The following is a 111,096-nucleotide window of genomic DNA, read 5'->3' as shown; positions in this document are numbered from 1 at the left end:
TTTACGATTCAGTTCGATGATCGATTAAAAGATCATTTATAAAAAATGGAACTTACACAAAATAATTTACAGGCTCCTTTAAACCTATTATTTATACTTCTCGCGATAAGCTTGCTGCTCGAAACAACGCAATAAGAATATAATGGTAAAAATAGTTGTTTGCTTTTCATTCTATTTATTTCAATTTATAAAAAACATATAATATTCTCAATAGTTTTCTAATTATCTATTACATTCAATCAAGATCATATATTTTCAATAAAGAGAATAAAATGCAAGACCAAGCTTTAACCTCTCTTCCTCAAGATGTAAATGAGGATCAAAATATTACAACTCCACCAATTTCACACTCAGGAATTCATCATTTTAAGTTTCATGGGAATGCCTCAGAATATTTTGGAATCTGGATCGTTAATATTCTTTTGACTATTATTACCTTAAGCTTATATGCGCCTTGGGCTAAGGTTCGTCGCTTACGCTATTTCTATGGTAATACAGAATTTTTTGAACGCCGCTTTGATTTTACAGGGATTCCAACCAAGATTTTGATTGGACGTTTAATTGCATTAGGAATTTACGTCGTATTTGCAATTTCATCACAGTATTCAATGATTGCGACTGTGGTTGGACTAATTGCATTATATGCAGCAGTACCTTGGCTAATTCGCGCTACTTTGCGTTTTACTGCAAGAAATAGTAAGTTCGGCAACGCACGTTTTTATTTTGGTGGAACGATAAAAGAATCTTATAAAGTCTTTCTTTTGAGTATATTGGTATATATTTTCACTTTAGGAATCTTTACACCTGTAGCTATTTGGCTATATAAAAAATATTATCTTAACAACTTATATGCTGGACAATTAAATTTTAAATTAAACGCGAAATGGTCTGCATATATGGCTGCAGTTTATATACCAGTTTTTATTGCAATTGGTATAATTGCTATTTTTTCAATCATTTACTTTGCTATGGCAGGAACAATTTCTGGGTTCTCACCAAACGCTATATTCTTCGGAATATTTACTGTATATGCATTTATTGGATTATTTATTTATCCATTAATCGCTGCACGTATTTTTATTACGACATGGAACAATACTACAGTTGGAAACAGTCAATTTAAAACAGACTGTAATCAATGGCGTTTTGCATGGATTGTAGCATCAAACTGGATTGTAAAAATCTTAACCATAGGTTTAATGTCTGCTTGGGCTGCAGTTCGTATTCACAAATATCAGATTGAATCGATGAGTTTAATTTTACTAGATGATCCAGATCAAATGATGAATCTAGCTCAACAAGAGCAAAGTGCTTTAGCTGAAGAAATCAGTGATATTTTTGATATCGACATCTCCTTATAATAATCTGAGTTTAATAATTTATGTCCCACGCAGTAGATATCACTTTCTATGATGGCCTAGTTTCTAAACCATACCCTGCTCAGATTTCAGCTCAATCTGAATCTGAAGTTCTAATTCGGTATGGTGAGCAATTAGAACTTCAGCGTCATTATCAATATACTGATATGAAATTGATTGGTGCGCTGGGACAGTTACACCCAGTAATTGAATTATCTGATGATGCACGGATTGAATTTCATAGTGCATTACCTGAATGGTTTAATTACACAACTAAAAAGGTTCAACATTCGATCTGGAAATTTGAACGTTCTCCGGGTCTTATTCTTTTTAGTGTAATTTTTGTGATTACTTTTGCGATCAGTCTAGTCAAATGGGGGGTTCCAGCAACGTCCCATTATCTTGCTTTTCAATTACCTGAGAATACTTTAAAGAAACTAGGTGATGAAGCCGAGAATTACGTATTAAATAATTGGACTGCACCCAGCCAATTAGCACAAACTCAAAAAGATCAAATTACTAAACAATATTTGAATACTGTTGCTGAAAACAAACCAGCCAAATTAGTCTTCCGTAAAGGTAATCAGTTAGGGGCAAATGCTGTAGCGCTACCCAATAATACGATTATTATCACAGATGAACTGATCAAATTAGCGCATACGAATCAGGAAATCTTAGGCGTATTAGCCCATGAACAAGGCCATTTGGTTTATCGCCATAGTTTGCAACAAGGGTTAACGAGTTTAGGCCTAAGTATATTATACATTGCAATGACCGGAGATAATTCAGACTTATTTACGTCATTACCTGCCGCTATGATTGGTGCAAATTACTCACGTAAATTTGAGTCCGAAGCCGATCTATATGCTTTACAGCTGATGGATAGGAAGCATATAAAAGTCTCGCACTTTGCAAATTTCTTACAACGTTTAAGCGATACAACAGAAGAAGGTATCGATAAAAAGAGTCAGGCCAACCCAGCAACTTCTCAAGAAGAATCTTCAGCTAATAAATTATCTACAGCTGTTCTTGATGCTTTATCCTCTCATCCTGCAACCGAAGAGCGTATTCGAATGGTTCATGATTTTGAGAAAAAACAGAAAGGCGCACAAAATAATTTATAGGTACACAGAGACTATCTAGAAAATTTATGGTCTTTAGGAAGTGGAGCATCACATGGTTGATCCGTCTTTACATTGACCATTTTCACAGGCCCATCGTTGTAGATTGTTACCTTACAGCCTTTTACGACATATTCTTGTTGAATGCCACCGTACATTTCATCTTCAGAAACAGCAGATGCAACATCACATGCCTCGTCAGCACGGCATATATCCTCTTGCCCACCTAAATCTTCTGCTCCAGCAGCTCCCATTACATCTACAGCACCCTCCTGTACTCCAGCATCTACAGCCTGTATTTTTGCTGCATATGTATTTGAAAGATTCATCATAAGAAAAATTGCAAGAAAGAACTTACTACTGTGATTTATTAAATTCATGAATTATCCATATCTCTTAATTTAAATTTGGTACATATCAGGCGATTTTACTTTGCAAGTTAGTGATGCAAAGGGATTAGTATTATAAGGAGCTATTCTACCCATAATTATACATATAGCAGCAATAGTCGCCCCGAAAGAATTCATCAAACAATTACAAGATATTGACCATTATGAGGGTGCGATTAACTACACAATATAAAATTAAGATGAAAACTAAATTTGCCCAACTCAATCCAAATTTTTATGGAGGGTAAGATGAGGGGTAAAATAATAGATATAAAAAAAGCCCCTGCTATTAACAGGGGCTTTTCGAATTTGGCGGAAGCGGTGAGATTCGAACTCACGGAGGACTCACACCCTCGTCGGTTTTCAAGACCGGTGCATTAAACCGCTCTGCCACGCTTCCATGTGCGTAAGAATACAAAGCTTATTCATTTTATTCAAGAAAAATATCATCGCTTTGTGTTCAAGTGCATATTGTTTCATCAATTTTACAGTTGCGCAGCCAATTCTGCTCCTTCTTTGATCGCACGCTTCGCATCTAGCTCTGCTGCGAGCTTTGCACCACCAATAATATGGTAGTTCGCTATAGTCGACTCACCTTCTTTTGGCATCAAGTCTTTTACCGACTCTTGACCTGCACACACCACCACAGTGTCTACACGTAAAAGTTGATCTTGTCCATTATGCTCAATCCAAAGCCCTTCATCAGTGACTGCTTTATATTGCACACCACGCAGCATACGTACGCCATGCTTTTTAAGCTGTGCACGGTGTACCCAACCCGAAGTCTTGCCAAGGCCAATACCAAGTGGTGTTGTTTTACGTTGTAGTAAATAAATTTCACGGATTGCTGGTTCAACTTCAGGCGGCTGCATACCACCTTCAGAAACATAGTTCGGATCTGGATCTACACCCCATTCACGTTGCCAATCAGCCAAAGGTTGAGGCTGTGGTTGATGTGGCGGTTTAAGTAAAAACTCTGACACGTCAAAACCAATACCACCCGCACCAATCACTGCAACTTTTTGCCCGACTTCTGCCCCTTTCAAAACTTGAGCATAAGAAAGGACTTGTGGCGCGTCACTTCCTTCAATTTTTAATGCACGAGGGATTACACCTGTTGCAACAATCACTTCATCAAAACCTTCGCGTTCAAGCTGCTCACGATTTACGCGAGTATTTAAACGTACGTCCACTCCAGTTTTTTCCAGTTGGACTTTAAAGTAGCGGATCGTTTCGTGAAATTCTTCTTTGCCCGGTACAACTTTGGCAAAGTTAAACTGACCACCTACATCTGAAGTTGCCTCAAACAGCGTCACTGCATGGCCACGGCTTGCAGCAACAGTTGCCGCCGACATACCCGCTACTCCGCCGCCCACAACTGCAATTCGCTTAGGCTGTTTAGTCTTTAAATAGACCAGTTCAGTTTCATGTCCTGCACGTGGGTTAACCAAACAAGACACACGCTTATTTTTAAAAGCATGATCTAAACAGGCTTGGTTACATGCAATACAGGTATTAATTTCATCAACACGGTTAGTCGCAGTTTTATTTACCCAAAACGCATCGGCCAATAAAGGGCGTGCCATTTGAACCATATCTGCTTTGCCAGTTGCCAAAATTTCTTCGGCATTTTCAGGCATGTTAATGCGATTTGACGCAATAATCGGAATAGAGATATGTTGTTTTACATGAGCAGTATAGTCGACAAAAGCTGCACGAGGCACAGATGTTACAATGGTCGGAACTCGAGCTTCATGCCAGCCAATGCCGGTATTTAATAAAGTCACCCCTGCTTTTTCTAAAGCTTTGGCTACAGTCACCACCTCTTGCATGGTGTTACCGTCATGGACTAAATCAAGTAATGACAAGCGGAAACAGATAATAAACTTCTCACCGACTTTGGCACGAATCGCTTTAACAATCTCGACTGGAAAGCGCATACGGTTTTCAATTTCACCACCCCAACGGTCAGTCCGCTGGTTCACGTGACGACTTAAAAACTGGTTAATTAAATAACCTTCCGAGCCCATAATTTCGACACCGTCATAACCTGCTTTTTTGGCAATGTCAGCGCACTGTGCGTAATCTTCTATTGTGCTCAGAATATTTTTTTCAGAAAGCTGGCGTGGTTTAAATGGGGAAATTGGAGATTTAATGGCTGTTGAAGACACTACAAACGGTTGATAACCATATCTGCCCGCATGCAAAATTTGCATTAAGATTTTAGAACCATGTTTATGCACAGCATGTGTAACCAGACGATGCTGTGGAATATCAAATAAGCTATTCATGGTTCCGCCAGCAGGTGCTAACCATCCTTGACGGTTCGGTGAAATACCACCTGTCACAATCAGGCCAACCCCACCTTTTGCGCGCTCTTCAAAATAAGCTGCCAGCTTTGGGTAATTGTAAAAACGGTCTTCAAGCCCCGTATGCATAGAACCCATCACCACACGGTTTTTAATGGTGGTAAAGCCTAGATGTAATGGTTTTAATAAATTGGCGTAACTTGTCATGCTGCGTCCCAATAATTTTTTGCAACTTGTTGCATAGTACTTTAATACTTTTTTGATAATTTTGGATGACCAAGCAAAGAAATTTATCGGAGCTTATGGTCAATCCATTTATTAAAGAACAATACTTCATTCACTTCTTCTTATTCTATAAATAGCCTTATATTTTTTATCAAATTAAAACTTCAAATCAGAACAAGTGAATTAATGCTTTTTTTGCGAAAAAAAGCACCATGAATAGTGCTACAATAGCCGCCATTCAGAATTCTCAAGACCGCCTATATGGGGTCTTTTTCATAAATGTTAGGATTAGCAATGACTGATAATGCAACTATCTTGCAGCATGTACCAGTAGGCAAAAAAGTTGGGATTGCCTTCTCCGGAGGCCTAGACACTTCAGCTGCCTTATTGTGGATGAAACAAAAAGGCGCAGAACCTTATGCATATACTGCAAACTTAGGTCAGCCTGATGAAGATGACTACGATGCAATTCCAAAGAAAGCAGAACAATACGGCGCTGTAAAAGCTCGCTTAATTGACTGCCGCTTACAACTTGCGCTTGAAGGTATTGCTGCGATTCAGTGTGGTGCATTCCATATCAGTACAGGTGGTGTTCCTTATTTCAATACGACTCCATTAGGTCGTGCAGTAACAGGTACAATGTTAGTTACTGCAATGAAAGAAGATGACGTAAACATCTGGGGTGACGGTTCAACTTATAAAGGTAACGATATTGAACGTTTCTATCGTTATGGCTTATTGACTAACCCGAATCTTAAAATTTATAAGCCTTGGTTAGATCAAAACTTCATCGATGAGCTCGGTGGCCGTGCAGAAATGTCACAGTTCCTGATCGACAACGGTTTTGACTACAAAATGTCAAAAGAAAAAGCGTACTCGACTGACTCAAACATGTTGGGCGCGACTCACGAAGCAAAAGATCTTGAATACCTAAATGCTGGTATCAAAATCGTTGACCCAATTATGGGCGTTGCTTTCTGGAAAGATGAAGTTGAAATTACTCCAGAAGAAGTGACTGTACGTTTTGAAGAAGGTGTACCTGTTGCATTAAACGGTCAAACTTTTGACAATCCGGTAGAGCTTATTCTTGAAGCAAACCGTATTGGTGGCCGTCATGGTTTAGGTATGTCTGACCAAATCGAAAACCGTATTATCGAAGCGAAATCTCGTGGTATTTATGAAGCACCAGGTATGGCTCTTCTTCATATTGCTTATGAGCGTTTGGTTACTGGTATTCATAATGAAGATACGATCGAACAATACCGCATTAACGGTTTACGTTTAGGTCGTTTACTTTACCAAGGCCGCTGGTTCGACTCTCAAGCACTTATGTTGCGTGAAACTGCACAGCGTTGGGTTGCTAAAGCGATTACTGGTGAAGTAACTCTTGAACTTCGTCGTGGTAATGACTACACCATCATGAACACTGAATCTCCAAACTTAACGTACGAAGCTGAACGTTTAACAATGGAAAAAGGCGATTCAATGTTTACGCCAATGGACCGTATTGGTCAGTTGACTATGCGTAACCTCGACATTACCGATACACGTGCAAAACTTGGTATCTATACAGATGCTGGTTTGCTTTCAATCGGTCAAGGTTCTGCTGTGCCACAACTCGATAGCAAGAAAAAATAATTTTCTTACTTAATAAAAGGCCACCGACACAGGTGGCTTTTTTATTTCAAATATTTGTGCTCACGCAAGTTCAGCCACTTCCAAAGGTTGATAATAAATCTGGTTACGTCCAAGCTGCTTAGCTCGGTATAAAGCTTGATCCGCAGCTTGAATTAATTTTTCCTGATTTACTTTAAAACCTTCTGTATAGACAGTAAAACCTAAACTAATCGTGACATGCTTAGAGACTAAAGATGCTGCATGAGGAATGGCTTGTCGCTCAATCGCTTTATAAATATTTGCAGCCACTGCATAGGCGCCTTGAGCTGGTGTTTTCGGTAACAGCACGACAAACTCTTCTCCTCCATAGCGGGCAACAAAATCAACATGCCGAATCGAATTTTTAATTGCAGCAGCAATAGATGAGATAACTTTATCCCCCATTTGATGTCCATAAAAATCGTTATAATTTTTAAAAAAATCGATATCAATAAACAAAACGGCCAATGGTCGCTTTTCTTGTTTTGCACGATAGTAAAAAAAGTCGAACATCTCATCAAAAGTACGTCGATTTGAGATATTAGTCAGTGCGTCTTGCTGGCTTAAATGAAGCAATTCAGATGCCTCAATACGTAAAATTTGTTCATTAAGTTCAGCAAGCTGATTATTTAAAAAAAGACTTCTTTCCCTAGAGATAAGCATGGTGCTAATTGAAAAACCTAAAATACAAGTACCGAACAAGGCTCGACCAAGTGCAATATAATCACAATTTACGTTGAGTAAATTAAGAAAAATAAAAACCAATATTGCTGCTGATAAGCCTACATACAGCATATGTAGTGGCTTGATCCCACTTAAGATAAACCCAAGCATATATAAAAATGAAAGTAGCAACATCGACTGATTTTTAAGCGCCATATTTCCGACGCTTAGCAACAACATTGCACTTGTAATAATGCTAAAAAAAACAATGCTACATGCAGCAAAATAAAAGTGCTCGGAGAGCTTTTTAGATTTGGCAAAAATCCAAAATAGTAAGAGCGCAAGCGCAATATTCATTGCACTTAATAAACAATGAATAAAGTCCAGAGTAATATAAGGCTTACCTATCACTAAGTAGTCGGTTGGCAACACCAACAAAATAAAAATAAGATAGGTTAAAACACCACTTGCTAAAAATTTTGAGATATTTTGTTTAGTTCGCTCAAGATTCAGACACCAGAATTTTTTTTCTAATTGGTGTGGTAAAGGCATGTTGGCATAACGATGGGTATGTAGAGTTACTAAATATTCTATTTCTTCCTTTGCTTTGAGTAATTCATGTACATTTCCCCTATTTACCACTACTTGATTCCTGCCCATTACACATTAACAAAATATAACATTATTTTTTAAGGCCTCTGCCGCTTTATTTTGCCATTTGTCCGTAATTCTCGTTACCATTTTCACACTTTATCGATTATCATTTGTTTTATTTCGAAGTTTGAACTGCCTTGGATTCTATTACCCTGCTCCAGCCAGACGACTGGCATGCACATTTACGTGATGGTTTAGCATTAAAACGTACTGTACCTGATTTGGCCAAACAATTTGCTCGTGCGATCTGTATGCCAAACCTTGTTCCACCTGTAAAAACTGTGGAAGAAGCATTGGCTTACCGTGAACGTATTCTTGCTCATGTTCCAGAGGGTCTTAACTTTGACCCACGTATGGTGCTTTATTTTACTGATTTCACCTCACCAGACGAAGTTCGTAAAATTAAAGAATCTGGACATGTAAATGCCATTAAACTTTATCCAGCGGGCGCGACCACTAACTCTGATAACGGTGTAAGTGACATTCGTAAAGTTTATGCGGTCATTGAGCAACTAGAAGAGCATCAAGTTCCGTTATTACTTCATGGTGAAGTGACTCATAACCACGTTGATATTTTTGACCGTGAAAAACGCTTCTTAGACGAAGTTTTATCACCGTTATTAAAACAGTTTCCAAAGCTTAAAGTGGTACTTGAACACATCACAACAAGCGATGCTGCGCACTTTGTTTTAGAACAAGATCGCAATGTCGCTGCAACGATTACGCCTCAGCATTTATTATTTAACCGTAATGATATGTTGGTTGGTGGTATTAAACCGCATTTCTATTGCTTGCCAATTTTAAAGCGTCAAACTCACCAGACCACTTTGCTTGAAGTTGCAACGAGCGGTAACCCTAAATTTTTCTTGGGTACAGATAGTGCTCCTCACTCGCAAAATGCAAAAGAAAATGCGTGTGGCTGTGCGGGCTGTTATAGTGCGCCTAATGCAATTGAACTTTATGCTCAAGCATTTGACCAAGTGGGTAAACTAGAACGTTTAGAAGGTTTTGCTAGCCACTTTGGCGCAGACTTCTACGGCCTACCACGTAATACTTCTACCATTACTTTGGTAAAAGAAGATAACCTCGTTCCAGAATCTTTTGATTATTTAGATGATCAAAAAATTATCCCGCTGCATGCCGGGAAAACGCTGCAATGGAGAAAAGTGTGACACAAGAAACCTCTGTCCCGGTCATTGGCCAACGTTTTCGTGGCTTCTTACCTGTTGTTGTTGACGTTGAAACGGCAGGTTTTAATGCCCAGACAGATGCATTGCTAGAAATTGCGTGCATTCCAATTGTGTATGATGCTCAGGGACAATTTGTCCCTGGTCCAGCATTTCATGCACATATTAACCCGTTTGAAGGGGCTAATCTCGATCGCCGTTCGCTAGATTTTATTGGTATTGATCCATTCAATCCAATGCGTATTGCAATGGCTGAAGATGAGCGCACTGCATTACGCCGTATTTTTAAATCGGTGAATGAAGTTCGTAAACAGCAACATTGTACACATGCCGTCTTAGTGGGCCACAATGCGCATTTTGACCTTGGTTTTGTGCAAGCAGCAATTGCACGTACAAGCACAAAAAACCAAAACCCATTCCATAGTTTTTCAGTGATGGATACGGTTACTTTAAGTGCTGTTATGTTTGGACAAACTGTGCTTGCTAAAGCCTGTATTCAAGCTGGAATTGAGTTCGATGGTAAAGAAGCACACTCTGCTTTGTACGATACTCAGAAGACTGCTGAACTGTTTTGCTATATTTTGAACAAACTGTCACCTTACCTCCTTGACAGTTTGGTGGCGGCTTCTTAAGATACCGCCATCCTCAACGTCCCTATCGTCTAGAGGCCTAGGACATCGCCCTTTCACGGCGGTAACCGGGGTTCGAATCCCCGTAGGGACGCCATATTCTTTCTATCTATAAAGAATCCTATCTCCAAATTATTTTATCTCACTTCAAATATCATTCATGAGATAAATTTCTTATTTTCAAAATCAAGAATTCAACTTTACTTCATCAATATGTTGAGTGGGTTGTAAACTTGGATCATCTATCTCAATAATTATTGCATCAGCAACTAACTTTGTTTTTGTTAAAACTGGTTCTATTGAAACTTGAGCTAATGAACTCGATGCAATATTAAAATCACTATGTATTTGTGCCAATTCTGGTGTTCGTTTATAGCGTATGACTTTAAAACCAGCTTCTTGAATTAAAGCATCTCGCTCTGCATCAAGGTTTTCTTTCCCCTTATGGCTAGAATCATCCAGTTCAACAATAGCAACTATATTAAATGCTTTATCCAACACAACAAAATCAGCAACTTTGCGATTAAATAAATTACGCGTCGCGTATCCTTGTGCTGTCATGAAAGCACTGAAAGCAACTTGCGCCAAAATAATATATTCAGGCAAAGCTTCCTTTAGTTTCATAAAAGTAGGTTGTTCATTCATAGTAATAATACGCTTTCCCTTAATTGGGTTACGTTTTGCATTTCTATTTTTGCTTTCCCCTTTCTTTAAAACATTTAAAATTGCCAATATCATAATGGCTATTAAAAATATACCAACAATCGCAAACATCGAATTTCCCCTAAATAAATATAAAAACTATTTTGATTTTCAAAAATACAATTAGAAACGGCTAGCTATAAATTATTTATTTGATTTTAAAGGCTATTGTTCTATGTATTTGATACTCTATTTTAGTCTGTAATTTATAATTATTTAAACTAATCAATTCTTGTTGTTTAATTTTTTGCCATTTGTATTTCCTAATAAAATACACTTGTACACATATATCACGGATCAGGTATTTCCTTTACATAGATTTACAATATAATAATTCTTATTTTTATACTGATATTTATTATCAAAAAGGTTTTAAATGGATCTTAAGCTTCGCCTCCTCTCCCTGAGCATCGCTCAACTATGCTGTATCTCAAGCGCTTTTGCAGAAACCAATAGTTCATCAACAACGCTTGCTACCATTAAGATTAAAGCCCAACAAGCTGCTGACCAAACTTATAAAGTCGATAGTTCAAGTAGCGCAATACGTAGTGAAGTCGCATTAAAAGATACGTCACAATCTGTCAGTGTAGTGACTCAAAAAGTAATTGAAGATATTGGCGCGACACGTTTGATTGAAGCACTTGATTTAGCTGGCGGTGTGACTCGTGCTAATAATTTTGGCGGCCAAGGGTTAACAGGCTTTAACCTTCGTGGTTTCACTAGCGGTGAATTTTATCGTAATGGATTCCCGATTAACCGTGGTTATCCAAATGCTCCAGATAGCAACACTATTGAACGTGTAGACGTTTTACGTGGACCCTCTTCTAGCTTATATGGTCGTGGTGACCCAGGTGGTACTTTCAACTTAATTTCTAAAACACCAAAGTCTGAGCAACAAACCACTTTGGGCGCGCAGCTTAACAGTGAAGGTTTATACCGCACCACGGTAGACACCACAGGTACTATCCCAAATGCCGAAAACATCGGTTATCGCCTAAATGTGATTGCAGAAGGCGGCGATAGTTATCGCGATCATGTCGAATCTAAACGTTATGGAATTGCACCAGTCATTCAATGGCAAGCTTCTGATGCAACCAAAGTTACTTTTGAAGCCGATATTTTACGAAATCAGCATCCGCTTGATCGTGGCCAAACACGCTATGCAGGCCAGAAGTCTTTTAATAGTTCACCCGAAACCTATTTATGGGAAACAGGTAAATACAACAACCGACTCTACAATGATAACAATATGACTCAATTACGAGTCGAGCACGACCTTGGTAATGACTGGAAGCTAAATGCTGGTGTGCAATATTTAAATGGCAAATTGCATGGCTATGCGGTAGAGGCAAATGGCATACAGGCTGATGGAGAAACTTTAAACCGAAATTACAACTATCGCGAATTAAAATGGCAAGATACCGATGCCCAAATTAATCTAACAGGTAATTTCCAACTTTTAGGTCTAGCTCATACTTTAGTGACAGGGCTTGAATATGAAAATTATGATTATAAGTCATATATTATTCGTTCAGATGCTAAGTCAAATAACTACCCGATCAATATTTATGATCCAGTTTTAGGCCAACCTCTCCCTGAACTTAAAAATATTACGACCCATGACCGCGAAAATTTAAAAACAACAGCCCTTTTTGTACAGGACCAAATCGATTTAAATAAGCGTTTAAGTGCACTGCTGGGTTTGCGTTTTGAGCACTACGAACATGATTACAAAAACCTATTACCGAATACGGCAAACTGGAATACCAGTCATGATGCATTTATTCCGCGTTTAGGTTTAGTTTTTAAAGCCCGTGATGACCTTTCAATCTATAGCAATGCTGCAAAATCTTTTAAACCTAACACTGATGCTAGCCGTAATGGAGAGGGATTTGACCCAGAGGAAGGCATGGCTTACGAGTTAGGCTTTAAATGGCAAACACTCGACAATATGCTATCGGTTGACTCTGCAATTTTTTATGCAAAAAAAGAAAATGTCTTAACTCTCGATCCTGTAGATTCAGCCTATAAAGTTGCTGCTGGCGAAGTTCGTAGCCGTGGTGTTGAGCTAAATGTTGCGGGACAAATCACTCCAGCTTGGAAAATTATTGGTGGATATGCCTATACAGATGCTGAAGTGACTAAAGACAATACTCTGCAAAAAGGAACCGCTTTAGCCAATATTCCAAAGAATAGTTTTAATCTTTTAAATATCTATGAATTTCAGGATGGCCCTTTACAAGGCTTAGGTTTGGGCATTAATCAAAAATATATTGATAAACGTGCAGGTCAAACAGCAAATAGTACTTACACCATGAAAGGTTATGCGGTTACAGATTTGGTTTCTTATTATCAGGCAACACCAAAACTTCGTATTAACTTAGATCTGAAAAATCTTTTTGACAAAGTTTATGATGAAAGCGCTTTTAATCTATATGCATATCCAGGTGAATCACGCACGGTTCAAGTGGGTATGAGTTATACGTTCTAAACTCTAAAGGCACCTAATAGACAGTCGTTTCACAGCGATAACCTAACTTAAAATCTCACTAGGGATATCAAATACTAAAAAGCCACTGCTTTTTTAAGGTAATGGCTTTTTATTCAGCTGCTCTTGTATAAAAACATAATTTATTGATTTATTAATATTTTTAAAAATTAAATGATGTCCTATACTAAAAATAGGTCAAAACTATAATTTGAAGATGACATGCAAATTCGATTATTTCACTTACAAAATTCACGCTCTCAACGCATTATTTGGTTTTTAGAAGAATTAGGATTCAACTATGAGCTCACTATTAAAGATCATTCAGGCATAGACAAAGATAAAAGCTCACCTCATCAATTATCAAAATTTCCAACTATCGAAATTATTGAACAAGGAAAGACTTCTATCTTAGCTGAAACCTCAGCAATCCTAGATTACCTATCTCATTTACACCCACAATTAGGTCCGAACAGCCTATTAAGCCAACAACTGCAAAATTTTTATTATTGGAAAAATTATTCTGAGGCGACATTCATTCCCGATTTGGTACTCAAACAAATCTTTCACCAAATTGCAGAACGCACGCCTTTTCCAATTCGTTTCGTCCCAAAGTTTTTAAAATATGGATTTGATCAAGGCTATCTCAACCAATCATTACAAAGACACATGAGCATGATTGATAAACATTTAGAGCACCACTTATGGTTTGCCGGAGATCAGTTTACTACTGCTGATATTTTGATGTGGTTTCCATTACTGGCTTGCTCACCAAATTACAGCCAATTTAAACATATACATCGTTATCTGGCTCAAATAGAAAACAGACCTGCCTTTAAAAATGCTTTAATTAAAGGACAATGGTCTGCTTCTATATTTAAAGCTTACTGGACTACGGCTTGGTAATTTATCTACGCAGACTTACGTGAATTCACTTGTCCTTGAATCACCGCTTTAATATTGCCTTTGGCATAATTTAAAAACACCACCAGTGGTGAAAGTTTTGGATTTGGTTTTTTACCCTTACCAATGGTTTTAAATTGAGCGGCATACCAAATAATTTCCATAATTGCCATCTTATCGACAAATGGTAAACCTGTTTTAATTGGTTTTACTGCATAGCGAACATCTTGTCCTGCAATTAAACGTTCTGCTAAATCAGTTTCTACTGCAAATGGACGAGCAATACCAATAAAGTCACATGCTCCACTTGCGAGTGCAGCATTCATGCCTTCTACAGTACGGAACCCACCTGTCACCATAAGCTTACACTTAACATGCTGACGGATTTTTTCAGCAAAATCTAAAAAATATGCTTCACGAGCAATCGTGCTTGCTTTACGTTTGTCGGCCTTAGCCCCAGCCATTGCTGGTGCCTCGTAAGTACCACCTGAAATTTCAATTAAATCGATACCAGCTTCATCCACTGCTTTAAACACTGAAATTACATCTTCTTCGCTAATACCGCCACGCTGGAAGTCAGCCGAGTTAAGCTTCACTGAAATGATAAAATTATCTGAAGTCGCTTCACGTACCGCTTTATAAACTTCTAGTAAAAAACGAGTACGATTTTCAACTGAACCGCCCCACTGATCTGTACGCTTATTAGTTAATGGCGATAAAAACTGACTAATTAAATAACCATGTGCACCGTGTAATTGCACCCCTTCAAAACCTGCTTTTTCACAGATGTGAGCTGCTGTCGCAAAACGTTTAATAATATCTAGAATTTCATCATGAGTAAGTTCACGTGGCGTTCCGAACATGGTTGCTAAAGCTGGACTAAAAGGTACCGCTGATGGCGCTACGGTTTCTTTATTTAAGCCTTTTGGACACTGACGACCTGGGTGCGACAATTGAATCAACTGCACCATGCCATATTTTTTACCTAATGCCGCCCATTCTTTTAAGCGCTCTAGATCACGTTCAGTTTCAATAACAACAACACCCGGTTCATTTTTTGCTCCGGCATTTACCATGACATTGCCAGTAATTGCACAGCCAAGCTCACCTTTTGCCCATGCACCATATAAACCCAGATGTAAGTCATTTGGCTGGCCCTCATAATTTGCAAGTGCTTCACTCATTGCACCTTTAATAATTCGGTTTTTAAAGGTGGTATTACGAATTGTGATGGGTTGAGCAATCTGGTTCATGGTTAACCTCTTTTTTTGAATTATAGAGCAATTACTCTAATTTAAATCAGTTATTGAGCGTGTCAAGACATAATCGATAACTGACAATAGCACATGTCAATTTTAAAGAACATAAAAATATGCAACTTTTTGCATTAGAAGTTTAACCAAAATTTATTTATATAAAACAGTTAATTAAAAAAATAGCTTTAAAGGAATGCTGTAATTAACTGCTTGGTATATTCACTTTGAGGCTTAGAAAATAAAAGTTCAGTTTCCTGATATTCAACAACTTTTGCATGACGTAATACCATCACTTTGTGGCAAAGTGCTTTTATTATATTGAGATCATGGCTAATGAAAATATAACTTAACTGCTCAATTTGCTGTAATTGTCTCAACAACTTGATCATGGCTTTTTGAGTGGTCCGATCTAACGCCGATGTAGGTTCATCCAGAATTAAAAGTTTCGGTTGCATCACCAAAGCTCTGGCTAAGGCGACACGTTGACGCTGTCCACCTGAAAGTTCATGTGGGTAACGATGTTGAAAATCTTCAGCTAATTCAACTTTTATCAACACAGATTCAATTTGCTGTTTGATCTCGCCATCATCCACAGCTTTTAACTTTAACCCTTCCGCAATAATCTGCCCTACTGTCATACGCGGGTTTAAACTACCAAAAGGGTCTTGGAATACAAGTTGAAAATCAGATCTCATCAAACGCAAAGCTTTTGGCCGTAACTGATTTAAATCTTGACCTAAAAAAACAATCTGCCCTTTGCTCTGAATAAGCTGAACCAAAGCGAGGGCTAAGGATGACTTACCAGCACCACTTTCACCAACTACCCCAAGCGATTCACCTTGAGCAAGATCAAAACTCAAATCTTCTATTGCGGTAAAATATCCTTGAATGCGATTTAAAATTCCTTTTCTTATAGGAAACTGCACGCTGAGCTGTCGAACTGATAAAACATTCTGTTGAGCCGGTCTAGATTCTACTTTTCCAAAATTATGATCTAATAATTCTGCTGTATAACTTGTTTTAGGATTTGCAAAGATTTGGCTCAGTTCACCTTGCTCTACTACACGCCCTCTTTGCAATACAATAAGTTTCTCAGCATAACGATGTACTAAATTGAGGTCATGGCTAATTAAAATAAGTGCCATTCCATATTTTGCTTGCAAAGATTTTAATAGCTCTAAAATCTGTATCTGCAAAACCACATCCAACGCAGTAGTAGGTTCATCAGCAATCAAAATTTTAGGCCGAAGCGCCAATGTCATCGCGATCATGACACGTTGTCTTTGCCCACCAGAAAGCTCATGAGGATAACGTTTTAACATTTGTTCTGGTTCAACAATTCCCACATCTTTTAATAGTTCAAATATTTGCTGTTGAACTTCAAGTTTTGAAAACCCAGATAAAAGAAGATTTTCCCCTATAATTTTTTCAACCCGATGGAGCGGATTTAATGCAGTAGCAGGTTCTTGAAAAATCATAGCGATTTGTCGACCACGTAAATTTGATTGAGCTCTTTCATCTAGCTCAAGCATATTTTGTGGACCAATCCAGACCTGCCCCGTTATTTCTAATTTATCTTGTAGCAACCCCATTATTGCTAAGCAGCTCATCGATTTACCTGAACCACTTTCGCCCACAACAGCCAGTGTTTCCCCTTCACTTAAGTAAAAATTCAGGTCATCTAATAAAATCTTTTGGTCTTTGGTTTGAACCGAAAGATGCTCTACTTTTAATAATGTTGAAGTGGTATTTAAATTATTTTCTTGGGTCAAAAGCATCACGCGCCGCCTCCCCAATATAAATTAAAAGTGAAAGAACAATCGCTAGACTAAAAAAGCCTGAAATTGCTAGCCATGGCGCATCTAAATTATTTTTACCTTGAAGCAATAATTCACCTAAAGAGGCCGCATCGGGTGGTAGTCCATATCCTAAAAAATCAAGAGCAGTTAAAGCGCTAATATTAGTTGTTAAAATAAATGGTAACTGAGACAAACTCGAACTGATCGCATTTGGCAAAATATGCCTAAAAATAATCGCACGATCAGTCACTCCCAAAACTTGGGCTGCACGAACGTAATCAAGCTGACGAGCTTTTAAAAATTCTGCCCTAACAATGCCCACCAAAACGGTCCAGCCGAAAAACAACATAATGAAAAATAGCCAATATACATTTGGAACAAACATACTGACTAAAATCATGACCATAAAAAGCATGGGTAAGCCATTCCAGACCTCAACCAAACGTTGTCCTAATAAATCTACCCAACCGCCATAGTAACCTTGTATGGCACCTACGGTAATTCCAAATAAAGCAGAACAAAAGGTTAAAGCTAAACCGAAAAGCAACGATACTCTTAAGCCATAAAGAATACGCGCAAGAACATCCCGTCCTTGATCATCTGTTCCCAACCAGTTTTGCTTGGAAGGTGGTGATGGCACAGGAACTGCCAAGTCTAAATTGGGCGTTTGATATGAAAATTGAATGAGGGGCCAAACTGCCCATCCTTTAGCAGCAATGAGCGCTTGTACAGCGGGGTCTTTATAATCCGCTTCTGTTTCAAACACTCCACCAAACGTCGTTTCCGGATAAGTTTTCAACACAGGCAAATAGTACGAATCTTTATACTTCACTAACAACGGTTTATCGTTAGCAATCAGCTCCGCGGCTAATGACAAAACCAAAATCAGACTAAATAAAATAAAGCTGGCCCAGCCCAATTTATGCTGTCTAAAACGCTGTAATCGTGTCCGCACAATCAAGGACATTATTTGCCTCCTTGCGCATCAAAGTGAATTCGTGGATCAATCCATTGGTACAACACATCACAAATGAGACGTAAAATCAGGCTAAATAGAGTAAAGAAAAATAAAACACCAAAAATAACAGGATAGTCGCGCTGAACAATGGCTTCAAACCCCAACAAACCCACCCCATCTAGGTGAAAGATAATTTCTACAAACAGGTTACCCACAAAGAAAATGCCCGCTAACGCTTCTGGCAACCCTGCGAGCACAACTAAAATAGCATTACGAAAGACATGCTTATATAAGACCTGTTGGCTGTTCAAACCTTTTGCATAGGCTGCCAAAACGTAGTGTTTATTGAGTTCTTCTAAAAATGAGTATTTAGTTAAATAAGTTAAACTGGCAAAACCACCTAATACCATGGTAATCAGTGGTAAAGTCATATGCCATAAATAATCGGTAACTTTGCCCCAGAAACTAAGTTGATGGAAGTTATCTGATACTAAGTTTTGTAATGGAAACCATTGAAAATAAGACCCACCTGCAAAAAAAACAACTAACAAAATCGCAAATACAAAACTTGGTACAGCATACCCCACCACAAGCACTAAAGAAGTGGATCGATCAAACCAAGAGCCCTGCTGCTTTGCCTTTTTAATTCCCAGAGGAATAGAAATGAGGTAAATCAGCAAAGTACTCACCAGCCCAAGTGAAATGGAAACAGGCATTTTTTCCCACAACAATTGCACAACCGGTTTATCTTTAAAGAAACTTTGTCCAAAATCTAAAGTTAAATAGCCTTTTAACATTAGAAAAAATCGTTCAGGGGCAGAACGATCAAAGCCGTACTGAGCCTTAATTTGCTCAACCATTTCAGGGCTTAAACCTTGAGCACCTTGATAATAAGTTTCTGCACTCAATGCACGACCAATTCCCAAATCGCTTTGTGCCTGATGTATTGCTTGCTCAACTGGCCCACCCGGTGCAATTTGCACAACCACAAAGTTAATCAATAGAATGACAAACAATGTGGGAATCATTAAAAGAAGTCGCTTGAGAATATATGAACCCATATAACAGGATTTCCTTTATGGCTGGTGCTTTTTATTGTTGATGTAGATATTTGGCAACTTTTTTGGCTTTGTTTGTATCACTCCACCAATATTCTATCCCAGAAGAAAGTGCTGGTTTAACTTTAGGTTGTTGATACATATTCCAATAAGCATACCAGTTTTCACCTTTACCATAAGTTGGGATTTGATAATAACCAGCTCTAAGCAATCGATCGAGAATGCGAGTATAAATAATCTGTTGTTCACGACTTTTACTCGCAACGAGTTTTGAAATCACTTGATCAATCACTGGATTGCGAATTCCAGCATAATTGTAATTTCCATCCTGAGCTGCGGCTACACTCCCCCAAAACTGAGTTTGTTCATTTCCCGGATTTAGAGATTGCGGCAAATTCATTGTGGTAATATCAAAATCGTAACGGCGAGTCCGTTCTAAATATTGCGGAGCATCAACCTGACGCAAATTAACTGCAATGCCCAATTTTTTTAAGTTACGAATAAAAGGTAGAAGTGTTCGTTGTTTACCATCTTGCTGAATTAAAAATTCGAGCTGAACTTTCTTTCCCTCAGGCGTAAATAGCTGCCCTTCTTTAACTTTATAGCCAGCTTGTATCAGTAATTGCCGTGCAGTTAACAAATTCTGACGGTTAAATCCACTCGCATCTGACACTGGGTATTTCCAGTTTGCTAAAACACCTTGCTGCATGATTGGAGATAACTTAGGCAATAACGGCTTTAACAACTCTAATTCAGTTTTTGAAGGTCGGTCTGTTGCTGCTAATACACTATTTTCAAAATAACTTTGTAGGCGCTGATATTGTCCATAAAACAAAGCTTTATTTTGCCATTCAAAGTCATACGCATAGGTTAAAGCTTGTCTAAAACGAATATCATTTAAAGGTTTTCGTCGCGTATTAAAAACATAGCTTTCAGTGGCGATAGGATTATGATGACGAAACTTATATTGAGTAACCAACCCTGCTTTTACGGCTAGAAAACGGTAATCTGTTATCCATTTTTTAGGATTAGTTTCTTCATGCAAAGTGTATTGCCCAGATTTAAATCCTTCAAAAGCAATATCCCAATTTCGATAATAAACATATCTCAAGCGGTCAAAGTTATAACGCCCCTTATTAATAGGTAAATCTTTTGCCCAATAATTCGGGTTTCGTTTATAACTAATGCTTCTGCCCGGATCAACTCGTTCAACCACGTAAGGCCCCGAACCAATAATCGGTTGTAGGGTAATTCGGCTAAAATCTTTTTTTTGCCAATCTGCTTTTGAATAAATGGGTAAGGTTGCCAAAATAAATGGCATTTTAGGGTTATGTGTAGACTTAAAACTAAACTTTACTTGATAGGCGTTTATTATTTCTGTTTTTGCTAAATCAGCAAGGTACATTTGCAAACCTAAATTAGATTTAGTCTGATAAGCATCAAAACTAAATTTAACATCTGCCGCAGTGACTGGCTGCCCATTACTAAAACGCGCTTTAGGGTTTAAATAAAAAGTCACTGATTGTGTTTTTTCTGGGTCATAACTCACTTTCTGAGCCAAAAGCGGATATAAAACTCCAACCTCATCAAGTGATTGGGTCATTAAAGTATCAAAAAGATAATTCACGCCTTCTGTAGCATTCCCCTTCCCATTCATACTATTAAAGTTATCAAAAGTCCCTTGAGCTGCCTGACTTAATAGACCACCTTTAGGTGCATTAGGGTTTGCATATGGCATAGCCATCATTTCTAAATACTTAGGCTTAGAATGAATCGCTATATATGAAGTGGTTTGCTGTGCAGAAAAAACACTATGGGAAATGACACTGAGCCCGACTAGCAGGCTCAGTTGAAAATTTAATGTATGCATAAATGACTAATTATTTTACAAATTAGGCACTTTAATCACATCACCAATGCGAAGCTGAGTAGAAGGCGCTAAATTATTCAGCTCAGCCAAGAAATTGGTTTCTAAACCATATTTACTCGCAAGGCCGATCAAGGTGTCGCCACGCTTCACCTTGTATTCCACCACAGTTTTTGGAATCACAATATTTTGACCACGTTGTAAATTAGCATTTGCTTTTAATGCATTCATTTCAGCCAGTTCACGCACTGAAATACCCGTACGGCTCGCAATACTATTTAAAGACTCACCAGATTTAACAGTATATCTTTCAGTATTTTTACCAGCCGCAACTGTTTTAGTTGAAGACTTAGTATCTACTTTAGCTGTTTCAACTGTAGGTACATCACCCGTTAGCTTTAAGCGTTGTCCTATACGAATGCTACTGGTGCGTGAAAGACCATTTAATGAAGCAAGGTAATCTAGCTGCAAGTGGTAGCGATTAGCGATATTACCTAAGCTATCACCAGATTTAACCGTATAAGTTTCTGGCGTTTCTTCTTTAGTATTTTTGGAAGATTTAGTTGGTGCTTCTTCAACTGTACCTGTTAGTTTTAAGCGTTGACCAACACGCAAGCCAGCAGTACGAGACAAACCGTTTAGGTCAGCCAAATAGCTTGTTTGCAAATTATATTTACTTGCAATCGCATTTAAACTATCACCCGACTGTACAACGTATTGTTCTGGAACACTTAAGCCCGCTGGGACCTTTAAAGTTTGACCAAGCTGTACATAGCTATTTGCTTTTAAATTATTTAGCTCAGCCAACTCAGCTAGGCTAATTTTTGATTTAGTTGCGATACTCGATAAAGTATCACCACGCTGTACTTTATAGCTTTCTGTTTTATAAGAAACACTTTGCGTCGCTTTCTCAGATTTACTAGAAGCCTTAGTTTCAGCAACTTCATCTACAGAAATATCTTGTGTAGGCACATTAATTTTTTGGCCTACCATTAAGTTACTGCCCGCAGTTAACCCCGGAGTTAATTCAGCAAGTTCCTGATTCGAGAGCGCATAACGATCTGCAATTAATTTAAGGTATTCACCGCGCTTCACAGTATAGCTTTTAGTTGCTATACGCTTTGCACTTGCCTGAACTGCTTTAGGTTCCGCTTTAGCACTTGAGCGACTATTCTTTGGTTCTTTTAACTGTAGTTTTTGCCCTACAAATAATCCATCTGTCACTGATAAATCGTTATATTCAGCCAATTGTCTTACTGACAAATTAAACTGATTTGCGACACCGCTTAAGCTATCGTTAGCCTGAACGACATATACATCTGGTTTAGCTGTGCTTTTTGAAGTCGTTTGAGTTTCTTGTGGCTTAGCGTCATAAAGATAAAGCGTTGAACCAACATATAATGTCTTTTCTGGATCAATCTGGTTCCACTTAGCAACATCGCGCCAGTTTACGCCGTTTTTCATCGCAATAACGGCTAAAGTATCACCCGGTAAAACTGTATAGGTGCTGCGTTTGCCTTTTGGCTGCACAACCACTACATCTGTATCTGTTTTAATATAAGGTTTGTCTTTATTGCGACGCCCATCTTCAGAGTTAGCAACAGTCACGTCTTCAGCTAAAGTTTTTGGATATGCAAAACCTTTACTTACTTCTTTACCTTGTTGCTCTGCAACTGACTGGCTTGTTTGAATCGCAGTTAACTTAATTTTGCCATCATAAGGATCAACAATTTCTGTTCCTTGTGGTGCAATAGCTTTTAACTCGGCAACTACTTGGTCTTTTTCAGCCTGCGTTGGTTGTGGCTCTAAAGCTTGTTGAACTGTTTCTTTCTCACCTTCAGCTCGAACTGCCGCTAAAATCTTTTCACGTTCTGCAGCCGAGATTGGTGGCTCTGTCTTCACTTGCTTAATATTTGCCGCAGGTGTCACAGCAACAGGAATACGTGGAGCACTTGGTACATCAGCCGAAGCTGCAAACGCAGCTAAAGCATCAGACCCACGAGGAGTTGAAGTTTTTACCGTGGTAGAGCTACTCGTTGTTCTACTAGGTGTTGACGGTTTAACTGGTTGAACCTGATTTGCAGGCGTAGTTTTAATTGTCACAGATGTTGAAGCACTTACATCTGGCTTAGATGGTGAAGTCACATTTGCCCACCAACCTGAACCACCGCCAGACTTCATACCTTTTAATTTATTATCAATTGAAGGACTTAAATCTGCTGGAATCAAGATACGCATTGGACTTGCAGGATCCACCATCTCACCACGATATCCTGGGTTTAATGCATAGAGTTCCGAACGGCTTAATCCAGCTACAGAAGCAATTTCATTTAAAGATAAAGGTGCAGATAAAGTTACTTCACGGAAATGGGGTCTATTTGCAATTGGTGGTAAAGAAATACCGTAAGCTTTTGGATTTTTAATAATTTGGGCAACAGCCAAGAAACGCGGAACATAGTTCATGGTTTCTTGAGGTAATTTTAAAGACCAATAATCAGTTGGTAAACCTGCTGCCTGATTTCGGTTAATTGCTTGTTGAATACGTCCTGGTCCAGCGTTATAAGCCGCTAAAGCAAGCTCCCAAGAACCGAATTGGTTATATAAGCTTCCTAAAAACTCGTAGGCAGCACGAGTCGACTCAACAACATCTCGACGGCCATCATACATACTTGTTTGTTTTAAGCCATAAATGCGGCCAGTACTCGGAATAAACTGCCATAAACCTGCTGCTGCGGCGCTACTAGTTGCAGCTGGGTCATATGAACTTTCAATTACAGGTAATAATGCAAGCTCTGTCGGCAAACCACGGCGTTCAGCTTCTTTAACTGTATGGTACAAGTAACGACTTGCACGGGCACTTAAACGATCAAGATAAGGCTGACGAGAAATAAACCAACTACGCTGAGCTTCAATGCGTGAATCCCAATGGTTCAAATCCATTTTGAAACCAACAGACATACGTTTCCAGACATCACCGTGCTTTAAAATAAGCAGACGGTCACCCTCTACAGCACGCATATCAGTTGCTGAAAGTAAGTCTTCTAATGAATCAAGACTACTCGCATCTAAATAACCTGCACCACTGACCTGTTTCGATTTTGAGGTTTTTGCAGATTGCGGAGTCGATGAACAGCCTGTTGTAATACCCAACGCAGCTAACGCAGAGCTAAGTACGGTAATTTTAAACAATGATGCTGCAGATGGCTGCCACACAAATGTGGTTGGTTTATACATAAAAACTTCCAAACAACTCGCGTAATATTTTTTGGGGTCTGCCCACAAACCCTAGGTCTTCGATGCCATTGTAGTAAAGCATGCAAGATAGACAAGGCAATAATTTAATGTCATTTGCATGGAAATGTTACAAGAAATTAAAAAAACCTTGCTTTGATACGATGGAACCGAACTTTTTGCGTATACAATACACCATATTCAATTCTTTTTCTTTTAGTTTAGGTTTCGATTTATGTCTCAAACAATCACACTGTATGTTGATGGTGCATGTCGTGGCAATCCAGGTTTAGGTGGTTGGGGCGCATATGTCATTACCGAGCAGGGTGAACATAAATTATTTGGCGGTGAGCCAGATACGACCAATAACCGTATGGAACTCACTGCTGCCATTGAAGGTATTTCATTTTGCCCAGCCGATGCACATTTGATTATCTGGACAGATTCAAATTATGTGAAGCAAGGTATTACTGAGTGGATTCATGGTTGGAAAAAGAAAAACTGGAAAGATGTAAAAAATCCTGACCTTTGGCAGAAATTAGATGCTGTATGTGCAGGTAGAAATATTGAGTGGAACTGGATTAAAGGCCATGCAGGACATCCAGGCAATGAAATGGCAGACCAGCTTGCTAATTTAGGTGCAGACAAAACTGCGAAAGAACTCAAGCAACCACAGTCTGCCACTGTATCGCAAGATATAAAAAAGCCTGAACAGGACTGGTTGCTAGATGACCCTTTCGGGTTTGATCTGGCTGACGCAACTGAAGAAGTTGAGGTGATTGAAGTAACCGAAGAAATTATTGAAGTTGAAACTGCCGAACAAGAAAGTAAGCAGCCAACCAATAACATTCATCCTCAAATCGTTGTGACCGAAGCCAAATTAAAATTACAAGGTCCTCGACAACTCATTCTCGATACGGAAACTACTGGTTTTTATTTCCAAGATGGCGACCGCATTATTGAGGTGGGCGCGATTGAGATGATTAACCGTAAACTTACGGGTAGTTCGATTCATATTTATATTAACCCACAAAAACCAGTGGGAGACTCAGAAAACATCCACGGGATCAGTGATGATTTCTTAAAAGATAAACCGCTCTATGCGGACATTGCTGACACCTTATTTGATTATCTCAAAGGTGCAGAGATTATTGCCCATAACGCGACCTTCGATATGAACTTCCTCGATATGGAGTTTAAACGCGTTGGGCTTCCTGCACTTTCTGAAGTATGTGAGGTAACGGATACTTTAGCTTTAGCGAAAAACAAACATCCGGGACAAAAAAACTCCCTTGATGCGCTTGTAAGACGTTATGAAATTCCAGCACGTGACCGTACTTTCCACGGCGCATTACTCGATGCTGAAATTCTTGCTGATGTTTACTTGGCAATGACTGGTGGTCAGGTTTCTTTTGATATAGATGCCTTATCTCAGAGTGAAAATAGCCAGCAAACAACCAATAGAAGCAGAGTTCAAATTGATCTCCCTGTAATTTACCCTTCAGATGAAGAGTTAAATACACATGAGACTTGGGTCAAAGAATATGAGGAAAAACACGGAGAACCTTGCCTTTTTGCAAAATAAATTTTTGATTCTTTAGTGTTTTTAGCTTTTCCCCTTTGCAAGTTAAGTTATATTAGTCACATAGATTTTTAGCTCAAATTATTGAGCACTACGAATATAACAATTGATTTTTTGCAAAGGGGAACGTTTATGTCTGAGCATACGTCGATTCATTTCGATCCAACAGCTTTACTCATCATTAAACATGAAATTGATCGTTCAATAAAACTGGTTGAAGGTGCAGTAAGTACCTTAATTGAAGAACAAACCCTCCCTTTTGGTATTGATGATGCATTAGAACAGTTTAAGCAATGCACTCAAGTTCTACGCTTAATTGATGTTCCTTATCTTGCAAAAATCACTCAATATTCGACTGAGTTGATGCAAAAAATTATTGCGAATCCAGCCCAAATTAATACGGATGATGTGGTTGCCCTAAGCGAAGGCACGACCATGGTAAAGCGTTATATTGAATTTATCTGTTTGCGTGAAATACAAGTTCCACAATTTCTCCTTACGACTTTAAATAATTTAGAATTAGCTTTAAATAAGCCACTGACTACATCAGGACAAGCTATTGTCCCTTTACTTGCAAATACTTCGCTTGAATTGCCGTTGCCTGAAATATTAATTAAGGAAAAAACTCAATTCATCCATCAACTATATAAACTATCTCTACACCAATTTTTAAAAAAGACAGCATCAGCTCAGAATTTTCAAGCCTTTAAACTTATTGCAACCTATTTGGTCAGCATAGCGAACACTCAGCCAAGCCAAAAGTATTGGCAGCTCGTCAATTATGCTTTTAACCATATTGATAACCTACTTTTAAATGATTCACGCCTACGTGTACTGATTAATATTGAAAGTCATATTGCTCTATTTTTGGCAGCACCCGAAAGTTTTGAACCTAATTTAGCGGCATTCGCAGATATTTTAAGTATTGTCATCGCTCAAGAAGATGAGATTGCTCACCATATTCGTAGCCAACTTCATATTGGTGATGAAACTCCAACTGACACTCAATTACTCGTTTTAAGTCGTCATCTTTTTGGTCCTGACTTCGACACTATGCATACAGTCAGCCAATTAATCTTGGATGAAATGAATAAGGTACGAAACGATATTGAATACAACTACCAAAATATGTCACCTGAAAAAGCACAGCAACTACAAGCGAATCTTTTACAACTGGCTCATACCTTTAAACTCCTAAACCTTGATGAAGCCTCATCTGCGCTTTCTCAACAAGCCAGCAGTTTAAGTCAACTTAACATTTTAAGTGACGAAAACTATGCTCAGCAGCTGATGAACAGCATTTTATCTGCCATGAACTCAATTGGTATTTTGGTACGCAATTACACGTCAAATCGTCTACAACTTAGCGTGAATAATACGGCTATTTCTTTAGATCGTCTTGATGAAGCTCATCAAGCCTTGCTTACCGAAACAAAAAATTTAATTGATTTTATCTGCCAAAGTCTTAGCTTATACGCTAATGACCAGACACAAAATATTGAAGCCATTGCAGGTTCATTAAAAGAGTTAGCGGGTGCAGCCGAATTTTTAGGAAGCACGACTCAACAACATGCTTTACTCCAAACTGCCCAATTTGTTCAAGAGCAACTTGAACAAAACCAGCCTTTTAATACAGACCAAATTCACTGTATTTTTAACGTATTGGCAGGCATTGACATGTTAGTTGACAATTTAAAAAATAAACAACCTGTTCTACAATCCATGTTTAATGTAGCATTGTCGAGTAGTCAACAACTTCAAAAAAAGGCAGCTTAATGTCTGAATTATCACTTGCTTATATTTTCCATCATCAACAATTACTGGTTGACCAGAATCTCCAACTACCCAAAGTAGAAAAGTTAGCAAGTGATTTACTTTTCACTCATGATGAGCAAGTCATTGCACGTGACTTGCTTGCTGAGGAATCTATCCCCGAAGGCTTACAACTTGTTCCAATTCGCCAGCTTATTACCAGCTGGTCGAAAGAACAGTTTTTGCAAGCGAGCCGTGCTGTTCAATTACTTGAATGGCGACGTAACCATAAGTTTTGTAGCCACTGTGGACATCCGACAGAAGTTCATCCAACCGAATATGCAATGGTATGCCCTTCTTGTCGCTACCACCAGTATCCTCGTGTAAACCCTTGCATTATTACCGTCATCACTCGTGGTGATGATGAAATCTTGCTGGCTAAATCAGTCCATAACAAAACTAATATGTATGGTTTGATTGCAGGTTTTGTTGAGGTAGGCGAAACACTTGAAGAAGCAGTACAACGTGAAGCCTTTGAAGAAGTAGGTTTAAAACTCAAAAATATTCAATATATGTCAAGTCAGCCTTGGCCATTCCCAAGTAACCTTATGGTGGCATTTCGGGCAGAATATGAGTCGGGTGAAATTAAGCTTCAAGAAGAAGAAATTGCAGATGCACAATTCTTCAAAATTGATCAATTACCTGAGATTCCGTTTAAAGGAAGTATTGCTCATTCAATGATTATGCAGATTACCCAAGCCAGATAATCTGCCGTGTTTTAAACGAAACTCTCGTTTAAAACACTTCTTCAAGAAAATGTAAGATCGTTCTTTTCGTTCTGAAATAGTGACTAATAAAACTAGAAAGACTGGCCAAAATTGTAATATGTCCAGTTTTAGGAATCACAGCGATATGGCTGTGATTTCCACTCTGTCTTAAAGCGCGATCCAAATCCAACGTATTTTCTTTACCGACAAGCTGATCATTTTCAGCCATGAGCAAGTAATGTTTAATACTATTTTGATTGACGAAATAGTATGGCATCACCTCTTGATAAGAAATACTTTGATCAAAAGCATCTTCAGCTAGTGGGTCACCCTTATAATCAAAATGATAAGGTCCAGCTAAACCAAAAATCGCCTTAATATTACCTAAACATTGAATAGGATTTGGTTTTGGGTGATAAACAGCAGACATTACATTAAATGCCCCTGCTGAATGTCCCATAAGCACAACATTTTCTGTAGAAATTTCTAGTTTGTCTTGGTTTTGATGTAAATAATTCAGTGCCTGTGTCAAGTCATCAACAAAACTCGGAAAAATATTTTTAGGAGCTAGTTGATAGTTGATAACTGCAACGTCATAGCCTTCTTTAGCAAACGTCTCACCAATAAAAAGATAATCTCGCTTATTACCATGTTGCCAAGCACCACCATGTACAAAAACAATAAGGGGCTGATGTGCTAGTTTTTTAACAGATCGATAAATATCCAAACGGTGACGCGGTTTTAGCCCATAACGAACATTTGGAACCTGTTCAAAACCATCTTTTGGCGTAAAACGGTTTAAAGCAAAACTCCCCAAATCATACAGGCGGAACTCTTTATAAAGAGTTCGCGCCTGTTCAATTTTACTTTGTAGTTGTTCAATCAGATTCATATATTACTGTGCATTCGAAGCTGGATCTGTTTGGTCAGGATCAATTGCAACAGGAGTTTGAACTGTTGGTTGAGCAATGACGTTATTAATAATCGGTGTAGTCGTTGTACTAGCAGTATTTGCTGCTGGCGCAGGTGCTAAATCAACGTTATCAATGAGCGTCACAATTTTGGTAACGTTACCTACTTTTTGTAGCACATCATTCAAATCATTAATTTCTGCAGTGTTCAATCGACCCATTACATAAAGTACGCCGTCTTCCGTATGTACCAGCACTTTACTATCAGACACTACAGGTGCTTTCATTAATAGAGCACGTGTATTTGCAGTTACACCAGCATCTTGCATGATCGTGTTATAGCTGACCTTATTACCCACGGTAATGTAGTTATGTACAGCTTTTACATCACTCATGGCTTTAACATTGTCTTCTGCTAGCTGTTTCAAGTAAGGGTCTGGCACCTGACCAGTTAACAATACTGTGCTATGGAAGCTTTCGATATTAATACGAGATTGTTTAAAACGCTGATCAAGCTTATAGAGGTTAATATTCGCTGTACGTTTAATTGAAGAATCAATGAATACCTGACCTAAGCTACGTACACCACTATCTGTTCCGACTGGAGCTGTACCTGTTCCACCAGAAATAAAACTTGCGCAACCTGACAAACTTGCGACACAAAGCGCTGTTACAGCAATACGTTTCAACACTCCACCAGACTCCTATCAATCTCTTCTTGGCTTGATCATAAAACATCGGTTTTAATTTGCTCAAAAGAGTAATGAACTCTTAATCCAAAGTAAATGCATTTTCGATCCATTGCAGATCATAATGGAAATTTGAAAAGTCTTGCTGTACTGTTTTTGCAATTTTCTGTGGAAAATCAAAACAAATCACATCAAAACGACAATAAAAATCCTGATAAGATGGGTAGCGCTGTAAAAAACGCATCGCGGTTTTAATAATTTTCTTCTGCTTTGTTCTCGTTACCATTTCGCAAGCTTGTCCATAATTTCCTATAGTACGCGCTTTTACCTCGACAAAAACCAGTTCTTGTCCTCTTTTAACAATCAAATCCACTTCACCACGGCGTGAATGATAATTACTGGTTACCCATACATAGTTTTGCTTTTGCAACAGGTTTAAAGCCGTTTGCTCTGCCCATTTACCCAACTGCTGCGCTAATAGCATTCTTATCTTCCCCAAATTAAAAGTAGCATCACATATTTTGATGCTTAAATTATTTCGTTAAAACCAACTCCACTTTCCGATTTAAATTGAACAAATGAAAATCAGATCATTTTGGAAAAGCAAAGGTTGGTAGACATTGTTCACGCCCAAATCATAATTTCGGGTAAACTACCCCATTAAAATTGTTTATCTGTACGGAGTAAAACCAAATGAGTGCTCAGTTATTCGTTGTAGCCACCCCAATCGGGCACTTAGATGATATGACTTTCCGTGCAATTGATATTTTAAAATCAGTTTCTATTGTAGCTGCCGAAGATACACGTCAATCAGCACAATTATTTAAGCACTATAATATATCGACTCAACTTACTGCATGCCATGACCACAATGAAAGCAATAAAATTGAGCAGTTGGTTCAAAAATTACTTGCAGGCGATGACATTGCTTTAATTAGTGATGCAGGTACACCGCTTATTAGTGACCCTGGTTTTAAGTTAGTTCGAGCTGCTCAAGAACATGGTATCAGGGTTGTTCCTGTGCCTGGCGCATGTGCTGCGATTGCCGCTCTAAGTGCAGTAGGCCTACCGAGCGATCGTTTTAGTTTTGAAGGATTTTTGCCATCAAAAGCCTCTCAACGTATTTCTCAATTAGAAAAACTCAAAAATGAAACTCAGACCTTAATTTTCTATGAAGCGCCCCACCGTATTTTAGAGTGTGTAAAAAATATGGCTGAGGTATTTGGTGAAGACCGACCTGTAGGTTTCGCACGTGAAATTACCAAAACCTTTGAAACCATCAAAAAAATGACTTTAAAAGATTTGGTCAGTTTTATTGAAAATGATCACAACCAAGAAAAAGGCGAAATTGTTCTTGTAGTTGGCGGTGCACCAGAAAAGACAGATCTGGAACAAGAAAAACTAGATGAGCTTTTAAAGCGTTTACTTCAAGATTTATCTGTTAAAGCGGCATCTCAACTGGCTGCCGATTTAACAGGTATTAAGAAAAAAGTTGCTTATCAACGTGCGCTTGAGTTAACCCAATCTTAATCTTTTGATTAAGCACAGTGATGAACAATAAATAGTCTTCATCATCACTGTGCATAAATTTTGCATAATAATATTAAAGATAAAAATAAGAGTATTTACATGACTGTACAGCTTGGAAAACTTGGGCCGCATGAAGAGTCTGAACTAGAATTATTACTTTCAGGCGAGAAACCTATCGCTTTATTTTATGATCTATTACCTACCGAGTTTTTAGAGCATCTCGAGCAAGGCACTTTATCTATGCTGAGTAAAGATATTGAAACCTCTTTACCTTTACCATTTTCAATTATGCTGATCCATAAAAATGCACCTTTAGCAGATTTAAATGAACTTGTGTTATGTATTGAAAAATCACTAAAGGAGACTCAACTCGAAGATCGCTTAGAGCTTGACCGTAGAATTGGACAACTTTTAGGTTACTCAGCACAAGATATAGAGTTTTATATTCAGCATGTTTCAAATTTTTATGCCCGCTCACGGACTTAAATTTATCTCAAGATATGTTTTGCTGACTGAACAATCGTCTCGGTTAATACATCAAGTTGCTGCGACTGCCTTTTCCAGTGGTGCCAATATAAAGGAACATCAAGTTGGGCGTCAGGCATAATATCAACAAGTGTTCCATTTTCGAGTAGTGACTGAACCTGCAACTCGGGCACCATGCCATAGCCTAAACCTAATTGAATTGCTTTGACGAAAGCATCAGTTGCTGGAATAAAACTATAAGGATAACTTTGCATCGGTAAACCGTATCCTTTTAATAAAACCTCTGAATGCATTAAATCTTTATGATTAAAAATAACTGCTGGTGTTTTTCTTAATGTGTCTCTATTCACTCCAGCACTAAACCATTTATTTACAAAATCAGCAGAAGCCAACATTTTATAACGCATTTTTCCTAGTGGTTGAGCTAAACAACCTGACATGACCTGCTCTTCTGCCGAAATACAGGCATTGACTTGTCCTGTCTCCAGTAGAGTGTGCGTGTGAGATTGATCATCAATTTTTAGTTCTAACACGATTTTTTCTTTAAAAAGCGTTTGCTGAATATTTGGTAAAAGCCAAGTTGCTAATGAATCTGCATTTGAAGCTAGAGCAATTTTATAAAATTCAGATTCAGATGATTTCCCCATCAAACCTTGTAATAAATTTTGCTCCATTAATCTCGTATGACGTAAATGCTGCAATAAAGTTTGCCCTGTTTGAGTGAGCACACAAGGGCGGCCACGTATAATTAGTATTTGTCCTAAATACTTTTCTAAAGCTTGTACGCGTAAGGACACTGCTGAGGGCGTAATATATAAATACTCTCCTGCTGCATCAAAACTTCCCAATTCTGCAACTGCAAGAAAGGCTTCACATTGTTTGCTATCTAACATATCAAACCTAAATTATTTTTAGCCAAACCTAAATATTCTTAATTTTACTTATTTCTCAATAAAAAGTCAGATAATTCCCACATCTGATTTTTCCATCTTATTGTTATGTTCTCTCTTAGTATATTTTTTAAAGGTTTCGGTATTGGCAGTGGGCTTATCGTAGCAATTGGAGCTCAAAATGCTTTTGTCCTAAAACAAGGACTTAAACAGCAATATGTATTTTGGTTGTGTTTAATCTGCACCCTGTCCGACTCAATTTTAATTGCCTGTGGTGTATTAGGCTTTGCCGAAATCATGACGGCATCACCTATCTTAATTACCGTAGCTAAATATTTAGGGGCAACGTTTTTATTAGTTTATGGTGCCAAAGCATTTTATGCTGCATTTAAGACTACCCAAAGTATGGACCTTGATAGCAGTCAAAAACAAACATTAACTCAAGCATTAGTGACCTGTCTTGCCTTTACTTGGCTTAATCCTCATGTCTATTTAGACACTATTGTTCTGATTGGTTCAGTTGCAACTCAGCTTGAAGACAAAGTGAGTTTTGCTTTGGGGAGCATTCTTGCCTCTTGGGTTTTCTTTTTTAGTCTGGGCTATGGTGCAAGATTATTAAAGCCACTATTTACCAATCCCAAAGCTTGGAAAATTTTAGATTTCCTTATTGGTTGCGTTATGTGGAGTATCGCTATAACCCTCTTGTTTTAACGGCTTAAAATAAAAAAGGATCATATAAAAGATCCTTTTTTATTATGCTTTAATATTATGCTTCACTCGCAACTATAACTCTTGCCTGTTTTCTTTCTTGTTGTGACTGTTTTATAACAGCGTAGCCAGAGGATACTCCTAAGTAAGCAATGACAAAGGCAACCAATAAATCAGGAAATACACTGCCTGTTCCAAATACCCCAACCGCCGCTAAAATTACAGCAATATTAGCAATTGAGTCATTTCTACTGCACAACCAAACAGAACGCATATTTGCATCCCCATCACGAAATGCATAAAGCATAAGCGCGACAGAAACGTTAGCAATTAGAGCCATTACACCAATTGCCCCCATCACCATTGGTTCGGGTGAAACACCATAAAAATATGACCAGACCACTTTCGCAATGACAAAAATGCCGAAAGCCGCCATCGTTATGCCTTTAAGTAATGCCGCAGTTGCACGCCAATATAAACTCATCGAAAGAACGACTAAAGATAGTGCATAGTTTGCTGCATCTCCGGCGAAGTCCAATGCATCTGCCCAAAGTGAAACAGATTGGGCCTTATAACCTCCCAATATTTCCACCACAAACATTAAGGCATTGATCACAAGTGCAATCCATAACGCTTTTCTAAAACGTGGACTCACTTTCTTTGAAGGAGAACATGTTGAAGCACAACCACATCCAGCCATTTTATTTCCTCAAAAACTCTTTTATAGTGATTAAAAACCCTTGAGTAGCTCCAGAGTCAAGTCTTATGAGTCTTTCTATTGGTCAATTATCAAAAAAAGCGGATATTCCAATTGATACTATCCGTTATTACGAAAAAGTAGGTGTACTTGATCGCATCCAACGTTCAGAAAATAATTATCGTGTTTATACCGAACAAACACTTGCAGACCTTTTATTTATTAAGCATTGCCGTGAATTAGATATTTCACTAAGTGATATTAAAACATTAAAAGAAATGAAAACTCAGCCTAAACAGGCCTGTACAGAAATTGATAATTTAGTCGATAAATACTTAAAAGAAGTATCAGAAAAAATCGAACGATTATTACTTTTAAAAGAATCTTTGATTGATTTAAAACAGCACTGCTCTACCAACCGAACAGTAGATGAGTGCGGGATCTTGAGAGAGCTTCAAAACTCTCTTTAAAAATAAAAAAAGCATCACTCATGTGATGCTTTTTAGGATTAATGGTCGCTATGTTCATCTGGAGGAACTTCGGTAATTCTCCCCCCTCGAGCTAAAAATGCGGCAACTTCATCTTCTAGCGCTTGGCGCTGTTTTTGCTTAGCAGTCACAGTCAGTGTTTCTGCCTCAGCAATATCGGTATCATTAATACTGCTTGCTTCTTCATCAGCTGCACCGCTTTCAGCTGCCTTCGCTTCATCTTCATCTACAGCAGAATCTTCTGCATCTTCATAATCATTGATATCTGACATTTTTCACTCCCCAGAATGATTTCTATTGCATCATCGCTATGGTCCTAAGACCTCAGAAATTTAGCAATCTCTTTGCATTTAGCAAAGAGCCAAATTGGTCAAATGTGTATCTTTTTCAACCCAATTGGTAATGATATATAAATGATTGTTTAAAAAATATCTACTGATATTTATTTAGACCAGTAGAGCATAAACTTCGTAATTATTTTAACGACTATACTGGGTGTTTTGTAAAGCCCCTAAACCGTTTGCTTGTTGCATAAAACGCTCTTTTAAGAAGGAAATTTGTTCAACTTGCTTGAGTCCCACATTCCGAGCCCAGATAAATGGAAATAGCTCACTTCTTTCCAACCAGCCAATTGCTGACATGCTATGCATCATTGCGTCATTTTCGCCTTTACGACGATGCTCATAACGTAATAGTGTCTGTTCATTTGCCCATGCACCACGCCCTAAGTCATGTAGTAATGCATCACAGAGTACGGCTGCATCTAAACAACCAATATTTACGCCTTGTCCAGCAAGTGGATGAATCACATGTGCTGCATCCCCAATTAAAGCTAAACCAGCTTTCACATACTGTTTTGCAGCGCGCGCTTTGAGCGGGAATTGGGCTCTTGAACGTACATCTAATACTTCACCCAACATATGTTGGCTTTCTCGGGTTAAAAGCTGCATAAACTCATGATCGGTTAAAGCAGAATATTCATCGGCATAATCATCAGGTAGTGTCCAGACAATTGACTGCCAGTAGCCATTTTCACTTTCTTCAAGACTAGCCATCGGTAAATAGGCTAAAGGCCCTGTAGGTAAGAAAATTTGACGAGCAACATGATTGTGGGGTTTAGATGTTTTAATGGCACAACTAATCGCTGCTTGCTTGTAATCTAAGACATCTAGGTCAATAAAGGCTTGTTCACGTACAAATGAATTGGCACCATCTGCACCAATCAGCAGTTTTGTTTTAAGTGTCGTGCCATCTGCTAATTCAATATGCCAACATCCAACACCCTGCTCAATGCGAGTCACGCGAACTTGAGTGCGATAGTCTGTTAACTGTTCAAGCATTTTTTGCTGAATGGCAACATTCAATACACTTGGCTCAACCATAGAACCTAAAGACTGTTCTGGCATTGGTCTTTGTACAGACTCATGGCCAAAATTAATTTCACCGTAGCCATTCAAATTCCATACCTGCATGCCTGTATATGGCATTTGACGTGCTAGATCATCCCAAACATTGACAGTTTTAAGTAAATGAATGGTCGCTTGGCTCAGTGCTAAAACACGTGGGTTCATCACACTTAGTGTTTTTTCAACATCCAGTATAGGAGCAGCATCAAGCACAGTAGGCTGTACACCACCTTGCGCAAGTAATAAAGCTGTTAAACCACCAACCAGTCCACCACCAACAATGACAACATCTAACACTTCACTCATGCTTTTAGCCCCATTGCATAGTTCGCTACCAGTGGTTTAACACCTGGAATGACATCAAATGCAATTAATCCCGTATTACGAATTAATTTTAATAATGGATTTTGGTTACTAAAACCACGAACCACGGTGTCACAGAACTTAATCACTCGTTGTTGATCTGACAAACGAGCTTGTTCATAGGCCAGTAAATTATCTGGGTTACCGATATCGTCAGAAGCGGTTAGCTGGTTCACTAAATACCGTACTAAAACATCCGCATCACGTAGGCATAGGTTAAAACCTTGTCCTGCAACAGGATGGATTGTATGTGCGGCATTACCCATCAAAATAACACGACCTACAGCTTGTTTATGTGCGAGCACTTGTGAAAGCGGATAACTAAAGCGTTTGCCGGTTTTTTCAAATTTACCAGCTCGGTCACCGTAAGTTTGTTGTAAAGCATCTAAAAAGTGTTGGTCGTTTTCTTCACCTAACCACTCACTTTCAGTGCCTTTTTTAACAGGCCATACAACCGAACGGCGATATTCACCCGGTAAAGGCAACAACGCTAAAGGACCTAATGCACTAAAACGCTCAAAACCTACTTGCTCATGGGATTTTGAAGTCTGAACGGTAGTGACAATTGCAACCTGATCATAATCATGAACATTAACACCGACGCCAATTGCCTGACGACAGAAAGAGTCACGTCCATCTGCGGCGATTAATAGTTTTGATTCAAGTTTTAAAACCTCATCACCACGCTTAGCCTCAATATGTACTTGCTCAGCATCTTGAGTTAAAGCAGTCACTTGAACGCCATCAATCAGCTCAATCAAAGGCTGCTGACGTACTTGAGTCAATAAAACCCGACCCAGCCAAGCATTTTCAATCACCTGCCCAAAGCTTTCGACTTTTTCTTGTTCTGCAATTAATCGTGCCTTACCAAAACTGCCTTGTTCAGTAATGTGAACTTGTAAAATTGGAGTCGCGTGCTGCTGTAATGCATCCCATAATCCCAGCTTCTGATAAATCTGGACGCTACGACGCGATAAAGCCGTATTACGCGCATCAAAACTGGAATGATAAGGGGCAACATTTTGATCATCATAGTTTGGGTATTTCACAGCTTCTAACAGCTTTACTGCAATATTAGCCTTCGCCAGCATGAGTGAAAGGCTAAGTCCAACCATTCCCCCACCTACAATAATCACTTGTTGTTGCATCGAGTTGTGCTCCTTTGGCGAATACGTTTAATTATGATTTAGCTTGCGCCATTAAATGTTCAATATCTGCAATATTTTTAACTACATCAGCAGTTAAAACTCGTGGACCTTTCGAGGTTGCGACCACATCATCTTCAATACGAATACCAATACCACGCCATTTTTTATCTACAGTTTCATCGTCTGGTGCAATGTATAGGCCGGGTTCAACGGTAACGACCATACCTTCTTCATATTGACGCCAGTCTTCACCTTTTTTGTAAGACCCGACATCATGTACATCCATTCCTAACCAATGGCCTGTACCATGCATATAAAATTGACGGTATGCTTCGGTCTCGATAAGTTCGTTAACATCACCTTTGAGTAAGCCTAAAGCAACCAAGCCTTCAGTTAAAATTTTAACGGCTACTTCATGAGGCTCACGGTACGAATTGCCAATGCGTACTGCATCAATCGCTGCATATTGAGAAGCCAATACAACTTCATATAATGCTTTTTGTTCAGCACTAAACTTACCATTGACCGGAAAAGTACGGGTAATATCTGAGGCATAGAACTCATATTCACATGCAGCATCAATTAAGACTAAATCACCGTCTTTAAGAGGTTGGTTATTTTCAACATAGTGCAAAATGCAGGCATTAGCCCCACCACCAACAATACTGTTATAAGACGGGACACAGCCGTTTTGCCCAAATATATAATTGAGCTCGGCTTCAAGCGCATATTCCATCATACCTGGACGCACCATTTGCATCGCGCGGGTATGTGCCTGAGCACTAATTTTTGAAGCAGTTTGCATCAGCTCAAGTTCTTGTGGTGACTTGATTAAACGCATTTCATCGACAATACGGTCGAGCTGTACCAGTTGAGCTGGAGCACCTTGATGTCGATGCTCCGCATCTGCTTTTTTAATCCACTGGCTCACTCGTGCATCAAACGCAGCATTTTGCCCAATCCGATAATAAAGGCGTTCTTTATTTAATAACTTTTCAATAATTTCTTCATCAAGCAGATCAATTGCATAGGCTTCATCTGCATCATAGTCTTCGATTGCACCGTCAATTCCGGCACGGTAACCGTTCCAGATTTCCATCTCGCGGTTACGTTCACGGCAAAAAAGACTATAGCTATAGTCAGTTACATCCTCAAAAGTTTCAATAACTGCAACTGCCTCAGGCTCAGCAAAGCCCGTCAAATAGAAAAAACTACTATCGGCACGAAATTTATAATCCGCATCACGATTACGGTACATCTCCTCACGCGTTGCAATAATTGCAATACTGTTAGGACCCATTTTTTCTGCTAAACGGTCTCTACGATGTTGAAAATCAGCTTGAGGCAATTTCATAATGATCTACTTGATTTAGAATTTTAAAGTCAAAAAATAAAATACAACCAATAACACATCGCCTTAATTAGCTTGGACGATGTGGTGTGAACATTTCTACAATATTCTGATCTGTACCTAGAGCAGCAGTTTTACTTTTTGCATGAAAGTTTTTCAATAAAGAACTTTCAGCTACAGTGATTTTTTTTCTACCAATCGACAAGCTTACAGGGATCAAGCGTACAAATTCATACAATTCTTCGTAACTGCTTTCACCTTCCTCATCATTGTCAGAATCTTCAAATTCAACTGCTGCAACATCTTGAAGGTGTTCAATCAATTCACGCTCATCACTACGAACATGACCCGATGCCAAACCAAAACCTAACACAACACCCGCACACCAATCAGATAATGCTTGCACACGCTCTTGAAGTAGATGTTCATCATCTGGAAGCATTGGTAGATAATCTAATTCATCTTCAGATAAAGCATGAACCACATCTTCTGCTTCTTCAGTCAAAAGCGCTAAAGCATCTTCACTTAACTCTGGCACATTAAGAGTTGTTAAAATTTGTGACCATTCTGCACGCGTAGGCGCTTCTGTCACACAAACAATACCTGTTAATAGACCATGTAACTCACTAGGGCTTGAAATTTCTTCAATTCCTTCAAAATGAGCGTTCCAATCTGTCCAGCCTGAAATATCGTCTTGCATTCGTTTATCCAATCTCTATACTTTGTATATATTACCTTTGATTGCAATTCTGTGCGACCTCGTTATGTTAGAACAATTACAGCGGCTACAAGCGCATATTAGCGTTTTAAAAACACGCTTACATCATTTAGAGAGTGAACATGCGGCACTCTCAGAAGCTAAAGAACTGGCTGAAACAGAGCATCACGCACAAGTTGTGCAAAAAAATAGTATTATCACTAAAAAACAAGAGGAAATTGAGTCGGTAACTGAGCAACTTTCTCAGTTAAAAGGCCAATTTCAACAATTGAATCAAGATGCTAACACACTTGCCGAACGTTATAGTCGATTAGAAAAAAGTACAACTGATTTAAAAAATCGTTTTCAAGAAATTCTTGCAGAACGAAATGAATTACGTGTTGCAAAAGAAAAGTTACAAGCCCACCAGCGTCAAACCCAACAAGAGCTGCATGATTTACAACAAGATCGTGACCGTTTGTTACAAAAAAATGAGCTTGCCAAATCAAAAGTTGAAGCCATTATTCAGCGTTTAGGAATTTTAGGCACTGCTCAAGATCAACACGCTCAAGAAATCCAGCAACTTGCGCATCCTAATGCTGAAACTGGTGAGGAGATCCAATCATGAGTGAACAAGTCATGGTAGAGCTTAGGCTGATTGAGCAGACTTTTAGACTCGCAACTACCTCAGATAAAAAAGATGAACTTGAACGCGCAGCACAACTTCTCAATGAGAAATTTAATGACATGCGCCGTAGTGCCCCACGCGTTGAGCACAACAAATTAGTCATTATGGTCGCTCTACAATTAACTCAAGAAGTGCTAAGCCTTAATAAATCTTTGCAGGAATACACTCACTGTGAACGCTTATTGCAAACAATCTTAGAAGATGTGGAACAAGTTATTTAACAAGCTTTGATTACTACAAAATGCCTTGCTCTATAAATCATAGATGCAAGGCTTTTTTATTTTTGACTATTCATTACGGTTGAATATCGTTTTATCCACTTTCAATGAACAAAGCTTCATCAAACGCAAACTAAGTTTACAGTTCCATAGACTCAAGTGATTGCCAACATAGTCAGATCGGTTATACTTAAGCTATCTCTGGGATGTTCGCCAGCGGGTCTATTCCCCTGCCGATACTTAAACTTATGGATTGCGTTCTGTATATTTAGAGTGTATGCCTACCTTCGAGTAGGAAACCCAGCAAGTATACGTCGCGTCCACCTTGAACTCGTCGGGTTCAGGGTAACGACACATGCAGCGGCATCTTCGGAGCATTTATTTTTAGTTAAATAATAAAATTCAGAACACTCATCCTTTCATACAGACCTGTCAGTACGATACTTCTCTCAAGCATTCAATAATTCATAACATTATTATTTTAAAGATCAATGAATCTCTGCACTCAAAGTTAATTTTCTTTTCTACTCAGGCATTCTTGATACCAAGCTGTTTGAAAATCTTCTATCGCTTTTCTTTTAAAGAAGGTGGTCTTGAATACTTTGGTTGAGTAAGCAGAAGTAATTAGATCTTGATAAAGTTGTTTTGCCTTTGGATCTTCAAGACTATTCGCTATATGCTGCAAGTCTTTAGATGGGACTTTTTGTTGACGCGCTTCCATGACAGTATAAGAAACTTTCTTCACCACATTACAAATTTCGGGGTCACTTACACTTTCATCGGCATAACAACCAAAAGCTAAAAAACCAAGAAAAAATAATCTGAACTTCATATACCTACCTTATTTTTATAGCTTTAAATTAATTACAGAATTTTATTATTAATAAAAAAAATAGGAAATTGATCCCTATTTCTTTTAAAGGTTTTTATGCTGGATTAATCACATAAAAATAAATAATTAGACCTACTAAAACTGTTGAAGCGATCGTTAAGTATGTACCAACTGTATTAAAACTCTGTAAGAACTTTAAGATTTCCATATCTCAATCCCCTGAACTTTCACTTATAAAGACAAAAGAAAATTTATCACAACCCAATAATGCCAATCAATTCACATTTATCAGATTTTTTGAGATTAAATTCAATAAAAAATTATTGAGTGCATCTAATCGCAAAAGCATCCTTATAATAGTCAGTCGCACTTTTCAAATCCGCTAATAATTTCTCTTCGGTATAAGGTTTAGGCGAAATTTTTATTAAGGCAGGCATATATTGGGTCTTATAAACTTCTGGATAGTCATAACATAAGATTTTGACTCTAACTTCTTGAGGCGTATTCGGGTTATCTAGTTGATCTAAAAACTCTCCAATTTTACGGTCTGAATCTTCAAATTGAGCTTTATAATCAACTTCTGCCGCTTCAGGTTCGGCTTGTTTCGTACATCCACCAAGTAGCAGACCAGCGCTTATTGTAATGGTTAAAATTTTCAACTTCATAGGTTTAACAATTCTGCATTAATCTTTTAAATATACTTAATCTTATTAAATGTAAATAAATACTGGTAATACGTAAAGAAATAGAATTTTTAATAGTTAAACACAATAGATCAGATCAATTTATGACTATTGGTTCAACGAATTTAAGTTATTTTCGAATTACCCTTCTATTTCCATAAAGCAGTGGAAAAATAGGTATAATTTTGCACGACTGATCTTTAATCTTAGTTAGATTTATACATGAATGAACTCAGCTTTATTAGAAAAAATTTAAGATCTAAAAGACGTTCTTTAAGCTCATTTGAGCAAAAACAGGCTCAGCTTAATGTTCTCCATCATTTAAACCGTCTTGCTATTTTTCATTCATCAAAAAAAATTGGTTTATATTTACATGCCTTCGGAGAAGTTCATACAGATCTGATCATAAAGTTATGTTTTCAAAAAAATAAACAAGTTTATTTACCTATGATTTGTTCTATGAACCAACGTTTAGTCTGGGTAAGAATATCTAAAAACCAATATGTAAATCGACGTTTTTCTCATCATCCATTGGGTATGAAAGAACCCATGGCAACAAGAGGAAAACATGTATCTAAACTTGATTTATTGCTCATGCCACTTTTAGCTTGTGACCAATACGGTACGCGTATTGGTATGGGAGGCGGCTATTATGACCGTACATTGGCTAGTGCAAAACATAAGCCTTATCGTTTGGGAATGGCTCATCAATTTCAATTTATTGAACATACTTTAAAACGTCAAAGTTGGGATCAACCCTTAGATGCTTTACTCACCCCTCAACATATTTATTATTTTAAAAGATAATATTTATAGAAAATTAAAATTAGTCTTAAGTTTTTAATGCCCCTAAAATCATAAAAGTAACCACCCTAAGGGTGGTTACTTCTACGTGACAGACCGATTTACCAACTTATATTAACATGGCTATTTAACGTTCAATATTAAATAAGTTTTGCATTATTGTTAATTATACAATGCCGATAAATGACACAAGAAAATGGTTATTTTCCATCCAAACGTCTTTTTTACCACATGAATATTTCATAATTATTAAGCTAAATTACCTATCCTTTCTACAAAATTGTATTCTTCTTAAGAATTAATCCGTTGATTCATAATATTTTAATAAAAAAGTTGACTAAATTAGTCATTTTTTCCACATTTTCTATAGAGAGGCCCTTGTAATTTTTGAAATACACATCACTATAAAAAACATGGCAACCTCGTTGTCACTCATTAGGAGTGCCCATGTCTGAACTTATTATGAATGAAAAAACTGACTTAGAGCCTCAGGTTCCAAGTGTATTACCACTTTTAGCGTTACGTGATGTAGTGGTCTACCCACACATGCAAATTGCGTTATTCGTGGGTCGTGAAAAATCGATCAATGCAGTTGATGTGGCTCGTAACAGTGACAATTTAGTATTTGTAGTTGCGCAAAAAGATTCGCTTACAGAAGAAATTGATCACGATAACCTTTATCAGTACGGAACTGTCGCTAAGATTGTTCAAGTCGTAAATCATGAGAATGATGAAAACTGCATTAAAGTACTTATTGAAGGTTTACATCGCTCTAAACTTGAAAAGATTATCGATGAAGATAGCCATTTGACTGCTGAACACAGCTTAAGTCCAATGACAATTAACGTAGATAAAGCTACTCAAGAAACTCGTTTGCAAGAGTTGCGTACTTTATTTGCTCAATATGCTGAAGCAAAATTACGTAATGCACGCGAACTCGTTGCTGCGGCTAATAAAATTGAAGACTTGCTACAACTCATGTTCTTCGTAGCAACACGTGTGCCTCTAAATATTGAAATTAAACAGAAGTTTTTAGAGCACGATGAGTTTGAAGCACATTTGCAAGAGCTTATGAGCTACTTGGTAAATCAATCTGCTGAACAGCAAATTGAACAAACTTTGCATGACAGCGTAAAACGCCAAATGGAAAAAAATCAACGTGAATACTTTCTAAATGAAAAAATGAAAGTCATTCAACGTGAACTTTCTGACATGAATGGCGGTGCTGAAGATGACGTTGCTGAAATAGAGAAACGTCTTGCTGAAGCTGATTTACCTGAACACGTACGTAAAAAAGCTGAAGCTGAGTTCCGTAAGCTTAAAGCAATGCAACCAGCGTCTAGTGAAGCAGCTGTTGTACGTAACTATCTAGAAGTAATTTTAGATACACCGTGGAATAAAGCGAGCAAAGTGAGTATCAACCTTGCGAAAGCACAGGAAATTCTCGATACAGATCACTACGGCTTAGATGACGTAAAAGACCGTATTGTTGAATACTTAGCTGTTCAGTCGCGTGTTAAAAAGCTCAAAGGTCCGATTCTATGTTTAGTAGGCCCTCCTGGTGTAGGTAAAACCTCACTTGGTGAGTCTGTCGCGAAAGCAACTGGTCGTGAATTTGTTCGTATGGCACTTGGTGGTGTACGTGACGAAGCAGAAATTCGTGGTCACCGTCGTACTTATATTGGTGCGATGCCAGGTAAAATTGTGCAATCTTTAACAAAAGTTGGCGTGAAGAACCCATTGTTCTTACTCGACGAAATTGACAAGATGGCGCAAGACTACCGTGGCGATCCTGCTTCTGCATTGCTTGAAGTATTAGATCCATCACAAAACAGTAAGTTCAACGATCACTATTTAGATCTTGATCTTGACCTATCTGAAGTGATGTTCATCTGTACTGCAAACAGTATGAATATTCCAGAAGCCTTGCTTGACCGTATGGAAGTTATTCGTCTACCGGGTTATACCGAAGATGAGAAAGTTAACATTGCTGAACGTTACCTTGTTCCAAAAGCAATTAAGAACAATGGTCTACGTCCAAAAGAGTTAACAATTCATGAAGAAGCGATTCGTGACATTGTTCAGCGTTATACACGTGAAGCTGGTGTACGTAGTTTAGAACGTGAAGTATCTAAAATTGCGCGTAAAGTGGTAAAAGAAGCAGTAAGTAAAAAGTCTAAAAACTTACAACTTGATGTGACTTCTGCCAATCTTCCAGAATACTTAGGTCCACACAAGTTTGACTTCGGTATCGCAGAAGATGAAGCACAAGTAGGACGCGTAAATGGTCTAGCTTGGACATCTGTAGGTGGTGAATTACTTACAATTGAAGTTGCAGCTGTCAAAGGTAAAGGTAAATTCATTACGACTGGTTCGCTCGGTGACGTAATGAAAGAATCTATTACTACAGCAATGACTTTAGTGCGTACACGTGCCGATGAGTTAGGTATTGAAGCTTCTCGTTTTGAAGAAACTGATGTACACGTTCACTTACCTGAAGGTGCAACACCAAAAGATGGTCCATCTGCTGGTTTAGCATTAACAACTGCGCTTGTATCAGCATTTACAGGTATTGCAATTCGTCCTGATATTGCAATGACTGGTGAAACAAGCTTAGGTGGTCGTGCAATGCGTATTGGTGGCTTAAAAGAAAAACTTCTTGCAGCACACCGTGGTGGAATCAAGCTTGTCTTTATTCCTCAAGACAACGTTCGAGACTTAGCAGAAATTCCTGCGAATGTTAAAGAAGGTTTGGAAATCAAAGCTGTGAAAAGTATTGATGACATCTTGCCTTTAGCATTAGTTTCGATGCCAAAACCTTTACCTAAAACACCGATTGTAAAACCGGTGGAAGGCTCAAAAGCAGCACGTCACTAATTAAAAATATGGAAAAAGAGAGCTTGGGCTCTCTTTTTTTTGTTACATAATTTGATTGAAAAATATCCAACCATCCTCATAATAGGTAATAAGAGTATTTAAATAAATGAGTACTCTTAACTGTCTAATTCTTAGATAGCCTTGTTTATATTCTCTATGATCATCTGAACTCCAGACAGATGATCATTTGATCGCAGTCCAACACCGTTTTTTGGACTGCGTTTTTTATGCCTGTCTTTTAGATCGTCAGATGCTTTCATTACTCAGGTATAATGCGCCAGCTGTTTTTGAATGAATAGATAACATGAAAATTCGTATTCTGACCATTGGTCAAAAAATGCCTGCTTGGGTTCTTACTGGTTTTGAAGATTATTTCAAACGCATCCAACCTTTTGTTCAAACCCAAGTTATTGAACTACCTATGGCCAAACGTGGTAAGAATGATTCAGAAGCAGATATTTTAAAATATTGCCAAATTGAAGGCGAAAGCATTTTAAATGCTTTAAAACCGAATGAAACCTTAATTGCTCTAGAAGTTGGTGGTCGGGAACTGAGTACAGAGAAATTAGCTGACACAATGAAACAATGGATGCTTGAGGGCAATGATGTAGCACTTGCTATCGGCGGTCCAGATGGTTTGTCAGATCAAGTACGAAAAGCTGCCGCTTGGCATTGGTCACTTTCAAAACTTACGATGCCTCATCCTTTAGTACGTGTTTTATTAATCGAGCAACTATATCGAGCCATGAGTATTAATCACAATCATCCCTACCACCGTGCATAAAAGGAACAAACGTTTCATTTTAAGAACAATCCGTTGAAATCTGGATACTTTTATCATGTCCTGATTTTGGCATAATACCTATTATTCTGCTTTTCAACTCAGGTGTAATGAAATGGAACTACAAACCCTTCCCGGACTGTTTATTTCACATGGTTCACCCATGCTTGCACTTGATCCAGAACAAGTGGGACCTGCTCTACACCGTCTAGGCACAAATCTTCCTATACCAAAGGCAATTATTGTGATGTCTGCGCACTGGGAAAGTAAAGCACTTGAAGTGAGCATTTCTACTCGTCCTGAAACGTGGCATGACTTCCGTGGATTTCCTAAAGAGTTATATGAAATTCGCTACAGTGCGCCTGGCGATCCAGCATTAGCAGAAGAAATCTTAAAATTATTGGCCGATGCTCACTTTGTTGCACATGCCAACAGTACACGTCCTCGTGATCATGGCGTGTGGATGCCTTTATTGCATATGTATCCAGAGGCAGACATTCCTGTAGTTGAAATTTCTTTGCCATCAAATTTAAGCGCACAAGAAATTTATCGTATAGGACAAACGCTCGCCCCTTTACGTGACGAACAAATTTTACTCATTGGTTCGGGAAGTATTACTCATAATCTTGCAGAGTTATCTTGGCAAGGCGACAACTCTAAAGTTCCTGAATGGGCTTCAACATTTAGAAATACTGTCGTTAATAAGCTTTCCCATCAAGATTATGATGGAGTTTTAGACTGGCAAACACTACCTTACGTAAAACGCAACCACCCTACGCTTGAACATTTTGCACCTTTGTTTTTTGCTATGGGTACAGGCAATCGCTTTACGATTGTTCATAGTAGCTTCACAATGGGCTCATTAGGAATGGACATCTATCGTTTTGATTAATTATTAAGAAATACCCCGTTTTGCGGGGTATACCATTATTTTTGTTGAAAATTAGAATAATTTACAAACTTATACATTTTAAAAACCGAAACAATCAAATGTTTACATTTTCTTTTTTTTTGAATGTTTTAAGCTTATTACTGTTGTTTTTTACTTGAAGTTTTTAAATGAAAATTAAATATTTAATTCTTGCGTTATTACCTTTTTCTTTGATGGCGTGTCAAACAGTTACTAATACTCCTGCTCCAATTGTATCTGAGCAACAACAAAACCTTGCAACCACTTTAGGTGAATATGCATGGACTTATCAAAATGTAAAAGCATCTAAGCCACTTATTCTTAACTTTAATGCAGATGGTAAATTAGCAATCAATACAGGTTGTAATGGCCAAGGCGGTACTTGGAAAGTTGAAGGTAACCAACTTGTTACTTCTAATCTTGTTTCAACTAGAATGGCTTGCCAAGATGATTTAATGAAACAAGAACAATTGTCGAATAGCATCTTCAACGAAGCAAAATTACCAATCGAAATTAGCAACACTAATGGTCAAGTGATTTTAACGGTGACAGATAAAACTGGTCAAAAACACATTTTCCAAGGTCAAAAAGCAGTTAATACTCAAGCTTTAACAGATTACTCTTGGTCATATCAGCCTGAAAATACTAAAAAGCCAATCGTTCTTAACTTTACAAATGATCGTCTATCTATCGCAACAGGTTGTAACCGCCAAGGCACAACCTGGAAAGTTGAAAACAATACGATTGTAACGACAGACGTAATGTCGACGATGATGGCATGTGAACCTGCTTTAATGAAACAGGAACAGTTCTCTAGCAGCCTCTTCCAAAAACGTGCAATTCCGTTTGAACTCAATACTACAAATGTTGATCAACCCACATTGACAGTATCTGATGCTCAAGGCCAGAAATATACCTTCACAGGTAAAATGACACCTGAAGCAAAATATCAATCTGAAGGAAAAACAGTTTTCCTAGAAGTTGCTTCAGAAACTAAATCTTGTACTGGTGTTGCGCCACAAACTTGTATGCAAGTTCGTGAAATTAAATATGATGACAAAGGCGTTAAAACTTACGCTGACAAAAACTGGTCATTATATTACGGTCAAATCGAAGGTTTTGAACACAAACCAGACCAACGCGTAATTTTGCGTGTAAAACGTTTTGAAGTGAAAAACCCAGCTGCAGACCAATCTAGTCAAGCAGATGTATTAGATATGGTTGTAGAACAAGAGTTAGTTAAAAAACCTAAAAAATAAGTTTTTAGACTAAAAAAATCCGATGCTTATGCATCGGATTTTTTTATTTATATCTTAGAAAATACCTTGGGCAAGCATTGCATCAGCAACTTTTACAAAACCTGCAATATTGGCACCATCCACATAGTTCACAGTACCGTCTTCTTTAGTACCGTATCTAACACAGTTGGCATGAATGTCTTTCATAATTGCATGTAAGCGTTCATCGACCTCAGCATGGGTCCAGCTTAAACGAATTGCATTTTGAGACATTTCTAAACCAGAAGTTGCCACACCACCCGCATTAGATGCTTTACCTGGCGCATACAAAATTTTAGCTTCGATAAAGTGTTCAACTGCTTCAAGTGTTGATGGCATATTAGCACCTTCAGCTACACAAATGACACCGTTAGAAATAAGTGTTTTAGCGTCTTCACCCGTTAATTCATTTTGTGTAGCACATGGCAAAGCAATATCAACAGGAATATGCCAAGGCGTTTTTCCTTCAAAATATTCAAAACCATGTTTAGAAGCAAACTCGGAAATACGACCACGTTTAACGTTTTTCAGTTCCATTACTTCAGCAAGCAACTCATCTGTAAAACCATTTTTTAAATAAACTGTGCCGCTTGAGTCCGACAAAGTAACAACTTTTGCCCCTAAGAACATCGCTTTTTCTGCTGCATATTGTGCGACGTTACCAGAACCTGAAACAGAAACTGTTTTACCAGCAAAAGATTGTCCGCGGGCTTTTAGCATTTCTTCTGCAAAATAAACCGTACCATAACCAGTTGCTTCAGGGCGCATCAAGCTACCCCCAAATGAAATTCCCTTACCGGTAAAGACACAAGCGGTGTCGTTACTCAGCTTTTTCATCATGCCTGCCATATAACCAACTTCACGTGCCCCCACACCAATGTCACCCGCAGGAATATCCGTATTTGGTCCTAAATGGCGATAAAGCTCAATGATTAATGCTTGACAGAAGCGCATAATTTCAGCATCAGATTTACCTTTAGGATCAAAATCTGAACCACCTTTCCCTCCACCCATTGGTAAGGTAGTAAGTGAGTTTTTAAAAGTTTGTTCAAAACCTAAAAATTTTAAAATTGATAGATTGACGGATGGATGGAAACGCATCCCACCTTTGAATGGACCAATTGCTGAATTGTATTGAACGCGGAAAGCTCGGTTAACTTGAGTCTGGCCTTGATCATCCATCCATGAAACACGGAATTGAATCACACGCTCAGGTTCAACCAAACGTTCTAGCAATCCCTGCTCTGCATATTCTGGATTTTTTTCAATAAATGGCCACAAACTTGTCATGACTTCTTCTACAGCTTGCAAGAACTCAGGTTGATGCGGATCACGCGCTTGCACGTAATTCAGGAATTCATTCAGGTTGTTGTATTTCAATGCACGGTCCTCAGCATAGTAATGAATTAAATTGGTGCAATACATTTTTAAATGCATCATTTAGCAGCAAAATATTAAATCCCTTTCCATCAATTTTAACAATACTTATTTTAAATTATTTTATTTATCTTAATTATCAAAAACTTATTTTTAGAAAAACTACTTAAAAATAAGAAATAGTCATTTATCTTTTTATTTTTATTGATCTATTATTGTGCAATATTAGCTACATTTTAGGTCAACCAAAAAGCCAATAAATTCGTTAAAATCCATTGACCTTACTTAGGTTTTTCTTCATTATCGCATCGTTTTAACCAAGCTATTTGCCCACTATGAATTCATCTATTTCTCTCATACGCGAGATTGATGCGTTATTACCACAGACTCAGTGTGGTTTATGTGGACATCGTGATGGATGTCTACCCTACGCAAAGTCGATTGCTGAAGGTGAAGAAGCAAATAAATGTGTTCCAGGTGGTCAGCCTGTAGCCGATGCACTCGCGAATCTATTAAATCGTCCTGTATTAACCGCTGAGACTAGCGTATGGCCTGTGCAGACCGATGGTCGTCCCCAGCGAATGAAAGCGATTATTCGAGAAGATGAATGTATTGGTTGCACCAAATGTATTAGTGCTTGCCCTGTAGATGCTATTATTGGAAGTGGTAAGCTCATGCATACCATTTTGACTGACTTATGTACGGGTTGTGAGCTATGTATTCCACCTTGTCCGGTAGATTGCATTGATTTGGTCGAAGACACGCAAGCATTACCAAGCGAACAGCAACGCATTGCGGAGCAAAATGATTTACGACAACGTTATTACGCGCATATTCAACGTGAAGAGAAACGTCGTATACATCGTAAAGGCCCGGTGGTACGTGCTGAAATTGATACCCAGCTGTTTGCACAGTTCTCTCAAGCACTTGATGATTTACCTTCAATTGAGCTCATCGAGAAGCCAAAAGAAGCGATTGTAAACGATGCAAAAACCACAATTGAATTAGCGAAAATTCGTACACAAATTAAAAAGTTGGAAAAGCAGCTCAGTGTTCGAGAAGATGCTAAAAAGCGTCTTCAACTTGATGAACTACAACAGCAACTCATTCAATTACAGGAGGTCTGAATGGCCGTCAAAAATATGACGAAAAAGCAGATTCAAATTTTCTTTGAACGCCTTCGCGAACAACGACCTTCACCTCAAACCGAGTTAAAATATTCATCTCCATTTGAGCTACTGATTGCAGTTATGTTGTCAGCTCAAGCGACCGACGTAAGTGTTAATAAAGCAACTGATAAGCTCTACCCTGTGGCAAATACAGCAGAGAAAATCTATAACTTAGGCGTAGATGGGTTAAAGGAATATATCAAGACAATTGGCCTTTACAACGCTAAAGCAGAAAATGTCATTAAGACCTGTAAGATTTTAATGGAACAATTTAACAGCGAAGTTCCAAGCAATAGAAAAGACTTGGAAGCTTTACCGGGTGTCGGACGTAAAACAGCCAATGTAGTTTTAAATACAGCTTTTGGACAACCGACTATGGCTGTCGATACCCATATTTTCCGAGTGGGAAATCGAACTGGTTTAGCCGTAGGTAAAAATGTACTTGAAGTTGAGCACCGCTTAATTAAGGTTATTCCTAAAGAATTTATTTTAGATTCGCATCACTGGCTCATATTGCACGGTCGTTATTGTTGTATCGCCCGTAAACCTAAATGTGCAGAATGTGTTGTTGCTGATGTCTGTAACTGGCCTGATCGATTTGAATTTGGCGCACAAAAGCAAATTGCCATTAAAAATATTGAAGCTTAAAAATAGATTGGGTATAGGGATCATACCCAATCAAACTTACTTTAGACGCTTTTTTTCATTACGCTCTTCTTTTGCTTGTCTTTGAACCTGTCTCAGCATTTTGTAGCTTTGAAAAGCCAAAAATATTAATAGTGCCAGACTCAGCAATACCACCAAAATCAATATGATTTTCATATTGTTCTCCTGCACCTAATCAAAGAAAAGAGCCCTCACAAAGAGGGCTCATTATCACAAACAATATTAAATTATTTGTCTAAGATGTTGAACAAATCTTTTTGTACATCTTCAATTGTACGCAAGCCATCAAGCTTGTCATAAGTTGGCGCATTTTCACCAGAAGCAGCACGACCTTGGTAGAAACCAACCAATTGCTCTGTTTCAGTGTGATAAGATGCTAAACGCTTACGGATTGTTTCTTCTTGGTCATCTGGACGTTGAACAAGATCTTCACCAGTTTCATCATCTTTACCTTCCACTTTAGGTGGATTGTATACAGTGTGATAAACACGGCCAGAAGCTGGATGCTGACGACGACCAGAAAGACGTTTTACGATTTCTTCATCAGGAACATCAATTTCAATCACGTGATCAATGCTAATCCCTTCTTTTTCCAAAGCTTCAGCTTGTGGAATAGTACGTGGGAAACCATCAAAAATGCAGCCATTTGCACAGTCAGGTTGAGCAATACGTTCTTTTACTAAACCGATAATAAGTTCATCTGAAACCAAACCGCCAGATTCCATTACACTTTTAGCTTTTAGACCTAATTCAGTACCTTCACGAATCGCAGCACGGAGCATATCACCGGTTGAAATTTGTGGGACATTGTAGCGCTTACAGATCAACTGAGCCTGAGTCCCTTTGCCTGCTCCAGGTGGTCCGAGTAAAATAATGCGCATAAAAAACATCCTCATTTAAAACAATGAATATGAAGTCCGGCAGAAAAAGTCTCGTTAATCTTCAATAGATCCTGCCTGACATCGAATTATAAGAAAGCCACAAACAAATGTATTGTACCAGCAATAAATCCGGTTACCCCACCTAGTACAATAAGAATCCACTCATCCTCCTGAAATGCAGGACGTAATAAATTCTGAAATTCTTTTGGTGTTAGTTCACGAATACGCTCTTTAAACATTTGAAAAATCTTCTGTGCCCGGCTTGCGTTCAGTGCTGGGTCACATACGGGTCCCATCGTAATTTCAATTGAACGATCAATCAAGTCCGTCTTTAATCTTGCGTACTCTCTTGGCCCTAAAGAAAGCTGTAAAGAGGTGCGAACTAACGGTGTTTCCATGATTTCGTTAATATGACGCTTAACAATGCGGCGCGTTTTATCTTTACGCGGCCCGTACATCATTTCGGTCATAATCGATTTTAACGTGATCAGATCTTCTGTGACTACGCTCGAAAACACATCAGAGACTTCCTCTTGACGCTTCATAAAAGCGCCTTGGACATTATAGGTCCCAATTCGAAGAACTGGTACAATCCATGGAAACTTACGATCTTTTGTTAATCTAAAAATCTGTGGATAACGAATATAATGCGGCTCAATTGGGTTAAACACCATCCAGATTGCGATCCAGTTAGTTAAAAAGCCCCAAATTGCAGCCCAAAATGGTACTGTCCAGTGCCATGGTACTACAAACCAAACCACCATTTGGAAAATACCAAAGAACATCCCAATTAGTGCACTAATATGCCAAATAAAATTAATTTCTTTTTGACCAACCTTTAAGAACATACGTACCATTAAACGGCGATCACCTTCCATCTGGCTCACGACCATTTCACGCATGTTAACCAGTGACTCTACATTCATGGTCAGCTCAGTCACTAATTCTTTTAGCACACCCGGCAATTGCTTATGTGCTTGAGCATAAATACGGCGTTTAATTGAATAAGGTAAATTTTCCCAAAGTACGGCATTACGATCGATCATGACTTCATCAATAAGATGTTCAAGTTCAAAACCGACTTGTTCACCAATAATACGCGCCATATCTTCAGGATCCATTGCTTCTAAAAATTCACGCAATGAACCTAATTTAGATAAAGTGTTATCGGTAATAATCCCAGAGATACGTCCTGCTTTACGTGGCACGATACCTTGCCAACCTACCGGCAATGGTCCTAAATGGAATCCCCAAAATTTAATTGGGTAAAATACCATTTTTAAAGCCATCCACACATGTGCCCATGTGACAAAAGCCGTTACGGGAATAATACTCAAAACGGCCCAAAAATCAGGTCTGTGTAAAAAGGTCTGCCACAATCCACTGACGTACTCTAACATGTAAGACTCTCGTATTTATTTGTGCTCTGCTTATGGCGAGTTAACGATAAACTGCTTTGTTTTATAAACCAAAACTTAGAGAATAAGAAAATTGAATTTGTGGTTTAGTATCTGCAGCAACATTTCCGTTCTGGTCAGTTAATTTTTCAGCCGTACCGATACCCACACTAAAAGTGCTAATTCTTTCTGAATTTAACCACACATAGGCCAAATCAACACCCGCACCTAAACGGGATTTAAAATCACCATCGACCTCTTTACTATCAAGATGACCAGCATAGAAACCGATATAGTAACCATTTTTGTCTGTGCCAGTAAGATAATAAGGATATCGGAAGCCAACTTGACCACCAGCGGTTTTGTCACCATTCAAAAATGCGCCGGCTTTCGCATAGGCAATACCATACGGATTTACCCACTCACCATTTAGATGTAATAATTTTTGAGTAACGCCTGCACCCACATTCCACGTAGATGCCGTATGTCCTGCTAATTTTGCTTCCGGAAGAAACGAGTAGTCTTGAGCATGGGCCCAACTACTTACTGTCAAAACTGCAAGTAAGGGATAAATTTTTCTCATTATTTTCTCCATTTTCCCTAATCGTATGGTGAGAACAACCCTATTCTATTGAATGAGAGACTTTAACAGAATTATTTTGCTTCTTATATACAAGTATCTACAATTTTGTTGTCTGCAAAGTCAAAAAGTATCTTATTAAAATGCAATGAAACTTTGAAAATTATGCAATATTTTAAGTGCTCTTGCGTTAGAATAAGCAGCTATTTTTCTACCCTATGTCATTAAGTCGATCCTTATGAAACAGCACTTTCCTTTAAAAGATATCCAGCAAGAAAAGCGCATTTATCGAGGTCGTATCTTTTTTGCCGTAGGGATCGTGACCATCTGCTTATTAGTCTTAATTAGCCGATACGCTTACCTGCAAATTTTTCACTACGACGAATTCTCGACTGCATCTGACAAAAACCGAATTCGCTTACAACCACTTCCGCCTGCTCGTGGTTATATCTATGACCGAAACGGTGTATTACTAGCAGATAACTATCCTGTTTTTACAGCAACTTTAAGTAAAACAGATGTAGAAGATGCCGACCATGTTGTTGAGCAATTACAGCCTATTTTAGATTTAACACAAGAAGATATTGACCGTTTTAAAAGCCGTATAAAAACTGCCCGTAAAACTGAACGCGTCGCGATTAAACTTAATCTAACTGAAGCCAATATTGCTAAATTTAGTGAAGCCAAATATAAGTTTCCGGGTGTAAGAATCGAGACACAAATGACTCGTTATTATCCACACGGTGAGTTATTTGCCCATGTGATTGGCTATGTCGGGCGTATCAACGACAAAGAATTAAAAAGTATTGATAAAGACTTATATGCTGGGACCAACCTAATTGGAAAAATTGGCGTTGAAAAAAGCTATGAAGACCTATTGCACGGAACACCCGGTTATGAATCTGTTGAAGCAGATGCGCATAGCAATGTATTACGTCATTTAGGCCGCAAAGATCCTACTCGCGGTAATGACCTCTATTTATCTTTAGACTATGGTTTACAAGTTGTCGCTTCTCAACAGCTTGCAGGTCGTCGTGGAGCTATTGTCGCCATTGATCCTCGTACGGGTGAAATTCTAGCGTTAGTGTCTAGCCCAAGTTTTAACCCTAATTTGTTTGTGACTGGCATTAGTCATACTGACTACAGTTCACTACGAGATAATTTAGATCAACCACTCTATAACCGCGCTGTGCAAGGTGTATATCCACCCGGTTCTACCATCAAGCCAATGGAGGCAATGGGTGGTTTACACTACAGTATTGTAGACTGGTCAACAGCAATTTCTGACCCTGGTTATTTCCACTTACCTGGTGATTCACATAAGTTCCGTGACTGGAAAAAATCTGGTCATGGCATCGTGAATATGCATAAAGCCATTGTGCAATCCTGTGATACCTATTTTTATATTCTTGCCCATCAAATGGGCATTGATCAAATGAACCAATGGATGCGTCAATTTGGATTTGGTCAAAAAACAGGGGTCGATTTACCAAGTGAAAGTGAAGGCCTTTATCCAAGTCCTGAATGGAAAATGCGTACGCGTAAAACGAAATGGATGAAGGGCGAAACTATTTCTGTCAGTATTGGTCAAGGCGCGTTTACAGCCACTCCATTGCAGCTTGCGATGGCAACAGCAATTACTGCGAATCATGGTTCTCATGTAACACCTCATGTTTTACGCGCAACTCATGGTGCAAAACCTTTTACAGTACGTAATGCACCTGATGGCAAAATCAACTTTAACGGAACAGATGAAGACTGGATTCAAATGCGTGATGCCATGATTGATGTAATTCAATCAGGTACCGGTCGTGGTATTCGCACTCCCCTCTATCAAATTGCAGGAAAAACAGGTACAGCACAGGTTAAGAGTATTGCACAGGGTAAACGTTATAATGAAGCAGCCTTGACTGAGCGTCAGCTTGACCATGGTTTATTTGTTGGATTTGCCCCTGCTGACAAACCTGAAATTGCGATTGCAGTCATTTGGGAAAATGGTCGTCATGGTGGCTCTGCTGCTAAACTTGCAAGACCTGTGTTTGATTACTGGTTATTAACCCGTAAGAAAAACCCGATTCGTCCAGCAAATCACCAAGTAAATGGCGGGCTAATGACAGCAGGAATTAAACCAGGTGAACTTCCAAGCGGCGGTGAAAGTTCTGGCCCAGCAGCGGCTATAGCTACCACCAACAAACCAGCAGCATCAACACCACAGGCTGCTCCTGCTCGTCCTGCTACCAATGAGGCAGATGAATAATGAAAAATCAATTACGTATAATTGGTGGCGAATGGAAAAGACGAGTACTTCCCTTCGCTAGCATTGAAGGTCTACGTCCAACACCAGATAGAGTACGCGAAACTCTATTTAACTGGCTCATGTGGGATATTCAAAATGCTCAAGTTCTCGACATCTGTACAGGTTCTGGTGCATTAGGTTTTGAGGCTCTGTCACGTGGTGCTGCATCTGTTTATATGATTGAGCCAGATAAGACTCAGGCACGATTTTTAAAAGATAATATTGAACTATTAAAAGCCCAAAATTGTCATCTAATTAACGCAACGGCTCAACAAGCTCTCCCCCGCTTAAAAGAACAGTTCGATGTGGTTTTTTTAGATCCACCTTATAGTCTTGATTTATGGCATGAACTCTCGAACTTGGCCGAGCCTCATATTAAAAAGAATGGGTATATTTATATTGAAGCTGACCGAGATTTATCCCAGCTTCACCTTCCTGCCACATGGCAACAAGTTAAAATCACTAAAGCTGGTACAGTTCACGCAGGGCTTTATCAGAAAATTTAAACATGTAGGATTTTATGGCGAATTAATTTACCTGATCTATTTATTTGAATTAGATTATTTTTATTTCGTATTTCAGAATAAATAGATCGTAAAAAATCGTATGAGTTGACCTCGATCATAAGGAAAACTCGAAATATATTCATAACCAATTTTCAGTCTTGGATTAACACTATAATTAACTCCATATCCAACTGAAATAGATAAATCTTGAATATTAATATGATTCGTAAAACCATTACTGTTTTTATTCTGAAGTTGCCCGGTATCATAGGCTGTATAATTATAAATTACCCAACGCTCATTTGAATAAAACTCGTTTTTGAGCACATTATAGTTATTAACTTCATCATCATGCTCAATGGCTAACCGCCTTTGTTCCAAGTTTAAATCTGATTGATCTAACAACTGGTCTGTATCTAGTAAAGTAGAATCACTTTCTTGTTGAAAAAAATCATAGGCCTGAACATATCCACTGTAAAAGATAATCAGCGCTGTAAAAACAGTATAAATACTTTTATGCACACACATTTTATTTTGCAAATCCAAAAAGGTAGCTCAAAGCTACCTTTTTTTGCAAGGTTTTAATTAACTTAAACCAATGACTGCAACAATTGCTGCGCAAGTACCCATAATTTTTTTGCCATAAGGCACATATCGGCTAAGCACAGCACCCAACACCACCCCACCCAAATAGATAAGCGCCATACCTGCAACCATACCTGTTACTAATGAAACAATATGGCCCGCATGTGCTAACTCAACACCATGAGCCATACCATGGAAGCTTGCAAGTAATGCCGCGGCAATTGGTAAAACTTTATTTGATTTTTTCCATAGCGCAATCGCTGTAATAACTAAAGAAGCAACGATGCCGTATTCAGCTATATTAACTGGTATCAAACCCTGAGCACCTACTAAAAAGCCTATAATTAAGATAATACTTAAGGCAATGGCTCCAGCAATTTTCCACTGTTTAGTTGCTGACCACAACAAGACACCAAAACCTAAAGCCATGACTAAATGATCTAGGCCAGTAAAAGGATGAATAAAACCTGCCATAAAACCAGAATGTGCATGGTCATGTCCTGGATGAGCCATTGCAAGAGCCGGCAATAATGAAAGGAGTGCCACACTCCATTTTTTCATGAAGTCCATAATCTCTCCTTAAGCTTTAAACAGCCCTTGTTTCTCAATAAATTGAATAATTTCTTCAAGCCCATCTTGTGTTTTCATGTTTGAAAATAAAAATGGTTTTTCACCACGCATGCGTTTCGCATCTTGATCCATGACATCAAGGTTTGCACCTACCATTGGCGCAAGATCAGTTTTATTAATAATGAGTAAATCTGACTTAGTAATGCCCGGCCCACCTTTACGAGGAATCTTTTCACCGCCTGCCACATCAATAACATATAAAGTTAAATCAGAAAGCTCTGGACTAAATGTTGCCGCCAAATTATCACCACCACTTTCAATGATAATGAGTTCTAAACCTTCAAATTTTTCACACAAATCATCAATTGCAGCCAAGTTAATTGAAGCATCTTCACGAATTGCTGTATGCGGACAACCACCTGTTTCAACACCCACAATACGATCTGGCGACATCGCTTCATTACGGGTTAAAAAGTTTGAGTCTTCTTTGGTATAAATATCATTTGTCACCACAGCCATATTGTATTTATTACGCAAGGCTAAACATAAATTAAGTGTAAGTGCTGTCTTACCCGAACCCACTGGTCCGCCAATTCCAACTCGTAATGGACTACGTTCTGTCATGATTTTTATCCTTTTTTCCTAAACTTAAGATCTGAATAACCGTGAATATTGTGTTTCGTGTTTCATGCTCAGCATGGCATAACGAGGTAAAGCACTACTCAATTGCTCGTCCTTCAGCTTCAAAGCTTTCTCTACCGCTTGTGGTACTAAACCATGCAAGTGCCATAAAATTCTTTGCCCAGCCATTTGTCCTAAAGGAACAGTTTTTACTGCGGCTAAAACCTGATTTTCTAAAACAGTGAAGGTATAAGCCGTAAGTACATCCATGTCGTTGAGTTCGAGTCGGCCACAAAGCTGTGCATAGACTGGTACGAAACCAAACTGCTTTTTAACCTCAACTGTTTTTTTTAAAACATCTTTAATCCACGCATTTAAAGAAAATGCCAGCTGTTGCGATTCTGCCAAAAGTTCTTTACTTTCTCGACTCGCCTTATACAAATTTGCCCAAACCAAAAATTGTTCTGAGTCATCATGATATTGCATAAGACGCTTTAATACGGGTAGCTCAAATCTTACCAACAACATCTCAAGTACTTCTTCAAAGTAAGCAATTGCCGAGGTTTCATCATGTATTAGGCCAATATCAATTGCCGTTTCTACACCTTGCGAATAACAATACGCCCCAACTGGCAATGCCGTAGAAGACAGTGTCAGTAATTGCAATAATTGCGCGGCGCTATGAATGGACATGGTGCAAAGCTTTAATCGGGCTTAAACGATGGTCATGACTATGCTGCGCATAAGCCCCACTTTCAGGTTCAAACGGATGATCGGTTTCTGTCACCGTAAGTCCCAAACCTTCTACCATTTCTGCGAGCACATGATCAGGCTCAAAATACAAAGCTGTAGGTGTCAGCATTAATGGCACATGTCTATTCCCTAAGTGATAGGCAGCTTTAAGCAAATCAAAATCGGTTTGAGCAGTGACTTGCATTAACCGTTCAGGCTTGGCATCCACACGTAATACCTCCCCCTCTTGCGTTGCAATATATGAGCCACTACGCAAAATGCCAGTACGTGGTAAATCAGCACCAATATCGATGCCACTTGCCAAAGCCGCTCGGAATCGTGATTTTTGACGGGTATCAAAAGTCAATTCAACTGTTTCAAATGCCTGATCAGGAGAAATATCTTCAAGACGTTGGGTATAGATTTTCATTTAGCTTTTCTCTCCTTATTTATTTCTTTCATATCTAGAGTAATGAGGCAAATCATCTCTATAAAACTTATCAAAATAAGAAATAACGCTGTGCCATCGGTAACACATCAGCAGGTTCACACGTTAATAATTCACCATCAGCCCGCACCTCATAAGTTTCAGGATGAACATGCATAACTGGACAATATGTGTTGTGCTTCATATCGGCTTTAGTAATTGCACGCGTGTTTTTACATGGGCTAATTAACTTTTTAAGATTTAGTTTATCAGCAACTTTTTCATCAATTGCCACTTGAGATAAAAAGGTAATACAGGTGTTATGTACACCACGCGGATAAGCCCCAAACATTGGGCGATAATGCACGGGTTGAGGTGTCGGAATTGAAGCATTAATGTCACCCATCGGTGCCGCTGCAATCATGCCACCTTTAATAATCATGGAAGGTTTTACACCAAAAAAAGCAGGCTTCCATAACACCAGATCAGCAAGTTTTCCAGCCTCAATCGAACCCACTTCATGGCTTAAACCATGGGTAATTGCTGGGTTAATTGTATATTTGGCAATGTAGCGTTTAACGCGATTGTTATCATGAAACTCATTATCACCATCTAGAGGACCACGTTGAACTTTCATTTTATGTGCAGTTTGCCAAGTACGTAAAATCACTTCGCCTACGCGGCCCATTGCCTGAGAGTCAGAAGACATCATCGAAATTGCGCCCAAATCTTGCAAAATATCTTCGGCGGCAATGGTTTCACGGCGAATACGACTTTCAGCAAAAGCGATATCTTCAGCAATTGCTGGATCCAAATGATGGCAAACCATGAGCATATCTAAATGCTCATCAATAGTATTGATCGTATAAGGTCGTGTTGGGTTGGTCGAAGATGGCAAGACATTACTTTGTCCAATTGCTTTTAAAATGTCAGGTGCATGCCCACCACCCGCACCTTCGGTATGGTACGTATGAATCGTGCGATCTTTAAACGCAGCCAGTGTTTCTTCTAAAAAACCACCTTCATTTAAAGTATCTGTATGAATAGCGACCTGCACATCAAACTCATCCGCCACACTCAAGCAGTTATCAATAGCTGCTGGTGTTGAGCCCCAGTCTTCATGTAGTTTTAACCCAATTACACCAGCTTTAATTTGCTCTCGAATTGGGTCTGGCAAACTCAAATTACCTTTGCCTAACAGGCCAATATTCATAGGCAAATCATCAATCGCCTGCAACATAGTCGCAATATGCCAAGGACCTGGAGTTACTGTCGTTGCTGAAGTTCCAGCCGCAGGTCCTGTTCCGCCACCCACCATTGTTGTTGTACCCGACATAAGTGCAGTTTCAACTTGTTGAGGACAAATCCAGTGGATGTGAGTATCAATACCACCTGCCGTTAAAATTTGCCCTTCACCCGCAATCACTTCTGTTGCAGCACCTAAAGGAATGGTAATGTCAGGTTGAATATCAGGATTTCCAGCTTTCCCTATTTTCCAGATTCGACCATTTTTTAAACCAACATCCGCCTTTATAATTCCCCACCAATCCACAATCAAAGCATTGGTAATCACAGTGTCGGCAACTTCATCAGCTAAAAGTTGAGATTGCCCCATTCCATCACGAATGACTTTGCCACCGCCAAACTTAACTTCTTCACCATAAGTCGTTAAATCTTGCTCAACCTCAATAAAAAGCTCTGTATCAGCCAAGCGAATACGATCTCCAACCGTTGGACCAAACATCTCAGCATATGCACGACGTGACATTTTCATAACTTACTACTCATCTCTTTCATTATCGTTGTTATGTCTAGTCCAGCTTGCCCATAACTCGGCCTGCAAAACCATAAACTTCTCGCTTACCCGCTAAAGCAACAAGCTCAACCTCCCGACTTTGTCCAGGTTCAAAACGTATCGCTGTACCAGCTGCAATATTTAGTCGAAAACCCTTCGCCATTTCGCGATTAAACTGTAATGCATCATTTGCTTCATAAAAATGAAAATGAGAACCCACCTGAATAGGCCGATCGCCAATGTTGGCAACTACAACTTTTAAAGTTTGCCGCCCAACATTCAGTTCAATATCAGCATCTGGAGTAATGATTTCACCGGGGATCATAAGCGTTCCTTTTATACGATTGGCTGATGAACAGTGACTAACTTCGAGCCATCAGGAAAAGTTGCTTCGACCTGAACCTCAGCAATCATTTCTGGCACACCATCCATCACATCTTCGCGCTTTAATAAAGTTGTACCGTAATGCATCAAGTCACTCACCGTCATACCGTCCCTCGCCCCTTCAAGCAAAGCAGCAGAAATAAAAGCGATAGCTTCGGGATAATTTAGTTTCAAACCACGAGCTTTACGGCGCTCAGCAACTAGTCCTGCGGTAAAAATAAGTAATTTATCTTTTTCTGTTGGATTGAGTTCCATATCTCTTTCCTAAATAGCATCTAATTTTCTTTAAGCAAAATACGTGCTCAAAAGCAGCATACTTGTTTTAATCGTTTTTTAAATACGCAATTTAACGTAAATTAGGTTCTCCAAATTCTCGGAAATTCTTCATCTAAATCAAACCAATAATGTCTTAATCTTGCTCTTATTGCCGCAAAAGCATCATGGCAATGTCGGACATCATTTCCCAAGAAACGCGCACAAACTACATCATCTAATAACGTTAAAGTTACAGGGGCTTGCATACGCATCATCAATTCACGAATGAGTTCGAGCTGTTGTTCTAAATAAAATGAAGATCGATATTTCTCAGGAGCAACCGCCCAAAAGCTTCCCATTACGGCTTGATTATTCATACCTAAACACGAACTAAGCCAACGGTCTTCACCCTCAAAAAACAATGTATCTGCAACCAATAATTTTTGTTCTCGCCACAACTTAAACTGGTTGTGATAACTTCCCTGCACAAAACGTTCAGCGCGTGCCTGTCGCCCGAGTACCAACATATCCCAGCCAATAAAACTGGCAGCATGGTCAAGATGAATATGAGTTTCTGAGTGTGCTAGAGCTCCGTCAAATAACATAGATTCCTGCGGAACCCACTCCAGAATAGACTGATCTCGCACATGAAGATGAATATGCTGAAAGGCTTGCTTTCCATTGGTTTTGTACCACTTTCCCGCACCAGGAGTCGTTACAACCGCATGAGCTTGATCTTTGGTTTCGATTTGAAAAGTAAGATGATCACCTCCTGCGATTCCTGCGGGGGGATGTACAATAATGGCGTGACATACACCTGTTTTTTCAGGCCAGAGCATTTTTTGCACCCTTACAGGGCCATGATGCTTTCTGTGACTCATTATGGTGCGAGAATTTTCAAAACAAAATCCGAGCTCTAATCGCGCATACCAAAATGGTGCTAAAGATTTTTTTGAAAACGTTTGTACCTGATTCATTCTGGTTCATATGTTCAAAATAAGTGCCTAAAGTTATAAGCAAAATACGCACCAAATATAAAAATAAGCAAAATGATAAAATTAGATACAATTTTTCGATTTTAATGAGTTAAAAAATCATCAATGTCTAACATAAAAGCACAGTAACTCTTGGAATTATTTATACAATAGCGCCCACCGTTGCTTCCATACTTACTCTCCATGAAACTTTTTTTCGTGTTAACACCACTTGTCTTTTTAACTGGGTGTATTTTTGGCCAATCTAGTGAGGTCAAACGTGCAGAAAAAATTCTCCATAATTTTGAATGTAAAAATGTTGAGACAAGTCAGATTGCAACAAGCTCAATTAATACTTACTACCAACAATCTTTAGCGGTAAGCAAAGAAAAAGCGACTTCATATGTAGAGAGTTACAAGAATGGTGAAGAGTTATTCGACATGCCGCTAGATGAAGTTTTAAAGCAACAATATCAACTTTATAAATCAGCTTGTGATTCTTTAGGTGGGGTTTCTTCTCAACCTTGATAAATAAAGGTATTCATTAATTTTAGTGGATACCTTAATTTTTCTTTTTAATTTTTATTTCTTTCTCTTTTTGATTAAATCTTACTCACTTTACCTTTTGTTAAAATTAAATTACATACTTAAACTTTTATTAGGCTCTTATATTTCATAGCCTGTTTACTTGTTTTTTATTTATTTTCCGAGGTTTAGATCATCATGAAAAAAACACTATTATCAGTAGCACTCTTAAGTATCCTTCTTGCCGCTTGTAGCAAAAATGAAAATAAAACCGACACGACAACTCAAGCATCTGCTCCAGCACAAACGACTGAAGCAAATAACAATGCTGTAGATAGCGCGCACACAGCGGAAAACTCACTCGATTGGGACGGCACATATAAAGGCACTCTCCCATGCGCAGACTGTGAAGGTATTAAAACTGAATTAGAACTTAAAGATGATAAAACCTACGAGCTGACTGAAACTTATCTTGGTAAAGGCGATACAAAACCATTTGAAACCCATGGTACGTTTACTTTTGACAAAGATAATACTTCAGTTATTACCTTAGATGATAAAGGCCAAAACCGTAAATTCTTTATCGGTGAAAACACTGCAACTGCTTTAGATATGGAAGGTAAGAAAGTTGAAGGTTCTTTAGCCGAACACTATGTTTTGAAAAAATAATTTTTTAGTTATGAAAAAAACCCGCTCATTTGAGCGGGTTTTTTATGAATCAATTCTTAGTGAGCTGCGAATTGGTTCATTGTGTTTTTAGCATCGTCATGTGCTTTAAGAGCGTTGTCACCAGAGAAGATTTCTTTGTGATCATCACCGATGTCAGAACCCGCCATTGCTTGGTGTTTAACACAAGCGATACCACCGCGGATTTCTTTACGTTGTACGCCAGCAACATAAGCCAACATACCTTCAGAACCGAAGTAACCTTGTGCAAGCTCATGAGTAGAAAGAGCAGCAGTGTGGTAAGTCGGAAGTGTGATCAAGTGATGGAACACACCCGCTTCACGAGAAGCATCTGCTTGGAAAGTACGGATCTTGTCATCAGCATCAGCAGCTAATTCCGTGTTGTCATATTCAGCACTCATTAATTTAGCGCGGTCATATGCAGAAACGTCTTTACCTTCAGCAACCCAACGGTCATAAGCTTGTTGACGGAAGTTTAAAGTCCAGTTGAATGATGGGCTGTTGTTATAAACAAGCTTAGCATTTGGAACAACTTCTTTAACACGGTTAACCATGTGTGCGATTTCTTCTACGTTTGGAGTCGCAGTTTCGATCCAAAGAAGGTCAGCACCATTTTGTAAGCTAGACACACAGTCAAGTACAACACGGTCAATTTGAGTGTCAGCACGGAACTGATATAAGCCAGAAGGTAAACGCTTAGGACGGTGTAATTTACCATCACGCTTGATTAAGATTTCATCTTCTTGAGCATCAGCAATGTCAATTTCTTGAGTATCTAAGTAGCTGATGTATTGAGAAGCGATGTCACCTGGCTCTTTAACCACTGGGATTTTTTGAGTCAAGTCAGCGCCTTCAGAGTCAGTACGCGCAACAATGATACCTTCTTCAAGACCCATTTCTAAGAATGCATAGCGTAATGCATGGATCTTAGCGATGAAGTCTTCGTGTGGAACAGTTACTTTACCAGCTTGGTGACCACATTGTTTAGCATCAGATACTTGGTTTTCGATTTGAAGCGCACAAGCACCAGCTTCGATCATTTTCTTAGCAAGTAAGTAAGTTGCTTCTTCGTTACCGAAACCAGCATCGATGTCCGCAATAATTGGCACAACGTGAGTTTCAAAGTTGTCGATTTGAGCTGTGATTTCAGCTGCTTTAGCAGTATCACCAGCTTCTTGTGCTTTTTTAAGCGCACGGAATAAATCGTTTAATTCTTTTGCGTCAGCTTGACGTAAGAAAGTATAGATTTCTTCGATCAATGCAGGAACAGAAGTTTTTTCGTGCATAGATTGGTCAGGAAGTGGACCAAATTCAGAACGAAGAGCAGCAACCATCCAACCAGAAAGGTAGATATAACGTTTGCTTGTAGTACCGAAATATTTTTTGTTCGCAATCATTTTTTGTTGTGCGATGAAACCATGCCAGCAACCTAATGATTGAGTGTATTTGCTTGAGTCAGCATCGTATTCAGCCATATCACGACGCATAATCGCAGCTGTATACTTAGCAATATCTAAACCAGTTTTGAAACGGTTTTGAAGTTGCATACGAGCAGCATCTTCTGGGCTAATGTCTGCCCAAGTATTGCCGAATTTTGCTTTTAATTGACGTACTGCATCAATCGCTGTTTGATATGTAGTCATGATATTGTCCTGTATTCATTTTAGGATTTCATCGATTGAAGCCTAGAGTCACGTTACTTAAATTTCTTATGACACCAGCTGCTTCCTCATGAACACAGCTTAGACTTAGCCAATCAATTAATCCAATATCCTTTGTTAATCTTCAGTATTTATTTAAAAAATATACCAATAAATCGATATTATAGATAAAACCAAAAACTTTAACACTTTGTTTATAAAAATAAAATTATCCTAAAGGAGTATAGGGTTTTATTCTAAAAACTCACTAAGTCTTATTTTTATACAATTTTCGGAGATTTTCCACTCATTTTTAAACCTAAAAGTCAATTGTAAATTAGGCTATTTTTGCCAATGCAAAAAGTCAATTGATATGCTAGAAATTGAGAAGTCACCCATAAATATATTCTATTTAAAGTTGAGACATTCAAAACTAAGCAAAGACAATAAAATCGTGCGTTTGAAACACCTTTCAACCCTACCTAATTCCTACAAAAAATGTCGCTTTTCTCATCATTTTTTCACACAATGATTATTAAATATGGCATAATTTGAAACAATTTCAGGGTTTTATTTTCGGTATTTTTTTTATGAATCTGGAGCGAGTAGATCTTAATCTATTAATATATCTTGATGTACTTCTTCGTGAAAAAAATGTTACGCGCGCAGCCGAACAGCTTGGGGTAACTCAGCCTGCAATGAGTAATATTTTACGTCGCTTACGTAATTTATTTAATGATCCGCTTCTTATCCGTTCTTCTGAAGGGATGACCCCAACAGAACGTGCACTTGAATTACAACCTCGTATTCGTGATGCCCTTTCTGATCTCTCCATGATTTTGGAACCCCGTACCGAATTCCGCCCTTATACAAGTAATCGCGTTTTCCGCATTATGACATCTGACTATGCCGAGGCAACTTTAGTTCCTCGTCTTGTCAAAGCTCTACGCTCTGAAGCTCCAAATGTTGTACTCGACTTTCTTACACCAAGCGATGTGTCTTATAGAGACATGGAACAAGGTAAAGTCGATCTTGCGATCAATAGATTTAATGAAATACCGCAAAGTTTCCACCAAGTTTTAGTGTGGCGTGATAGTTTCAGCTGTATTCTTAATGACAAACACCCTGCTGTAACTCATTTGAATCTTAAAAGTTATCTAGATGCACAGCATATCTGGGTCTCTAAAACAGGTATGGGTGTAGGCTTTGGGGTAAATCCAGATAAACAAGGCGGTTTAGGCTGGATCGATCAAGCATTAGAACGTATTGGTCAACGTCGTAAAATTTCTGTATTTACTCGTCACTACCAAATGCCAGCATTACTTGCTCAAAATGTTGACCTGATTGCCACCCTTCCAACTCGGATGGCGCGCCTACAAACTCAAAACCCAAAACTGGTTATAAAGGATCCTCCTTTTTATATTCCAGAATTTGAACTTAAAATGGCTTGGTGCCCATTATTACATCATCACCCAGCTCATCGCTGGTTGCGCCAACTTATTTTATTTGTTGCTCGTCAAATGATTGAAGAAGAAAACCGTGAATTTCTAACAAATAATTCGCAATTTTCTCACTATTAAGTAAATTTTGATTTAATTGTCGATTTTAGACATTATCTTCAAGCGCTGAGCAATCAATCTGATTACCTCAGCGCTTTTTTGTGTTAAAACATAGTCATAATAATGATGAACCTCGGGTGATTTGTGAGTCTCTTTCAAAATATCATTATCATCGTACTGCTCATCATCGCAGCAGGCTTTTTATCTTTAACTGAAATTGCATTGGCTGGCGCCAGAAAAGTAAAGTTAAAAATTTTAGCCGAAGCTGGCGAAGAACGTGCCCAACAAGTACTTGATCTACAAGAACAATCTGCCGACTTTTTTGCAGCTTCTCAAATTGGCCTAAATGCAGTTGCAATTTTAGGCGGTATTTTGGGTGAAGCTGCTTTTCGTCCTTTTTTCGTCACTTTAGTTGACCGCTTTTATGAAGGCCCTTGGACACAAACTATCGGTTTTGCCCTCTCCTTCACTTTAGTAACTTCCTTATTTATTTTATTCGCCGATCTCATGCCAAAACGTTTGGCAATGATTGCACCTGAAAAAATTGCAATTAGCGTTATTAACCCGATTCAAGTTTTTATTAAGGTATGTAAACCCTTAGCTTGGGGAATTAATGCTATTGCGAACCTGTTATTTCGATTGTTTAAAGTCAATACAACACGCGAAGATAACATTACTTTTGATGATATCTCAGCGGTCATGGATGCAGGTGCTCAAGCTGGTGTACTTCAAAAACAAGAGCACCACTTTATTGAAAATGTTTTTGAATTAGAAGAACGCACAGTACCCTCAAGCATGACGACACGCGAGAACGTCGTTTATTTCACCTTAAATGAACATGAAGATAGTATTCGACAAAAATTAGCAGAATATCCTTATTCAAAATTTTTGGTGTGTAATGAAAATATTGATCAAGTCATTGGCTATGTTGATGCTAAAGATTTCTTAGTACGCATTTTAAATAATCAATCACCAACTCAATTAAATGAGTCTACCATTCGTACTGTACTCATGATTCCCGACACCCTCACACTCTCTGAACTACTCGACCGGTTTCGCTCTACAAAAGAGAAATTTGCTGTCGTTATCAATGAATATGCACTTGTTGTAGGAGTAATTACATTAAGTGATATCATGATTACAGTTATGGGTGATTGGGTTACCCCTATTGAAGAAGAACAGCAAATCATTAAACGTGATAATAACTCTTGGTTAATTGATGGCAGCACACCAATTGATGACCTAAGACATGCTCTTGAAATTGATGAAATGCCTGATGAAGAAAACTATGAGACACTCGCAGGTTTTATGATGTACCGTTTACGTAAAATTCCGCGTCCAGCAGATTTTGTAGAATTTGGTGGCTATAAATTTGAAGTTGTCGATGTCGACCATTTTAAAATTGACCAACTTCTTGTAACTCGAATTTTAGAACAAACCGAAACACACTCATCAATTGATGAAAACTAATCATTATTAATTTAAATACCCCACAATTTAGCTGGGGTATTTTTTTAAAACTAAATAACTTTTTTAAATATGTGTAATAATTATTTTAGATTCATTTATTCAATTTGCTCTTTTAATTTAAAAGTATTATTATTTTATTTGGTAACCCTATTAAAGCTTAAATACTGAAAATTAATAAAATAATCTATATCTCTCAACTGCCTATAAAATGATTAAGTCCCATTTACATTGTAAACAAACTTCTGTAACTTAAACCAAAGCCAATCTTTAAATGGTTCTTCTTCTCATTTCAATCATCAAAATATATATAATTTCAAAAAATGCCATATAATTTTTATTTTTATAATACCTTTATATTGTTTTATAATGATATGCATTTATTATAAGACCACTATAACCTTAATATATATGTTCAGTATTTCATTTAAATATACCCCTTCAAACGAATATATATTAACCAAATAAACTAAATATATTATTTGTCTTTTTAATAAAAATTAATAAGAATAACCAAGGTCAGAGTTTTGAATAAACTTGTTCAGTAAAACTATAGGCAAAGGATTGATTGTATGCTGACATTACTTGGTGTTGGCATGATTTTGTGCTTCATGTACTTAATCATGTCCAAACGTTTAAGCCCTATTATTGCTTTAATTCTCATCCCGTTTATTTTTTCTCTCATTGCTTGGGGCCTAGGTCATTACTTTGAAAGTTTAAGTCACATTGAACTTAAAGGTCTCAGTGAGATGATGCTGGATGGCATCAAAAAATTAGCGCCAACTGGCGTAATGCTTTTATTCGCAATTTTGTATTTTGCCTTAATGATCGATGCAGGTCTTTTCGACCCACCGGTTAAATGGATTTTGAAAAAAGTTAAAGGCGATCCTTTAAAAATTACTCTAGGAACAGTCTTTTTAACTACTCTCGTGTCTTTAGATGGCGATGGCTCAACCACTTATATGATCTGTGTGGCTGCAATGTTGCCACTTTATCAACGTCTAGGAATGAACACACTCATCATGACTGCGCTTATGCTGTTATGTAGTGGTGTAATGAACCTAACGCCATGGGGTGGTCCTACTGCTCGTGCTGCAAGTGCATTACAAGTTGATCCAAGCCATATTTTCGTACCAATGATCCTTCCAATGATCATTAGTATTGGTTGGTTATTCTTCTTGGCATATTTATATGGCCGTTATGAGCAAAAACGTTTAGGCGTGATTGAGCTTGAAAGTCATCATGGTGACAATATTACCGTGTCAAAAGACCCTGAAGCGACGCGTCCACATTTACGCAAAGTAAATATGGTACTTACTATTATTCTCATGATTGCTTTGATCAAAGGCATTTTACCTATGTCTGTGTTGTTCATGATAGCTTTCTGTATCGCAATGCTCATTAACTACCCTGATGTTGATATGCAGAAAAAGCGCATTGCAATGCATGCAGATAGTGTCTTAGCTGTTGTGGGCTTAATTTTCGCAGCAGGTATTTTCACAGGTATTTTATCTGGCACAGGTATGGTTGAGGCGATGTCTAAAGAATTCGTCGCAATGATTCCTCCAAGCATGGGTCCTTATCTTGCACCAATCACTGCTTTAGTGAGTATGCCGTTGACATTCTTTATGTCAAATGATGCTTTCTTCTATGGTGTACTACCAATTCTTGCTGAAGCCGCTTCACATTATGGTATTAGTGCAGAAGCGATTGCTCGTGCTTCGATTGTAGGTCAACCTGTACACTTACTTTCACCACTTGTTCCATCAACCTATTTATTATGTGGTCTTGCTAAAGTCGATTTTGCCGACCATCAAAAATTCACTTTAAAGTGGGCATTCATAACGTGTATGGTATTAATGGGTACTGCTTTAGTGATTGGTGTTTTCCCACTCTTTAGCACGCTTTAATTATTCATATGCAATAAAAAAGCCCCAATCGGGGCTTTTTTTATTTCTGTATATATTCAATTAAGTGATCTAACACAATGTTAAAATGCAATGTAATGTCTTCTTCTAAAATTTTATAGGCATTATCAAACTGAACCATTGGCCAACCTTCTTTCCAAAATGGAAAAATATTGTGTAGACCTTCAGTCACGATCGCGTCTTCACGACTAATCGCTTGAGCAACTTGAGCTAAAACCTGCGCGGTTTCTGCACCATCAATAGCTAAATAATCAATACCACGTGCTTTAAAAATACGGATACGGTCTTTTTTATAACGGATCTTTTTCGCCTGACCTGAATTCAAGCCTAATGCCAGCGTAGCAGCTTCTACAAATTTTTCTTCAAAGTTTGCATTCAATGCAACTAAAGCCTGCTTATGTGCTTCTTGACGCCCAGCTTTCCCCCCATTACGGATAATCTCATTTGCTTCCGTATCTAGCTTATCTTTTTTCATCGACTGTAAAATGTCTAAAATTTCGATATCGCTTAAAGATTCAGGAGATTGCTCAAACATAGGAGTCTCTATACATACAACTAAAGGCGTATTCTCTCATAAAAGCGCTACTAAAGCAGAGTAAAATTTTAAATAGCCTATTATCTTGACTATTTTTATAGTCCTAATTTCAGAGACCACACTCATAAAATCAGTTAATTCTTGGTTATGATTTTTACTATTTGCTAAATTAATTTTACCCTGATAATATTATTTTACCCTGATAAAAATATGCGGCTAAAATGGATACTAAAATCACCTATACTGCTTTCACTGGAAGCACACTTATTGCGAGTGACTCTCTGATTGAACTTGCAAAAAAACTAAAAACTCTTCCTAAAACAACAGAAAATATTCTGATTTTTAATGATCAAACAGGTCAACAAATTGATCTTGATCTTTCTGGTTCGGAACAAGAAATTCAACAACGTTATGCTGAACCAGAAGAAATTAAAAAAGTTGGACGACCTAAACTTGGCGTAATTTCGCGTGAAATCACTTTACAGAAAAAACATTGGGATTGGTTAGATCAACAAAGTGCGAGTGCATCAGCAGTGATTCGCAAGTTAATTGATAAAGAGTTAAATAACCCAAATTCTGAAGGTAATATTATGCTCGCTAAACAAGCTATCGACCGTTTTATGTCTGCTATGTTGGGCAATATGCCAAATTACGAAGAAGCAACACGTGCCTTATATCAAGGTGATCGAGATATATTTTTAAAGATGATTCAGAGCTACCCCAAAGATGTAAGGGAATATTTAACTTTAAAAACTCAAAGTATTTTCTAAACTCAATAAAAAAAACCCGCTTACGCGGGTTTTTTCAAAATTAATTCAGTCTCTTAAAGACGAACTAACTCCACAACTTTTTCAGCTGCCTCTTCAACGGTTTCAGCAGTAACTTCTGTATCCGTACCTTCCACAGAAGTTGTGATAACCACAACACCTGTCTCACGCAATAAAGTAATTTGCTCAGCAGTTAAGTTGGCTTTTGCAATCGCAACTACACCTTGCTGAATCAGCAAGCTTTCTAAAACTTGAGCTTTCTCGATTAACTGTGCAGAAATCCCAATCACCGCTGGCTTTTGGCCCAAACGTGCAGCACGATCTTCAGCTGTTACAGGATTACTATGAGCAGTCCATTCAACGGCAGCTTCAACCATGCCTGCACCAACAGTTACGTTGCTTAAGCGGTCAATAAAGATGAATGAACCTGTATAACGAGAATCTTGATATTGATCAAACACAACTGGCGCGTCGAACTCAACTACAACATCTGCAATTGCATTTAACTCAAGCTCTTCCACATGAGTATGTTCAAGTGTATTCACATTCACTCGATAGTGAATATTAGTAACTTTAGCAGGAACAGTCTGGGTACCAATTTTAACGTTGTACAACTTACCTTTCACGAGCGGATGTTCATTCATCCACACCACTGAAGCACGAACACTACGTGAAATTAATGGTTGCTCGCCAGCACGTACTAGAACGTTACCACGGCTAATATCAATTTCATCATTCAGGGTCAATGTAACCGCTTGACCCGCTACAGCCTGCTCAAGGTTTCCATCAAAAGTAACGATTTCTTTAACTGTTGAGCGCTTACCTGATGGTAGTGCAACAATCTCATCACCAACATTGATTTCACCTAAAGCAACGGTACCCGCAAAACCACGGAAATCAAGGTTTGGACGGTTTACATACTGAACAGGGAAACGGAATTCGTGTTTGTTCGATTCACGACTGATTTCCACAGACTCAAGAATGCTCATCAAGGTTTGACCCTTGTACCAAGGCGTATGAGCTGACGAATTTACAACGTTATCGCCATTTAAAGCAGAGATTGGTACAAACTGAATATTGGCAGGACGGCGATCACCTAATTGGCCTACGAAAGCATCATATTCAATCTGAATTTCAGTGAAACGTTCAGGTGAATATTCAACCAAGTCCATCTTATTGATTGCAACAACGATATTTTTAATACCAAGCAAACTTGCAATAAAAGTATGGCGACGAGTTTGAGTTTGTACACCATAACGTGCATCAATCAAGATGATTGCCAAGTCCGCAGTCGACGCACCTGTTGCCATGTTACGGGTATATTGTTCATGCCCTGGGGTATCCGCAATAATAAACTTACGTTTTTCTGTTGAGAAATAACGGTAAGCTACGTCAATGGTAATACCTTGTTCACGTTCTGCTTGTAGTCCATCTACTAGTAATGCCAAGTCTGGTGCATCACCCGTAGTTCCTACTTTTTTACTGTCACGCGTTACTGCTTGCAATTGATCTTCATAAATCAATTTTGAATCGTAAAGTAAACGCCCAATAAGCGTACTTTTACCATCGTCTACATTACCGCAAGTCAAAAAGCGTAGAAGGTCTTTTTGTTCATGTTGCTTTAAATAGGCCAAGATATCTTGACTGATTAATTCTGATTGATGAGACATTGCTCAAACTCCACAAATTTAGAAATTGTCTTAGAAATAGCCTTCTTGCTTTTTCTTTTCCATTGAGCCCGCTTCATCATGGTCAATCATACGACCTTGACGCTCAGAACTCGTGGCTAAAAGCATCTCTTGGATAATTTCAGGTAACGTATCTGCTTCAGACTCAACTGCACCAGTTAACGGGTAACAGCCAAGCGTACGGAAACGTACAGACTTCATCTGTGGAACTTCACCCTCTTTTAAGCGCATACGCTCGTCATCAACCATGATTAACGTACCACTACGCTCTACTACTGGACGAACAGCAGAGAAATAAAGAGGAACAATTTGAATATTTTCTAAATAGATATATTGCCAGATATCCAACTCTGTCCAGTTCGATAATGGGAATACACGAATACTTTCGCCTTTGTTCACTTTACCATTGTAAAGGTTCCAAAGTTCAGGACGTTGGTTTTTAGGGTCCCAACGGTGTTTACTATCACGGAATGAATATACACGCTCTTTCGCACGTGATTTTTCTTCATCACGACGTGCACCACCAAAAGCAGCATCAAATTGATATTTATCCAAAGCCTGTTTTAAAGCTTGGGTTTTCATAATATCTGTATATTTTGAACTACCATGATCAAATGGGTTGATCCCAGCTTCACGGCCTTCTTTGTTTTGATGAACAATTAAGTCAAAACCATGAGTTTTTGCCATGTTATCGCGAAACGCGATCATGTCTTTAAACTTCCAACCCGTATCTACATGTAATAATGGGAATGGAAGTTTCGCTGGATAAAATGCTTTTAATGCAAGATGAAGCATAACAGCCGAGTCTTTACCAATTGAGTAAAGCATGACTGGGTTTTCGAATTCTGCAGCAACTTCACGGATAATATGAATACTTTCAGCTTCAAGTTGCTTGAGATGTGTGAGTCTTGATTCAGTCATGAACACGTCCTTCTCTATCCATTTTGCCCATAAAATCTAGAAGTAGTATTAAACCACCACCTAGAAGACCATGTGGAGGAACGAGTGCCATAACAACTCCAATTTTTCGTGATAGATAATCCAACTACAAGCCTTTATATCGCTTATAGCATTAGTTATGCATTATAGTGATTTAAAACCGATTCCTTTTGCTTGTTTTTTCATATTGATATTCGATTTAATCATATGCATGTAATATGCTGATTCACTTGCACAACTTTGTAATCCTAGCTTGTGTAGTTAACTTAAGCAAATCATGTTCTAGTCTTTAGATTTCTTTAAAAACCATAAAAAAGAGAAGCATTAATCGCTTCTCTTTTTGAAAACATGATCTAATCTTAGAAACCAAACATTTTACGTTCTAATGGAATTTCAATACCAATAGATGCACCTGCATCATTACCCTCAAGATCCGAATCACTTACCCATCCATTAATTTTTAATGGAAGATCAGGTTTAATGAAATGCGTCCACGTTAAATCAAGTGCTTTAATTTCATCATCTTTAGGGAATGCTTTATTGATTGCCAAGTTAGATTGGTTAACTTTAACCACCATAGCGCGACCACTTAAACGGTTCATGACATCAAAGCGGATATCACCACCCACTGAATACATTTGCCCATCACCCCCCATCGCATGTCCTAACGGGAAACCGTGTTGGTAATAACCATCTTTATAAATATAATGGTTATAAGAAATACCTTTTACATCACCATTGGTTCGTGTATCAGCCCATTCCGCATAAAGTTGATATGGCATATCATTGTAGCTTGACGAATAATCAACCCCAGCTAAATACATCTTTTTAGATGGTAGTAACCCAGCCTCATCTTCACCCACATATTGCCCATAAACGCCAACAGGAGCATTTAAAAGAGATTGAAGATTTAAACGGGCATCAAATCCAGCAATTTGGTTAGACCTGTCTTCAGAGGCATCATAAACATTATCATTACCCTTAATCGCATTCCATAAAGAATCCCAACTTTCAGAACGTCCTTCACCACCCCATTGTAAAGTTCGAGAAGCACCGAGTTCTAAATAAGGTAATGGTCTTGCAGTTACACGTAAACCTAATAATTTAGCATCAGGAACTGCTTTATAATCATCTAATTGACCTGCAAAAGCTTGATATTGCCAAGGCCCAATCCAAGATAACCATTTTGTTTCAAAAGCATTTTGCACAGCACGCTGTGCAGTCACGCCATAAACGGGACGACTCGCATCACCACGAATTAAACTACCATCGTGTCCAGGTCCCCACCATGTTGGAATTTGACCTGCAACTACCCATTGATTCCAAAGTTTACCAGCGACATATGAACCCTCGACATTAACATCTTGCCCATTGTCGATTTGCGGGTCTTTTTCTGCATTTACTCGGATTTTTGCATCCCAGTTTTCACCACCCGCATTAAATTCTAACGAACCTTGATATTGAGCTTTTTGGTTATCACCAAATGCTTGTGGAATATTTTTAATATCAGTTTCAGCAAAAGCACCCACTTTCACTGTATTGTTATCTGCTTTTAATGCATTAAGAACTGAGTTAATAACTTTTTGTTGAGCTGGATGAGACACTTTTGCCTGAGAGAGTGCACGCTGAATTTCATCACCACTTAACGGCCAAGTTGAAGTGCTAATATTAATAACACCTTGCTGATTTAACCAATTTAAGTCTGTACGTAAGTCCTCATCATTTAGCACCAAACCTTGTGCAAAAATAGCGGATGAAGCAGTTGCCAATATTGCAATCGAAAGTGTTTTTCTTAGAAACATGCCAGCACAATTCTCAAAGTTATTTATGAGCAACACCTTAAATTTTTTATCACAACTTTGCAATTGTTAAACTGTGCAATTACATTTTTTAACGCTATCTTAAGATTAGTATAAGTAGGTAAGTTTCTAGATATAAAAAGTAATAAAAAAGGCAGTATAAATACTGCCTTTTCGCATCTTAGAAGATTAGCCTTCTTTACGGCGCATATGCGGGAATAAAATTACATCGCGGATGCTTGGTGCGTCAGCAAATAACATAACCAAACGGTCAATACCAATACCTTCACCTGCTGTTGGAGGTAAACCATATTCAAGTGCTTCAACAAACTCTGCATCGTAATGCATTGCTTCATCATCACCAGCGTCTTTTTCAGCAACTTGCGCTTGGAAACGCTCAGCTTGATCGATTGGGTCATTTAACTCGCTGAAGCCATTTGCTAATTCACGACCACCGATGAAGAATTCAAAACGATCTGTAACGTGTGGATTGTCATCGTTACGACGAGCCAATGGAGATGTTTCCGCTGGATAATCGGTAATAAATGTTGGCTGACGAAGTTTAGTCTCAACAGTTTCTTCAAATACGATTGTTTGAAGCTTACCTAAACCAAAACCTGGCTTAACTTCTTCTTTCAACTCTTCACGAATAAATTTTGCAAGAAACTCGCGATCACTTACATTTTCAGGTGTGAACTGCGGGTTATTCTCTAAAATCGCATCGAACATAGAGATTTTCTTGAATGGTCCTTTGAAGCTAAATACTTCACCTTGGTAAGGAACATCAGTTGTACCTAGAATATCTAAAGCCAACTTTTCAAGCATATTTTCAGTCAATGCCATTAAGTCTTTATAATCAGCATATGCCTGATAAAACTCGATCATCGTGAATTCAGGGTTGTGGCGTGTTGACACCCCTTCATTACGGAAGTTACGGTTGATTTCGAACACACGCTCAAAACCACCAACCACTAAACGCTTCAAATAAAGTTCAGGCGCAATACGTAAGAATAAAGGCATATCCAAAGCATTGTGATGCGTTTCAAATGGACGTGCAGAAGCACCACCTGGAATCACATGCATCATTGGCGTTTCAACTTCCATGAAACGTTCGTTGTTTAAGAACGCTCGGATACCAGCAACAACTTTGGCGCGGATTTCAAAAGTTTTACGTGTTTCTTCATTCACAATTAAGTCAAGGTAGCGTTTACGGTACTTAACTTCTGTGTCATTTAAGCCATGAAATTTATCTGGTAACGGACGAAGAGATTTTGTAAGAAGTTCAAAACCTTCAAGATGAACATATAAGTCACCTTTGCCCGAACGTCCGATATAACCTTCGGCAGCAATAATGTCACCAAGATCTAAACCTTTAATAGTTTCAAGAATATCTTTTGGTAAGCCTTTACGGTCAACATATAACTGAATACGACCTGTCATGTCTTGAATCACCATGAAAGAACCACGGTTTAACATGACACGGCCAGCCACTTTTACATAAACATGCTCAGCGCTTTCAATTTGTTCTTTCGACTGATCTTTAAATTGTTCTTGTAGATCAGCTGCGTAATGTTCACGCTTAAAAGTATTTGGCCAAGGACTCTTTCCAGTTTCCTTCGCAACATCTTGGATTTGCTTTAATTTGGCATGACGCTGTGCAATTAAATCGTTTTCGGAAATAGTTGGTTCAGAAGTCGATTGAGCGTTTTGTTGCGTCATCTCTGCCTCGATTAAGTAAAAATGAAGTGGCATAGCTTAACAGATTGCAGGAGTTTTTCGAATGATTTCAATCAAACAAAAATGAAAAAAGACAATTTATGGAAAAGAGCAGTACTTTTTAAAGGCAAAATGACTTAGACCAATCGCTAAGATCATTTTTTAAAGCTTTTAGTAAAATATAAAAAAATCCAAATAACCTCGATATTCAAAGGCCCTATTTGCCTTGTATTTTATCAATGAGATTGTGTCGTAAATAATGAAAATTCTATTTTTACATGGCTTGGATTCTTCTCGTGAATCGACAAAGTTCCACGCCATTTTACATCCTGAAAAATTTTGTATTGACGTTGATTATCGTAACTTAAGTTATGCGTCTGTTGAGTACTTTTATCATCAGGCTATTCAAACGATCAAACCAGATTTACTGGTTGGTCACAGCCTTGGAGGATATTGGGCCTTAAAAACTGCCGCTCAACATAAATTAGCTGTGATTGTGGCAAATCCAAGTCTTACACCTAGTTTTCGACCTGACTATCCTCAACTTTCTGAAGAGGAGCTCACCATCTCTAATCCTAAAATGGCCTATTTAGAATTAGGAGATGAGCAACTTGATATGTATCAGGTTCAAGAAAAACTTGCACCCTACATGAATATTGAAACATTTGAAGGTGGACATCATCGCTTAGCCTATCCTTCTCGCATCAATGATTTGATTATGAAAATTTATAAAAAATATTTGGCTTAGATTTAAACAGATTATTTATTTTTTTCTGCCAATTTCTTGATTACCTCAAAACCTTGGACGAAGCCACTTTTCAACATACCCATATATTCGGGTAAGGTGGCCAATTCGACTCTTAAAGTAGTTACATTATCGTGTTGGCTTAGAAAATATTTTTCTAGGGAACCACTCCATCCTTTAACTTCGTCACTTTCTAAATCTTCCTTACCGTCCTTAATCATTCCTAAATGTTTAAAAATCAAAATTTCCGGTTTTTTCAATTCTTTGATTGTGGAAATCATGCCATTTCCTTCACCATCTAAAAAATAAGTTTTACCATCTACTTGCCAATCGGTACGCATTGAGGAATCTGGGGCAAAGAATTTTGTCCAAGTATTATATGTCTCGTTATTCCAGAGCAATTCCCATACTTTCTCTATAGGCGCTTCAATGTCTACTTCGTATACTAAGTTTTCCATACTTCACTTCCCTGATTTATTCCGTTCTTATGATGTCGAATTTTAATTTTCGGATTTAATGATGACATCTATTACATTTTCATTTGTTGTTATTTAGCTTCCTTATTATATAAATCTTTTAAATGAGCAGACACTTTTTATTTCTCAATAATTTCACAAACAACATTAAGTTTACAATTAACGTTAAGAATGTATTAGTTATTATTAGTTTATGCTCAAGTTTTGCCTAAAAAACCACTTATTTGTCCTAACCTGCCATTCATCTTTGCTTACGAATGATTAAACTCCGTTATTTGCTTTACATTAAATGTAGAACTGCGTAAAAATTTGATATCCGATCAAAGGCACATTGGTTATTATTGACCGGATCGTGGTTACATTATTAATAGATGGAATAGTTTTACTGAAAGGCAGCTTTGAGCAAACTTATCAGTGCGGAGAGTCTCATGAAAAAATATCAATGTATCGTTTGTGGATGGATTTACGATGAAGCAGAAGGTTGGCCACAAGACGGCATTGCAGCTGGAACAAAATGGGAAGATATCCCTGATGACTGGACTTGCCCTGATTGCGGCGTTTCAAAAGCTGACTTCGAAATGATCGAAATCTAATGACTTCAAGTAAAAGGCCATGATTGACATGGTCTTTTTTACAAATATTACCAATCACCGTATTAAATAAATAATTCTAACTCTGGAGAGAAAAATGCATCCTATCGTTATTATCGGATCAGGCATGGCGGGTTATACCTTAGCGCGTGAATTTCGTAAGCTTAGTCCAGAGCAAGAACTTGTGATGATTTGTGCGGATGATGCAGTGAATTATGCAAAACCAACATTATCAAATGCATTTGCAGGTAAAAAAGCACCTGAACAAATTCCATTAGGTGATGCTGCAAAAATGGGTACCCAACTCAATATGCGTATTGAGCCTTTTACTTATGTAAAAGAAATTTTGACTGAACGCCATGAGCTTGTTCTTGAGAAAGATGGGGTAACTTCGAATCAACCCTATTCAAAACTGATTTTAGCTGTTGGTGCTAACCCAATTCGTCTTGCAATTGCAGGCGATGGTAGCGATGACATTCATGTAGTGAACTCGCTAATTGATTACCGTGCTTTCCGTGAAAATCTAGCTCAACGTAAAGACAAACGTGTTGTTATTTTAGGTGCTGGTTTAATTGGTTGTGAATTCGCCAATGACTTACTTCACAGTGAATATGACATTACTGTCATTGATTTGGCACCTCAACCATTAGGCCGCTTATTGCCAGGTCATATTGCTTCTGCATTCCAGCAAAATCTCGAAGAGGCTGGTGTTAAATTTGCATTAGGCACAACCGTTGAAAAAGTCAGCAAAATTAATGATGGCGAAGATTATGCGATTACACTCGCAAACGGCCAAACTTTGGTAGCAGACATTGTTCTTTCAGCCATTGGTTTACAGCCAAATATTTCACTTGCTAAAAGTGCAGATATTCAAACAAGCCGTGGAATTATTACCAATAGTTTACTTGAAACGAATCAAGCCGACATTTATGCAATTGGCGATTGCGCTGAAGTAAATGGCACGCTACTTCCATATGTAATGCCGATTATGCAGCAAGCTCGTGCTCTTGCTAAAACCCTCAGCGGACAACAAACTGCCGTACACTACCCTGCTATGCCCGTTGCAGTAAAAACTCCTGCAGCTCCACTTACAGTATTACCGGCACCAGTAGATGTAGAAGTGAACTGGGAAACAGAAGAGTTCGACGATGGTATGCTTGCTAAAGCAATTGACAATGAAGGAACATTGCGTGGTTTCGTATTGTTAGGTGCAACAGCAGGTAAACAACGCTTAACTTTAACAAAGCTTGTTCCAGATCTTATTCCAGCCCAAGCATAAGGTTTGAATCAGGAATACTCTTTTGTGAGTATTCCTTTAAGGAATGAATAACATGAATAGTGCCTTACAGTTTAACATTTCGCCGTACACATCTTTCATGCAAGAAACCAAAGTCAACTTAGGCAATGGTATTGAGCTACATGTAGAAGTAGGTGGAAAACCGGAACATCCAACCATTTTGCTGATTATGGGTCTTGGGGCTCAAATGCTTTTCTGGCCGGATTTTTTCTGTAAATCACTCATTGATCAAGGTTTTCGTGTTATTCGTTTTGATAACCGTGATATTGGCCTTTCTTCAAAAGTACGTCATGAAGGTAAACGGTTAAATACGGTTAAATTGATGGGTCGCTTTGCGCTGGGGTTAAGTAATCAAGGTGCCCCTTATACTCTGCATGATATGGCAGATGATGTATCAATGCTTATTGACCGCTTAGGCGTGACTAAAACACATGTCATTGGTGCATCAATGGGCGGGATGATCGCTCAAATTCTTGCAGCAAAATATCCTGAAAAGGTTGAGAAATTGGGGCTCATGTTTACAAGTAATAATCAGCCTTTTTTACCCCCTCCTTTTCCGAAACAGCTTTTGAGTTTAATTGGCAAACCTGAGTCACGTGACGAAGATGGTATTGTTAATCACAGTTTAAAATTATTTCAATTGATTGGTTCACCTGGTTACGTCAACCAGATTGAAGCAATGCAAACTGCACGCAAACTTTATCAACGTAGCTATTATCCTGCTGGTGTACTTCAACAGTTTTTAGCAATATTATGTACAGGCTCCTTACTTCAACTGGACCGTGAAATTAAGCAACCTGCGTTAGTCTTACATGGCTCTCGTGATCGCTTACTTCCACCTAGTCATGGTAAGGCTGTAGCAAAAGCAATTTCCGGTGCTAAGTTTGAATTAATTGATGGAATGGGGCATGATATCCCTGCACATTTTATTCCTCAGCTTAGCGGTTTATTTGCGCATCATTTTAAATCATCATACTAGGACACTATGGCTGCATTACCCTCACTAAGACAGCTATCATATTTAGTTACGTTGTCGGAAACTTTGCATTTTACTGAAGCAGCACGCCGCTCTTTTGTCACGCAATCGACGTTATCAGGCGGCATCATGGAGCTTGAACGATTGTTAGGTGGCGTTCTGGTAGAGCGTGACCGTCAGAATGTGCGTTTAACACCATTGGGTGAACAAGTTGTTGCTCGTGCCCGTGTATTACTAGCAGATGCTCAAGATTTAATGCGATTGAGCCGTGAAATGAGTGAACCGTTAACAGGTGATTTGCATTTGGGAGTTATCCCAACCATTGCACCTTTTATCCTGACACGGTTACTTGATGAAGTGCATCAGCAGTTACCTAAAATTCAGTTGCATCTGCATGAAGCTCAAAGTGAAAAAATTGTAGAGCGTCTAGAACACGGTAATCTAGACATGATTGTTCTTGCTCTACCGTTTGATACCAGAGGCCTAAAAGTCGCTGAAATCTCAAAAGAAAATTTGTACCTTGTATGTAGTAAACAAGATACAAATGCTTTACAAGCAAATTCTCTAGATGATCTTGATTTATCAAGATTAATTTTGCTTGAAGAAGGCCACTGTTTACGTGACCACGTTTTAAGTGCATGCCCTATCGGTGAACGTAAGAACGACAACCGTTTAAAAGCAAGCTCTTTACCAACATTAGTTGAAATGGTTTCTTCTGATTTAGGCTTTACGCTTTTACCAGAAATTGCAATTGAAAACAGTATGATCAAATTTAATGATCAGATTACTGCGAAACGAATTGAAGATGCTCCAAGCCGCACTTTGGCTCTCGTTACGCGTAAAAGTACGCCACTACAAAGTGAATTCGATGTATTACTGCAAATTATGCAGAAAATCACCACAAATTTACATGAATAAAAAGGAGTCTTCGGACTCCTTTTTATTTTATTGCGGTGTAAGAGATGCCCACTTAAATACCCAAGCAGATTGCATGTTCAAACTATGATCGGAAATAATTTTTTCTCTAATGATTTGTGCTATAGCATAATCGTTGGCTGGATCTATCATGACCCGTATTCCTTTAGTCGTTGAGCTAGTTACAACCTTGTAGCCCTTTGCTTCAAGCTGTGCCTGAATCTTATTTGCTTTATTTTGATTAGCTGCTAATGCAACTTGTACCATCCATTTCTTTTCACCATTTTCTAAAATCTCTTTAGCGATTGCAGCATCAAGTTGTTTTTTATTTTCAGAATCTTTCTTTTCTTCTATTTTTTTTGTATGAATCTTTTCAGTTTTCATTTTTGCTAAAAACTCATCTTGCTTTTGTTTTCTTGTTTGGTTGATTATTTCTTTATTCCTCTCTTCATTTTTTTTAGTTTTATCATTAGAGAGTGGCACAAAATAAGGATATATTGCTTGATCATCAAATCTTTGAAATACGATGATATCTCCATAACACTTCTGATCTGCATAAGCAGTCACTGACGTTATCCCCAAAAGTATTTTAATAAGTAAACTTCTAATAAAGCATTGCATCTTATTCATTTACCAAAGTTAAGTATATTTAGTGCGGCTTATTAAAGTAGATTTCTCGTAATTTGTATATTTTTAAAATTCAATGTTTTATGGCAAAAATCACATATTTTTAAAACATCTTGCTGTGCTTCAAATTATTATCGCTTATCCAACAACCATTTAGAAAATCTAACTAAATTACTTTGAATTTCAGTGAATTAAAAAGCCGACTTTTGTCGGCTTTTTAATTCAAGTTGAAAATTCATTATTTAATCATTTCTAGTAATGCCCTTTGAGCATTATGTAGTTTTTCACCCTCTGCTGGCTCAGCACGCACCCAAGTACCATCTGACTGTAACAACCAAGCTTGCTGGTTATCTTGCAAATAGTTTACTAGCCCTTGTTGATAGATACGCTTTTTCAAAACAGGATCTTCAATAGGGAAACATGCCTCAACACGATTAAATAAATTACGATCCATCCAGTCTGCACTTGAGCAGTAAATACGTGCATCGCCATTATTGCTGAAGTAATAAACGCGAGTATGTTCAAGGAAGCGTCCTACAATTGAACGTACACGAATATTTTCTGATAAATTAGGCAATCCTGGACGTAAACAGCAAATAGAACGAATAATTAAATCAATTTGAACACCCGCTTGAGATGCTTCATATAATTTATTGATCAATTGAACTTCCGTTAAGGCATTCACTTTCACAATGATTTGAGCTTTACGTCCTGCCTTAGCATTGGCAATTTCGTCATCAATAAAGTTGATGAGCTGAGCATGTAAGGTAAATGGTGCATGTAATAGCTTTTTCAATTTCGCCATTTTGCCCATACCCGTGAGTTCTTGGAAGATACGGTGCACGTCTTCACACAGATCTTTATCGGTCGTCATGAGACCATAATCGGTATAAATTCGAGCATTCATTGCATGGTAATTACCAGTGCCTAAATGAACGTAACGCACAAGTTTATTGTTTTCACGGCGTACCACCATAATCATTTTGGCATGAGTTTTATAACCAACAATACCGTAAACAACGACAGCCCCCGCTTCTTGTAAAACGTTAGCCACTTCAATATTTGACTCTTCATCAAAACGGGCACGCAATTCAATAACTGCGGTTACTTCTTTTCCATTACGTGCTGCTTCTGCCAAGATCTGTACAATTTCAGAGTCAGCACCACTACGGTAAAGTGTCTGCTTGATTGCCAATACTTGTGGATCGCGAGCAGCTTCACGAAGTAGCTGAATCACGGGAGCGAAAGATTCAAACGGATGATGAAGCAGAATGTCTTGCTTCTGCATTGCAGAGAAAATGCTCTCGGTCTTTTTAAACACTTTAGGCACAACCGGCGTATGTGAGTCATAACGCAAATGAGGGCGTTTAAAATTTGAAACCAGACGAGCCAAGTTTACAGGACCATCAACTTTATATAATTGCTCATCAGTTAAATCAAATTCTTCTAATAAGTACTCGTAAATATGCTGCGGACAGTTATGAGTTACTTCTAAGCGAACAGCACGACCAAAACGTCGAGAACTTAATTCACCTTTTAAAGCTTTAGCTAAATCTTCAACATCTTCATTTAATGCCAAGTCAGCATTACGTGTAACACGGAATTGATAACATCCCGTTGCTGTCATGCCAGGGAATAAATCGGACACATGTTCATGGATAATTGCAGATAGCATGACGTGATGTTCTTTACCACCCGTTAATTCGTCTGGTAAGCGTACAACGCGAGGTAATGAACGTGGGGCTGGGACCACAGCCAAATCAATTTGACGACCAAAAGCATCTTTACCTTCTAAGGTCACAATAAAGTTTAAGCTCTTATTGACGAGACGTGGGAACGGATGCGCTGGATCTAAGCTAATTGGAGTTAATACAGGTGCAACTTGTTCTTGAAAATACTTCTTAATCCAAGCCGACTGTGCTGGCGTTAGTTCACCACGACGGAGGAAGCAAATATCTTCTTCACGTAACTTAGGTAAGATTTCTTCATTTAAAATACGATATTGACGTTCAATCGCAGCATGAGCAGTTTCAGAGATTTTTTGTAAGACTTGTCTTGGCGTCAAACCATCAGGGCTACGACTTTCATTGCCCAGAGAAAATTGCTCCATCACCCCCGCAACACGAATTTCAAAAAACTCGTCTAGATTACGTGAAAAAATGAGCAAGAAATTCATTCGCTCAAGTAATGGATGTAAAGGGTCTACCGCTTGCTCCAATACACGCAAATGGAAGTCAAGAATAGACAATTCACGATTTATATAACGGTCATTATAACTATATTCTGTTGGGGTCGTTGGTGTAATCGCTGTATTCATGTCTAACTCAATTCTCTATCCAGCCAAAATCTCTATAAAACAGTATGCTGCAAAAATATGACAATTTGGTAAAAACTAAAAAATTTACACATCTTTAAACATCATTATTCAGGAATCTGGGTACTATTCATATAACGTAGAATAACGCGTTTTCTATATTGTAGTTTACGATCGTTGCGGTGATCTTGATAATATTTTGGATCAGGCAATAATGCGGCTAAAAAAGCAGCTTGTTCGCGCGTCAAGCTTCTCGCACTTTTACCATAATAATATTGAGCGGCTGCTTCAACACCATATCGATTTTTGCCAAATTCAACAGAATTCATATACACCTCAAGAATTCGGCGTTTTGACCATATTCGCTCCATCATCCAAGTTGCGATAGTTTCTTGGCCTTTACGAATAAACGAACGCTTATTGTATAAAAATAGGTTCTTTGCAAGTTGTTGAGACACCGTAGAACCACCAGCAACAACCTCTCCTTCTTCATTATTACGCTCTAGAGCAAAACGAATACCTTCCCAGTCAAAGCCATGATGATGAATAAATTTTGCATCTTCCCCAGCTAAAATCGCATGTTTGAAATTGTCGCTAATATCATCATAGTCAAGCCATTCATGAATGATGGGTTCTGAGGTGTCTGACCAATAATCAATTCGCATAAACATGGTTGTATCAACTTCATGTGTACGCCACCAAACCAAACTTGAGAAAATCCAAAGTTGAATAAGGAGAATTGCCCCAATAAAAATTAACAACACGCGAACAATAAAAGCTTTCATGTTCGTCCTGATCTCCTGTATTCAACTTTTTTCATGTTAAGCTGTTAAGCATGTTCATATATAACAAAAGCATAGCATGACTCAATATCAGCCTCCGCACATTAATCGTAAACTCAATGTACAAACTTGGTGGCTGACCGCCTTACTGATCTTGATTAATGTAAGTTTGTTTGTCTGGCAAATTGCGACTGGTGTCGATATTAGCGACCCAGCCATGAAAGATGCTATTCATTGGGGCGCTGATTTTACACCACTTACTTTTACTGGGCAGCCCGAACGCTTATTTACCAGCATGTTTTTTCATTTTGGTCTTGTTCACCTCATGCTTAACATGTGGGCCCTCTATATTTTCGGTAATGTAGCTGAGTCACTATTTGGCCGCTTCTATTTTATAGGTATGTATTTACTTGCTGGCTTATTTGGTAGCCTTCTCAGTAGCTATATGACTATTCAAAATGGGCATGAATTACTGCAACATTTCGATCAAAGCTTACTACCTCATGTCAGTGCAGGTGCTTCGGGTGCCGTGATGGGATTAGGTGCTGCGTTAACAGTACTTTCTCTATTTCCCCCACTTCCACACCAAGCCTACATACTCGATAAAAAAGCTTTATTAATGGTTATGGTCATCAACCTTATTTTTGGCTTTGTCGCAACGGGTATTAATAATGCCGCGCATATTGGCGGCATGATTATTGGAGCATTTCTTGCACTGATGTGGTACTTAAGCTATGTCAGCAAGTTAAAAAATGTGCTTAAAATCTTAGGCTTATTAGGATCAGCTGTAATTACAGGTGGTTTTTATATGTACTGTGTACAGCTCAACTCACCGTTGCTTCCCCTATGGCATGAAATCATCATCCAGAACCCTGACATTATTCCTTAAACTACAATTGGTTTAATTCTCTTAAACTTTGTAAAGGTGGCAAATTACAGAGATAGCCTAGTCGATAACGACCAATCAGCGCACAAACCAGCATCATGCCAATTGGTAAAATCAGCCATATTTCAATATGCCACTGTATTGCCATATTCATTTTATAGCTCGCGATCGCACTAATCACTTCTGCAAAACAGCAGGCAACTATGCCTGCTAACAGACCTAAAAACCCAATCTCAAAACTGAGCATTTGCTTCATTTTATTTTTAGATAAACCAAATGAACGTAACAAAGCAACTTCACGGCGTCGCTCATCCATTAATAAATTTAGACAAGCAATTAAAACGAGTATTCCAGAAAAACCAACTAATGCCGCTAGAACAGTTACTATTTTGACTAGAACATTCATTAAGCGTTTTACTTCATCTAAAATCCGGTCAACATCAATAAATACTGTATTTGAGAACTGCTGAATAATAGTGATCATTTTAGGTTGATCTTGCTTAGGCACATAGAAACTACCTAAATAACTTCCAGCATTTTCGTCTAACGTTTTAGGTGAAAAAATAAAGAAAAAGTTAGGGCTAAAACTTTCCCACTCTACACTCCGGAAATTCACAACTTTGGCTTGTAATGTACCTTCAGGCAGGCTAAAGGTAAGCTTGTCTCCAATTTGGATTCCTAAACTTTCGGCAGTTTTACTTTCAACTGAAACTTGCCCTACATCATTAAATTGAGTTTGACCATTTGTAATGACATTGTCATTTGGTAGTAAATCTGATTGAGTCAAATTCAGTTCACGGCGTAAAGAATTATTTTGCTTTATAGCCTCTTCTGAAAAAGGTACATCATTTTTAGCCAGTAATCGGCCACGAATATTTGGATATAACGGGGTGCTTTGCCAACCATGTTGCTTTAACTGTTGCTCAAAGGCTTTTAAATCAAATGGAGGTAATCCATAAACAAATTGATTCGGTGTTCCTTCCGGAAGTTGTTGTTGCCAACGCTCTAATAAATCTGTTCTTAATACACTGAGTACTGTAATGAGACTTAAGCCTAAAGCCAATGCAGTAATTTGTAAGGCGCTTTGCGATGGCGAACGAATATAAAAAGACAAACGATTTTTCATCTTTTTTAAACTGCGAAGCAATAGCCAAACAACTGTGTAAAGCAAAATACAAAGAACAATAATTGATGCTAAAACCAGAATGCTGAGCATTAAGTTTTCACTCAATACCAAACTAAAAACGACTATGCTAGTGATCCCTGCAAAAAACATAAAGAATAATGATTTGCGAGATTTGGCTTGCTCGCGAATAACTCGAATTGGAGGTGTATTTAAAAGCTCCCAGATGCTTGGCAAAATAAAACCAAGCAGCACAATCACGCTTGTAAAAATCGCAATTGGTAAAGGACCGATTAAAAGAGGTACAACTGAAAAACTTAACTCTAATTGAGGGATCAATTGCAGCATAAGTTGCAGCAGGCCAAACCCCATGATTAAACCTAATAGGCTTCCCAGCACAATTGAAATCGCACTGACAATACAAAGCAATCCAATATATACCCACAAGATTTGGAACTTACTGGCGCCTAAGCATCTAATAAGTGCAATGTGATCTTGGTTTTGTTGAACATATCTTTGACTCGTTAAAGCGATGGCAATACCACACAATAAAATCGTTAAAATATTGGCCAATTGCAAAAAGGTATCTAAATTTTCAAGCGGACGTAATAACCTGCTATTCGACTCACTTGCATCACGTAAACGTAAGCCAGCCGTTTCATCTACATCTTTAGAAGGTTGATGCTGTTGCTTAAATTGCTTTGAAAATGACTGAACCTGTTCAGGGCTACCTGCCATTAATAAACGATAGTCAATTCTGCTCCCTGTCTGAATCGCATGAGTCTTAGCAATATCGGCTTGATGAATAATAACGGTTGGCGAAAAGCCTGAAAAACCGAGTTCCTGATTTGAATCACGCACAATCACGCCACTAAAACGGAAGATACCATCAGCAATAGAAACAGCATCTCCTCGCTTTACTTTAAGTAAATCGGCTGCTCTTTGACTTAGCCAAACTTCACCAGATTGAATCGCTTTAGCTCTTGGTTCAATTTCCAACTGTCCTCTGAGTGGAAACGCAGGTTCTATCGCTTTTACATTAACCATGACAAACTGATCTTGGGTATGTGCCATAGAGCTAAATATAGTGACATTGGTTTGTTTTAGATCTAGCTGCTCTGCCCTTTTTTTCCACGACTGTTCGATAGGCTCGTTATTCGACAGAACTAAATCAGCACCTAGCATTTGAGAAGCTTGCAGACTTACTGCATTTTTAACTTGATCGTTACTAAATTTCAGGGCAGTTGTTGCACTGATCGCAAGCGATAGAGCAATAATGAGTAGATATAGACCACCCGTACGAAAACTTTGTAGCAGAAGTGGTTTTAAAAGATTACGCATCATTTAACCACCCTGTACTGTCTTGAGTCGGCCATCATCTAACTCAACATGGCGCTGACAAAGGGTTGCTAAATTACGATCGTGGGTCACTAAAATCAGAGTCGTACCCAACTCTCGGTTTAAATCAAAGAGTAAGCTTTCAATTTCTTGTGCTGTCTGACCATCTAGATTTCCAGTCGGTTCATCGGCAAAAATAATTTGTGGTTCTGCAATGAGAGCTCTCGCAATTGCCACACGTTGTTGTTCGCCACCAGATAAGACTTTAGGCGTTTGTTCAACTTGACGACTCAGCCCTACTCGATGCAACCAATCTAAAGCTTTTTTCTCGGCTGTTTTATAATCAAAATCTTTACGTAATCGTAAAGGTAACATCACATTTTCAAGCGCACTCAACTGAGGCAGAAGTTGAAAAGACTGAAATACAAAACCAATATGCTGCATTCTGATTTGGGCACGTTGTTCCTCTGTTAACTGATGTACAGCTTGACCACACAACCAGACTTCTCCTTCAGACGGTTGATCTAAAGTCGCCAAAATTCCCAGTAAGGTTGATTTACCTGAGCCGGAACGTCCCGTAATTGCTACCTGTTCCCCTTCAAAAATCTCTAAATCAATATCTTTTAAAATCGTAAACTGATTTTGGTTAATCTGAATAGTTTGTGTAACTTGATGGGCAGCAATGATGGGTTGTGGCATGATGTGAAAAGTCCTATGTATTCAGAATCAGGGTCGAAGTACAAATGTTTAAATCTTTTTTGATTGGTTCTAAAAGCATCATGCTCATCTCATTAAGTATGTTGCCTATGCTTGTATCGGCAAAAACTATTTTAATTTTAGGAGATAGTATTAGTGCCGGTTATGGAATTGATCCCAAACAAGGTTGGGTACAATTACTGCAAAAACGCTTAGACCAACAGTATCCCAAACAACACAAAGTGGTCAATGCAAGTGTTAGTGGAGAAACAACAAGCGGCGCTTTAGCCCGATTACCTAAATTATTGCAGACCTATAAGCCGAACGTGGTCGTGATTGAATTAGGTGGAAATGACGGCTTGCGTGGGCAACCACCTCAAATGATTCAAAAAAATCTGGATCAGCTCATTCAATTAAGCCAAAAACAAAAAGCCAAAGTTATTCTTTTTGGTATGAAGATTCCGCCAAATTATGGGGCTGCATATAGCAAAGCTTTTGAAAATAATTATAAAGTCGTAAGCCAAAAATATCAGGTGAAATTGCTTCCGTTTTTTCTAGATGGCGTTGCTGGTCAAAAACAGCTTATGCAAAATGATTTGATTCATCCCAATGCTCAAGCGCAGTCAAAACTACTTAATTTAGCTTACCCATATATAAAAGGTGCCCTATAGGCACCTTTTATCTTTAAATATTCTTTTTAATATGATCAGAAATCAAAAAAAGTAACTTCACCAGTTTCGAGTGAATATTCTGCACCGACAACAATCAACTCACCTTTTGCAATCAGGCTCTCTAACACCGCTGAACCATGGCGTAATTGATTTACCGAAGCAAAAACGTTTGAACGCACCGCATGACATGATAATTTTTTCAAATCATTTTTTAAATCAGTCTGCATTAAAATTTCAACTGATGGACGAACGCGGTTCACAATCGACATTAGGTTAGATGATGGAGGGTGATCAGGATTCATTAACGTATCAATTGTCGCCTGAATTGCGCCACAATGACTGTGTCCTAATACGACTACAACCGGGCAGTCATAACGCTCTGCTGCGAACTCGACACTACCGACTTGTGAAGGTGCAACCACATTACCAGCAACACGGATTACAAATAAATCACCAAGACCTTGGTCAAATACCATCTCTGCTGGAACACGAGAATCTGAGCAGCCAAGTACAATTGCAAATGGATTTTGATCCTTTGCCATTTCAGCGCGTTCTTGATGAGATAAGGTTTTTGCAAGGGAAGTATTTCCATTTACAAATCGTTGATTACCGGCTTTCAGACGATCTAAAACTTCTTGCGCAGTAGGCATTTTATATTTCCATTGTTTTTTCAAGGTTAGAAATCATTTTAATGTGTCAAAATTTGAATGTCACTGACAAAAAATAAATCCTTTTCTATGAAAAAATTTAAAAATACTTAACTTGTTTTAATGAAGAGCTCACTGCACATTCGCTACTGTTTAGTGAAAAAATAGACATACTTTGGTTCTCGGATTGACTATAATTTTCTTTATTCCAAACATTTGGCAAATGACTCATTGGCAAAGTTTTTCAATAATTTTTCAAACTCGCTTAAGCTTCAAGGATGAAATCTATGACAAGGGTGTCCACATCAATTAAGGCCTCTATGAAAAAAACTGCTACCGCCCTGACTTTGGCTTGTAGCTTATTGTCATTGATGAGTATTTCTCAAACACAGGCAGCCGATAATATTGATGTGACGTTCCAGAATGTTTTACAGCAAGAACGTAGCTGGGCAGGTTTACAAAGTAAAAGCTTAAAAGTCGGTGATGTGACTTGGTCATATAGCGAAGGCGGCTCCACAGCAAAACCGACTTTACTGCTTATTCATGGCCTAGCAGGCAGCCGTGATAACTGGAACCGAGTGGCTCGTTATCTCACCACAAATTATCATGTCATTATTCCCGATTTGCCAGGTAGTGGCGAAACTATCGTTCCACAAGATTTCGATTATTCAGTACCAAATCTTGCTGAAAAGTTACGTCGCTTTGTTGAGGCTGCAAATTTAAAAGGTCCAATTCATATTGCTGGGCACTCACTCGGCGGATCTATTGCCCTACTCTATGCTGGACAATATCCATTTGAAACCAAAAGTCTATTCTTGGTGGATAGCGGCGGTATTTTTCGCTCAGCCAATACAATTTATTTAAAAGATCCTGCTTACCTAAAACAACTTTTAGTGTCTAAAAAAGGTGACTTTAATTATTTATTAAAACAAACCATGTTTAATCCTCCGTTTATTCCTAAAGAGTTTCTTCAAGCTCAAGAAAAGTTGATGATTGATCAAGCACCTCAAACACAAAAACTGGTTGATCAATTGATTGCACTTAATAAAGTCTATACACCAGACTCATTTGCGGTACTTACCAAAACGATCGATGCACCGACGCTCATTTTATGGGGTAAACAAGATAAGATTATTAATGTCGAAGTAGCAAGTGAACTAAAACGGCTTTTAAAGAATGCTCAGCCTCCAGTTATTTTAGAAAATGTAGGCCATATGCCGATTTTGGAAGCTGAACAATTGGTTATGCAACAATATCTACCGTTTTTACTTAAAGTAGAAACAAATCAGTCGTCAAAAACGACCACACCTTAAATAAAACTTCGGACTTGTGAGACCTTATGTCTACCCAACCACTTATTGAAAAACTTATTGAAGCTCATCTAGATTTTTTAGATGAGAAATTTGCTCAGGCTCAGGTGATCCAGCAAGAGTTTGAGCAATTTTATCATTGGTTGGGGAGTCGGCAATTACAGCATCTGTGGACTTTTGAACAAATTCAACAGCTCATTCAAAAGCAGATTTTAGATACGCCTGCTTCTGATTTTCTAACTGAACAAATTGCTGAGCATATTCGCTTTGCATTAATTCATCCTGCAAATGACACCGCAACTATTGAGGATGTTATTCCTGTTTTAACGATTGATAGAATTGCACAATACGTTGCGAGTAAAGAGCAGCACCGTAAAAAGCTCATTAAAACAATTGTGAATAATCCTGCTTTTTCGGCCCTACTCACGCAACTGATTCAGCAAACAATGCATGATTATTTAGATGAATCCATGTCAAAACGCGTACCTGGTGTAGGGCGTTTTATGAAAATGGGGAAATCTGTTTTAGAAACAGTAACCGATTCCAATCTGGACGATACGATTAATCATTATTTGCAAAAGAATATTCTAAAACTCAGCCAAATGAGTGAGCGTGTTTTAAACCAACATTTTGACAATGATAAGCTCTACCATTTTCAGGCAAATGTTTGGCATAAAGTTAAAACTATGCCACTTTCTGTTTTAAAAAATTATGTAGAAACTCAAGACTTATCAAAAACGGTTGGTTTAGGGCATGAAATATGGGATCACATTCGCCAAACTGATTATTTAAAACAACAAGTACATGATGGTATCTATACTTGGTATGTACGTAATCAAGAGCGTAGTTTTGATTTATTGCTCCGTGACCTCAATATTGATGAAAGCTTAGTGCAACATGAACTGACCAAGCTACTTGTACCTGTATTACAGCAGTTAATTACAACAGGACATTTAAGACGCCGTGCCCGTGTTTACTTAGAAAAATTCTATTATTCTGAAAAAGCATTAGATATTTTAAATAGCAAAGGCGCTTAAAGCGCCTTTGTTATTTAACTAATTAAAATTTATAAATAATTCCTAAATTATAACGACGTCCGTCTAAAACATAATTATAAGTTGCCACATCAATGTCTTTATCAAATAAGTTATAAATCCCTGCCGCAACTTGTATTTTGTCAGTCGGTTTATAGTTCATACCAATATCAACCAGTCCATAAGCAGGCTTTCCTTCAGCCATTGACGTTCGGCTTAAATATTCAGAAGTTTTGCTACGGAAATTCAAACGGCTCCACATATTGACTAAGTCATTAATTTGCCAATCTAAAGTGGTATTAAACATATGTTCTGGCATTTCGTTTAAAGGTTGCCCTTTAAATTGACCACTTTTTTGCTCTGTATCTGTATAGGTATAATTGGCATTTAGCTTTAAGTCAGGTGAAATGAGCCAACCAAACGTCGCTTCAACTCCTCTCATATTGGCTTTATCCACATTTGTGCGTTGACTGACAAAATCAAATTTTGTACCTAACCAATCACAATTATAAGTACCTGCATCTCCTGAACAGGTTCTAACTTCTGTAATTTTATCTTTAAATTCACTATTAAAGATCGTTAAGCCAGCATTCAAGTTATCTAAACTATCCCAAGAGAATGAGAGCTCATAGTTTGTACTTTTTTCAGGCTTTAGATCAGGATTACCAACAATTACACCTGCAGAACTGCTTCCTCCTGTAGCTTGTCCCCATTCTGCTACAGTCGCTCTTAATGCAGGTGTTTTATAGCCTGTTGATACACCGCCTTTAATAATCCAGTTATCATTTAAGGTCCATACCCCGTATAGTTTAGGACTGAAATGATCTCCAAATTTTTCGTCCTGATCCATCCGTAATGACATTGTTAAAGTGAAAGGATCAATAATATTCCATGCATCTTCTGCAAATAATGCCCAGCTATAACGATCTAAATTAGAAACAGGTTGTGAGCCACCCACTTTTAATTGGTTACCTAAATCATCTAATTCTTCTTTTAGATAACTTCCGCCCACGCTAAGCGCATGATTTGCAAGTGTGATCTGGTTAAGCGTGTTAAATGTAGTATTTACAGCTTCCATATTTCTAGACGGGTTCTTATTTTCTTCGCGTTGAATATAAGAATGAGTCTTTACAGGACCAATGTCACCACGGTGCGTTAAACTATATTCTGTACGGTAATAGTCTGTTAATGAATCCGCTGGTGGATTACGACCAGTTTGAATTGGTGAAACTGTTTTACCTATTGTGGCATTACGATTTTGGATAGAACGCTGGTATTCAAGCTCGATGGTATGTTGATCATTAGGAGTTAAGCTTAAAGTAGCCCCCCCCGCCCGAATTTTTTGTTTGTTATAACCACCAATAATTTCATCTTCATCTCTTTGTGAAAATGTGCCATTGGCTTTTAAACCAAGTAAATTCTTAATTAAAGGTCCCGACACATAAGTATTGGCTTGGTAAAGATTTCCAGATTTATTATTTTCTTGAATTGTTGTATCTAACTTAACAGAACTGTTCCAAACATCTGCAACTTTTTTAGTGATGATATTAATCACACCACCCATCGCATCCGAACCATATAGGCCCGACATTGGACCACGAATAACCTCAATACGTTCGATACTTTCGATTCCCGGTAACCAACCTTGCTCAATACCTGAATTATCACTATTTGGTCGCACAGAACGTGTATTTACTTTCTTACCATCAACCATAATAACGGTATATGCACTTCCCATCCCACGAATACTGATATCAGATGAGCTTCCACCCCCTGTAACAACTACACCAGGGACATCTTTAAGTGCATCAGTTACATCACGATATGCTTTTTTATTAATTTCATCTTGAGTTAAAACAGAAATCGAAGCTGCTGCTTTTTTTATATTTTGTTCAAAACCACTTGCTGTTACGACAATTTTTTCAAGTTGAGCAACTTCGCTTTCTTTTTCATTCTTTATGGAAGAATCAACTAAAATATTTTCACTTTCAGCGGCATAAGCCGCAGGAAACATTACTGTAAGTACCGAAATTGATAATACAGATTGGAAAATACTCTTCGTCATACCCTACTCCAACATATTAAATTATGAATAAATATTAAGTTTTACTTAAACAAATGTAACAAATTTAAATAAAAAAATAAATAATATTGATAATTATTTTCAATTGTAAGGCTATAAAAAAACCTCATTGCGAGGCTTTTTTATTTCACTTTTCAAATAATTTAATTATTTGAAGTAAGCACCTTCAGCTTGTGTGTGGTCTGTTTGGTCAACCACACGTTGAAGCTCAGGAATGTTCTCTCTTAAAGTAGTTTCTACACCTTGTTTCAAGGTAACATCAATTGCAGAACAACCTTGGCAACCACCACCAAATTTCAATACAGCAGTTAAACCGTGTTCTGGATCATCTTGTACTTCTACCAAGCTACAATTTCCGCCATGCCCTGCAAGACCTGGGTTAATTTCTGCTTGAAGAATGTAAGTAATACGTTCTTCAATCGAAGCATCTGGACCAACACGTGGAACTTTAGAGTTTGGAGCACGGAAAGTGAGCTGACCACCAAAACGGTCCTTGTTGTAATCAATTACGGCATCTAAAAGATAAGGAATAGATGGCGCATCAATATACGCAGGAAAATCAGGATAGTCCTGTTTATAGTCCGTTGGGTTCACTTCTTCTGGCGCACTATATGCCATACAGCATTCCGCACGTGGCGTACCCGGATGCTCAACAAAAATTCGAACGCCAATTCCCGGAGTATTTTGCTTCGTTAGTAAATCGTGCAAATACTCTTGTGCAGATGGTGTAATCAAAAGGTTTGGAATTTCTTCTGCAACAGCAGTGTTGGTGTTCTCAGTCGACATAACAATATTCCTCAAGCTGATGCCTTTATATTAACCGAAGATGAGGTGGATTTAAAAAAAATCAACTAAATTTGTCGGATTTATACACAACAGGGTTTCAAGTTAAGTTTTTAATGGCATTATTGAGCTCAGTATTGATCATTTTTTAAATATTTCTTATGTTGCATTTGCCGTTTAACCATACAGTTACTCTTATTATTATTACGGTCATTATTTCTTTACTTGCTTTTAGCAATCAAAATGTAATGAACCGATTGATTTTTTGGCCGCCTGCAATGCAACGTGGACAAATTGATCGATTCATTACTCATGGCTTTATCCATGCCGACGGAACACATCTACTTTTCAACATGATTACCCTGTTTTTCTTTGGCAGTATCATTGAAAGTTTTTACCGCCAATATTTCTATGACATGGGTTTTGTGTTGTTCTATTTAGGTGGCTTAATCTTTGCGATTTTGCCAAGCTATTTACAACATAAAAATGATGCGAATTGGGCCAGCCTAGGTGCCTCAGGTGCTGTTTCAGCAGTTTTATTTGCTTATATTCTGTTTCAGCCATGGAAGCTGATTTTTGTATTCTTCATTCCTGTACCCGCTATTATTTTTGCTATTTTATATGTGGCGTACAGTATTTGGGCTGGTAAGCGTGGTAATAGCAATATTAATCATAGCGCTCATTTGTGGGGTGCAGCTTACGGAATCATCGTAACCATTTTACTTGAACCTAAAGTTATTCCACATTTCTTAGACCAGCTTACTCGCCTTCCTTTTTAAAGCATATAAATCTAAGAAAAGCCCCTTATGGGCTTTTCTTTTTTCTGATTTATTTATCTGCATAAATTCTCAGTCTTTTTTCTGCTTTTCTTTGATCAATTCGTTGTTTTGTTTACAAAAACCATCTGATTAAACTCGTGCCAATTCCTTTAATAATTCAGATGATACAATGAAGTACAAAGCAATTTTATCTAGCCTTTCTATTGCATTATTTAGCTTATCTTTGGCTGGATGTAATGACAATGATAATCAAGAAAATGTTGTAAGCACGCCTAAGCAACCTAATATATTATTTATTATGGCTGATGACTTAGGCTATTCTGATTTAGGAGCTTTTGGTGGTGAAATTCACACCCCTAATATTGATAGTCTGGCTCAAGAAGGACGCCTTTTAACGGATTATCATACTGCCCCGACCTGTTCCCCAACACGCTCTCAACTTATTTCCGGTACTGATCACCATTTAGCTGGTATTGGCGCAATGGCGGAACTCACCCCAGAACATTTGAAGGGACAACCAGGTTACGAGGGATATTTGAATGAACGCTCTCTATCTATCGCACAAGTACTTAAAGACAATGGTTACGGCACGTACATCAGTGGTAAATGGCATTTAGGCTTAACCCCTGAAACCAATGCACATGCAAAAGGTTTTGATCATTCATTTACCTTATTACAAGGTTTAGACCATCATTTTAAACAAGCTCTAAGCGCCTTTAAACGAAATTCAACTTATACAGAAGATGGTGCAGAAGGTTTTGTACGTGGCGGATATGGCAGTGAATCTGGTTTTGATAACTCGTTAGCTAATGTTGGCACACCTACTTCATATCACTATATTGGGCCACGTTGGGCCGAGGTCAGTGCGGCACCTTTCCACTTATGGAAAGATACGGCAGACGAAGGCGCAACGATTGCCCCTGCTATTGTGAAATTACCGAACCAGAAAAAAGCAGAAGAAACCAATCATAGCTTTGCATCGGTACTCGATGTTTTCCCTACCTTACTAGAATATGCTCATATTCCAGTACCTCAAGGCCAATATAACGGTCGTACCATTAATACGCCAACTGGGATTTCATGGAAACCTTTGCTTGAAAACAAAACCAATACTATTCGCCCTGCAAATTTTAGCTTTGCCGATGAGTTACATGGGAGCAAATATGCAAAACAAGGTGAATGGAAAATCGCACTTCAAGGGCGCCCTGAATTAGGCACAGGGACTTGGGAGCTATACAACATTAAATTAGATCGAGGAGAAAGACAAAACGTTGCTCAGCTTTATCCTGCAAAAGTTCAAGAACTTTTATCGGTCTATCAAAAGTATACTGAGAAAAATGCTGTGCAGGAATATAACCCTAAATGAAATTGAAACCCTTTTTAGTCACCACCATCAGCCTGTCTATCATGATAGGCTGTAGCCAATCTTCAAAAGTTTCTGAATCAGCACCCTCAACGCAACAGCAAACCTCTTTAGCTGATTTAGGGTCTATTGAAAAGTGTCAAAACTATACTGGTTTGCCTCAGGGTTCGCTCAAACAACCTACAGCTGGAATGGTTTTAATTGCCGATGGGAATTTTAATTTTGGTTCTGAGAAAGCCTATCCCGACGAACTTAATTTTGGAAAAAAACAGCGCAAAGTCAAAGAATTTTGGATTGACCAAACTGAAGTTACGGTCGCTCAATTTGCAAGTTTTGTAAAAGCAACTGGCTATATTACCGATGCCGAAAAACAAAAGCAGGCCGCTGTTTTTTCACCTGATCCTGATCACCCACAGCAATAGTGGCAGCTAAAATCAGGTTATACATGGAAAACGCCAAACGGCAGTAATGGAGCTATTGCAAATCCTAATGAGCCTGTAAGGTATGTAAGTAAAAATGATGCTGAACATTATGCGGTGTGGCTCGGACGTGATTTACCCACAGAACTAGAATGGGAATATGTAGCTAAAGCCAATTCAAAGACTGATACACCTTTACATCAGGCCCCTACTGATGAACATCAACATCCGCAAGCCAATTACTGGCAAGGTGAGTTCCCTTTTCAAAACCTGAATCAAGATCACTTTAAAGGTGTTGCACCCGTTGGATGTTTTGCATCAAACAATTTCAAACTATTTGATATGATTGGAAATGTATGGGAATGGACGTCATCTCCCTATCAGGGTGCACATGACCAGCATATGGGAAATTATTCTGATTTACGACAACAACAAATCACTAGCACGCAATATGTAATTAAAGGTGGATCTTTTCTTTGTGCACAAAATTATTGTTCACGTTATCGTAGCAGTAGTCGCTATCCTCAGGATTTTGACTTAGCCGCAACACATGTAGGATTTCGAACAATTTTGCGATCTCCTTAATCTCTTCTTAATTAAGCGTATTAAAGATATTTTTTAACCAAAATTAGATCGAAAAACAATCAAAATATTTCTATAGTACAAAGGAGAATGATAAAAAAGTGAGAACAAGATGAAAACTTTACTTCTTTGTGCCGCAGCAATTTTTACAATGTCACTATCAGCATGTGCAGTCCACACGCCCGATGGTAGTATTGTGATTGATCCCGATTCACCTCATCATAACCATCCGGGAGACTTTTGCCCACCAGGACAAGCGAAAAAAGGGCGTTGCTAAGCATAGGCTCTTTTAAAGTAATTTTTAAGTTACTCTAAAGAAATAGAATTCAATCCTGTACTGAATTGAATACTAAAAATGGAGGGTTCCAACCCAAAAATAGATGGGATGAAACTAGAAAATTATGGTGTAAAAAAAGTCACCATATCCCCAAGATTTTTAAAAGACAATCTTACGTTGTCTTCTATCTAGTTTCACCCCAATTCTTTCTTATTCCGTCCGACTTTCCTTATTCCTTAAGAAAAAAGTCCAGTTTTTAATCATTTCTGTATCTCTATTATTGATACATTTTGAACATTTTACCTTCAGGCTAAAACCGATGTATTTGCTTAATACAAAATAAACATTTATGTAACGTAAGTCTATAAAAAGGTTCTAAAAATGTGAAAAAAATTAAGACCAAAATGAGATGAATTTATCATAATAAGTTTCTCTTTCACGTTTCATCACATAAATAATCAATATTATTTTGTCAGTTATTGCCACTCGTTTCCTTTCATTGGCATAGATAATGTATACATCTGTATATTAACCCAGTCGTATAAACGAGATATTTTATGTCCAGCACAAGTCAAGTCGAAGGTCTGCAATTTCCGGTAAACGCCTTAACAAAAAAACAAAGTACATCTCTTACAGGTCAAGAGATTTTGTCGGAGGCCCTATCTATTGTAGATAATAAAACCGCACAACAAGTGTTGAATGAAAAAAACTGGCGAAAAAACTATCCTGTATATTTTAAAGCACTTGTTAAACAAGGGATTTCTAATATCAACAACCCCATTACTATCGCGAAGCAAGGATTGCATAAAGCTCACCATATTTTTGATTATTATCGTGATGGTAAACACTACCTTTTAAAAGATGCCGTTCATATTGCCTCATCCAAGCCGCTTTATACAGTAAAACTTAAAGGTGAAAGTGATGCAGCACCGGAGTGGTATGTTCCTTATAAAGGACAAAAGCTGAGTGGACAAAGCTTACTGGACCAAATTCAACGCTGGGAAGAGACTGGTATTATTGAGCCAAGTCATGCAAAAGCACTTCGTGAAGCTATTGCTCATCCTGAATGGTTCGATTTATCTGACCGTACAATGGTGTTATTTGGTGCAGGCTCCGAAGCAGGACCACTGCCTTGGTTAGCAAAATGGAAAGCGAATATTGTTGCCGTAGATTTACCAAACCCACGAGTTTGGAGCAAAATTTTAAATACGATTCAACAAGGGAATGCTACTCTCATTGCACCAACTGTAGAACAAGTGAATGCATCAGCAAAAGCCTCTGAATTAAAAGATAAGTTGGGAGCAAATTTACTCACCCAATTACCTGAAATTGCACAGTGGTTGGTTCAGTTTCCACAAAAATTAGATTTAGCTGCAATCGCCTATTTAGATGGTGAAAAGCATGTACGTGTTTCCATGGCGATGGATAGCATCATGCAATTCGTGAGCGAGTATAAGCCCGATACAAGCCTTATGTTTATGTGCACGCCAACTGATGTTTATGCAGTACCTAAAGAAGTTGCCGAGGCCGCACAACAAAAATTTAAATCCCGCACAAAAATGCAAAAATTGGCAGTGAAAGGTGTTTCTACGCTTTCGCTCAATCGTTTTTTTCAAGCACCATACCAAGACTTGATTAAGTGTGAGAATGGCAAAACTTATGGTATTGCAGACTGTTTAGTGGTTGAACAAGGTCCAAACTATGCTTTGGCAAAACGTATTCAACAATGGCGTGCTATTTTGGCCCGCCATCAAGGCCAACGCGTTAGCATTAATATTGCTCCATCGACAACGACCCACTCTGTGACTAAAAATCCATTGTTGAAAGCAGCTTTTAATGGCGCAGAGCTTTTTGATGTAGAAGCATTTAGCCCTGAAACTACCAATGCCATTATGGCAGCACTCTGGATTCATGACTTAAGAAATGAGTCTTCAGTGGCGAATCCTGAAACTGTACTTGATCATCCGCTTGAGCTTATGATGGAAGGTGCCAATCACGGCGGCTTATGGCGTGTCGCTTATTTAGCACGAACTGCCCTGCCTTTTGCCGCAATTTATGGTTTTGCTACCGAAAAACTCCATTTTAGAAAATCATCTAAAAAATAATTTGATTAAAGCCCAATCTTAGAATTGGGCTTTTTCTAAAGTGCCTTTATTTATCTTGAAAGTGCGATAGATATTTTTGCATTTCATCAGATGGCACCATGCCGCCCCCGGTAGCCCATATCACATGATTTGCCTGCTGCAACTGCTCAGCTGTTAACTGGTGTAAAGCCAAGTAAGCAGGAGTCGTCTGAACATAATAGGGCCCCATCATACCTGCTACCGCAGAAGGCTCAAGCTGAATATTCTCAGTTTGATTTAAAAGCGCAATAAGCTCATATAAACGTTGATCATGAATGGTGTAATAGCCATCAATTAACTGTTGCATAGCACGTCCAACAAAACCTGAAGCACGCCCTACCGCAAGCCCGTCTGCCGCAGTAACGTTATCAATGCCAATGTCATTAACTGAAATCTGATCATGCAAACCTGTGTGGACACCAAGTAACATGCACGGCGAATGTGTGGGTTCTGCAAAGATACAATGTACATGCTCACCAAAAGCCAGTTTTAGTCCAAAACTCACCCCACCAGGCCCACCACCGACGCCACACGGCAAATAAACAAATAAGGGGTGTTCAGCATCGACTTTAATTTGTTTTTGCTCAAATTGTTGTTTTAGGTGTATTCCTGCAACGGCATAACCTAAAAATAATGTGGTTGAGTTTTCATCATCAATGAAAAAGCAGTGTGGATCTTGCTCTGCGGCTTTTCGTCCCTCTTCAACAGCTACGCCGTAATCACTAGCATATTCCACAACGTTTACGCCGAGGGAACGTAGTTTGTCTTTTTTCCACTGTCTAGCATCAGCCGACATATGAACAGTGACTCTAAAGCCGAGTTTGGCACTCATAATACCAATCGAAAGCCCAAGGTTGCCTGTAGAACCTACCGCAATTTGATACTTAGAAAAAAATGTTCGAAATGCGTCTTGGTCGAGTTTAATATAATCATCTTCTGGTTTGAGTAGCCCCGCCTGCATGGCAAGTTTTTCTGCATGTGTGAGCACTTCATAAATGCCACCACGTGCTTTTATGGAGCCTGAAATAGGTAAATGACTATCTTTTTTCAGCCAGAATTTTCCATTAAGTTGTACTTGTTTTGCTGAAGAAAGCGCTTGTTGCATATGAGCAATTTCAACAATATCTGATTCAATTTTTCCATGTTGTGCTTGAGTTTCAGGAAATACTTTCGCCAAATAAGGTGCGAAACGCACTAGTCTTGCTTCTGCTTCACTTACGTCCTTAGCAGTTAGTCCAACTTTTTCTAAAGCTTCTTTTAAAGGATATCGATGAGGTGTAAACCAAAATGTCTCTTGATAGGCTTGAAGTGTTTCAATAAGTGGAAATTGTTGTTTTAACTGATCTATTTGAACCGCATTCATAATATATCCTGATATAAAAGTTTAAGCCCAGCCTATAAAGCTGCTTAATGGCCTATAACAACTTATTAATTTATAGATGAATATATATGAAAAATAGTCTCAACTTTAAAAACTAAACAAATAAAAAAGCCACTGTGAACAGTGGCTTTAATTTTTTTAAATGCTTTTATACAAACTGCAAGAATAACCAGTACAAACCACCTGACAAACAGATTGTTGCAGGAAGAGTAAATACCCATGCAGATAAAATTGTTTTAACTGTATTAAAGTTTAAACCTGATTTATTCGCAACCATCGTACCCGCAACAGCACTGTTTAAAACATGCGTTGTTGAAACCGGCATACCTAAACCATCAGCAGCTGCAATTGTACTCATTGCAACAAGTTCAGCAGACATCCCTTGACCATAAGTCATGTGATGCTTACCAATACGCTCACCTACAGTCACAACGATACGTTTCCAACCAACCATTGTGCCTAGGCCAAGTGCTAAAGCAACAGCTACTTTTACCCAAGTCGGAATGTATTGTAAGAATGAATCTAAGCTACTACGATATTCTTTCACAAGTTTTTCTTGTGATTGATCCATTTTTGGTAAAGCATCCGCTTTATCCAAACGCTTAAACGTCGTGGTGCTTAAATACATATCATTACGAATTTCACTAATTGCAGCTTCAGGAATATCTTTTAAGTTGTTATAGCTAGAAACTCGCTCACCCAAGTGGTCAGTCATACTTGCCAATGCAGGCACGACTTCTGGAGTTTGCTGTTTAGTTTGAATATATTTAGTCAGAATAACACGTGCTTTTTCATCAGTTAATTCTGGCTGATTTTGCTTCAACAATACGGCAGTTTGAGAAGAAAGCTGATGAAATGATTGAACTTGTTGTGTATCAAGATTTTTATTTAATGAATAAGCCAATGGCACCAGACCAACCAAAATCAGCATGATGAGTCCCATACCCTTTTGACCGTCATTAGAACCATGTGCAAAACTTACACCTGTACAGGTAAAGATCAAAATTGCACGAATGATTGCTGGTGGTGGTTTATTACCTTCCGGTGGTTGGAATAATTCTACTTGGCGTTTAAAAATAGTTTTAACCAACAAGAATACAATCGCTGCAAAAGCGAAACCAATTAAAGGTGAAAATAATAATGCCTTACCGACTTTAATCACCTGATCCATATCAACACCACTGGTCGTTACGCCGGTCGATGCACTCAATAGATGGTTCATAATGCCCACACCCAAGATTGAACCAATCAAAGTATGAGAGCTAGACGCAGGAATTCCTAAGAACCATGTACCAAGATTCCAAAGAATTGCAGCGAGCAACAATGCAAAAACCATTGCGAAACCTGCACCGCTACCCATATTCATGATCAGTTCAACAGGCAGCAATGCAATAATGCCGTAAGCGACTGCGCCGCTTGCAACCATTACCCCAAGGAAATTACAAAAACCAGCCCACATGACTGCAACTGGTGCTGGTAAAGCATTGGTGTAAATCACTGTTGCCACTGCATTTGCAGTATCGTGGAAGCCATTTACAAACTCAAAGCCTAAAGCAATCAAGAGTGCAGTTGATAAAAGAATAACTGAATAAAGACTCAAAGGTGGTACATGCGCCAAATCCGCACTCACCTGAAATCCAATATAAATAAGTGTTGCAACAATAATCGTCAGAAACACCGGCATAAAAAACTTAGGTGTCGGGACATGTACATTCGTCGATTTGACTTGCAGGTTTGCCGCAAGTTTTGAATCCGAAACAGGGGGTAGATTAGAATTCATGCAGACGGTAAGAGGATAAAAAAATCCTCTGTATTCTTAAATTAAATTATGACAATTATATGACAAAGCAGCGCCTGATGAAGTCAATTTTTCACATTTTGACCTCATTTGATGCACCTTTCCTCTATGATTTTTATTATTTTATTTAAATACAATAATTTACATAAATCCCCACCCATCTATTTTATGACTATTTTTGAAGCAAAAATATCTAAAAAATTACCTAAACGACTACTTTTTAAACACCGCAACTGTCATAAAACCGAATATTGGAGATGAAATATTTCAATATCATGATCATTTTATGAATATTTGATGAAAAAACAGTCTTCATTTGTCATAAAAGCCGTTTTTTAATGAATCTATTACAGTGAATGATGGGTCGTTATAGATCATCAATTGCGCAACTATTCTGTTACAATAGCGCCGCATTTTTAAATTCATATAAAAGATCGGGGTTTTCTATGTCTACGCTTGCCACCCTAAAAGCGCTTCTTGCTAAACGCATTCTGATTATTGATGGTGCAATGGGAACTATGATCCAGCGCCATAAATTGGAAGAAGCTGACTACCGTGGTAAGCGTTTTGCCGATTGGGCACATGACTTAAAAGGTAACAATGACCTTTTGGTTCTGACACAACCTCAAATCATTCAAGGTATTCATGAAGCTTATCTTGATGCTGGTGCAGACATTATTGAAACCAACAGCTTTAACGGCACGCGTGTTTCTATGTCTGATTACCACATGAAAGATCTTGTTCCAGAGATTAACCGTGAAGCAGCACGTTTAGCCAAAGCAGCCTGTGAGAAGTATTCGACTCCAGATAAGCCGCGTTTTGTTGCAGGCGTGCTTGGGCCAACATCGCGTACTTGTTCCATTTCACCGAATGTAAATGACCCTGCCTTTCGTAACATTACCTTTGATGAGCTAAAAGAAAACTATATTGAAGCGACTCATGCGTTGATTGAAGGCGGTGCAGATATCATTTTGATTGAAACCGTATTTGACACATTAAACTGTAAAGCTGCGATTTTTGCGGTAAAAGAAGTCTTTAAACAGATTGGTCGCGAATTACCAATTATGATTTCAGGGACCATTACCGATGCATCGGGTCGTACCTTAACAGGTCAAACTGCGGAAGCGTTCTGGAACTCTGTACGTCATGGTGACTTGCTATCGATTGGTTTTAACTGTGCGCTTGGTGCAGATGCCATGCGTCCTCACGTAAAAACCATTTCCGATGTAGCTGATACGTTTGTTTCAGCGCACCCAAATGCAGGCTTACCAAATGCTTTTGGTGAATATGATGAAACACCAGAGCAAACTGCGGCATTCTTAAAAGAATTTGCAGAAAGCGGTTTAATTAATATTACTGGTGGTTGCTGTGGTACAACACCTGATCATATCCGTGCGATTGCCAATGCGGTAAAAGATATTGCCCCTCGTCAAGTTCCTGAAACTGTACCTGCATGCCGTTTGAGTGGTTTAGAACCATTTAATATTTATGATGACTCATTGTTCGTTAACGTGGGTGAACGTACTAACGTTACAGGTTCGAAAAAATTCTTACGCTTAATCCGTGAGGAAAACTTTGCTGAAGCTTTAGAAGTTGCACAGCAACAAGTGGAAGCTGGCGCACAGATTATCGACATTAATATGGATGAAGGGATGCTCGATTCGCAAAATGCGATGGTGCATTTCTTAAACCTTGTGGCTTCTGAGCCAGATATTTCACGTGTGCCAATCATGATTGACTCATCAAAATGGGAAATCATTGAAGCTGGCTTAAAATGTGTACAAGGTAAACCTGTAGTTAACTCAATTTCTTTAAAAGAAGGTTATGACGAGTTTGTAGAAAAAGCTCGCCTGTGCCGTCAATATGGTGCTGCGATTATTGTCATGGCATTTGACGAAACAGGTCAGGCCGACACTGCTGCACGTAAGCGTGAAATCTGTAAACGCTCATATGACATTTTGGTTAACGATGTAGGCTTCCCTGCTGAAGATATTATTTTTGACCCGAACGTGTTTGCAGTAGCAACAGGTATTGAAGAGCACAATAACTATGGCGTCGATTTTATTGAGGCCACAGGTTGGATTAAACAAAACTTACCTCACGCCATGATTTCTGGTGGTGTATCGAACGTTTCGTTCTCATTCCGTGGTAACGAGCCTGTTCGTGAAGCCATTCACTCTGTGTTCTTGTACCATGCCATCAAGCAAGGCATGACCATGGGTATTGTGAATGCTGGCCAAATGGCAATTTATGATGATATTCCAGCCGAGCTAAAACAAGCAGTTGAAGATGTCATCTTAAACCAAAACCAAGGTGAGTCTGGTCAAGCTGCGACTGAAAAATTGCTTGAAGTAGCAGAAAAATACCGCGGACAAGGCGGTGCTACCAAAGAAGCCGAGAACCTTGAATGGCGTAATGAGTCAGTCGAAAAACGTCTTGAATACGCTTTAGTTAAAGGTATTACCACTTACATTGATGAAGATACCGAAGAAGCTCGCCTCAAAGCCAAACGTCCTTTAGATGTGATTGAAGGCGCTTTGATGGACGGTATGAACGTGGTTGGTGACTTGTTCGGGTCAGGCAAAATGTTCTTACCACAAGTTGTAAAATCTGCCCGAGTCATGAAACAAGCAGTGGCTTGGCTCAACCCGTATATTGAAGCTGAAAAAACAGGTAGCCAATCTAAAGGTAAAGTCCTGATGGCAACTGTTAAAGGTGACGTACACGATATTGGTAAGAATATTGTAGGGGTTGTACTTGGCTGTAATGGTTACGACATTGTTGACCTTGGCGTAATGGTACCAGCAGAAAAAATTCTGCAAACTGCTATTGATGAAAAATGTGACATCATTGGCTTGTCAGGTCTGATTACTCCATCTTTAGATGAGATGGTCTTTGTTGCGAAAGAAATGCAACGCAAAGGCTTTAACATTCCTTTATTGATTGGTGGCGCGACTACTTCTAAAGCACACACAGCAGTAAAAATTGATCCTCAGTACCAAAACGATGCTGTGATTTATGTGGCAGATGCTTCACGTGCTGTGGGTGTTGCAACGACCCTGCTTTCTAAAGAAATGCGTGGAAACTTTATTGCAGAACACCGTGCTGAATATGCCAAGATTCGTGAGCGATTAGCCAACAAACAGCCAAAAGCTGCAAAATTGACCTATGCTGAGTCAGTTGAAAACGGTTTTAAACTTGACGAAAGCTATGTACCACCAAAACCAAATCTTTTGGGAACACAAGTCCTCACCAACTACCCTCTTGCAACGCTTGTAGAGTATTTTGACTGGACACCATTCTTCATTTCTTGGAGCTTGGCAGGTAAATTCCCGAAAATTTTAGAAGATGAAGTGGTGGGTGAAGCTGCAACAGATTTGTACAACCAAGCTCAAGCAATGTTGAAAGATATTATAGACAACAACCGTTTTGATGCTCGTGCTGTATTCGGTATGTTCCCTGCACAGCGAACTGACGCAGACACAGTGAGCGTATTTGATGAAGCGGGTCAAAATGTTACGCATACTTTTGAGCACTTACGTCAGCAATCTGACAAAGTGACAGGTAAACCAAACTTATCTTTGGCAGATTACATTCGTAAGGACCGTGAGCAACAAGACTACTTAGG

101 protein-coding genes, 2 tRNA genes, 1 other RNA gene and 1 pseudogene (1 of these 105 cut by a window edge) are annotated in these 111,096 nt (G+C 38.4%); 49 read left to right on the top strand and 56 right to left on the bottom strand.

Annotated features, from left to right (window positions below; all coding sequences use genetic code 11):
• The first annotated feature begins 272 nt into the window (after positions 1–272).
• Positions 273–1,361 carry a YjgN family protein gene (locus tag HJG58_RS11495; protein WP_057068586.1) on the top strand — a complete coding sequence of 363 codons (1,089 nt, stop codon included), beginning with the start codon at positions 273–275 and terminating at the stop codon, positions 1,359–1,361.
• Positions 1,362–1,381: 20 nt separating this feature from the next.
• Entirely contained in the window at positions 1,382–2,482 is a 1,101-nt protein-coding gene (locus tag HJG58_RS11490) for a M48 family metallopeptidase (RefSeq protein WP_170248947.1), read from the top strand.
• A gap of 11 nt (positions 2,483–2,493) precedes the next feature.
• Here HJG58_RS11490 and HJG58_RS11485 read toward each other — a convergent pair whose 3' ends face one another.
• From HJG58_RS11485 to HJG58_RS11475, 3 genes are all read right to left on the bottom strand, one after another.
• Complete coding sequence (locus HJG58_RS11485; RefSeq protein WP_170248976.1) at positions 2,494–2,811, bottom strand: hypothetical protein; 318 nt, start codon at positions 2,809–2,811, stop codon at positions 2,494–2,496.
• 367 nt (positions 2,812–3,178) lie between these two features.
• Positions 3,179–3,268 (bottom strand) — tRNA-Ser (locus HJG58_RS11480).
• Positions 3,269–3,353: 85 nt separating this feature from the next.
• Positions 3,354–5,384, bottom strand: coding sequence for an NADPH-dependent 2,4-dienoyl-CoA reductase (locus HJG58_RS11475; RefSeq protein WP_170248945.1), 2,031 nt, complete (start codon positions 5,382–5,384; stop codon positions 3,354–3,356).
• Between the two features lie 297 nt (positions 5,385–5,681).
• On the opposite strand from HJG58_RS11475, the gene argG reads away from it, so the two are divergent.
• Positions 5,682–7,040, top strand: a complete 1,359-nt coding sequence (gene argG, locus HJG58_RS11470) for an argininosuccinate synthase (protein ID WP_014206117.1) — start codon at positions 5,682–5,684, stop codon at positions 7,038–7,040.
• 60 nt (positions 7,041–7,100) lie between these two features.
• Here argG and HJG58_RS11465 read toward each other — a convergent pair whose 3' ends face one another.
• Complete coding sequence (locus HJG58_RS11465; RefSeq protein WP_170248974.1) at positions 7,101–8,363, bottom strand: GGDEF domain-containing protein; 1,263 nt, start codon at positions 8,361–8,363, stop codon at positions 7,101–7,103.
• 149 nt (positions 8,364–8,512) lie between these two features.
• Here HJG58_RS11465 and pyrC point away from each other — a divergent pair, with 149 nt between their 5' ends.
• From pyrC to HJG58_RS11450, 3 genes are all read left to right on the top strand, one after another.
• Positions 8,513–9,547: a dihydroorotase gene (gene pyrC, locus HJG58_RS11460; protein ID WP_005070491.1), complete on the top strand. Its 1,035-nt coding sequence runs from the start codon at positions 8,513–8,515 to the stop codon at positions 9,545–9,547.
• Positions 9,532–10,194 (top strand): ribonuclease T, encoded by a 663-nt coding sequence (rnt, locus tag HJG58_RS11455; RefSeq protein WP_002117536.1) that lies wholly within the window; start codon positions 9,532–9,534, stop codon positions 10,192–10,194. The genes pyrC and rnt overlap by 16 nt, the downstream gene beginning before the upstream one ends.
• Positions 10,195–10,212: 18 nt before the next feature.
• Positions 10,213–10,288: transfer RNA gene (locus tag HJG58_RS11450), tRNA-Glu, on the top strand.
• 89 nt (positions 10,289–10,377) lie between these two features.
• On the opposite strand, the gene HJG58_RS11445 is transcribed toward HJG58_RS11450, so the two are convergent.
• Positions 10,378–10,965, bottom strand: coding sequence for a DUF2726 domain-containing protein (locus tag HJG58_RS11445; RefSeq protein WP_170248943.1), 588 nt, complete (start codon positions 10,963–10,965; stop codon positions 10,378–10,380).
• Positions 10,966–11,269: 304 nt separating this feature from the next.
• On the opposite strand from HJG58_RS11445, the gene HJG58_RS11440 reads away from it, so the two are divergent.
• The gene (locus HJG58_RS11440; RefSeq protein WP_170248942.1) at positions 11,270–13,384 is read left to right on the top strand and encodes a TonB-dependent siderophore receptor; all 2,115 of its coding nucleotides are present in this window, start codon (positions 11,270–11,272) and stop codon (positions 13,382–13,384) included.
• A 219-nt stretch (positions 13,385–13,603) separates the two neighbouring features.
• A complete protein-coding gene (locus HJG58_RS11435) occupies positions 13,604–14,287 on the top strand; it encodes a glutathione binding-like protein (protein ID WP_170248940.1) in 684 nt (227 codons plus the stop codon).
• 5 nt (positions 14,288–14,292) lie between these two features.
• On the opposite strand, the gene HJG58_RS11430 is transcribed toward HJG58_RS11435, so the two are convergent.
• The 6 genes from HJG58_RS11430 to HJG58_RS11405 all read right to left on the bottom strand — a co-directional run bounded on the left by HJG58_RS11430 (position 14,293) and on the right by HJG58_RS11405 (position 24,456).
• Positions 14,293–15,537, bottom strand: coding sequence for an NADH:flavin oxidoreductase/NADH oxidase family protein (locus HJG58_RS11430; RefSeq protein ID WP_170248938.1), 1,245 nt, complete (start codon positions 15,535–15,537; stop codon positions 14,293–14,295).
• A 188-nt stretch (positions 15,538–15,725) separates the two neighbouring features.
• Complete coding sequence (locus tag HJG58_RS11425) at positions 15,726–17,318, bottom strand: ABC transporter ATP-binding protein (RefSeq protein WP_171545277.1); 1,593 nt, start codon at positions 17,316–17,318, stop codon at positions 15,726–15,728.
• Positions 17,296–18,306, bottom strand: a complete 1,011-nt coding sequence (locus tag HJG58_RS11420) for an ABC transporter permease (RefSeq protein ID WP_170248936.1) — start codon at positions 18,304–18,306, stop codon at positions 17,296–17,298. The genes HJG58_RS11425 and HJG58_RS11420 overlap by 23 nt, the downstream gene beginning before the upstream one ends.
• Positions 18,306–19,358 (bottom strand): microcin C ABC transporter permease YejB, encoded by a 1,053-nt coding sequence (locus HJG58_RS11415; protein ID WP_216076566.1) that lies wholly within the window; start codon positions 19,356–19,358, stop codon positions 18,306–18,308. Before HJG58_RS11415 ends, HJG58_RS11420 begins: the two co-directional genes overlap by 1 nt.
• A 31-nt stretch (positions 19,359–19,389) precedes the next feature.
• The gene (locus HJG58_RS11410; RefSeq protein WP_216076565.1) at positions 19,390–21,225 is read right to left on the bottom strand and encodes an extracellular solute-binding protein; all 1,836 of its coding nucleotides are present in this window, start codon (positions 21,223–21,225) and stop codon (positions 19,390–19,392) included.
• A gap of 15 nt (positions 21,226–21,240) precedes the next feature.
• Entirely contained in the window at positions 21,241–24,456 is a 3,216-nt protein-coding gene (locus HJG58_RS11405; RefSeq protein ID WP_170248935.1) for a lytic transglycosylase, read from the bottom strand.
• A 232-nt stretch (positions 24,457–24,688) separates the two neighbouring features.
• On the opposite strand from HJG58_RS11405, the gene dnaQ reads away from it, so the two are divergent.
• The 3 genes from dnaQ to nudC all read left to right on the top strand — a co-directional run bounded on the left by dnaQ (position 24,689) and on the right by nudC (position 28,554).
• Positions 24,689–26,038 (top strand): DNA polymerase III subunit epsilon, encoded by a 1,350-nt coding sequence (gene dnaQ, locus HJG58_RS11400; RefSeq protein ID WP_170248934.1) that lies wholly within the window; start codon positions 24,689–24,691, stop codon positions 26,036–26,038.
• Between the two features lie 129 nt (positions 26,039–26,167).
• Positions 26,168–27,811 carry a chemotaxis protein gene (locus tag HJG58_RS11395; RefSeq protein WP_170248933.1) on the top strand — a complete coding sequence of 548 codons (1,644 nt, stop codon included), beginning with the start codon at positions 26,168–26,170 and terminating at the stop codon, positions 27,809–27,811.
• Positions 27,811–28,554 carry an NAD(+) diphosphatase gene (nudC, locus tag HJG58_RS11390; RefSeq protein WP_108008597.1) on the top strand — a complete coding sequence of 248 codons (744 nt, stop codon included), beginning with the start codon at positions 27,811–27,813 and terminating at the stop codon, positions 28,552–28,554. Before HJG58_RS11395 ends, nudC begins: the two co-directional genes overlap by 1 nt.
• Positions 28,555–28,582: 28 nt before the next feature.
• Here nudC and HJG58_RS11385 read toward each other — a convergent pair whose 3' ends face one another.
• From HJG58_RS11385 to HJG58_RS11375, 3 genes are all read right to left on the bottom strand, one after another.
• Entirely contained in the window at positions 28,583–29,446 is an 864-nt protein-coding gene (locus HJG58_RS11385; protein ID WP_086264913.1) for an alpha/beta hydrolase, read from the bottom strand.
• A gap of 3 nt (positions 29,447–29,449) precedes the next feature.
• Positions 29,450–30,157: a BON domain-containing protein gene (locus HJG58_RS11380; RefSeq protein WP_170248932.1), complete on the bottom strand. Its 708-nt coding sequence runs from the start codon at positions 30,155–30,157 to the stop codon at positions 29,450–29,452.
• Between the two features lie 79 nt (positions 30,158–30,236).
• Positions 30,237–30,638, bottom strand: a complete 402-nt coding sequence (locus HJG58_RS11375; protein WP_005070523.1) for a YraN family protein — start codon at positions 30,636–30,638, stop codon at positions 30,237–30,239.
• Positions 30,639–30,847: 209 nt separating this feature from the next.
• On the opposite strand from HJG58_RS11375, the gene rsmI reads away from it, so the two are divergent.
• Together rsmI and HJG58_RS11365 are read left to right on the top strand one after the other, a co-directional pair.
• The gene (gene rsmI, locus HJG58_RS11370; RefSeq protein ID WP_170248931.1) at positions 30,848–31,684 is read left to right on the top strand and encodes a 16S rRNA (cytidine(1402)-2'-O)-methyltransferase; all 837 of its coding nucleotides are present in this window, start codon (positions 30,848–30,850) and stop codon (positions 31,682–31,684) included.
• Between the two features lie 99 nt (positions 31,685–31,783).
• Positions 31,784–32,170 (top strand): hemin receptor, encoded by a 387-nt coding sequence (locus tag HJG58_RS11365; protein WP_170248930.1) that lies wholly within the window; start codon positions 31,784–31,786, stop codon positions 32,168–32,170.
• A gap of 2 nt (positions 32,171–32,172) precedes the next feature.
• On the opposite strand, the gene HJG58_RS11360 is transcribed toward HJG58_RS11365, so the two are convergent.
• Positions 32,173–33,063 carry a LysR family transcriptional regulator ArgP gene (locus tag HJG58_RS11360; protein WP_170248929.1) on the bottom strand — a complete coding sequence of 297 codons (891 nt, stop codon included), beginning with the start codon at positions 33,061–33,063 and terminating at the stop codon, positions 32,173–32,175.
• A gap of 105 nt (positions 33,064–33,168) precedes the next feature.
• Between HJG58_RS11360 and HJG58_RS11355 the strand changes: the two genes are divergently transcribed.
• On the top strand, positions 33,169–33,771 hold the full coding sequence (locus tag HJG58_RS11355; RefSeq protein ID WP_170248928.1) for a LysE/ArgO family amino acid transporter: 603 nt from the start codon (positions 33,169–33,171) through the stop codon (positions 33,769–33,771).
• Between the two features lie 55 nt (positions 33,772–33,826).
• Here HJG58_RS11355 and HJG58_RS11350 read toward each other — a convergent pair whose 3' ends face one another.
• The gene (locus HJG58_RS11350; RefSeq protein WP_170248927.1) at positions 33,827–34,468 is read right to left on the bottom strand and encodes a cation efflux transmembrane domain-containing protein; all 642 of its coding nucleotides are present in this window, start codon (positions 34,466–34,468) and stop codon (positions 33,827–33,829) included.
• Between the two features lie 65 nt (positions 34,469–34,533).
• Here HJG58_RS11350 and HJG58_RS11345 point away from each other — a divergent pair, with 65 nt between their 5' ends.
• Positions 34,534–34,935, top strand: coding sequence for a MerR family transcriptional regulator (locus tag HJG58_RS11345; protein ID WP_044100633.1), 402 nt, complete (start codon positions 34,534–34,536; stop codon positions 34,933–34,935).
• Between the two features lie 38 nt (positions 34,936–34,973).
• On the opposite strand, the gene HJG58_RS11340 is transcribed toward HJG58_RS11345, so the two are convergent.
• From HJG58_RS11340 to HJG58_RS11320, 5 genes are all read right to left on the bottom strand, one after another.
• On the bottom strand, positions 34,974–35,225 hold the full coding sequence (locus HJG58_RS11340) for a hypothetical protein (protein ID WP_002117665.1): 252 nt from the start codon (positions 35,223–35,225) through the stop codon (positions 34,974–34,976).
• Between the two features lie 207 nt (positions 35,226–35,432).
• Entirely contained in the window at positions 35,433–36,665 is a 1,233-nt protein-coding gene (locus tag HJG58_RS11335; RefSeq protein WP_170248926.1) for an FAD-dependent monooxygenase, read from the bottom strand.
• Positions 36,662–37,870 (bottom strand): 2-octaprenyl-6-methoxyphenyl hydroxylase, encoded by a 1,209-nt coding sequence (ubiH, locus tag HJG58_RS11330; RefSeq protein ID WP_170248925.1) that lies wholly within the window; start codon positions 37,868–37,870, stop codon positions 36,662–36,664. The genes HJG58_RS11335 and ubiH overlap by 4 nt, the downstream gene beginning before the upstream one ends.
• A gap of 31 nt (positions 37,871–37,901) precedes the next feature.
• A complete protein-coding gene (gene pepP, locus HJG58_RS11325; protein ID WP_170248924.1) occupies positions 37,902–39,224 on the bottom strand; it encodes a Xaa-Pro aminopeptidase in 1,323 nt (440 codons plus the stop codon).
• A 67-nt stretch (positions 39,225–39,291) separates the two neighbouring features.
• Positions 39,292–39,921, bottom strand: a complete 630-nt coding sequence (locus HJG58_RS11320) for a UPF0149 family protein (protein WP_170248923.1) — start codon at positions 39,919–39,921, stop codon at positions 39,292–39,294.
• Between the two features lie 64 nt (positions 39,922–39,985).
• On the opposite strand from HJG58_RS11320, the gene HJG58_RS11315 reads away from it, so the two are divergent.
• From HJG58_RS11315 to ssrS, 3 genes are all read left to right on the top strand, one after another.
• Positions 39,986–40,546: a hypothetical protein gene (locus HJG58_RS11315; RefSeq protein ID WP_002117619.1), complete on the top strand. Its 561-nt coding sequence runs from the start codon at positions 39,986–39,988 to the stop codon at positions 40,544–40,546.
• Positions 40,543–40,827: a cell division protein ZapA gene (locus HJG58_RS11310; protein WP_005070547.1), complete on the top strand. Its 285-nt coding sequence runs from the start codon at positions 40,543–40,545 to the stop codon at positions 40,825–40,827. The genes HJG58_RS11315 and HJG58_RS11310 overlap by 4 nt, the downstream gene beginning before the upstream one ends.
• A 192-nt stretch (positions 40,828–41,019) precedes the next feature.
• Positions 41,020–41,204: non-coding RNA, 6S RNA (gene ssrS, locus HJG58_RS11305), on the top strand.
• A 131-nt stretch (positions 41,205–41,335) separates the two neighbouring features.
• On the opposite strand, the gene HJG58_RS11300 is transcribed toward ssrS, so the two are convergent.
• The 3 genes from HJG58_RS11300 to HJG58_RS11290 all read right to left on the bottom strand — a co-directional run bounded on the left by HJG58_RS11300 (position 41,336) and on the right by HJG58_RS11290 (position 42,321).
• Positions 41,336–41,656 carry a hypothetical protein gene (locus tag HJG58_RS11300; protein ID WP_170248922.1) on the bottom strand — a complete coding sequence of 107 codons (321 nt, stop codon included), beginning with the start codon at positions 41,654–41,656 and terminating at the stop codon, positions 41,336–41,338.
• 94 nt (positions 41,657–41,750) lie between these two features.
• Positions 41,751–41,864 (bottom strand): hypothetical protein, encoded by a 114-nt coding sequence (locus tag HJG58_RS11295; RefSeq protein WP_002117788.1) that lies wholly within the window; start codon positions 41,862–41,864, stop codon positions 41,751–41,753.
• Positions 41,865–41,976: 112 nt separating this feature from the next.
• Positions 41,977–42,321, bottom strand: coding sequence for a hypothetical protein (locus tag HJG58_RS11290; protein WP_170248921.1), 345 nt, complete (start codon positions 42,319–42,321; stop codon positions 41,977–41,979).
• Positions 42,322–42,561: 240 nt separating this feature from the next.
• Here HJG58_RS11290 and HJG58_RS11285 point away from each other — a divergent pair, with 240 nt between their 5' ends.
• The 5 genes from HJG58_RS11285 to HJG58_RS11265 all read left to right on the top strand — a co-directional run bounded on the left by HJG58_RS11285 (position 42,562) and on the right by HJG58_RS11265 (position 48,970).
• Positions 42,562–43,146 (top strand): 5-formyltetrahydrofolate cyclo-ligase, encoded by a 585-nt coding sequence (locus tag HJG58_RS11285; protein ID WP_171545273.1) that lies wholly within the window; start codon positions 42,562–42,564, stop codon positions 43,144–43,146.
• 444 nt (positions 43,147–43,590) lie between these two features.
• A complete protein-coding gene (lon, locus tag HJG58_RS11280; protein ID WP_002117591.1) occupies positions 43,591–46,020 on the top strand; it encodes an endopeptidase La in 2,430 nt (809 codons plus the stop codon).
• Between the two features lie 304 nt (positions 46,021–46,324).
• Positions 46,325–46,804, top strand: coding sequence for a 23S rRNA (pseudouridine(1915)-N(3))-methyltransferase RlmH (gene rlmH, locus HJG58_RS11275; protein WP_002054393.1), 480 nt, complete (start codon positions 46,325–46,327; stop codon positions 46,802–46,804).
• Between the two features lie 112 nt (positions 46,805–46,916).
• Positions 46,917–47,693: a DODA-type extradiol aromatic ring-opening family dioxygenase gene (locus HJG58_RS11270; RefSeq protein ID WP_170248920.1), complete on the top strand. Its 777-nt coding sequence runs from the start codon at positions 46,917–46,919 to the stop codon at positions 47,691–47,693.
• A 167-nt stretch (positions 47,694–47,860) separates the two neighbouring features.
• Positions 47,861–48,970: an META and DUF4377 domain-containing protein gene (locus HJG58_RS11265; protein ID WP_170248919.1), complete on the top strand. Its 1,110-nt coding sequence runs from the start codon at positions 47,861–47,863 to the stop codon at positions 48,968–48,970.
• 54 nt (positions 48,971–49,024) lie between these two features.
• On the opposite strand, the gene gdhA is transcribed toward HJG58_RS11265, so the two are convergent.
• Positions 49,025–50,428 (bottom strand): NADP-specific glutamate dehydrogenase, encoded by a 1,404-nt coding sequence (gene gdhA / locus HJG58_RS11260; protein WP_170248918.1) that lies wholly within the window; start codon positions 50,426–50,428, stop codon positions 49,025–49,027.
• 272 nt (positions 50,429–50,700) lie between these two features.
• Here gdhA and HJG58_RS11255 point away from each other — a divergent pair, with 272 nt between their 5' ends.
• Entirely contained in the window at positions 50,701–51,492 is a 792-nt protein-coding gene (locus HJG58_RS11255; protein ID WP_170248917.1) for an RnfABCDGE type electron transport complex subunit B, read from the top strand.
• The gene (gene nth, locus HJG58_RS11250; protein ID WP_068551176.1) at positions 51,493–52,182 is read left to right on the top strand and encodes an endonuclease III; all 690 of its coding nucleotides are present in this window, start codon (positions 51,493–51,495) and stop codon (positions 52,180–52,182) included.
• Between the two features lie 36 nt (positions 52,183–52,218).
• On the opposite strand, the gene HJG58_RS11245 is transcribed toward nth, so the two are convergent.
• The 4 genes from HJG58_RS11245 to HJG58_RS11230 all read right to left on the bottom strand — a co-directional run bounded on the left by HJG58_RS11245 (position 52,219) and on the right by HJG58_RS11230 (position 55,061).
• Positions 52,219–52,356 carry a hypothetical protein gene (locus HJG58_RS11245; RefSeq protein ID WP_327742271.1) on the bottom strand — a complete coding sequence of 46 codons (138 nt, stop codon included), beginning with the start codon at positions 52,354–52,356 and terminating at the stop codon, positions 52,219–52,221.
• Between the two features lie 71 nt (positions 52,357–52,427).
• On the bottom strand, positions 52,428–53,081 hold the full coding sequence (adk, locus tag HJG58_RS11240) for an adenylate kinase (RefSeq protein ID WP_002117671.1): 654 nt from the start codon (positions 53,079–53,081) through the stop codon (positions 52,428–52,430).
• 86 nt (positions 53,082–53,167) lie between these two features.
• Complete coding sequence (locus HJG58_RS11235; RefSeq protein WP_005070566.1) at positions 53,168–54,481, bottom strand: DUF445 domain-containing protein; 1,314 nt, start codon at positions 54,479–54,481, stop codon at positions 53,168–53,170.
• 61 nt (positions 54,482–54,542) lie between these two features.
• Positions 54,543–55,061, bottom strand: coding sequence for a hypothetical protein (locus HJG58_RS11230; protein ID WP_170248916.1), 519 nt, complete (start codon positions 55,059–55,061; stop codon positions 54,543–54,545).
• A 235-nt stretch (positions 55,062–55,296) separates the two neighbouring features.
• Here HJG58_RS11230 and mrdA point away from each other — a divergent pair, with 235 nt between their 5' ends.
• Both mrdA and rsmD read left to right on the top strand, forming a co-directional pair.
• Positions 55,297–57,315 (top strand): penicillin-binding protein 2, encoded by a 2,019-nt coding sequence (gene mrdA / locus HJG58_RS11225; protein ID WP_170248915.1) that lies wholly within the window; start codon positions 55,297–55,299, stop codon positions 57,313–57,315.
• Entirely contained in the window at positions 57,315–57,860 is a 546-nt protein-coding gene (rsmD, locus tag HJG58_RS11220; protein WP_170248914.1) for a 16S rRNA (guanine(966)-N(2))-methyltransferase RsmD, read from the top strand. The genes mrdA and rsmD overlap by 1 nt, the downstream gene beginning before the upstream one ends.
• A gap of 72 nt (positions 57,861–57,932) precedes the next feature.
• On the opposite strand, the gene HJG58_RS11215 is transcribed toward rsmD, so the two are convergent.
• The 9 genes from HJG58_RS11215 to HJG58_RS11175 form a co-directional block, all read right to left on the bottom strand.
• Entirely contained in the window at positions 57,933–58,388 is a 456-nt protein-coding gene (locus HJG58_RS11215; protein ID WP_170248967.1) for a hypothetical protein, read from the bottom strand.
• A gap of 57 nt (positions 58,389–58,445) precedes the next feature.
• Entirely contained in the window at positions 58,446–59,015 is a 570-nt protein-coding gene (locus HJG58_RS11210; RefSeq protein WP_170248913.1) for a HupE/UreJ family protein, read from the bottom strand.
• 9 nt (positions 59,016–59,024) lie between these two features.
• On the bottom strand, positions 59,025–59,639 hold the full coding sequence (ureG, locus tag HJG58_RS11205) for an urease accessory protein UreG (RefSeq protein ID WP_002117800.1): 615 nt from the start codon (positions 59,637–59,639) through the stop codon (positions 59,025–59,027).
• Positions 59,640–59,663: 24 nt separating this feature from the next.
• Complete coding sequence (locus HJG58_RS11200) at positions 59,664–60,329, bottom strand: urease accessory protein UreF (RefSeq protein WP_086264896.1); 666 nt, start codon at positions 60,327–60,329, stop codon at positions 59,664–59,666.
• Positions 60,316–60,798, bottom strand: a complete 483-nt coding sequence (gene ureE / locus HJG58_RS11195) for an urease accessory protein UreE (protein ID WP_086264895.1) — start codon at positions 60,796–60,798, stop codon at positions 60,316–60,318. Before ureE ends, HJG58_RS11200 begins: the two co-directional genes overlap by 14 nt.
• Positions 60,799–60,868: 70 nt before the next feature.
• On the bottom strand, positions 60,869–62,569 hold the full coding sequence (ureC, locus tag HJG58_RS11190; protein WP_170248912.1) for an urease subunit alpha: 1,701 nt from the start codon (positions 62,567–62,569) through the stop codon (positions 60,869–60,871).
• A gap of 37 nt (positions 62,570–62,606) precedes the next feature.
• Entirely contained in the window at positions 62,607–62,915 is a 309-nt protein-coding gene (locus HJG58_RS11185) for an urease subunit beta (RefSeq protein WP_086264893.1), read from the bottom strand.
• A gap of 11 nt (positions 62,916–62,926) precedes the next feature.
• Entirely contained in the window at positions 62,927–63,229 is a 303-nt protein-coding gene (gene ureA / locus HJG58_RS11180; RefSeq protein WP_002117495.1) for an urease subunit gamma, read from the bottom strand.
• 101 nt (positions 63,230–63,330) lie between these two features.
• Complete coding sequence (locus HJG58_RS11175; protein ID WP_216076564.1) at positions 63,331–64,206, bottom strand: urease accessory protein UreD; 876 nt, start codon at positions 64,204–64,206, stop codon at positions 63,331–63,333.
• Between the two features lie 201 nt (positions 64,207–64,407).
• Between HJG58_RS11175 and HJG58_RS11170 the strand changes: the two genes are divergently transcribed.
• Together HJG58_RS11170 and HJG58_RS11165 are read left to right on the top strand one after the other, a co-directional pair.
• A complete protein-coding gene (locus tag HJG58_RS11170) occupies positions 64,408–64,731 on the top strand; it encodes a hypothetical protein (RefSeq protein ID WP_171545271.1) in 324 nt (107 codons plus the stop codon).
• A gap of 195 nt (positions 64,732–64,926) precedes the next feature.
• Complete coding sequence (locus HJG58_RS11165) at positions 64,927–65,397, top strand: copper resistance protein NlpE (protein WP_086264892.1); 471 nt, start codon at positions 64,927–64,929, stop codon at positions 65,395–65,397.
• A 56-nt stretch (positions 65,398–65,453) separates the two neighbouring features.
• On the opposite strand, the gene HJG58_RS11160 is transcribed toward HJG58_RS11165, so the two are convergent.
• Complete coding sequence (locus HJG58_RS11160; protein WP_002117581.1) at positions 65,454–67,058, bottom strand: isocitrate lyase; 1,605 nt, start codon at positions 67,056–67,058, stop codon at positions 65,454–65,456.
• Between the two features lie 587 nt (positions 67,059–67,645).
• Here HJG58_RS11160 and HJG58_RS11155 point away from each other — a divergent pair.
• The 3 genes from HJG58_RS11155 (at position 67,646) to HJG58_RS11145 (ending at position 71,991) form a co-directional block, all read left to right on the top strand.
• Positions 67,646–68,635, top strand: coding sequence for a LysR family transcriptional regulator (locus HJG58_RS11155; protein ID WP_004703082.1), 990 nt, complete (start codon positions 67,646–67,648; stop codon positions 68,633–68,635).
• Between the two features lie 123 nt (positions 68,636–68,758).
• Complete coding sequence (locus HJG58_RS11150) at positions 68,759–70,084, top strand: polyamine export protein PaeA (RefSeq protein ID WP_002117726.1); 1,326 nt, start codon at positions 68,759–68,761, stop codon at positions 70,082–70,084.
• 569 nt (positions 70,085–70,653) lie between these two features.
• The gene (locus HJG58_RS11145) at positions 70,654–71,991 is read left to right on the top strand and encodes a CitMHS family transporter (protein WP_170248910.1); all 1,338 of its coding nucleotides are present in this window, start codon (positions 70,654–70,656) and stop codon (positions 71,989–71,991) included.
• Positions 71,992–72,031: 40 nt separating this feature from the next.
• On the opposite strand, the gene HJG58_RS11140 is transcribed toward HJG58_RS11145, so the two are convergent.
• On the bottom strand, positions 72,032–72,544 hold the full coding sequence (locus tag HJG58_RS11140) for a hypothetical protein (protein WP_170248909.1): 513 nt from the start codon (positions 72,542–72,544) through the stop codon (positions 72,032–72,034).
• A 221-nt stretch (positions 72,545–72,765) separates the two neighbouring features.
• On the opposite strand from HJG58_RS11140, the gene HJG58_RS11135 reads away from it, so the two are divergent.
• Positions 72,766–73,314: a DUF2239 family protein gene (locus HJG58_RS11135; RefSeq protein WP_170248908.1), complete on the top strand. Its 549-nt coding sequence runs from the start codon at positions 72,766–72,768 to the stop codon at positions 73,312–73,314.
• A gap of 53 nt (positions 73,315–73,367) precedes the next feature.
• On the opposite strand, the gene cysN is transcribed toward HJG58_RS11135, so the two are convergent.
• From cysN to lysS, 5 genes are all read right to left on the bottom strand, one after another.
• Entirely contained in the window at positions 73,368–74,981 is a 1,614-nt protein-coding gene (cysN, locus tag HJG58_RS11130; protein ID WP_170248907.1) for a sulfate adenylyltransferase subunit CysN, read from the bottom strand.
• A gap of 30 nt (positions 74,982–75,011) precedes the next feature.
• On the bottom strand, positions 75,012–75,920 hold the full coding sequence (gene cysD / locus HJG58_RS11125; RefSeq protein WP_000140408.1) for a sulfate adenylyltransferase subunit CysD: 909 nt from the start codon (positions 75,918–75,920) through the stop codon (positions 75,012–75,014).
• Positions 75,913–76,044 (bottom strand): hypothetical protein, encoded by a 132-nt coding sequence (locus tag HJG58_RS11120; RefSeq protein WP_002117520.1) that lies wholly within the window; start codon positions 76,042–76,044, stop codon positions 75,913–75,915. The genes cysD and HJG58_RS11120 overlap by 8 nt, the downstream gene beginning before the upstream one ends.
• A 253-nt stretch (positions 76,045–76,297) precedes the next feature.
• Complete coding sequence (locus HJG58_RS11115) at positions 76,298–77,740, bottom strand: capsule assembly Wzi family protein (protein WP_086264887.1); 1,443 nt, start codon at positions 77,738–77,740, stop codon at positions 76,298–76,300.
• Between the two features lie 186 nt (positions 77,741–77,926).
• Positions 77,927–79,456: a lysine--tRNA ligase gene (gene lysS, locus HJG58_RS11110; protein ID WP_005070604.1), complete on the bottom strand. Its 1,530-nt coding sequence runs from the start codon at positions 79,454–79,456 to the stop codon at positions 77,927–77,929.
• Positions 79,457–79,712: 256 nt separating this feature from the next.
• Here lysS and HJG58_RS11105 point away from each other — a divergent pair, with 256 nt between their 5' ends.
• Positions 79,713–80,201 carry a YqiA/YcfP family alpha/beta fold hydrolase gene (locus HJG58_RS11105; RefSeq protein WP_170248906.1) on the top strand — a complete coding sequence of 163 codons (489 nt, stop codon included), beginning with the start codon at positions 79,713–79,715 and terminating at the stop codon, positions 80,199–80,201.
• 11 nt (positions 80,202–80,212) lie between these two features.
• Here HJG58_RS11105 and HJG58_RS11100 read toward each other — a convergent pair whose 3' ends face one another.
• Entirely contained in the window at positions 80,213–80,656 is a 444-nt protein-coding gene (locus HJG58_RS11100) for an SRPBCC family protein (protein WP_170248905.1), read from the bottom strand.
• Positions 80,657–81,102: 446 nt separating this feature from the next.
• On the opposite strand from HJG58_RS11100, the gene rubA reads away from it, so the two are divergent.
• From rubA to oxyR, 4 genes are all read left to right on the top strand, one after another.
• Positions 81,103–81,267: a rubredoxin RubA gene (gene rubA / locus HJG58_RS11095; protein WP_000760495.1), complete on the top strand. Its 165-nt coding sequence runs from the start codon at positions 81,103–81,105 to the stop codon at positions 81,265–81,267.
• A gap of 94 nt (positions 81,268–81,361) precedes the next feature.
• A complete protein-coding gene (rubB, locus tag HJG58_RS11090) occupies positions 81,362–82,543 on the top strand; it encodes a rubredoxin reductase RubB (protein ID WP_170248904.1) in 1,182 nt (393 codons plus the stop codon).
• 52 nt (positions 82,544–82,595) lie between these two features.
• Complete coding sequence (estB, locus tag HJG58_RS11085) at positions 82,596–83,540, top strand: esterase EstB (RefSeq protein ID WP_002117541.1); 945 nt, start codon at positions 82,596–82,598, stop codon at positions 83,538–83,540.
• A 6-nt stretch (positions 83,541–83,546) separates the two neighbouring features.
• Positions 83,547–84,455 carry a LysR family transcriptional regulator OxyR gene (gene oxyR / locus HJG58_RS11080; RefSeq protein ID WP_170248903.1) on the top strand — a complete coding sequence of 303 codons (909 nt, stop codon included), beginning with the start codon at positions 83,547–83,549 and terminating at the stop codon, positions 84,453–84,455.
• Positions 84,456–84,482: 27 nt separating this feature from the next.
• On the opposite strand, the gene HJG58_RS11075 is transcribed toward oxyR, so the two are convergent.
• Positions 84,483–85,073, bottom strand: a complete 591-nt coding sequence (locus HJG58_RS11075) for an SPOR domain-containing protein (protein WP_170248963.1) — start codon at positions 85,071–85,073, stop codon at positions 84,483–84,485.
• Positions 85,074–85,133: 60 nt separating this feature from the next.
• Here HJG58_RS11075 and HJG58_RS11070 point away from each other — a divergent pair, with 60 nt between their 5' ends.
• Positions 85,134–85,259 (top strand): hypothetical protein, encoded by a 126-nt coding sequence (locus HJG58_RS11070; RefSeq protein ID WP_170248961.1) that lies wholly within the window; start codon positions 85,134–85,136, stop codon positions 85,257–85,259.
• Between the two features lie 58 nt (positions 85,260–85,317).
• Here HJG58_RS11070 and ppk1 read toward each other — a convergent pair whose 3' ends face one another.
• On the bottom strand, positions 85,318–87,396 hold the full coding sequence (gene ppk1, locus HJG58_RS11065) for a polyphosphate kinase 1 (protein WP_170248902.1): 2,079 nt from the start codon (positions 87,394–87,396) through the stop codon (positions 85,318–85,320).
• 104 nt (positions 87,397–87,500) lie between these two features.
• Positions 87,501–88,178, bottom strand: a complete 678-nt coding sequence (gene mtgA / locus HJG58_RS11060) for a monofunctional biosynthetic peptidoglycan transglycosylase (protein ID WP_170248901.1) — start codon at positions 88,176–88,178, stop codon at positions 87,501–87,503.
• Between the two features lie 76 nt (positions 88,179–88,254).
• Here mtgA and HJG58_RS11055 point away from each other — a divergent pair, with 76 nt between their 5' ends.
• Positions 88,255–89,064, top strand: a complete 810-nt coding sequence (locus HJG58_RS11055) for a rhomboid family intramembrane serine protease (RefSeq protein ID WP_170248900.1) — start codon at positions 88,255–88,257, stop codon at positions 89,062–89,064.
• A 1-nt stretch (position 89,065) separates the two neighbouring features.
• On the opposite strand, the gene HJG58_RS11050 is transcribed toward HJG58_RS11055, so the two are convergent.
• Positions 89,066–91,525 (bottom strand): ABC transporter permease, encoded by a 2,460-nt coding sequence (locus HJG58_RS11050; RefSeq protein WP_170248959.1) that lies wholly within the window; start codon positions 91,523–91,525, stop codon positions 89,066–89,068.
• Between the two features lie 3 nt (positions 91,526–91,528).
• Complete coding sequence (locus HJG58_RS11045; protein ID WP_005802976.1) at positions 91,529–92,221, bottom strand: ABC transporter ATP-binding protein; 693 nt, start codon at positions 92,219–92,221, stop codon at positions 91,529–91,531.
• 44 nt (positions 92,222–92,265) lie between these two features.
• On the opposite strand from HJG58_RS11045, the gene HJG58_RS11040 reads away from it, so the two are divergent.
• Positions 92,266–92,889, top strand: coding sequence for an arylesterase (locus HJG58_RS11040; protein ID WP_170248899.1), 624 nt, complete (start codon positions 92,266–92,268; stop codon positions 92,887–92,889).
• A gap of 35 nt (positions 92,890–92,924) precedes the next feature.
• Here the strand turns inward: HJG58_RS11040 and HJG58_RS11035 are convergent, their stop codons facing one another.
• Positions 92,925–93,539 carry a carbonic anhydrase gene (locus tag HJG58_RS11035; protein WP_002117769.1) on the bottom strand — a complete coding sequence of 205 codons (615 nt, stop codon included), beginning with the start codon at positions 93,537–93,539 and terminating at the stop codon, positions 92,925–92,927.
• Positions 93,540–93,823: 284 nt separating this feature from the next.
• Between HJG58_RS11035 and HJG58_RS11030 the strand changes: the two genes are divergently transcribed.
• Both HJG58_RS11030 and HJG58_RS11025 read left to right on the top strand, forming a co-directional pair.
• Positions 93,824–94,849: an alpha/beta fold hydrolase gene (locus HJG58_RS11030; RefSeq protein ID WP_170248897.1), complete on the top strand. Its 1,026-nt coding sequence runs from the start codon at positions 93,824–93,826 to the stop codon at positions 94,847–94,849.
• 26 nt (positions 94,850–94,875) lie between these two features.
• Complete coding sequence (locus tag HJG58_RS11025; protein ID WP_170248896.1) at positions 94,876–95,883, top strand: hypothetical protein; 1,008 nt, start codon at positions 94,876–94,878, stop codon at positions 95,881–95,883.
• Between the two features lie 22 nt (positions 95,884–95,905).
• Here the strand turns inward: HJG58_RS11025 and HJG58_RS11020 are convergent, their stop codons facing one another.
• On the bottom strand, positions 95,906–97,945 hold the full coding sequence (locus HJG58_RS11020) for a ligand-gated channel protein (protein ID WP_170248895.1): 2,040 nt from the start codon (positions 97,943–97,945) through the stop codon (positions 95,906–95,908).
• Positions 97,946–98,110: 165 nt separating this feature from the next.
• Positions 98,111–98,749: a Fe-S biogenesis protein NfuA gene (gene nfuA / locus HJG58_RS11015; RefSeq protein WP_170248894.1), complete on the bottom strand. Its 639-nt coding sequence runs from the start codon at positions 98,747–98,749 to the stop codon at positions 98,111–98,113.
• A gap of 158 nt (positions 98,750–98,907) precedes the next feature.
• Here nfuA and HJG58_RS11010 point away from each other — a divergent pair, with 158 nt between their 5' ends.
• The 5 genes and pseudogenes from HJG58_RS11010 (at position 98,908) to HJG58_RS10990 (ending at position 104,271) form a co-directional block, all read left to right on the top strand.
• On the top strand, positions 98,908–99,525 hold the full coding sequence (locus tag HJG58_RS11010) for a rhomboid family intramembrane serine protease (RefSeq protein WP_017387134.1): 618 nt from the start codon (positions 98,908–98,910) through the stop codon (positions 99,523–99,525).
• Between the two features lie 169 nt (positions 99,526–99,694).
• The gene (locus tag HJG58_RS11005; RefSeq protein ID WP_170248893.1) at positions 99,695–100,891 is read left to right on the top strand and encodes a sulfatase-like hydrolase/transferase; all 1,197 of its coding nucleotides are present in this window, start codon (positions 99,695–99,697) and stop codon (positions 100,889–100,891) included.
• Positions 100,888–101,892, top strand: a pseudogene (locus HJG58_RS11000) (SUMF1/EgtB/PvdO family nonheme iron enzyme). The gene HJG58_RS11005 and the pseudogene HJG58_RS11000 overlap by 4 nt, the downstream one beginning before the upstream one ends.
• 109 nt (positions 101,893–102,001) lie before the next feature.
• Positions 102,002–102,166, top strand: coding sequence for a hypothetical protein (locus HJG58_RS10995; protein ID WP_086264877.1), 165 nt, complete (start codon positions 102,002–102,004; stop codon positions 102,164–102,166).
• A 557-nt stretch (positions 102,167–102,723) separates the two neighbouring features.
• On the top strand, positions 102,724–104,271 hold the full coding sequence (locus HJG58_RS10990) for a hypothetical protein (protein WP_170248892.1): 1,548 nt from the start codon (positions 102,724–102,726) through the stop codon (positions 104,269–104,271).
• A gap of 46 nt (positions 104,272–104,317) precedes the next feature.
• On the opposite strand, the gene HJG58_RS10985 is transcribed toward HJG58_RS10990, so the two are convergent.
• Both HJG58_RS10985 and HJG58_RS10980 read right to left on the bottom strand, forming a co-directional pair.
• A complete protein-coding gene (locus HJG58_RS10985) occupies positions 104,318–105,652 on the bottom strand; it encodes a D-serine ammonia-lyase (protein WP_170248891.1) in 1,335 nt (444 codons plus the stop codon).
• 166 nt (positions 105,653–105,818) lie between these two features.
• Positions 105,819–107,450 carry an inorganic phosphate transporter gene (locus HJG58_RS10980; RefSeq protein ID WP_161281807.1) on the bottom strand — a complete coding sequence of 544 codons (1,632 nt, stop codon included), beginning with the start codon at positions 107,448–107,450 and terminating at the stop codon, positions 105,819–105,821.
• Between the two features lie 464 nt (positions 107,451–107,914).
• Here HJG58_RS10980 and metH point away from each other — a divergent pair, with 464 nt between their 5' ends.
• Positions 107,915–111,096, top strand: partial view of a methionine synthase gene (metH, locus tag HJG58_RS10975; RefSeq protein ID WP_170248890.1) — the 5' portion only. The gene runs 505 nt beyond the window's last position; only the first 3,182 of its 3,687 coding nucleotides appear in the window; the start codon lies at positions 107,915–107,917; its stop codon lies beyond the right edge, outside the window.

Source organism: Acinetobacter geminorum (genome assembly GCF_013009345.1).
GTDB lineage: Bacteria > Pseudomonadota > Gammaproteobacteria > Pseudomonadales > Moraxellaceae > Acinetobacter > Acinetobacter geminorum.
The sequence above is the reverse complement of the archived record's forward strand: the minus strand, read 5'-3'. Positions and strand labels throughout refer to the sequence as shown.

Bases quoted from the DNA above. Each gene is read 5' to 3' on its own strand.
- HJG58_RS11215 (WP_170248967.1), bottom strand. From the start codon at position 58,388: ATGTGTGTGCATAAAAGTATTTATACTGTTTTTACAGCGCTGATTATC.
- HJG58_RS11440 (WP_170248942.1), top strand. From the start codon at position 11,270: ATGGATCTTAAGCTTCGCCTCCTCTCCCTGAGCATCGCTCAACTATGC.
- HJG58_RS11230 (WP_170248916.1), bottom strand. From the start codon at position 55,061: ATGAGAAAAATTTATCCCTTACTTGCAGTTTTGACAGTAAGTAGTTGG.
- HJG58_RS11425 (WP_171545277.1), bottom strand. From the start codon at position 17,318: ATGCTTTTGACCCAAGAAAATAATTTAAATACCACTTCAACATTATTA.
- HJG58_RS11355 (WP_170248928.1), top strand. From the start codon at position 33,169: ATGTTCTCTCTTAGTATATTTTTTAAAGGTTTCGGTATTGGCAGTGGG.
- ureA (WP_002117495.1), bottom strand. From the start codon at position 63,229: ATGGAACTCAATCCAACAGAAAAAGATAAATTACTTATTTTTACCGCA.
- HJG58_RS11010 (WP_017387134.1), top strand. From the start codon at position 98,908: ATGTTGCATTTGCCGTTTAACCATACAGTTACTCTTATTATTATTACG.
- HJG58_RS11285 (WP_171545273.1), top strand. From the start codon at position 42,562: ATGAATGAACTCAGCTTTATTAGAAAAAATTTAAGATCTAAAAGACGT.
- nudC (WP_108008597.1), top strand. From the start codon at position 27,811: ATGTCTGAATTATCACTTGCTTATATTTTCCATCATCAACAATTACTG.
- HJG58_RS11055 (WP_170248900.1), top strand. From the start codon at position 88,255: ATGACTCAATATCAGCCTCCGCACATTAATCGTAAACTCAATGTACAA.
- HJG58_RS11135 (WP_170248908.1), top strand. From the start codon at position 72,766: ATGGATACTAAAATCACCTATACTGCTTTCACTGGAAGCACACTTATT.
- cysN (WP_170248907.1), bottom strand. From the start codon at position 74,981: ATGTCTCATCAATCAGAATTAATCAGTCAAGATATCTTGGCCTATTTA.
- HJG58_RS11200 (WP_086264896.1), bottom strand. From the start codon at position 60,329: ATGTCCATTCATAGCGCCGCGCAATTATTGCAATTACTGACACTGTCT.
- HJG58_RS11375 (WP_005070523.1), bottom strand. From the start codon at position 30,638: ATGCTATTAGCGCAGCAGTTGGGTAAATGGGCAGAGCAAACGGCTTTA.
- lon (WP_002117591.1), top strand. From the start codon at position 43,591: ATGTCTGAACTTATTATGAATGAAAAAACTGACTTAGAGCCTCAGGTT.
- oxyR (WP_170248903.1), top strand. From the start codon at position 83,547: ATGGCTGCATTACCCTCACTAAGACAGCTATCATATTTAGTTACGTTG.
- HJG58_RS11475 (WP_170248945.1), bottom strand. From the start codon at position 5,384: ATGACAAGTTACGCCAATTTATTAAAACCATTACATCTAGGCTTTACC.
- HJG58_RS11345 (WP_044100633.1), top strand. From the start codon at position 34,534: ATGAGTCTTTCTATTGGTCAATTATCAAAAAAAGCGGATATTCCAATT.
- ubiH (WP_170248925.1), bottom strand. From the start codon at position 37,870: ATGCAACAACAAGTGATTATTGTAGGTGGGGGAATGGTTGGACTTAGC.
- lysS (WP_005070604.1), bottom strand. From the start codon at position 79,456: ATGACGCAACAAAACGCTCAATCGACTTCTGAACCAACTATTTCCGAA.
- argG (WP_014206117.1), top strand. From the start codon at position 5,682: ATGTTAGGATTAGCAATGACTGATAATGCAACTATCTTGCAGCATGTA.
- HJG58_RS11105 (WP_170248906.1), top strand. From the start codon at position 79,713: ATGAAAATTCTATTTTTACATGGCTTGGATTCTTCTCGTGAATCGACA.
- nfuA (WP_170248894.1), bottom strand. From the start codon at position 98,749: ATGTCGACTGAGAACACCAACACTGCTGTTGCAGAAGAAATTCCAAAC.
- HJG58_RS11255 (WP_170248917.1), top strand. From the start codon at position 50,701: ATGAATTCATCTATTTCTCTCATACGCGAGATTGATGCGTTATTACCA.
- HJG58_RS11310 (WP_005070547.1), top strand. From the start codon at position 40,543: ATGAGTGAACAAGTCATGGTAGAGCTTAGGCTGATTGAGCAGACTTTT.
- ureE (WP_086264895.1), bottom strand. From the start codon at position 60,798: ATGAAAATCTATACCCAACGTCTTGAAGATATTTCTCCTGATCAGGCA.
- HJG58_RS11300 (WP_170248922.1), bottom strand. From the start codon at position 41,656: ATGAAGTTCAGATTATTTTTTCTTGGTTTTTTAGCTTTTGGTTGTTAT.
- HJG58_RS11025 (WP_170248896.1), top strand. From the start codon at position 94,876: ATGTCTACCCAACCACTTATTGAAAAACTTATTGAAGCTCATCTAGAT.
- ppk1 (WP_170248902.1), bottom strand. From the start codon at position 87,396: ATGAATACAGCGATTACACCAACGACCCCAACAGAATATAGTTATAAT.
- HJG58_RS11235 (WP_005070566.1), bottom strand. From the start codon at position 54,481: ATGTTAGAGTACGTCAGTGGATTGTGGCAGACCTTTTTACACAGACCT.
- HJG58_RS11045 (WP_005802976.1), bottom strand. From the start codon at position 92,221: ATGCCACAACCCATCATTGCTGCCCATCAAGTTACACAAACTATTCAG.
- rnt (WP_002117536.1), top strand. From the start codon at position 9,532: ATGGAGAAAAGTGTGACACAAGAAACCTCTGTCCCGGTCATTGGCCAA.
- HJG58_RS11210 (WP_170248913.1), bottom strand. From the start codon at position 59,015: ATGGACTTCATGAAAAAATGGAGTGTGGCACTCCTTTCATTATTGCCG.
- HJG58_RS11495 (WP_057068586.1), top strand. From the start codon at position 273: ATGCAAGACCAAGCTTTAACCTCTCTTCCTCAAGATGTAAATGAGGAT.
- rsmD (WP_170248914.1), top strand. From the start codon at position 57,315: ATGAAAAATCAATTACGTATAATTGGTGGCGAATGGAAAAGACGAGTA.
- HJG58_RS11385 (WP_086264913.1), bottom strand. From the start codon at position 29,446: ATGAATCTGATTGAACAACTACAAAGTAAAATTGAACAGGCGCGAACT.
- HJG58_RS11350 (WP_170248927.1), bottom strand. From the start codon at position 34,468: ATGGCTGGATGTGGTTGTGCTTCAACATGTTCTCCTTCAAAGAAAGTG.
- HJG58_RS11140 (WP_170248909.1), bottom strand. From the start codon at position 72,544: ATGTTTGAGCAATCTCCTGAATCTTTAAGCGATATCGAAATTTTAGAC.
- HJG58_RS11115 (WP_086264887.1), bottom strand. From the start codon at position 77,740: ATGTTTCTAAGAAAAACACTTTCGATTGCAATATTGGCAACTGCTTCA.
- HJG58_RS11295 (WP_002117788.1), bottom strand. From the start codon at position 41,864: ATGGAAATCTTAAAGTTCTTACAGAGTTTTAATACAGTTGGTACATAC.
- nth (WP_068551176.1), top strand. From the start codon at position 51,493: ATGGCCGTCAAAAATATGACGAAAAAGCAGATTCAAATTTTCTTTGAA.
- HJG58_RS11245 (WP_327742271.1), bottom strand. From the start codon at position 52,356: ATGAAAATCATATTGATTTTGGTGGTATTGCTGAGTCTGGCACTATTA.
- cysD (WP_000140408.1), bottom strand. From the start codon at position 75,920: ATGACTGAATCAAGACTCACACATCTCAAGCAACTTGAAGCTGAAAGT.
- HJG58_RS11165 (WP_086264892.1), top strand. From the start codon at position 64,927: ATGAAAAAAACACTATTATCAGTAGCACTCTTAAGTATCCTTCTTGCC.
- HJG58_RS11340 (WP_002117665.1), bottom strand. From the start codon at position 35,225: ATGTCAGATATCAATGATTATGAAGATGCAGAAGATTCTGCTGTAGAT.
- HJG58_RS10990 (WP_170248892.1), top strand. From the start codon at position 102,724: ATGTCCAGCACAAGTCAAGTCGAAGGTCTGCAATTTCCGGTAAACGCC.
- rubB (WP_170248904.1), top strand. From the start codon at position 81,362: ATGCATCCTATCGTTATTATCGGATCAGGCATGGCGGGTTATACCTTA.
- HJG58_RS11320 (WP_170248923.1), bottom strand. From the start codon at position 39,921: ATGCAAGACGATATTTCAGGCTGGACAGATTGGAACGCTCATTTTGAA.
- HJG58_RS11405 (WP_170248935.1), bottom strand. From the start codon at position 24,456: ATGTATAAACCAACCACATTTGTGTGGCAGCCATCTGCAGCATCATTG.
- HJG58_RS10985 (WP_170248891.1), bottom strand. From the start codon at position 105,652: ATGAATGCGGTTCAAATAGATCAGTTAAAACAACAATTTCCACTTATT.
- mrdA (WP_170248915.1), top strand. From the start codon at position 55,297: ATGAAACAGCACTTTCCTTTAAAAGATATCCAGCAAGAAAAGCGCATT.
- HJG58_RS11335 (WP_170248926.1), bottom strand. From the start codon at position 36,665: ATGAGTGAAGTGTTAGATGTTGTCATTGTTGGTGGTGGACTGGTTGGT.
- HJG58_RS11365 (WP_170248930.1), top strand. From the start codon at position 31,784: ATGACTGTACAGCTTGGAAAACTTGGGCCGCATGAAGAGTCTGAACTA.
- HJG58_RS11430 (WP_170248938.1), bottom strand. From the start codon at position 15,537: ATGAACCAGATTGCTCAACCCATCACAATTCGTAATACCACCTTTAAA.
- HJG58_RS11100 (WP_170248905.1), bottom strand. From the start codon at position 80,656: ATGGAAAACTTAGTATACGAAGTAGACATTGAAGCGCCTATAGAGAAA.
- HJG58_RS11075 (WP_170248963.1), bottom strand. From the start codon at position 85,073: ATGCAATGCTTTATTAGAAGTTTACTTATTAAAATACTTTTGGGGATA.
- HJG58_RS11040 (WP_170248899.1), top strand. From the start codon at position 92,266: ATGTTTAAATCTTTTTTGATTGGTTCTAAAAGCATCATGCTCATCTCA.
- HJG58_RS11410 (WP_216076565.1), bottom strand. From the start codon at position 21,225: ATGCATACATTAAATTTTCAACTGAGCCTGCTAGTCGGGCTCAGTGTC.
- HJG58_RS11290 (WP_170248921.1), bottom strand. From the start codon at position 42,321: ATGAAGTTGAAAATTTTAACCATTACAATAAGCGCTGGTCTGCTACTT.
- HJG58_RS10980 (WP_161281807.1), bottom strand. From the start codon at position 107,450: ATGAATTCTAATCTACCCCCTGTTTCGGATTCAAAACTTGCGGCAAAC.
- HJG58_RS11490 (WP_170248947.1), top strand. From the start codon at position 1,382: ATGTCCCACGCAGTAGATATCACTTTCTATGATGGCCTAGTTTCTAAA.
- HJG58_RS11445 (WP_170248943.1), bottom strand. From the start codon at position 10,965: ATGTTTGCGATTGTTGGTATATTTTTAATAGCCATTATGATATTGGCA.
- HJG58_RS11005 (WP_170248893.1), top strand. From the start codon at position 99,695: ATGAAGTACAAAGCAATTTTATCTAGCCTTTCTATTGCATTATTTAGC.
- estB (WP_002117541.1), top strand. From the start codon at position 82,596: ATGAATAGTGCCTTACAGTTTAACATTTCGCCGTACACATCTTTCATG.
- HJG58_RS11395 (WP_170248933.1), top strand. From the start codon at position 26,168: ATGTCTGAGCATACGTCGATTCATTTCGATCCAACAGCTTTACTCATC.
- rubA (WP_000760495.1), top strand. From the start codon at position 81,103: ATGAAAAAATATCAATGTATCGTTTGTGGATGGATTTACGATGAAGCA.
- ureG (WP_002117800.1), bottom strand. From the start codon at position 59,639: ATGACAGAACGTAGTCCATTACGAGTTGGAATTGGCGGACCAGTGGGT.
- HJG58_RS11435 (WP_170248940.1), top strand. From the start codon at position 13,604: ATGCAAATTCGATTATTTCACTTACAAAATTCACGCTCTCAACGCATT.
- HJG58_RS11265 (WP_170248919.1), top strand. From the start codon at position 47,861: ATGAAAATTAAATATTTAATTCTTGCGTTATTACCTTTTTCTTTGATG.
- rlmH (WP_002054393.1), top strand. From the start codon at position 46,325: ATGAAAATTCGTATTCTGACCATTGGTCAAAAAATGCCTGCTTGGGTT.
- HJG58_RS11485 (WP_170248976.1), bottom strand. From the start codon at position 2,811: ATGATGAATCTTTCAAATACATATGCAGCAAAAATACAGGCTGTAGAT.
- ureC (WP_170248912.1), bottom strand. From the start codon at position 62,569: ATGAAAATGTCACGTCGTGCATATGCTGAGATGTTTGGTCCAACGGTT.
- HJG58_RS11020 (WP_170248895.1), bottom strand. From the start codon at position 97,945: ATGACGAAGAGTATTTTCCAATCTGTATTATCAATTTCGGTACTTACA.
- HJG58_RS11155 (WP_004703082.1), top strand. From the start codon at position 67,646: ATGAATCTGGAGCGAGTAGATCTTAATCTATTAATATATCTTGATGTA.
- HJG58_RS11360 (WP_170248929.1), bottom strand. From the start codon at position 33,063: ATGTTAGATAGCAAACAATGTGAAGCCTTTCTTGCAGTTGCAGAATTG.
- pepP (WP_170248924.1), bottom strand. From the start codon at position 39,224: ATGAAATTGCCTCAAGCTGATTTTCAACATCGTAGAGACCGTTTAGCA.
- HJG58_RS10995 (WP_086264877.1), top strand. From the start codon at position 102,002: ATGAAAACTTTACTTCTTTGTGCCGCAGCAATTTTTACAATGTCACTA.
- HJG58_RS11170 (WP_171545271.1), top strand. From the start codon at position 64,408: ATGAAACTTTTTTTCGTGTTAACACCACTTGTCTTTTTAACTGGGTGT.
- HJG58_RS11270 (WP_170248920.1), top strand. From the start codon at position 46,917: ATGGAACTACAAACCCTTCCCGGACTGTTTATTTCACATGGTTCACCC.
- HJG58_RS11050 (WP_170248959.1), bottom strand. From the start codon at position 91,525: ATGCGTAATCTTTTAAAACCACTTCTGCTACAAAGTTTTCGTACGGGT.
- HJG58_RS11175 (WP_216076564.1), bottom strand. From the start codon at position 64,206: ATGAATCAGGTACAAACGTTTTCAAAAAAATCTTTAGCACCATTTTGG.
- rsmI (WP_170248931.1), top strand. From the start codon at position 30,848: ATGAGTGCTCAGTTATTCGTTGTAGCCACCCCAATCGGGCACTTAGAT.
- dnaQ (WP_170248934.1), top strand. From the start codon at position 24,689: ATGTCTCAAACAATCACACTGTATGTTGATGGTGCATGTCGTGGCAAT.
- HJG58_RS11185 (WP_086264893.1), bottom strand. From the start codon at position 62,915: ATGATCCCCGGTGAAATCATTACTCCAGATGCTGATATTGAACTGAAT.
- HJG58_RS11415 (WP_216076566.1), bottom strand. From the start codon at position 19,358: ATGGGTTCATATATTCTCAAGCGACTTCTTTTAATGATTCCCACATTG.
- HJG58_RS11030 (WP_170248897.1), top strand. From the start codon at position 93,824: ATGACAAGGGTGTCCACATCAATTAAGGCCTCTATGAAAAAAACTGCT.
- mtgA (WP_170248901.1), bottom strand. From the start codon at position 88,178: ATGAAAGCTTTTATTGTTCGCGTGTTGTTAATTTTTATTGGGGCAATT.
- HJG58_RS11315 (WP_002117619.1), top strand. From the start codon at position 39,986: ATGTTAGAACAATTACAGCGGCTACAAGCGCATATTAGCGTTTTAAAA.
- HJG58_RS11420 (WP_170248936.1), bottom strand. From the start codon at position 18,306: ATGTCCTTGATTGTGCGGACACGATTACAGCGTTTTAGACAGCATAAA.
- HJG58_RS11160 (WP_002117581.1), bottom strand. From the start codon at position 67,058: ATGACTACATATCAAACAGCGATTGATGCAGTACGTCAATTAAAAGCA.
- gdhA (WP_170248918.1), bottom strand. From the start codon at position 50,428: ATGATGCATTTAAAAATGTATTGCACCAATTTAATTCATTACTATGCT.
- HJG58_RS11035 (WP_002117769.1), bottom strand. From the start codon at position 93,539: ATGCCTACTGCGCAAGAAGTTTTAGATCGTCTGAAAGCCGGTAATCAA.
- HJG58_RS11145 (WP_170248910.1), top strand. From the start codon at position 70,654: ATGCTGACATTACTTGGTGTTGGCATGATTTTGTGCTTCATGTACTTA.
- adk (WP_002117671.1), bottom strand. From the start codon at position 53,081: ATGCGCATTATTTTACTCGGACCACCTGGAGCAGGCAAAGGGACTCAG.